General features: G+C 48.1%; 95 protein-coding genes, 2 tRNA genes and 1 pseudogene. 52 read left to right on the top strand and 46 right to left on the bottom strand.

The features are described 5' to 3' along the window. Positions 1 to 76: 76 nt before the first annotated feature. Together queE and queC are read left to right on the top strand one after the other, a co-directional pair. Positions 77 to 772: a 7-carboxy-7-deazaguanine synthase QueE gene (queE, locus tag J2X05_RS19855; protein ID WP_310075912.1), complete on the top strand. Its 696-nt coding sequence runs from the start codon at positions 77 to 79 to the stop codon at positions 770 to 772. A gap of 56 nt (positions 773 to 828) precedes the next feature. Further along, positions 829 to 1,506 (top strand): 7-cyano-7-deazaguanine synthase QueC, encoded by a 678-nt coding sequence (queC, locus tag J2X05_RS19850; RefSeq protein ID WP_310075909.1) that lies wholly within the window; start codon positions 829 to 831, stop codon positions 1,504 to 1,506. Between the two features lie 19 nt (positions 1,507 to 1,525). Here the strand turns inward: queC and J2X05_RS19845 are convergent, their stop codons facing one another. After that, positions 1,526 to 5,410, bottom strand: a complete 3,885-nt coding sequence (locus J2X05_RS19845; RefSeq protein WP_310075907.1) for a bifunctional diguanylate cyclase/phosphodiesterase — start codon at positions 5,408 to 5,410, stop codon at positions 1,526 to 1,528. Positions 5,411 to 5,712: 302 nt separating this feature from the next. Here J2X05_RS19845 and J2X05_RS19840 point away from each other — a divergent pair. The 8 genes from J2X05_RS19840 (at position 5,713) to J2X05_RS19805 (ending at position 11,363) form a co-directional block, all read left to right on the top strand. Next, positions 5,713 to 5,788: transfer RNA gene (locus tag J2X05_RS19840), tRNA-Lys, on the top strand. A gap of 43 nt (positions 5,789 to 5,831) precedes the next feature. Further along, positions 5,832 to 5,907: transfer RNA gene (locus J2X05_RS19835), tRNA-Lys, on the top strand. 180 nt (positions 5,908 to 6,087) lie between these two features. Then, positions 6,088 to 7,143, top strand: coding sequence for a quinolinate synthase NadA (gene nadA, locus J2X05_RS19830; protein ID WP_310075904.1), 1,056 nt, complete (start codon positions 6,088 to 6,090; stop codon positions 7,141 to 7,143). 137 nt (positions 7,144 to 7,280) lie between these two features. After that, on the top strand, positions 7,281 to 8,153 hold the full coding sequence (dapA, locus tag J2X05_RS19825; protein ID WP_310075902.1) for a 4-hydroxy-tetrahydrodipicolinate synthase: 873 nt from the start codon (positions 7,281 to 7,283) through the stop codon (positions 8,151 to 8,153). A 37-nt stretch (positions 8,154 to 8,190) separates the two neighbouring features. Beyond that, a complete protein-coding gene (locus tag J2X05_RS19820) occupies positions 8,191 to 9,405 on the top strand; it encodes an NlpB/DapX family lipoprotein (protein WP_310075899.1) in 1,215 nt (404 codons plus the stop codon). Beyond that, positions 9,405 to 10,175, top strand: coding sequence for an MBL fold metallo-hydrolase (locus tag J2X05_RS19815; RefSeq protein WP_310075897.1), 771 nt, complete (start codon positions 9,405 to 9,407; stop codon positions 10,173 to 10,175). The genes J2X05_RS19820 and J2X05_RS19815 overlap by 1 nt, the downstream gene beginning before the upstream one ends. A gap of 64 nt (positions 10,176 to 10,239) precedes the next feature. Continuing rightward, positions 10,240 to 10,950 carry a phosphoribosylaminoimidazolesuccinocarboxamide synthase gene (purC, locus tag J2X05_RS19810; protein WP_310075894.1) on the top strand — a complete coding sequence of 237 codons (711 nt, stop codon included), beginning with the start codon at positions 10,240 to 10,242 and terminating at the stop codon, positions 10,948 to 10,950. A 137-nt stretch (positions 10,951 to 11,087) separates the two neighbouring features. Next, complete coding sequence (locus tag J2X05_RS19805; RefSeq protein WP_310075891.1) at positions 11,088 to 11,363, top strand: PilZ domain-containing protein; 276 nt, start codon at positions 11,088 to 11,090, stop codon at positions 11,361 to 11,363. 24 nt (positions 11,364 to 11,387) lie between these two features. On the opposite strand, the gene J2X05_RS19800 is transcribed toward J2X05_RS19805, so the two are convergent. Beyond that, entirely contained in the window at positions 11,388 to 11,909 is a 522-nt protein-coding gene (locus tag J2X05_RS19800) for a leucine-rich repeat domain-containing protein (RefSeq protein WP_310075887.1), read from the bottom strand. Between the two features lie 193 nt (positions 11,910 to 12,102). Here J2X05_RS19800 and J2X05_RS19795 point away from each other — a divergent pair, with 193 nt between their 5' ends. The 5 genes from J2X05_RS19795 (at position 12,103) to J2X05_RS19775 (ending at position 16,629) form a co-directional block, all read left to right on the top strand. Further along, complete coding sequence (locus J2X05_RS19795) at positions 12,103 to 12,756, top strand: YiaD family glycine zipper/OmpA-like lipoprotein (RefSeq protein ID WP_310075884.1); 654 nt, start codon at positions 12,103 to 12,105, stop codon at positions 12,754 to 12,756. Between the two features lie 195 nt (positions 12,757 to 12,951). Continuing rightward, entirely contained in the window at positions 12,952 to 13,371 is a 420-nt protein-coding gene (locus tag J2X05_RS19790; RefSeq protein WP_310075882.1) for a BlaI/MecI/CopY family transcriptional regulator, read from the top strand. Between the two features lie 16 nt (positions 13,372 to 13,387). Beyond that, complete coding sequence (locus J2X05_RS19785; RefSeq protein ID WP_310075881.1) at positions 13,388 to 14,977, top strand: TonB family protein; 1,590 nt, start codon at positions 13,388 to 13,390, stop codon at positions 14,975 to 14,977. A 104-nt stretch (positions 14,978 to 15,081) separates the two neighbouring features. Further along, positions 15,082 to 15,735, top strand: a complete 654-nt coding sequence (locus tag J2X05_RS19780) for an energy transducer TonB (protein WP_310075879.1) — start codon at positions 15,082 to 15,084, stop codon at positions 15,733 to 15,735. 75 nt (positions 15,736 to 15,810) lie between these two features. Further along, positions 15,811 to 16,629 carry a class I SAM-dependent methyltransferase gene (locus J2X05_RS19775; protein ID WP_310075876.1) on the top strand — a complete coding sequence of 273 codons (819 nt, stop codon included), beginning with the start codon at positions 15,811 to 15,813 and terminating at the stop codon, positions 16,627 to 16,629. On the opposite strand, the gene J2X05_RS19770 is transcribed toward J2X05_RS19775, so the two are convergent. Continuing rightward, positions 16,606 to 17,844, bottom strand: coding sequence for an MFS transporter (locus J2X05_RS19770; protein WP_310075873.1), 1,239 nt, complete (start codon positions 17,842 to 17,844; stop codon positions 16,606 to 16,608). The genes J2X05_RS19775 and J2X05_RS19770 overlap by 24 nt on opposite strands. A 195-nt stretch (positions 17,845 to 18,039) precedes the next feature. On the opposite strand from J2X05_RS19770, the gene J2X05_RS19765 reads away from it, so the two are divergent. From J2X05_RS19765 to J2X05_RS19755, 3 genes are all read left to right on the top strand, one after another. Then, positions 18,040 to 19,239, top strand: a complete 1,200-nt coding sequence (locus J2X05_RS19765) for an ROK family transcriptional regulator (protein ID WP_310075870.1) — start codon at positions 18,040 to 18,042, stop codon at positions 19,237 to 19,239. Positions 19,240 to 19,275: 36 nt separating this feature from the next. Next, a complete protein-coding gene (locus J2X05_RS19760; protein WP_310075866.1) occupies positions 19,276 to 20,253 on the top strand; it encodes a family 43 glycosylhydrolase in 978 nt (325 codons plus the stop codon). Between the two features lie 351 nt (positions 20,254 to 20,604). Further along, complete coding sequence (locus J2X05_RS19755; RefSeq protein WP_310075864.1) at positions 20,605 to 21,534, top strand: ROK family protein; 930 nt, start codon at positions 20,605 to 20,607, stop codon at positions 21,532 to 21,534. Between the two features lie 82 nt (positions 21,535 to 21,616). Here the strand turns inward: J2X05_RS19755 and hemN are convergent, their stop codons facing one another. After that, positions 21,617 to 23,020 (bottom strand): oxygen-independent coproporphyrinogen III oxidase, encoded by a 1,404-nt coding sequence (gene hemN, locus J2X05_RS19750; RefSeq protein WP_310075861.1) that lies wholly within the window; start codon positions 23,018 to 23,020, stop codon positions 21,617 to 21,619. Between the two features lie 109 nt (positions 23,021 to 23,129). On the opposite strand from hemN, the gene J2X05_RS19745 reads away from it, so the two are divergent. The 3 genes from J2X05_RS19745 (at position 23,130) to J2X05_RS19735 (ending at position 26,492) form a co-directional block, all read left to right on the top strand. Next, on the top strand, positions 23,130 to 23,753 hold the full coding sequence (locus J2X05_RS19745; RefSeq protein WP_310075859.1) for a 2OG-Fe(II) oxygenase: 624 nt from the start codon (positions 23,130 to 23,132) through the stop codon (positions 23,751 to 23,753). 315 nt (positions 23,754 to 24,068) lie between these two features. Further along, complete coding sequence (locus J2X05_RS19740) at positions 24,069 to 25,514, top strand: circularly permuted type 2 ATP-grasp protein (protein ID WP_310075980.1); 1,446 nt, start codon at positions 24,069 to 24,071, stop codon at positions 25,512 to 25,514. 3 nt (positions 25,515 to 25,517) lie between these two features. Further along, entirely contained in the window at positions 25,518 to 26,492 is a 975-nt protein-coding gene (locus J2X05_RS19735) for an alpha-E domain-containing protein (protein ID WP_310075856.1), read from the top strand. A gap of 490 nt (positions 26,493 to 26,982) precedes the next feature. Here the strand turns inward: J2X05_RS19735 and J2X05_RS19730 are convergent, their stop codons facing one another. Further along, a complete protein-coding gene (locus J2X05_RS19730) occupies positions 26,983 to 27,348 on the bottom strand; it encodes a hypothetical protein (RefSeq protein WP_310075853.1) in 366 nt (121 codons plus the stop codon). A 124-nt stretch (positions 27,349 to 27,472) separates the two neighbouring features. On the opposite strand from J2X05_RS19730, the gene J2X05_RS19725 reads away from it, so the two are divergent. From J2X05_RS19725 to J2X05_RS19710, 4 genes are all read left to right on the top strand, one after another. After that, a complete protein-coding gene (locus J2X05_RS19725) occupies positions 27,473 to 34,801 on the top strand; it encodes an Ig-like domain-containing protein (protein WP_310075850.1) in 7,329 nt (2,442 codons plus the stop codon). 219 nt (positions 34,802 to 35,020) lie between these two features. Next, on the top strand, positions 35,021 to 38,374 hold the full coding sequence (locus J2X05_RS19720) for a DUF637 domain-containing protein (protein ID WP_310075846.1): 3,354 nt from the start codon (positions 35,021 to 35,023) through the stop codon (positions 38,372 to 38,374). Positions 38,375 to 38,384: 10 nt separating this feature from the next. Further along, positions 38,385 to 39,356, top strand: a complete 972-nt coding sequence (locus J2X05_RS19715; protein ID WP_310075844.1) for a hypothetical protein — start codon at positions 38,385 to 38,387, stop codon at positions 39,354 to 39,356. Then, positions 39,319 to 40,101: a hypothetical protein gene (locus J2X05_RS19710; protein WP_310075841.1), complete on the top strand. Its 783-nt coding sequence runs from the start codon at positions 39,319 to 39,321 to the stop codon at positions 40,099 to 40,101. The genes J2X05_RS19715 and J2X05_RS19710 overlap by 38 nt, the downstream gene beginning before the upstream one ends. 19 nt (positions 40,102 to 40,120) lie before the next feature. Here J2X05_RS19710 and J2X05_RS19705 read toward each other — a convergent pair whose 3' ends face one another. The 7 genes from J2X05_RS19705 to J2X05_RS19675 form a co-directional block, all read right to left on the bottom strand. Continuing rightward, a complete protein-coding gene (locus J2X05_RS19705; RefSeq protein WP_310075839.1) occupies positions 40,121 to 40,693 on the bottom strand; it encodes a flavin reductase family protein in 573 nt (190 codons plus the stop codon). Position 40,694: 1 nt separating this feature from the next. Further along, a complete protein-coding gene (locus J2X05_RS19700) occupies positions 40,695 to 41,258 on the bottom strand; it encodes a hypothetical protein (protein WP_310075838.1) in 564 nt (187 codons plus the stop codon). A gap of 36 nt (positions 41,259 to 41,294) precedes the next feature. Beyond that, positions 41,295 to 42,218 (bottom strand): transglutaminase family protein, encoded by a 924-nt coding sequence (locus J2X05_RS19695; protein ID WP_310075836.1) that lies wholly within the window; start codon positions 42,216 to 42,218, stop codon positions 41,295 to 41,297. A 13-nt stretch (positions 42,219 to 42,231) separates the two neighbouring features. Next, a complete protein-coding gene (locus tag J2X05_RS19690; protein ID WP_310075834.1) occupies positions 42,232 to 44,790 on the bottom strand; it encodes a circularly permuted type 2 ATP-grasp protein in 2,559 nt (852 codons plus the stop codon). A gap of 111 nt (positions 44,791 to 44,901) precedes the next feature. Then, positions 44,902 to 48,333 (bottom strand): transglutaminase family protein, encoded by a 3,432-nt coding sequence (locus tag J2X05_RS19685; RefSeq protein ID WP_310075832.1) that lies wholly within the window; start codon positions 48,331 to 48,333, stop codon positions 44,902 to 44,904. A 278-nt stretch (positions 48,334 to 48,611) separates the two neighbouring features. After that, entirely contained in the window at positions 48,612 to 49,331 is a 720-nt protein-coding gene (locus J2X05_RS19680; RefSeq protein ID WP_310075831.1) for a proteasome-type protease, read from the bottom strand. A 348-nt stretch (positions 49,332 to 49,679) separates the two neighbouring features. Then, positions 49,680 to 49,964, bottom strand: a complete 285-nt coding sequence (locus J2X05_RS19675) for a hypothetical protein (protein ID WP_310075985.1) — start codon at positions 49,962 to 49,964, stop codon at positions 49,680 to 49,682. Positions 49,965 to 49,974: 10 nt separating this feature from the next. Here J2X05_RS19675 and J2X05_RS19670 point away from each other — a divergent pair, with 10 nt between their 5' ends. Beyond that, positions 49,975 to 51,315: an SGNH/GDSL hydrolase family protein gene (locus tag J2X05_RS19670; RefSeq protein ID WP_310075977.1), complete on the top strand. Its 1,341-nt coding sequence runs from the start codon at positions 49,975 to 49,977 to the stop codon at positions 51,313 to 51,315. 39 nt (positions 51,316 to 51,354) lie between these two features. Here J2X05_RS19670 and J2X05_RS19665 read toward each other — a convergent pair whose 3' ends face one another. The 10 genes from J2X05_RS19665 to metG form a co-directional block, all read right to left on the bottom strand. Next, positions 51,355 to 52,563, bottom strand: a complete 1,209-nt coding sequence (locus tag J2X05_RS19665) for an AraC family transcriptional regulator (protein WP_310075829.1) — start codon at positions 52,561 to 52,563, stop codon at positions 51,355 to 51,357. A 71-nt stretch (positions 52,564 to 52,634) separates the two neighbouring features. Then, on the bottom strand, positions 52,635 to 54,836 hold the full coding sequence (locus J2X05_RS19660; protein ID WP_310075826.1) for a cellulase family glycosylhydrolase: 2,202 nt from the start codon (positions 54,834 to 54,836) through the stop codon (positions 52,635 to 52,637). 461 nt (positions 54,837 to 55,297) lie between these two features. Further along, positions 55,298 to 56,125, bottom strand: a complete 828-nt coding sequence (locus tag J2X05_RS19655) for a mechanosensitive ion channel family protein (protein ID WP_310075824.1) — start codon at positions 56,123 to 56,125, stop codon at positions 55,298 to 55,300. A gap of 29 nt (positions 56,126 to 56,154) precedes the next feature. Further along, positions 56,155 to 56,871, bottom strand: coding sequence for an electron transport complex subunit E (locus J2X05_RS19650; RefSeq protein ID WP_310075823.1), 717 nt, complete (start codon positions 56,869 to 56,871; stop codon positions 56,155 to 56,157). Further along, positions 56,864 to 57,529 (bottom strand): electron transport complex subunit RsxG, encoded by a 666-nt coding sequence (rsxG, locus tag J2X05_RS19645; protein ID WP_310075821.1) that lies wholly within the window; start codon positions 57,527 to 57,529, stop codon positions 56,864 to 56,866. Before rsxG ends, J2X05_RS19650 begins: the two co-directional genes overlap by 8 nt. Then, entirely contained in the window at positions 57,529 to 58,605 is a 1,077-nt protein-coding gene (gene rsxD / locus J2X05_RS19640) for an electron transport complex subunit RsxD (RefSeq protein WP_310075819.1), read from the bottom strand. The genes rsxG and rsxD overlap by 1 nt, the downstream gene beginning before the upstream one ends. A gap of 38 nt (positions 58,606 to 58,643) precedes the next feature. Further along, positions 58,644 to 61,022, bottom strand: coding sequence for an electron transport complex subunit RsxC (gene rsxC, locus J2X05_RS19635; protein WP_310075817.1), 2,379 nt, complete (start codon positions 61,020 to 61,022; stop codon positions 58,644 to 58,646). A gap of 20 nt (positions 61,023 to 61,042) precedes the next feature. Further along, positions 61,043 to 61,711 carry an electron transport complex subunit RsxB gene (rsxB, locus tag J2X05_RS19630; RefSeq protein ID WP_310075816.1) on the bottom strand — a complete coding sequence of 223 codons (669 nt, stop codon included), beginning with the start codon at positions 61,709 to 61,711 and terminating at the stop codon, positions 61,043 to 61,045. Between the two features lie 42 nt (positions 61,712 to 61,753). Further along, on the bottom strand, positions 61,754 to 62,344 hold the full coding sequence (gene rsxA / locus J2X05_RS19625) for an electron transport complex subunit RsxA (RefSeq protein ID WP_007644160.1): 591 nt from the start codon (positions 62,342 to 62,344) through the stop codon (positions 61,754 to 61,756). Positions 62,345 to 62,534: 190 nt separating this feature from the next. Then, positions 62,535 to 64,556: a methionine--tRNA ligase gene (metG, locus tag J2X05_RS19620; RefSeq protein WP_310075808.1), complete on the bottom strand. Its 2,022-nt coding sequence runs from the start codon at positions 64,554 to 64,556 to the stop codon at positions 62,535 to 62,537. Positions 64,557 to 64,807: 251 nt separating this feature from the next. On the opposite strand from metG, the gene J2X05_RS19615 reads away from it, so the two are divergent. Further along, entirely contained in the window at positions 64,808 to 65,182 is a 375-nt protein-coding gene (locus tag J2X05_RS19615; RefSeq protein WP_310075806.1) for a DUF4870 domain-containing protein, read from the top strand. A 59-nt stretch (positions 65,183 to 65,241) separates the two neighbouring features. On the opposite strand, the gene greB is transcribed toward J2X05_RS19615, so the two are convergent. Next, positions 65,242 to 65,754, bottom strand: coding sequence for a transcription elongation factor GreB (gene greB / locus J2X05_RS19610; protein WP_310075804.1), 513 nt, complete (start codon positions 65,752 to 65,754; stop codon positions 65,242 to 65,244). A gap of 16 nt (positions 65,755 to 65,770) precedes the next feature. Beyond that, on the bottom strand, positions 65,771 to 67,642 hold the full coding sequence (locus J2X05_RS19605; RefSeq protein WP_310075802.1) for a S9 family peptidase: 1,872 nt from the start codon (positions 67,640 to 67,642) through the stop codon (positions 65,771 to 65,773). A 142-nt stretch (positions 67,643 to 67,784) separates the two neighbouring features. On the opposite strand from J2X05_RS19605, the gene tilS reads away from it, so the two are divergent. Continuing rightward, positions 67,785 to 69,050: a tRNA lysidine(34) synthetase TilS gene (gene tilS, locus J2X05_RS19600; protein WP_310075800.1), complete on the top strand. Its 1,266-nt coding sequence runs from the start codon at positions 67,785 to 67,787 to the stop codon at positions 69,048 to 69,050. Positions 69,051 to 69,160: 110 nt separating this feature from the next. On the opposite strand, the gene J2X05_RS19595 is transcribed toward tilS, so the two are convergent. Both J2X05_RS19595 and J2X05_RS19590 read right to left on the bottom strand, forming a co-directional pair. Beyond that, positions 69,161 to 71,419, bottom strand: coding sequence for an FG-GAP repeat protein (locus J2X05_RS19595; RefSeq protein ID WP_310075798.1), 2,259 nt, complete (start codon positions 71,417 to 71,419; stop codon positions 69,161 to 69,163). Between the two features lie 291 nt (positions 71,420 to 71,710). Beyond that, positions 71,711 to 73,642 carry a di-heme-cytochrome C peroxidase gene (locus tag J2X05_RS19590; RefSeq protein WP_310075796.1) on the bottom strand — a complete coding sequence of 644 codons (1,932 nt, stop codon included), beginning with the start codon at positions 73,640 to 73,642 and terminating at the stop codon, positions 71,711 to 71,713. Positions 73,643 to 74,070: 428 nt separating this feature from the next. Between J2X05_RS19590 and J2X05_RS19585 the strand changes: the two genes are divergently transcribed. Continuing rightward, on the top strand, positions 74,071 to 74,454 hold the full coding sequence (locus J2X05_RS19585; RefSeq protein WP_310075794.1) for a hypothetical protein: 384 nt from the start codon (positions 74,071 to 74,073) through the stop codon (positions 74,452 to 74,454). Positions 74,455 to 74,471: 17 nt separating this feature from the next. On the opposite strand, the gene J2X05_RS19580 is transcribed toward J2X05_RS19585, so the two are convergent. Continuing rightward, positions 74,472 to 74,867, bottom strand: coding sequence for a hypothetical protein (locus tag J2X05_RS19580; RefSeq protein ID WP_310075793.1), 396 nt, complete (start codon positions 74,865 to 74,867; stop codon positions 74,472 to 74,474). Positions 74,868 to 74,882: 15 nt separating this feature from the next. Further along, on the bottom strand, positions 74,883 to 76,217 hold the full coding sequence (locus tag J2X05_RS19575) for a flavohemoglobin expression-modulating QEGLA motif protein (RefSeq protein ID WP_310075790.1): 1,335 nt from the start codon (positions 76,215 to 76,217) through the stop codon (positions 74,883 to 74,885). A 242-nt stretch (positions 76,218 to 76,459) separates the two neighbouring features. Between J2X05_RS19575 and J2X05_RS19570 the strand changes: the two genes are divergently transcribed. From J2X05_RS19570 to J2X05_RS19485, 18 genes are all read left to right on the top strand, one after another. After that, entirely contained in the window at positions 76,460 to 76,768 is a 309-nt protein-coding gene (locus J2X05_RS19570; RefSeq protein WP_310075787.1) for a Rieske (2Fe-2S) protein, read from the top strand. A gap of 28 nt (positions 76,769 to 76,796) precedes the next feature. After that, the gene (locus J2X05_RS19565; protein WP_310075786.1) at positions 76,797 to 77,279 is read left to right on the top strand and encodes a DUF4124 domain-containing protein; all 483 of its coding nucleotides are present in this window, start codon (positions 76,797 to 76,799) and stop codon (positions 77,277 to 77,279) included. 7 nt (positions 77,280 to 77,286) lie between these two features. Next, on the top strand, positions 77,287 to 77,979 hold the full coding sequence (gene mtgA / locus J2X05_RS19560) for a monofunctional biosynthetic peptidoglycan transglycosylase (protein ID WP_310075784.1): 693 nt from the start codon (positions 77,287 to 77,289) through the stop codon (positions 77,977 to 77,979). Between the two features lie 172 nt (positions 77,980 to 78,151). Next, a complete protein-coding gene (locus J2X05_RS19555; protein WP_310075782.1) occupies positions 78,152 to 78,406 on the top strand; it encodes an FmdB family zinc ribbon protein in 255 nt (84 codons plus the stop codon). Positions 78,407 to 78,483: 77 nt separating this feature from the next. Next, positions 78,484 to 80,289, top strand: coding sequence for an aspartate--tRNA ligase (gene aspS, locus J2X05_RS19550; protein WP_310075780.1), 1,806 nt, complete (start codon positions 78,484 to 78,486; stop codon positions 80,287 to 80,289). Between the two features lie 84 nt (positions 80,290 to 80,373). After that, positions 80,374 to 81,117, top strand: coding sequence for a YebC/PmpR family DNA-binding transcriptional regulator (locus J2X05_RS19545; RefSeq protein WP_310075778.1), 744 nt, complete (start codon positions 80,374 to 80,376; stop codon positions 81,115 to 81,117). Between the two features lie 106 nt (positions 81,118 to 81,223). After that, positions 81,224 to 81,841, top strand: a complete 618-nt coding sequence (locus J2X05_RS19540) for a helix-turn-helix domain-containing protein (protein ID WP_310075777.1) — start codon at positions 81,224 to 81,226, stop codon at positions 81,839 to 81,841. A 114-nt stretch (positions 81,842 to 81,955) separates the two neighbouring features. Next, positions 81,956 to 82,480, top strand: a complete 525-nt coding sequence (ruvC, locus tag J2X05_RS19535; protein WP_310075775.1) for a crossover junction endodeoxyribonuclease RuvC — start codon at positions 81,956 to 81,958, stop codon at positions 82,478 to 82,480. A gap of 35 nt (positions 82,481 to 82,515) precedes the next feature. Beyond that, a complete protein-coding gene (gene ruvA, locus J2X05_RS19530; RefSeq protein ID WP_310075773.1) occupies positions 82,516 to 83,130 on the top strand; it encodes a Holliday junction branch migration protein RuvA in 615 nt (204 codons plus the stop codon). Between the two features lie 54 nt (positions 83,131 to 83,184). Further along, positions 83,185 to 84,210 carry a Holliday junction branch migration DNA helicase RuvB gene (gene ruvB, locus J2X05_RS19525; RefSeq protein ID WP_310075772.1) on the top strand — a complete coding sequence of 342 codons (1,026 nt, stop codon included), beginning with the start codon at positions 83,185 to 83,187 and terminating at the stop codon, positions 84,208 to 84,210. Positions 84,211 to 84,217: 7 nt separating this feature from the next. Continuing rightward, entirely contained in the window at positions 84,218 to 84,640 is a 423-nt protein-coding gene (ybgC, locus tag J2X05_RS19520; RefSeq protein WP_310075770.1) for a tol-pal system-associated acyl-CoA thioesterase, read from the top strand. Positions 84,641 to 84,648: 8 nt separating this feature from the next. Further along, positions 84,649 to 85,335, top strand: a complete 687-nt coding sequence (gene tolQ, locus J2X05_RS19515; RefSeq protein WP_310075768.1) for a protein TolQ — start codon at positions 84,649 to 84,651, stop codon at positions 85,333 to 85,335. Positions 85,336 to 85,371: 36 nt separating this feature from the next. Further along, positions 85,372 to 85,800 carry a protein TolR gene (gene tolR / locus J2X05_RS19510; RefSeq protein WP_310075767.1) on the top strand — a complete coding sequence of 143 codons (429 nt, stop codon included), beginning with the start codon at positions 85,372 to 85,374 and terminating at the stop codon, positions 85,798 to 85,800. Between the two features lie 7 nt (positions 85,801 to 85,807). Then, complete coding sequence (gene tolA, locus J2X05_RS19505) at positions 85,808 to 86,650, top strand: cell envelope integrity protein TolA (protein ID WP_310075766.1); 843 nt, start codon at positions 85,808 to 85,810, stop codon at positions 86,648 to 86,650. Next, the gene (tolB, locus tag J2X05_RS19500) at positions 86,647 to 87,927 is read left to right on the top strand and encodes a Tol-Pal system beta propeller repeat protein TolB (RefSeq protein ID WP_310075764.1); all 1,281 of its coding nucleotides are present in this window, start codon (positions 86,647 to 86,649) and stop codon (positions 87,925 to 87,927) included. Before tolA ends, tolB begins: the two co-directional genes overlap by 4 nt. A gap of 43 nt (positions 87,928 to 87,970) precedes the next feature. Further along, positions 87,971 to 88,435 (top strand): peptidoglycan-associated lipoprotein Pal, encoded by a 465-nt coding sequence (gene pal, locus J2X05_RS19495; protein WP_310075762.1) that lies wholly within the window; start codon positions 87,971 to 87,973, stop codon positions 88,433 to 88,435. A gap of 14 nt (positions 88,436 to 88,449) precedes the next feature. After that, complete coding sequence (locus J2X05_RS19490) at positions 88,450 to 89,202, top strand: YbgF trimerization domain-containing protein (RefSeq protein WP_310075760.1); 753 nt, start codon at positions 88,450 to 88,452, stop codon at positions 89,200 to 89,202. 684 nt (positions 89,203 to 89,886) lie between these two features. Continuing rightward, entirely contained in the window at positions 89,887 to 91,074 is a 1,188-nt protein-coding gene (locus tag J2X05_RS19485; RefSeq protein WP_310075757.1) for a hypothetical protein, read from the top strand. A gap of 88 nt (positions 91,075 to 91,162) precedes the next feature. Here J2X05_RS19485 and J2X05_RS19480 read toward each other — a convergent pair whose 3' ends face one another. The 3 genes from J2X05_RS19480 to J2X05_RS19470 all read right to left on the bottom strand — a co-directional run bounded on the left by J2X05_RS19480 (position 91,163) and on the right by J2X05_RS19470 (position 94,355). Then, positions 91,163 to 92,362: a lipid A-modifier LpxR family protein gene (locus J2X05_RS19480; RefSeq protein WP_310075756.1), complete on the bottom strand. Its 1,200-nt coding sequence runs from the start codon at positions 92,360 to 92,362 to the stop codon at positions 91,163 to 91,165. Between the two features lie 227 nt (positions 92,363 to 92,589). Further along, the gene (locus J2X05_RS19475; RefSeq protein WP_310075755.1) at positions 92,590 to 93,180 is read right to left on the bottom strand and encodes a TetR/AcrR family transcriptional regulator; all 591 of its coding nucleotides are present in this window, start codon (positions 93,178 to 93,180) and stop codon (positions 92,590 to 92,592) included. Between the two features lie 155 nt (positions 93,181 to 93,335). Continuing rightward, a complete protein-coding gene (locus J2X05_RS19470; RefSeq protein ID WP_310075753.1) occupies positions 93,336 to 94,355 on the bottom strand; it encodes a nucleoid-associated protein in 1,020 nt (339 codons plus the stop codon). Positions 94,356 to 94,460: 105 nt separating this feature from the next. Between J2X05_RS19470 and J2X05_RS19465 the strand changes: the two genes are divergently transcribed. The 3 genes from J2X05_RS19465 (at position 94,461) to J2X05_RS19455 (ending at position 98,604) form a co-directional block, all read left to right on the top strand. Then, the gene (locus tag J2X05_RS19465) at positions 94,461 to 94,808 is read left to right on the top strand and encodes a RidA family protein (protein WP_310075751.1); all 348 of its coding nucleotides are present in this window, start codon (positions 94,461 to 94,463) and stop codon (positions 94,806 to 94,808) included. Between the two features lie 72 nt (positions 94,809 to 94,880). After that, positions 94,881 to 96,071 (top strand): PilT/PilU family type 4a pilus ATPase, encoded by a 1,191-nt coding sequence (locus tag J2X05_RS19460; protein ID WP_310075749.1) that lies wholly within the window; start codon positions 94,881 to 94,883, stop codon positions 96,069 to 96,071. 52 nt (positions 96,072 to 96,123) lie between these two features. Beyond that, entirely contained in the window at positions 96,124 to 98,604 is a 2,481-nt protein-coding gene (locus tag J2X05_RS19455; RefSeq protein ID WP_310075748.1) for a bifunctional acetate--CoA ligase family protein/GNAT family N-acetyltransferase, read from the top strand. Positions 98,605 to 98,618: 14 nt separating this feature from the next. Here J2X05_RS19455 and J2X05_RS19450 read toward each other — a convergent pair whose 3' ends face one another. The 12 genes and pseudogenes from J2X05_RS19450 to aroQ all read right to left on the bottom strand — a co-directional run bounded on the left by J2X05_RS19450 (position 98,619) and on the right by aroQ (position 110,354). Then, positions 98,619 to 99,563 (bottom strand): histone deacetylase family protein, encoded by a 945-nt coding sequence (locus tag J2X05_RS19450; RefSeq protein WP_310075747.1) that lies wholly within the window; start codon positions 99,561 to 99,563, stop codon positions 98,619 to 98,621. Positions 99,564 to 99,639: 76 nt separating this feature from the next. Then, positions 99,640 to 100,929 carry a phosphoribosylamine--glycine ligase gene (gene purD, locus J2X05_RS19445; RefSeq protein ID WP_310075745.1) on the bottom strand — a complete coding sequence of 430 codons (1,290 nt, stop codon included), beginning with the start codon at positions 100,927 to 100,929 and terminating at the stop codon, positions 99,640 to 99,642. Positions 100,930 to 100,992: 63 nt separating this feature from the next. After that, positions 100,993 to 102,573: a bifunctional phosphoribosylaminoimidazolecarboxamide formyltransferase/IMP cyclohydrolase gene (gene purH, locus J2X05_RS19440; RefSeq protein WP_310075742.1), complete on the bottom strand. Its 1,581-nt coding sequence runs from the start codon at positions 102,571 to 102,573 to the stop codon at positions 100,993 to 100,995. A 99-nt stretch (positions 102,574 to 102,672) separates the two neighbouring features. Then, a complete protein-coding gene (fis, locus tag J2X05_RS19435) occupies positions 102,673 to 102,969 on the bottom strand; it encodes a DNA-binding transcriptional regulator Fis (RefSeq protein ID WP_062066283.1) in 297 nt (98 codons plus the stop codon). Next, entirely contained in the window at positions 102,966 to 103,955 is a 990-nt protein-coding gene (dusB, locus tag J2X05_RS19430; RefSeq protein ID WP_310075740.1) for a tRNA dihydrouridine synthase DusB, read from the bottom strand. Before dusB ends, fis begins: the two co-directional genes overlap by 4 nt. 244 nt (positions 103,956 to 104,199) lie before the next feature. Next, a complete protein-coding gene (locus tag J2X05_RS19425) occupies positions 104,200 to 105,135 on the bottom strand; it encodes a transporter substrate-binding domain-containing protein (RefSeq protein ID WP_310075737.1) in 936 nt (311 codons plus the stop codon). 89 nt (positions 105,136 to 105,224) lie between these two features. Then, a complete protein-coding gene (locus tag J2X05_RS19420; RefSeq protein WP_310075735.1) occupies positions 105,225 to 106,364 on the bottom strand; it encodes a DUF3426 domain-containing protein in 1,140 nt (379 codons plus the stop codon). Between the two features lie 438 nt (positions 106,365 to 106,802). Continuing rightward, positions 106,803 to 106,862: pseudogene (locus tag J2X05_RS21215) on the bottom strand (zinc-ribbon domain-containing protein); the annotation flags it as partial. Positions 106,863 to 107,021: 159 nt separating this feature from the next. Next, positions 107,022 to 107,903, bottom strand: a complete 882-nt coding sequence (prmA, locus tag J2X05_RS19410; RefSeq protein ID WP_310075732.1) for a 50S ribosomal protein L11 methyltransferase — start codon at positions 107,901 to 107,903, stop codon at positions 107,022 to 107,024. Positions 107,904 to 107,983: 80 nt separating this feature from the next. Beyond that, on the bottom strand, positions 107,984 to 109,324 hold the full coding sequence (gene accC / locus J2X05_RS19405; RefSeq protein ID WP_310075730.1) for an acetyl-CoA carboxylase biotin carboxylase subunit: 1,341 nt from the start codon (positions 109,322 to 109,324) through the stop codon (positions 107,984 to 107,986). Between the two features lie 56 nt (positions 109,325 to 109,380). Further along, the gene (accB, locus tag J2X05_RS19400; RefSeq protein WP_310075728.1) at positions 109,381 to 109,854 is read right to left on the bottom strand and encodes an acetyl-CoA carboxylase biotin carboxyl carrier protein; all 474 of its coding nucleotides are present in this window, start codon (positions 109,852 to 109,854) and stop codon (positions 109,381 to 109,383) included. 62 nt (positions 109,855 to 109,916) lie between these two features. Further along, entirely contained in the window at positions 109,917 to 110,354 is a 438-nt protein-coding gene (gene aroQ / locus J2X05_RS19395) for a type II 3-dehydroquinate dehydratase (RefSeq protein WP_310075727.1), read from the bottom strand. A gap of 144 nt (positions 110,355 to 110,498) precedes the next feature. On the opposite strand from aroQ, the gene J2X05_RS19390 reads away from it, so the two are divergent. Continuing rightward, complete coding sequence (locus J2X05_RS19390; RefSeq protein ID WP_310075725.1) at positions 110,499 to 110,666, top strand: hypothetical protein; 168 nt, start codon at positions 110,499 to 110,501, stop codon at positions 110,664 to 110,666. Positions 110,667 to 110,674: 8 nt separating this feature from the next. On the opposite strand, the gene J2X05_RS19385 is transcribed toward J2X05_RS19390, so the two are convergent. Continuing rightward, the gene (locus J2X05_RS19385) at positions 110,675 to 112,501 is read right to left on the bottom strand and encodes a protein-disulfide reductase DsbD family protein (protein ID WP_310075723.1); all 1,827 of its coding nucleotides are present in this window, start codon (positions 112,499 to 112,501) and stop codon (positions 110,675 to 110,677) included. A gap of 230 nt (positions 112,502 to 112,731) precedes the next feature. Here J2X05_RS19385 and J2X05_RS19380 point away from each other — a divergent pair, with 230 nt between their 5' ends. Then, complete coding sequence (locus J2X05_RS19380; RefSeq protein ID WP_310075720.1) at positions 112,732 to 113,463, top strand: tetratricopeptide repeat protein; 732 nt, start codon at positions 112,732 to 112,734, stop codon at positions 113,461 to 113,463. 16 nt (positions 113,464 to 113,479) lie between these two features. Here the strand turns inward: J2X05_RS19380 and J2X05_RS19375 are convergent, their stop codons facing one another. Both J2X05_RS19375 and J2X05_RS19370 read right to left on the bottom strand, forming a co-directional pair. Further along, complete coding sequence (locus tag J2X05_RS19375) at positions 113,480 to 114,145, bottom strand: FMN-binding negative transcriptional regulator (RefSeq protein ID WP_310075718.1); 666 nt, start codon at positions 114,143 to 114,145, stop codon at positions 113,480 to 113,482. 96 nt (positions 114,146 to 114,241) lie between these two features. Continuing rightward, complete coding sequence (locus J2X05_RS19370) at positions 114,242 to 114,856, bottom strand: LysE family translocator (protein ID WP_310075716.1); 615 nt, start codon at positions 114,854 to 114,856, stop codon at positions 114,242 to 114,244. Positions 114,857 to 115,343: the final 487 nt, after the last annotated feature.

The following is a 115,343-nucleotide window of genomic DNA, read 5'->3' as shown; positions in this document are numbered from 1 at the left end:
TAGCCGGCTACCTTTAGGTAAACTGCGCGTCTTTCTTATCGCGCCTTAGTTGCGGCCTCATGCAGGGTTGATGCAGATGGTCGCTGCCCGATTCCCGCTCGCAACACAACGTCCAATCCACATGACACAAGCCAGTTTAAAAATTACCGAGATCTTTTATTCGCTGCAGGGCGAGTCTACAACCGTCGGTTTGCCGACCGTATTTGTGCGTCTTACCGGCTGCCCGCTGCGCTGCGGTTATTGCGATTCAGAATACGCATTTTATGGTGGTGAGCGATTACTGCTCGATGAAATTCTCGCCAAAGTCGCCAGTTTTAATCCGCGCTACATTTGCGTTACGGGTGGCGAGCCGCTGGCGCAGCGCGAGTGTCTGACGTTGCTTACGGCCTTGTGTGATGCTGGCTATAGTGTATCGCTCGAAACCAGCGGTGCTTTGCCGGTGGATGATGTAGATCCGCGCGTAGTCAAAGTTATGGATTTAAAAACACCAGGGTCGGGAGAAGTGGGGCGCAACCGCTGGGAGAATATCCCGCTGCTCAGTGCACAGGACCAGATTAAATTTGTGATTTGCGATCGTGCCGACTACGAATGGGCACGCTTCAAGTTAGATGAGCATCAGCTTGCAGGCAAAGTAGCAGAAGTCTTGTTTTCGCCGAGTTTTGGTCAGGTTACGCCATTGGCGTTGGCGGAGTGGATTCTCGCAGATAACCTTCCCGTGCGTTTTCAATTGCAGCTGCACAAGCTGTTGTGGAATGACGCTCCTGGTCATTAATTTTCGATAACTGATGTTTCGTTTTTTTCTCACATTTTATTTTTTCGGTAGTTGTTATGGCGCAAAAAAAAGCGGTAGTGCTGGTTTCCGGTGGTCTTGATTCCACTACTGTATTAGCGATAGCGCGCAGTGAAGGCTACGTGTGCTACTCCATGAGTTTTGATTATGGTCAGCGCCACAGCTCGGAATTGCTTGCTGCCGAGCGCACCGCCAAAGCCCTGGGTGCAGTTGAGCACAAAGTGATTAAATTGGATTTGCGCTCCATCGGCGGTTCAGCGTTGACCGATGATGCGATTGATGTACCGGAAGAAGAAACCGGCGGTATTCCCGTCACCTATGTGCCCGCGCGCAACACAGTATTTTTATCGATTGCGTTGGGCTGGGCTGAAGTATTGGGTTGCGACGATATTTTTATCGGTGTCAACGCCGTGGATTTTTCCGGTTACCCCGATTGCCGCCCCGAATATATTGCCGCTTATGAAGCCATGGCCAATCTCGCAACACGCGCGGGAGCCGAGGGAAATAAATTGCATATCCGCACGCCGCTGATCCATTTAAGCAAAGCGGAAATAGTCCAGTTGGGGATTAAACTCGGAGTGGATTACAGTCTGACCGTATCTTGTTATCAAGCAAATAACCAGGGTGAAGCCTGTGGCAAATGCGATAGTTGCCGTTTGCGCAAGCAGGGGTTTGTGCAGGCAGGTATCGCGGACCCTACGCGTTATCAGCATTGATTTGTTAACAGTTGGCTTGTTAACAATAGTCGCGCGCGATTAATTGCCGCTCGAATTCCTCTATCGCTACTGGTTTGCCAAAAAAATAACCCTGGAACATGGAGCAGCCATTTTGTTCCAGGAAATTTTTCTGCGCTTCTGTTTCTACCCCTTCAGCAATCACTTGCAAATTCATGTTCTGTGCCATGGCGATAATCGTGCGCGCAATGATTGCGTCATTGGGGTCAATCGCAATATCGCGTACAAAAGTTTGGTCGATTTTTAGTTGGTCGAGAGGCAGGCGTTTGAGATAAGAGAGCGATGAGTAGCCAATGCCAAAATCGTCCATCGAAAAACCAATGCCATTGTTTTGTAGCTGTTGCATTTTTTCGATGCTTTGATCGACATTTTTCAGCAGCGAACTTTCAGTTAATTCAAGTTTTAACAGGCGCGTATTGATATTGCTGTCTTTGACAATATTCAGGACATCATCGACAAAATGCGCTTGGTTAAACTGGATGGGGCTGACATTGACGGCGATGGAGAGCGCTGCAAATTTCGGTTGCTGGCTCCACTGCCGCAATTGTTCACAGGCTTGGCGAATCACATGTCGGCCGATGGCGACAATCAATCCGGTTTGTTCTGCAACCGGAATAAAATCGGCAGGTGAGATCATACCGTTGAAAGGATGTTGCCAGCGCAATAACAGCTCTGCACCAATTGCTTTGCCGTGATTATCGATTTGCACCTGGTAGTAAGGAATAAGCTGGTGTTTGGACTCGTAAGCCGTGCGCAGATCCGCTTCAATTGCGGCGCGTTTTTCCAGATGTGATTGCATGTTAGGGTCAAAAAAGCGGATGGCATTGCGCCCGCTGTCTTTGGCTTGGTACATGGCGACATCGGCGTGACGCAATAAGTCGTCGATGCTGCGTGTCTGGCCTTTAAATAAATTTACGCCAATACTGATGGTGCAATGGAATACTGATTGTTGCAGTGGGTAGGGCAGGTTGATTAAATCGTGTAATTCTTCGGCACGTTTTTTTGCTTCCTGCGCTGCCATTTCAGCGTTATCGCCCAAGTTATCAAATACCACTACAAATTCATCGCCGCCCAGGCGCGCGGCTAAATCAGTTGCGCGAATAATGCTGCTGATGCGCTCGGCAACCTGCACCAGTAGCTGATCGCCGATATGATGGCCGCGTGTGTCGTTGAGTAATTTGAAATGGTCTATATCAATGAACAAGAGCGCGCCGTGTTGATCGGTGCGCGCACTTTGCGCGGTAAGCAATTTAAGCCGGTCTTGCAACATACGGCGATTGGGCAGGCGCGTAAGTGGATCAAAAAAGGCGAGGTTAAATATTTTTTCCTGATCCTGGGCGCGGCGTAATTCCCCGCCGATACGATCGGCAAAAATTAATAATAGCGAACTAATTTGTGGCGAAATGGGCAGCGGATGTTCAGCGAGTAATACTAAAATACCTGTTGGTTTTCCTTGGGCATTTTTAATACCTACACCCAGGTAGCTGTCGATATTGTATTGGACTAGCAACATGTCGCGCGGGTAGCGCTGCTGAGCTCCGGTAGTCATAAAGCAAAAATTTTCTTCCATCACATCATGGCAAGGTGTGTTTTCCAGCGCGTAACTAATATTGGGTTGTACTTGGCCATTAATTAAATAGGTGTGAGTGGTGGCTTGAGTAGGATCGTCATTGTCGATCAAACTAATGACGGCCTGCTGCGCACCAATTGCATCGGCGAGTGCGGTGAGAATCGTAACAAAAAAATCCGGCGCAGAGGCGGCATCAGCCGCAGCGGCAGTGAGAGCTAAGTCTAATCCTTTGCGCTCGGTAATATCCTGTACTGTACCTTGCAAGCTGGTTCCTTGTGTGTCTTCGATTGTATCGCCTTGCAGCTGCAGCCAAAATTTTTTTCCGGCAATCTCAATGCGTGTTTCCAATGCTAAAGGCTTATGGTATCGCAGGCTTTCTGCGAGCGCGTTGGCAACAGTGTCGCGGTCATCGCTATGAATAAAGTAGTTAATAAAATCGGTCATTTTTGCGTGCAAAAATTCACTTGGTAAAGCAAATAATTCACTCATGGAGTGGCTGAAACTGTAATCATCTGTGTGCGGGTTCCAGCTCCAGTGGGCAACGCGTGCCATGAGTTGCGCGCTCTCCAGTCGCTGCTCGCTCTGGCGCAATGCTTCTTCAACTTGTTTGCGCTCAACCAATTCTTGTTCGACTTGCAACAGTGCTTTGCGCTGTGGACCCAGATCTATGTCCAGGCAATACATTTCTTTATGATCAGGTGTATCAATCAGCACGTGATTGGAGTAAACCCAGACCTCGTTGCCGTGTGCATCTTGCAATGCAAGCTCTCCTGATGGGATTGCAGCATCCTTCTCATGCCAGTCTTCGATCGCTTGATGCACACCTTCGCGCATAAAACCGGGAATAATTAAATCTTCCAGTTTTTTCCCCATGGCGTCAGCAGCGCTAAATCCATAGAGGTCTTCACTCGCTTTATTCCAGAAAATAACCTCGTGAAAGCGGTTGTACCCCTGTACCGCAATATTGCGGGTCGTTTCAAAAATATTGCGAAAGCGCTGTTCATTTTCGAGATCGGTCTGATGGGTATTTACGCGTTTGGTTATGTCGCGTGCAAGGCAAATAAAGCGGTCATTTTCCCGGCGGGTGCCCGCGAGTTTGGCAATAGAAAGTTCGTACCAAAAAGTATTCTCACCTTGCGTGATGCGAATGCTTTTGCCTTGTGATATGCCCCAGTTATCAGCTTCACTCAGCGCACTCATCCAGACTGAAACGGATGTAGAGGCGAGTGTTTCAGAAAGATTTCTGCCTAGTACATCAGGCGCGGAGAGGGTGTGATGTTCATTGGTGCCATTGAACGAAAGTACATGTCCCTGGCGATCAATTTCAAATAGCAAATCAGGAATTGCATGCAAAATGGCTTCAAGATGTTTTTTTTGTTTTTCCTGTTCCTGGCTGGATTCACCAAGTTGGTGGGTGGTGTTGGCAATTTCAGTATGGGCAGCTGTAATCATTAATCCTAAGATGGCCATGCTGACAGCATAAATCCAAATGACCCAATAGCTTAGCTGTTGCGAATCCAGGGCGAAGGGGCCAAGTTGGTTTACGCTAGACCAAATTGCCAAAAAGCTGAAACCGATGGTGGTTAGCGCGCAGCCTAATAAACCAAATGAAAGGGCCGCCCAGGCAACACAAACAAAACTGGTGAATACAATGGGTAAATGAAGGCCATTTTGAAAATTATTGAGCGGAAAGCAGAGCAAACCTACCAGCAGGCTTACGGCAAACACGATAAAAAAATCCAGTTTGCGTCCAAGCACTTTGTCGATATTGATTTGGTTGATATTGATAAGTAGTGGAGCAGCGAGAAATACTCCGAGACTGTCACCCATCCACCATACCAGTGTAGTGTACAAACCGGATTCGAGCGAACCCTGGTTGTAATGGTTGAGTGAAAAGCCGCCAATAGTGGCGGACACCAGCATGCCCAGCGATCCCAGCACCAGAAAGCAAATAGTGTTGGCGCGGTGCAATTGATTGAGGTTACAACCTGCACGACGCAACAGCCAAAGTGCAGTAAGCGGGGCTAGGGTGCTGCCTACTGCAAGCAGTAGATTAGTGGTGAGGTCGGCGCCGCTGGCAGTCTGCAGCGTCAGTGCGGACACAAAAACTGCAGGCCATAGATGCGGCGACCAGCGATAAAATGCGGCCAGGGCGATACCACTGGGCAACCAAAAGAGCGTGACTCTATCGTCCGCAAAAGGTACACAAAGGCCTAGCCAGCCAGTGAGACTGTAGGCTAAAAATACCATCAGTATTTGAGCGAGCCTGGGTGGATTGGGCTGCGAAATTCCTTCCCCGGGTGAGGCAAAAAGCATGCGTCGTTCTCATTATCGGCTAGGGCAACTAATCCGGTAATCCTCCTGAGCCTATTATATTTCTGTAGGTTCCGGCAGATTGCCTTAAGAATAGGTTAGATTCGATGCCGCCGTCGTGAAAGTTTTATCCTTCCGCAAAATCACTAAGTGCTCATCCCTTTGCTTTGATAAATGTGCCGATAAAGTTAACAAAAAGCCTCTTTAATAACCAATCAATCTTTGGCTCGCACCCATTGTGCACAAATTCTCAAAAAAGGCTTGTCTTTTCAGCCTGAAACATTATTATACGCGCCTCGCATTTGGGGTCGTTAGCTCAGTCGGTAGAGCAGTTGGCTTTTAACCAATTGGTCGCTGGTTCGAATCCAGCACGACCCACCATCTCATACGATGGTGCTCCAAAAATAGTGAATGCGAACCCTGTGGGTCGTTAGCTCAGTCGGTAGAGCAGTTGGCTTTTAACCAATTGGTCGCTGGTTCGAATCCAGCACGACCCACCATTTTTTGAAGTAAAAATCTAAAAGGGCGCTTAGCAAAGCGCCCTTTTTTATTGGGCGAAAAGCGAGTCGGTTGGTTACTGTGCGCTGATATTTAACCGCCAATCAATCTGCTGCTCTGTGATAAAATTGCACGCAAATTTACTGCCCGTTAATGCGGGTAAGCTTAAGTGAGGCGATTACATGTCTGAGTTTTTGAATCTGGCCGTGCGCGATGTCGCCGCTGAAGATCTGGTAAAACAACATCTCGCCCGTGTGTGGAGTGCGCCCCAGTACACACCTGAGCAAGAAGCTGCCTATAAACTCCGCATCAAAGCTCTGCTTAAGCAACACAATGCTGTGTTGGTCGCCCATTACTACACCGACCCGTTAATTCAGGCTCTCGCCGAGGAGACTGGCGGTTGTGTATCCGATTCGCTGGAGATGGCGCGTTTTGGTAAGAATCATTCGGCTGATACTTTGATCGTTGCCGGCGTGAAGTTTATGGGTGAGACCGCCAAAATCCTCACACCGGAAAAGCGTGTACTTATGCCCACGTTGGAGGCGACTTGTTCGCTCGACCTTGGCTGCCCTATCGATGAGTTCTCTGCCTTTTGCGACCAGCATCCCGACCGCACTGTAGTTGTCTATGCCAATACCTCTGCCGCCGTAAAAGCGCGTGCCGATTGGGTGGTGACTTCGAGTATTGCGTTGGATGTAGTGGATTATCTGGATCGCCAAGGTAAAAAAATCCTCTGGGCGCCGGACAAACACCTCGGCGCTTATGTGCAGCAAAAAACCGGTGCCGATGTTCTGTTGTGGGATGGTGCCTGTATCGTTCACGAAGAATTCAAAGCCAAAGGTGTTGAGGATCTCAAAATCCTGTATCCCGATGCTGCAGTGTTGGTTCACCCTGAATCGCCCAAAGCAGTGGTGGATCTGGCTGATGTAGTTGGCTCGACATCGCAATTGATTAAAGCGGCACAAACCCTGCCTAACCGCGAATTTATTGTTGCGACTGACCAAGGCATTTTCTACAAAATGCAGCAGCTTAATCCCGATAAGGTTTTCCATATCGCACCTACTGCTGGCAGCGGTGCAAGCTGCCGCTCCTGCGCCAATTGCCCTTGGATGGCAATGAATGTATTAGACAATCTGGCGACGGTGTTTGAGCGCAGCGACAATGAAATCCATGTTGATCCAGAGCTCGGAAGGTTGGCGATGATTCCGCTGCAGCGCATGCTGGATTTTAAAAAATAAGGTTTCACTCTCTCTCTTGATGGTGTTTTGCTTGTTTCGTCTGGCCCCACTCAGTACCATGGCGCCTTTCGTTATTTCGTCACCCTGATTCCCTAACTTTTTTCGCTACTTTATTTCGCTAGCTAACGGAGCTCCCGATGATTCAAGGCAGTATGGTTGCCCTGGTAACCCCGATGAATGCAGACAATTCCCTTGATTGGGCGAGCCTGCATAAATTGGTGGACTGGCATCTGGAGCAGGGTACCCACGCGATAGTAGCAGTAGGCACGACTGGCGAGTCGGCGACGCTGAATGTGAACGAGCATCTAGCAGTTATTAAAAAAATAGTTGATCAAGTGAACGGTCGCATCCCTGTGATCGCCGGTACTGGCGCTAACTCCACATCTGAAGCTGTCGAGCTAACCCAAGCCGCTAAGGATGCGGGAGTTGATGCCTGTTTGTTGGTAACACCTTACTACAACAAGCCAACGCAAGAGGGGCTGTTCCTGCATCACGCCCATATCGCGCAAGCGGTTGCCATTCCGCAGTTTCTCTACAATGTACCCGGCCGCACCGGTGTGGATATGAAACCGGAAACGGCGCTGCGCTTGGCCAAATTACCCAATATCATCGGCATTAAAGAAGCGACTGGCGACCTTGATCGCGCCAAATTATTGATCGAACAGGCTCCCTCCGGTTTTGCGATTATCTCGGGCGACGATGCAACGGCGGTCGATTTAATTCTTTTAGGTGGCAAAGGGGATATTTCTGTCACGGCGAATGTCGTACCTGCGGCCATCGCGCGTATGTGTGAATTGGCCTTGGCCGGTAATGCTAAAGAAGCGCGCGCGATTAATGATCGTTTGCTGCCTTTGCATACGGCCATGTTTGTTGAGTCCAACCCGATTCCTGTTAAATGGGCGGTTGAACAATTGGGTTTGATCCAATCGGGTATTCGCCTGCCGCTGACACGTCTGTCAGAGCAGTATCACCAACAGGTTAAAACAGCCATGCAGGCTGCCGGGATTTAAGCTAATCCCTGCTTGCAGGTTGTCGACGAGATGATTCATGAGTTCAATTAAAGCAATGACCATAACAACAACTTCTCTATTGTCGATCAAGCGCCCGCTTTTGGCGTTAATGGTTGCCAGCTTGACGGTTTCCCTTTCTGGCTGCGGCATGTTTTTTGGCGATGAGGGTGTATTCCGCAATCGCGCAGGCGATTACGTTAAGGCCGACAATATTCCCCCGTTGGTATTACCGGCGGGTAAAAAATCGGAAACCATGGGCGAGCTTTATCCTATCCCGCCGATTACCGCGACTGACTTTGGTTACGACCCAACCGCCGATGATTATGAAATTCCGCGCCCTATGCCTTTGTCGGCAAATCTGGAGCAGGAAAATGTCAAGATCCAGCGCGTTGGCAGTGAGAGCTGGATTCTATTGAATGCAGCGCCGGGTGAAGTCTGGCCGCGTATCCGCAACTTCCTCAATGTGAATACCCTGGCGGTAAGCAAAGCTGATATCGGCAAGGGCATCATCGAAACCAGCTGGTTGCAATTCAAAACGGATTTAACAACCTACGATCGCTATCGCCTGCAGATCGACCAAGGTGTGCAACCGGAAACCACTGAAATTCATATTACCCACATGAGTGTTCCCGTTGCGGAAAAGCCAGCACCTGATATGGGCTGGCCGCGACGCTCGGTGAATGCCGAGCGTGAAAAGTGGATGCTCGACGAGTTGGCGGCAACGCTGGCGAGTGAAACGGCTGAGGGTGGTACTTCTCTGTTGGCCCAGGCAATTGGTGGCGCGGTAAAAGCCAATTTGGGGGTATCCCGCAGCGAGCCGATCATGACAATCAAGCTGGATCGCCAGCGGGCATTTGCGACCCTGACATACGCCGCCAAGCGCGATGGTTTTACGACGTTTGATGCAGATGCCGATGCTGGCCTTTTCTACGTGCACTACATAGATCCTGAAGAAGCCAAGCCGGGTTGGTTCAAACGTACTTTCCGTATAGGTTTGAATCCCAAGCCGCCAACATCACCTTATACTCTGGCGCAAGTCAAAACCAATATGTTGACAGGTGATGCGTTTGAAAAAGCGCCGCGCTCGGATCGTGATGAAGAAAAAGTATTGCCTGATGCGCCCGGTTACCTGATTGTCGTGACGGGTACTGAGGGTAACTTTGTTGTGCGTGTTCGCGATCCTTATGGCAAGCGTTTAACCCCACACGAAGCGCGTGAGTTACTGACTATATTGCGGAGAAATCTGATCTAGTGCTGGCTCCGTTGCGCTTTGCATCACTCGGTAGCGGTAGCCGCGGCAACTCTACCTTGGTGGAGTGGAGCGCTGGTACCCTTCTGATTGATTGTGGATTTAGTGTCAAGGAAGCCAACCAGCGGCTTGAGCGCTTGGGCAAGCGCGCTGAAGATCTGATGGCCATACTGGTCACCCATGAGCATGCAGATCACATCAAAGGAGTTGCCACTCTGGCCAGACGCTATGATCTGCCGGTGTACATGACCCCGGGTACCTATCACAGCCGCAATCTGGGTGAATTGCCGGATCTGCGCTTGATAGAAGCCTATACTCCGTTTGTGTTGAATGATTTGCACGTTACACCAGTGGCAGTACCCCATGACGCGCGTGAGCCAACCCAGTTTGTGTTTGAATTTGCGGGGTTACGGTTGGGGATATTGACTGATCTGGGTAGCATCACCGCCCATGTTGAGGCCCATTACCAAGATCTTGATGCCATGGTGCTGGAGGCAAACCACGATCCGGCAATGCTCGCATCAGGCTCCTATCCCCCTTCGTTGAAGCAGCGGGTAGGAGGGTTGTGGGGGCATTTGAGCAACCAACAGGCGGCAGGATTTTTACAGCGCCTTAACTGCGCAAGGTTGCAGCATTTAGTAGTGGCGCATATCAGCCAACAAAATAATTCTCTGGAGTTGGCACAAGCTGCTTTGGCACCCGTCACGGCGGAGGTCAAGCAGGTGACTTTTGCGTGTCAAAACCAGGGATTTGACTGGTTGTCGGTTTCTTAAATACCGTTTTTTACTTTCTGTTTTTTTATTTTTCAATACATACTTTTGAATAGCAGGCCTATCAATGGAAAAGCGCGAACAACTCTACGCTGGCAAAGCCAAATCCATCTACAAAACTGATGACCCTGATCATGTAATTATGTTATTCCGCAATGATACATCCGCTTTTGACGGCAAGCGTATCGAGCAACTTGATCGCAAAGGCATGGTAAACAACAAATTCAATGCGTTCATCATGACCAAATTGCAGGAAGCAGGCATCCCCACACACTTTGTGAAGTTGCTGTCGGACACCGAAGTATTGGTAAAAACCATGCAGATGATTCCCGTTGAGTGCGTAGTGCGCAACCTTGCAGCTGGTTCACTAGTGCGTCGCCTGGGTGTGCAGGAAGGCATTGAATTGAATCCACCCACCTTTGAACTCTTCTTGAAAAACGATGCGCTTGGCGATCCGATGGTCAATGAATCGCACGTGCAATCGTTCGGTTGGGCAACGCCCGAGCAGTTGGCGCGCATGAAAGAATTGACCTTCAAAATCAATGCGATACTTAAGGATTTGTTTGCCTCAGGCAATATGTTGCTGGTGGATTTCAAAGTGGAATTTGGTCTGCATAAAGGCGAAGTGATTCTTGGGGACGAGTTCTCACCAGATGGATGCCGTTTGTGGGATAAAGACACCCGTGAGAAATTGGATAAAGACCGTTTCCGTCAAAACCTCGGCAATGTTGTTGAGTCTTACGAAATGGTCGGTCAGCGCCTCGGGTTAACTTTCTAATAAAGTGCCCTGCGCAGGCAGAGAGGGGCTTAGGCCCCTTTTTTATTGCAGGTGAATTTTAACAATTAGTATCTATACTCAAGCAATACATCTCTGGCAGAGCCAAAAATGGCTACTAAAATCATGGGGAATCTATAGTGAACGAACGCCGCGTGTTTGAGCGCACCTCCACCTCGGTGCGTGTTGAAATGTCCCACCCGAGTTTCGGTACGATTATCGGTTTTGCCCGGGATATTTCTGACGGTGGTGCACAGGTGCAAATTGAAAATCAGGTATGCCCACCTGTAGGCACAGAAGTTTCAGTCAAATTTAAAAAAGCAGTAGGCGCGATTAATGCAGAGCCTGTGCGTATGCGAGTGGTGCACCAGTTGCGTAACACTATTGGGTTAATGTTTGTGCGGGGCGCAGTGTAATCAGCGCCCCGAGGTCAATTCACGTTAGTTGATGCACTGTTCTGGTGGTATAAAATCCAGTTTTTGATTGTTCAGGTTTTGTTGCAATTGTTTTAAATCTTTACATGTCATCAGCGGGTTCTTGGCAAGATGCAATTGTGCCAGGTGCAACAAGTGTAAAAGTGGTGCAGGATTTTTAATGATATTATTTGTCAGCACCAATCTTTCCAAGCGTCCTAATTGCTCGATTTCGCTAATATCCGCTATTTGATTGTCCGCCAAATTAAGTTCTTTTAACGCAAAAAATTTATCCAATCCAGCAAGGGATTTAATACCTGCATTACTGCAGTTCAGCCGTGTTAAATCCTCCGCGCTGGTAATATGCAAATCGTAAATAGTTTGCTCCACGCAGTCGCGCAATTTTGCATCGGTGATTTGATAATCCTTAAATATCGATGGCGGCGTGTAGACAATATTTTCGTTGACGCTTACGGAATAATTTTTACACCCAGCAGTCAATAAACTGGTGACTAGCCCACAAAAAAGTAACAAAGATTTACTGTGCATATGGAGTTTCCCTAGGTTGGGGCGGAAAATTGTCTCGCATAATTCATGCGAATAATGCATTCACTGTAATCAGATATCTGTTCGGCAGCAATCATAGAATTCAGTATTTATTCAGTTCCGCTATTCAACAATCACCACACAACATGTTTATTTCGTTATCCCTCGTTTTTTTGTTTTATTGGAGAGTCTTAGTATGAAATATATCCTCGCTATTTTGTTGTCATTTGCCATTGTTGGTTGTACCACAACCGATCCCTATACTGGCGAACAAAAAACCAGTAAGACCGCTAAAGGCGCAGGTATAGGTGCAATTGCGGGTGCCGTCCTGGGCGCAGCGACGGGCGACGATAAAAAAGATCGCCGCGACCGCGCATTAAAAGGTGCTGTACTGGGTGGTGTAATCGGCGGTGGCGCAGGTAACTATATGGACCGTCAAGAGGCCAAGTTGCGCCAGGAGTTGCAGGGCACTGGTGTGCAGGTGAGACGTGAAGGTAATAACCTGTATCTGGTGATGCCAGGTAATATCACTTTCAGCACGGGTAATGCCGACATCCGCTCAGATTTTTTCGATGTGCTAAATTCAGTTGCCAAGGTTTTGGCTGAGTTTAACCAAACCTCAATCAAAGTGAGTGGACATACTGACTCTACCGGCAGCGATTCTATCAATCAACCGCTCAGTGAGCGCCGCGCCGATAGTGTTGCTATGTACCTGCGCAGCCAGAAGGTTAGCAGTGCACGTATCCAGTCGTATGGTTACGGCTCGCGCTACCCGGTGGCCAGCAACGATACAGCGGCCGGGCGTGAAGCAAACCGTCGCGTAGAATTGGAGCTAGTGCCTAACGAATAAGTATTCTCGTGTTCACGAAAGCCGCTCGGTTTACCGCAGCGGCTTTTTTATTGAAAAAAATATTAAAAATCAAAGATTTGAGCTCATGTGCTATTTTTTTAGCATTTAACGCTTGACGAAAGTGAGGCTGGTGCTAAATTATTAGCATGATGCTAAAAAAACAGCATTGAAGTAAATTTGATGTAGGTAAAGCGTATGACTTTGAATGATGTGGATAAAACTGCTGCTGCGCAACTCAGCCGACGTGAGCGGCAAATTATGGATGCCTTGTTTGAGGCTGGTGAGTTATCGGCTCAGGATGTGCGTGCAGCTATTCCCGATGCGCCTGGCTATTCAGCTGTGCGCGCCTTGCTTGCAAAATTGGTGGAAAAAAAGATCGTCGATTTTCGCGAAGACGGCCCGCGCTATATTTATTTTCCGGTAGTAGCACAGGAAGAGGCGCGAACTTCTGCACTGCAAAAAATGCTCAAAACATTTTTTGGCGGATCAACTGCTGCAGCAGTGAATGCATTATTGGGAATGAATAAAGAAAAGCTGAGTGCAGAAGAAATAAATCAGTTGCAGCAGGCAATCGATGAGGCAGCACAAGCTGACGCTTCAGCGAGACAGAAATAATAACAATCGAGGCGGTATGATGAGCTCGTCTATTTTTATCAGTGTGATTGTTACCGGTTTGCTCAAACCACTAATGATCTTGTTGGTGATGAGTGTGCTCTGGATATTGTTGCGTAAAAAATCAGCTGCTTTGCAACACTTCGTATTAAGTCTGGGGGTTGTCAGTATTCTATTGTTGCCATTCTGCGCGGGAGCATTGCCTCACATTGAATGGGCGAGATTTCCATCGCTGGCAAACATTATGCTAGTTCCCGTCAGTTGGTTTGAAGAAATTAACATCTGGTTACAGAATCATATCAACCAGAAAAACTTCCTGATGGTAGCTGGAATATATCTACTGGTTACTACGTGGCTATTATTTTACTTATTGCTTGGAATTATTGGGCTTGCATTGCAAACCTGTCGCGCACAGAAGGTGAGTTCCCCCGGGTTAATCTCTCAGCTGGATGAATTGCGTGAATTGGTAGATGTCTCTCGCAAGATTGATCTTGTCAGTTCGCGCTCAATGTCGTCACCGCAAACCTGGGGTTTATTGCGCCCGGTAATCATGCTGCCGCACGACGCATTGTTGTGGGATCAAGATAAGCAACTCAGTGTACTTATCCATGAGCTAGGCCATATCGCCCGTTGGGATTGGTTGACTACCTTGTTAGTAAAAATTACCTGCGCCTGCTTTTGGTTTTTGCTGCCGCTGTGGTGGATGGCGCAAAAAATTTATCAGCAAGCAGAGTTGGCATGCGATGATTACATTTATAAATTGCACAATAAACAAGTAACCTATGCGCAAAATTTGTTAGCAATTGCCAGTAGCGAAACGAGTCATAAACACGCAAATCAGGGTTTGCAAATGCGCGGTCAATCGCCAATTGGTCAGCGTATTATGGCGATATTGGACCAACAGCGCCCGCATCAATCTGTACCAATGGAAGCGGCACAATACTGGTTAATCTGCGGTGGATTTTTATTGGTGTTAGTTGCGGGTGTGCAATTGATGCCGTTGCAGCAACAATGGCGCAGTCAAAAAATCCAGTTTTTACACATCGAATTCCATCAGCCAAATACGCCTGCGCCAGCTCAAAGTGCGCCGCGTACCGAACAATTCAGTTGGGAATTATTACAACAATTAAAACCAGCCGCTTATACGCAGCCATCACACCTTGATTTACCTGTGGGTGTTGAAGCCCTGAGTATAGAGGTTAACAAACCGACTGCCGGTGAACTCAAACAACTGGCGGCGCTGCAAGACACAAATAATTTCCTCAATGAAAACATACAACTAGTTCCCGATATTCGTGTTGAAGGTTTTTTGCCGATTGAAATGGCAACACCTGAATATCCCACTGCCGCTTTGCATAAGGGCATAGAAGGATGGGTGCAAGTGGAATTTACGATAGATACGAATGGCGCCATCATACAGCCGACCATTATTGGCCATTCGCCCTCGCCCATATTTGACCGGGCAGTGTTAACTGCATTAAAAAAATCGCGCTACCGCCCACAATTATTAAATGGTGAACCGGTAGTTGTGCAGGGTGTTACTGAATTATTCCGCTTCACTCTCTCCACCAATCCACAAAAAGTTGTCATCGATAAACACCGACGATAAATCTCGTCTCTCTCTAAGTTTCACGCGTTAAATCCCTGTTGTAAATGGCCCTCTACCGGGCGGGGTCCCTTATTGCCTGGAAAATGTTATTTGAGGAATTCGCTATGAATAAATTAATCGTTTCCGATAAAAACAATTATGTCGATACCAATGGCGGGTCACCTGCCGTGCGCACGATGAGTGCGATTCCCGCGGCATTATTAATGACTATGTCATTGCTCTATGCGATGCATTATTTAATACACAATGACTATCCGGTCTTAGACGATGATCCCGTTGCGCCAATTCCTCAATTTATTATGGATACACCACCACCCATAGTGACAAGAGAAGATGAGCCGCCCGCTCGCCCGGTAGAACAACAATCACCTCCACCGGTAAATCGGTTTGATCCGCCGGAAGTGAGTATTGATGGTGATGGTATGCATTTTGGTGGCCCCGTTGATATTGTCAAACCGCCGATTAAAGGTGCTTTTGGCATGGGTGGCCAAATGGTTCCGTTTATTAAAATTGCACCGCAATATCCGGTTGCTGCAGCCAGTAAAGGTGTTGAAGGTTATGTGGATGTGATGTTTGATGTTACTGAATCAGGCGCTACCGATGACATTCGCATTATTGGCTACGTGCCTTCTGCTGTGTTTAATAAAAGTGTGATTAAAGCGGTGAAAGGTTGGAAATACAAACCCAATGAAGTTGATGGTGTTGCGGTGAGAACCGTTGATGTGAAAGACCGCATTCGCTTCACCATGGAAAAATAAAACCAGATAACAAAAGATTGCTAGCACTGGGTAACGAATAGATAATGCTACATCTATTTTTGCCCAGTATTTTTTATGCCCGATATTCTTGCTGTTCTTTGTAATGATCCGGAGCGCTTTGCACAAGCAGAGCAGCTTGCTGCCCGTTTACAATTGCCTTTGTTAAACGATCAGGCTCCGGAAAGTGTTGTCGATTATGGCTTTGTGGTGATGTTTTCCCCGGCTGATATTGCATTGCAACAAACCGGGCGTAAAGCACCAGGGCCGATTCTGGTCGAATTTACTGAGGGCGCTGTAGATCACAGGCGTAAGTTCGGTGGTGGCAAAGGTCAGATGATTGCCAAGGCGGTTGGTGTTAAGGCCGGTGTTTATCCGCGAGTATTGGATGCGACGGCAGGCATGGGCAAAGACAGTTTTGTGCTCGCAACCCTGGGTTGTCAGCTCACCATGATTGAGCGTTCGCCGCTTGTGCATCTGTTATTGCAAGATGGTTTGCTGCGCGCGCAAATTTTTGCTCGCGAACAAGATGCTGAATTGCTTCAAGTGATTCAGCGGATGCAATTGCGCTCGCAGGATAGTCGCACTTATTTGGAATCGCTCACCGCAGAAGAGTTTCCCGATGTTATTTATCTGGACCCTATGTTTCCCGAGCGACAAAAAACGGCTGATGTCAAAAAAGAAATGGCAGCCTTCCATTCAATTGTTGGTAAAGATGAAGATGCCGACGCGCTCTTGCCTCTGGCGCTTGCGCATGTCCATTATCGCGTGGTTGTTAAGCGTCCTCGCAAAGCGCCCTTCCTCAATGGTCAAGTTCCCTCTTATCAGCTGGAAGGTAAGTCCAGCCGGTTTGATATTTACACGGTAAAAAAATTACCTGACCATCTCGTCAGTTGATGATAGCTGTGCGCGGTTCAATCTCGCTTCTGCGGGGTTGTAGAGCAGGTTGTAACAGAGTGCGATACACAGTAATGCTGAAAATCCAGTTGCTAAATAAAAACCATATTTGACATGACCCAATAGATCGCCAGTTAAGCCCATCAATAATGGGCCAAGCGCTGCAGCAACGGCAGTAAAAAATAAAATAACACCAGCAACAGAACCGTGTTCATGTTTATCAAAGCAGCTGATGCCTTTTGAATTGAGCGTTGGATAAATCATTGACATAAACAAGCCGGACAAGGGAAATAGAAACACTGCCAGTTCGGGGCCTCCGATTGCGCTGCCAAGAAAACATAAAAAAATCGCAACGCTGAAGATGGCCATCACTAATGACCATTCACAGTGCAATAAAATCCAGGCGCCCAGAAAACGCCCTCCCGCACGCAAAACAAAAAAAATGGTGAGCGCATAAGTAGCGAGCCATTGCCAATCGCCGTTGTAGTCTTTCAAGAAAGTCGGCATCCAAACATATATAGCAACTTCGGTGGCAACATAGAGTGCGATCATGAGTGAGAAGCCTGTCGCGTAGGGGTTGCGCAACATCGTCAGTGTGCGTCGTACATTAATTTTTTCGGTAGATTCATTTACCTGAGTGTGTGGATATTGCACACGACTGGCAATTAACATCAGCAACACACAAATACCGCCAGCAACCAAATACAAATAGGTCCAGGACACTTGCGCCGCTAATAAATAGGCGACAAGTGCAGGGCCGATAATCGCGCCCACTCCGAAAAAACCTTCCACGGTATTCATGGTGCGAGTGTGTTCATGGGTGTTTTCCGAGATATCACCAATCAATGCCAACGCACCGGTTTTAAAAATCCCAATTGCGCATCCCGATATCAACAAGAGCGCGATGAAAAATTCAAACTGCTTGCCTAATGAAAATAAAAAACAAGCGACAGCAAAAATTCCAAGGCCGGTCAGAATGGTGTATTTACGCCCGAGTTTGTCCGCGAGAAAACCAAATGCGATACCACTAAACGCGATGGCGATCATGGGGGCGTAGTGAAAAGCGCTGGCCTGCGTGAGGCTCAGCCCGAAATCTTTGATAATTTCCGGAATGATGACGCCGACCGCATCCGTGGTCATGGCAAACATGGTGAACATTAAAAAGGTTAACCAACGGATCAGCCGCAGGTTGTGAGTCTCGTGCACATTGGACATGGTGCTACCCTCGGGGGAAATTGTTGTTATGAAACCCGTTAGTACCGGCAGATCCCTATTTCATTTTGGCGCTCAAATGATTAGGATCACGAAAACCGGTTGACTTATTTATTCACAGTGGTTTAATTAAGTCAACTGTCAGGCAGCAATTTACGCTTCCCGTACCGTTTGGGTGAGGCAAAATCAGAGGGTTTCATGAGTAAAGGTAGTAATTCCAGTGGATTGCGTCGCTATAACGAGCGGGTGCTCATCAGTGAGCTGCGCCGCCTTGGCTTGGCCTCCAAATTTGAGCTAGCGAAGCTTGCCAACCTCACGCCTCAGGCAGTGACACGTATTATTGACGACCTGGAGCAGGCCGATTTGGTTGTGCAGCGTGGCAAAGTGCAACGTGGGTTAGGCCAGCCGTCCACAATGTATGCGTTAAATCCTAAAGGCGCATTTTCAATTGGCGTTAATGCTGGGCGCAACGATATCCAAATTTTGCTGATGGATTTTTGCGGCAATGTAATGAGTAAAGTCGCCCACGAATTTACGTTACCTGATCCGGATTTTTTGATCGATAAAGTGGTCCAGGGCGTGAATTATTTGCAGGGCAGTTTAGCGCCGGCGTTGCAGCCGCGTATTGTGGGTGTAGGTTTGGCGATGCCCTGGTTTATGGGCGCTTGGCAGCGAGAGTTAAATATGGATGATGAGCTCGCCCAGCGGTGGAATGCGTTTAATCCGCGTGAACAATTGGTAGGGAAAATTCATCTTCCGGTATTTGTGGAGAATGATTGCTCTGCCGCTGCTGCGGCAGAATTAAAATTAGGTTGTGGGAATAGCATCAATAATTTTTTGTATATTTTTATCGGCACTTTTGTAGGTGGCGGTGTGATTTTGCATGGCGAACTTGAATCCGGCGTACATGGCAACGCAGGCGCTCTGGCGTCCATGCCGGTAACCCCGTCGGCGCTGGATACAGTGCCACCGGTTACGGGGCCCTTTGAAACTCTTGCTAATCGTGTATCGATTTATGCATTGCGCCGCCATCTGAATGCGCGCGGATTTCCGATTAATAATATCTCCCAGTTATCTTCACTGTTGCCCGCTGCACAGGCCGCATTAGATGAATGGATTGAGGATGCGATTGATGCTTTCTCGTTCGTTATTTTTTCTGCCACCGGCGTGTTGGATTTGGAAGCGATTGTTTTGGATGCGAATTTACCGCGTGATCTGGTGCAGGTTCTGGTGGATAAGTTGGCAGAGCGAGTCAATTTATTAACACCCACTGGTGTGCTGGCTCCGCAGGTGTTAATCGGAAGTATCGGGCAGGATGCGCGCGCCATTGGCGGTGCGATATTGCCGTTTTATGCGAACTTTTCGCCTGATAAAAATGTGATGTTATCCGGCGATTAAATTTTTACGTTAACCCGTAAGGGGATTTGAGGCTCTATGCTGCAGTTAACTGACAAGTGGGTATGGGATTTTTGGTTTGCAGTTGATGGTGATGACTATCATTTGTTTTATCTGCAGGCGAATAAATCGCTGGTAAATCCGGATTTGCGCCATTGGAATGTGTCGGTTGGGCACGCTTGCTCCCGTGATTTAAAAAACTGGACAATTCTGCCTGATGCTATAGCACCTACGAGTGGCGATGATAATGCAGTTGATTCTTTCACTACCTGGACGGGGAGTGTTATTCGCCATGGCGACGAGTGGTTGATGTTTTACACTGGCACCAAGCGCGCTGAAAAAGGTTTGGTGCAGCGTGTCTGCCTGGCGCGCTCTGCCGATTTAATTCATTGGATAAAACACGATAAGAATCCCATCGTGGAATTGGATGAACGCTGGTATGACGGGCTAAAACTGGAGTATTGGCACGATGCCTCCTGGCGTGATCCCTGGATAATTGTCGATAAAAATTCGGCGGGCGATCCGCTCTACCATATGCTGGTAACCTGCCGTGTCAATCGCGGTGAACCGGATGGGCGCGGTGCGATCGGCTACGCAAGTTCCGCCAATTTAATTGATTGGCAAGTGGGCGATGCCTTTTTAGCGCCCGGTTGGTTTGGTGAAATGGAGGTGCCGCAAATACAAAAAATCGGTGAGCGCTATTATTTATTTTGCTCTGTCTCCACCCGATTCCACTCGGCCGCGCACAAAGCGCAGCAAGGTGTTGTGCCGCAAACCGGCGTTAAATATTTTTCATCTGCCCAACCCATGGGGCCGTATGGCGTCATTGGCAATGGGTTCCTCACTCGCCCTGAGCAGGATGGCCTTTATGCTGGCCGTATTATTCAAGGGCCGGACGCCAACTGGTACTTCATGGCGTTTCTGGGTAATGATGATCAGGGCGTGTTTCAGGGAGTAATTATCGACCCCATTCCTGTCCGTCAGGCTGATGATGGCAGCTTGTCCCTCGCAGATTAACGCACCTCACTGTTCTCCCGAGTAGCAGCGTCACCGTCGAAAAGCCCCCGAGAGGGGCTTTTTGCTGCTTTACGCACTTTGTGACCACTCTTCTTAATCCTAAAAGATCTATGGAGCCACAATAGGATGAAAAAAAGATCAATTAATCTTCTTGATATTATTAATTCACAGTGATTTAATTAGTTGAGCCTGAGCGATTAGATAGCAAAACAATTAATCGCTAGCATCGGAAAGACATTGCGTTCTACGTTCTAGCAGTGCTTATCGCCGGGGAATTTTCCCGGCTCTTTTTATTCTTTGATTAACTCATCTGCCCCTGATGATTTGGGGGTAGTTGCTGGTGGAATTTTTATGCAAAGCCCATCCAACGCCAATGTAATTGCTGCACTTGAAGCGGGCGGGACAAAATTCAATTGCGCATTGCTTGATACCGAACTCAATCTGATTGCGCAGGCCGCATTTGAGACTACAACACCTGCACATACTCTTGCCGCTGTGCGCGATTTTTTTCGTCAGAGTGTTGCGGCGCACGATGCGCAGTTGATTGCGATGGGTATTGCAAGTTTTGGTCCGGTCGATTTGATGGCAGATTCTCCGACTTATGGATACATCACCAATACGCCCAAACCTGGTTGGTCAAACACCGATATGTGCGGCTATTTTGCGCGCGAGTTAAATGTTCCCATTACTTTTGATACCGATGTTAATGGTGCGGCCTGGGGTGAAAAAGTAGCGGGCTCGGCACGCGACCTGAGCGATTTTATTTATGTCACCGTGGGCACGGGAATCGGTGCGGGCATAGTAGTTAACAACGAGCTGGTGCATGGCATAAGACATCCAGAAGTGGGTCACATGTTGATGCCGCGTGATCAGCTAATGGATAACTATGCGGGTTGCTGTCCGTTTCATTTGGGCTGTCTTGAAGGCTTGGCATCCGGAAAATCGATTGAATCGCGCTGGGGAGTATCCGGAAAATTTTTGAAAACGGATCATCCTGCCTGGCTGCTAGAGGCGCAATATCTCGCGCTGATGTGTGCCAATCTGACGCAGTTATTGGCACCACAAAAAATTATTTTGGGTGGCGGTGTGATGGAGCAGCCGCAATTGTTACAGATGATCCGCGAATACTTTTTGGTGTGCCTCAATGGCTATGGTCCCGCCGCCGTTCTAGAGCAAACTGAGAGCTACATAGTGAAAACTAACTTGAATGGTATGGCCGCTATTTTGGGCATTGCAGCGCTGGCCTTATCGCAGCTCGCAGAAGAGCCTTCTAAAAGATAAGATTTCAAACAGTTTTTATTTTTCCGCAAGCATCTGGCAAAAACTCGCCAGATTTCGTCCGCCGGTTTCCGGCGGGCTTTTTTCAAATGATTTTAGAATAACGGACCTGATTACCGCTCTGCACTGGCTTCTGCAAATATTCATCAAACACCATGCAAACACGGCGAATTAACAAGCGTCCTTTGTTGTGCACGCGAATACCGCTATTATCAACTGTGACTAAACCATCTTCAATCATTGGCGCAAGCTGCGCAATTTCTGCGGCGAAATACTCTCTGGGGCTGATGGTAAATGCCTGCTCCAGTTCGGCAAAATCCAACCGTAAGTGGCAAATCAAACTGTTGATAACAAAACGCCGCAGCTGATCTTCATCATTCAAGGTAAAACCGCGTGCGATGGGCAGTAATCCCAAATCCAGTTTTTGTTGATAGGCATTGAGATCTTTCGCATTTTGAACGTAGATGTTGTCAATCATGCTGATGGAGGAAGCGCCCACTGCAATTAGATCGCAGTCTTTATGAGTAGAATAGCCCTGGAAATTGCGCTGTAATTTTCTTGCTTGCTGTGCGCGCACCAGTTCATCTTCCGGTTTGGCAAAGTGATCCATGCCGATGTAGATATAGCCCGCCGCTTCCAACGTTTGAATCGCAAAGTGTAAAATATCCAATTTTTCAGCTGCGCTGGGTAGTTCCTTATCGCTGATAAGCATTTGGCTTTTAAAAAGATGGGGCATATGCGCGTAATTAAAAAGCGACAAGCGATCCGGATTTAAATCGATAATTTTTGTCAGTGTCTCTTTAATACTGGAAAGGGTTTGCAGTGGCAGGCCGTAAATGAAATCCATGCTCACCGATTGATAATGTTGCGCGCGCAACCCTTGCATTAATTCGCTAACTTGCTCAAATGTGTTGTAGCGATTTACCGCTTTCTGCACGCGTGGATCAAAATCCTGCACGCCCATGCTCACGCGATTAAAACCCAAGTCACGCAAATGCTTCATTGTATCTATGCTGACCCGCCCCGGGTGAATTTCAATCGAAAACTCACCCTCGGAATCATCAGCCAAGCGAAATAGTCGGCGCGTCGCATGCATTAGCAGCGACATTTCGTCATCGCTAATAAACGTGGGCGTGCCACCACCCCAATGCAATTGTTTTACCTGACGGCGGTTGTCAAATAAATCCGCATAGAGCGAAAGTTCCTGAATCATGCGGTGGATGTAAGGTAGTGAACGGCTTTTGTTGTTGGCCACAATTTTATTGCAGCCGCAGTAATAACAAAGGCTGTCGCAAAACGGAATGTGAAAATAGAGTGACAAAGGGCGCTGCGCTTGATTGCTGCGGGTGATTGCATGGAGTAGCGTGGTCTCAGTAAACGACTCCTGAAATTGCGGGGCAGTAGGGTAGGATGTATAACGGGGTCCGGCCAAGTCATAGCGGTTGATCAGGTTATTATCCCATTCAATCTGTTGTGTGAATGCTGACATAGGCGGGCTTCCTCTTGGTGTGTCTGCCTATGGTAAAAATTTGCGCGCCGCGCTGAATTGATGTGGATCAAGCCTATAATGGCGGCTCGTTGATAGCCTGTGGTTTTTTATGATGGACACAACAAGCGCATACCCTTCAGAACTCCTGCTGGATCAAATAGCAGACGCTCTTACGGGGCCGGGCTTTATGGTTCTCGACCAGCCGCTGCCCGCATCCCTGATTCAAGGCTTGATTGAACATTTGCGCGCACAGCAAGCGGCACTGGCGCCGGCTGGCGTTGGGCGTCAGGGCGATTACCAGCGCAATCTGGATATTCGCGGCGACGCTATTCAATGGCTCGAGCCGGGCGATCCTGCTGTCACAGAATTTTTATCATGGATGGATAAACTGAGGTTGGGGATCAACCAGCGGTTATTTCTCGGACTGTTTGATTACGAGAGCCACTATGCTGTTTATGCCCCGGGTGCCTTTTACCAAAAACACCGCGACGCCTTCAGAGGGCAGCCGGGGCGCAAACTTTCCACCGTTTTATATTTGAACCCTGATTGGGATTTAATGGCTGGCGGCGAATTGGTGCTCTATGATGAAGCGGGTGAGAATGAATTGATTCGTCTTGCACCACAATGTGGCAGGCTGGTGATTTTTTTGAGTGAGGATTTCCCACACGAAGTGTTGCCCGCCAAACAGTTCCGGCAGAGCATCGCAGGGTGGTTTCGCATCAAGGCCATGTAGATAGTCTGCGAAATTGTCAAAACTCTCTTTTATCTGAGGAAAATGCCTTCACGGTGGCGGTCTGTATCACCATAACAGTACCCGCCAGCGCTTGAGGGAGCCAATACACATGGCGTTCGCCTGTGAGCGTTGTTGCCGGCAAAAGAATCGCGGCTGTTGGCAACGAATTTGCAAGTAGTTGGATGTAGCTTGCTGAAATTCTTCTGGGACGGGAGAAATGGAAACCAGGGATGCGTTTTCAGCAGGCGCTATAACAATGCTAAGAATGCATATCAAAGTGAGGCCGCGATGCTGAAGGAAGTCACCATGAGTGAAATGAAAATAGATTGGCAGAATTATCATTCTGGCCACTTCTACGATGAATTGATCAGCGCGCCAGGCCAACCCCGCCCAGAAACACGACATCTCGCCCAATATCTCGCCTCCTTGTCCGGGCAAGAACTTCAAGACCGAAAACTTTCTGCAGAATTAGCCATTAAAACCATGGGCATCTCGTTCACGGTTTACAGCGACGCAGGCAACATTGATCGTGAATGGCCGTTCGATATTATTCCGCGCATTATTCCGCAGCGTGAGTGGCAAAAAACCGAGCGCGGCTTAATCCAGCGTTTAACGGCACTGAATTTATTTATTAACGATATTTACAACGACCGAAAAATTATCAAAGACAAAGTAGTGCCTGCCTATTTGTTTGAAGATTCAGTGAATTTCCGCAAAGAATGTATTGGCATGAAACCGGCTTACGGTGTCTGGTCGCATATTTGCGGCAGCGATTTAATTCGCGATGACAAAGGCGAATTTTTTGTATTGGAAGATAATTTGCGTGTGCCTTCCGGTGTTTCCTACATGCTGGAAAACCGTAAAGTGACCAAGCGTGTATTCCCTGAATTATTTGAAAACCACAACATTGTCCCGGTTACCGATTACCCCAACCAATTGTTTGATACGCTCGCATCATTATCACCACGCAAAGCGGATCGCCCTGAAATAGTCGTGCTCACTCCCGGTATTTATAACTCTGCGTATTTCGAGCATTCCTATCTCGCGCAACAAATGGGTGTGGAATTGGTTGAGGGTAGTGATTTGGTAGTGGACAGCGATGACTGCGTGTATATGCGCAGCATTGATGGATTAAAGCGTGTTGATGTTATTTATCGCCGCATCGACGATTTATTTTTGGACCCGGATATGTTTAATCCGGATTCAGTACTCGGTGTGCGCGGCTTGATGCGCGCCTGGTTAAAAGGAAACGTCGCACTCGCCAACGCGCCGGGTGCCGGTGTGGCCGATGACAAAGTGATTTATACCTTTGTACCGGCAATGATCAAATACTATTTAGGTGAAGAGCCAATCCTGCCGAATGTGCCAAGTTATTTGTGTGTGGATAAAAAGCAGTGCGACTATGTACTCGCTAATCTCGACAAACTTGTCGTAAAACCAGCTAACGAATCCGGAGGCTACGGCATGATTATCGGCCCGCAGGCGAGCAAAAAAGAATTGGACGAATTTGCGCTGCGCATTAAAGCTGATCCGCGCAATTACATGGCGCAGCCGTTAATTTCGTTATCGACCGCACCGATTCTCACTAACGGTAATGCCGAGCCGCGCCATATTGATTTGCGTCCTTTTGTGTTGCAGGGTAAAGATCACTGCGTAACGCCCGGTGGGTTGACGCGTGTTGCTATGCGCAAGGGCTCCTATGTGGTGAATTCATCGCAAGGTGGTGGCAGTAAAGATACCTGGATTGTGGTGGAGGACTAAACCATGTTATCACGCGTAGCTGAACGAATTTATTGGTTAGGCCGCTATATGGAGCGCAGCGAAAATATTGCGCGCCTTGTGAATGTGAATTCAAATTTATTGTTGGATCTGCCCGCCGGTGTTCGCGTCGGTTGGGGTTCGCTGATCGATATCAGCGGTACCGGCAGTTACTTTGAGTGCGATACTCAACTCGCCGACGAAAAAACCGTTGTTAACTTTATTCTGGCGGACAAAAAGAATCCGGCATCCTTAATTAACTCACTCAGTTTTGCGCGCGAAAATTCCCGCATCACCCGTGAGACCATGCCGATGGAAGCCTGGGAATTAATTAACGATTTGTATCACTACATCCGCGACCGCGCCGACAAAGTCACCTCGCGCCGCGACCGTAGCATTATTTTGCTCCACGTGATCAGCAGTGTGCAGCAGTTTACCGGTTTGCTTGCTGGTTGTATGAGCCACAATAACGCCTACGATTTAATTCGTATTGGCCGCAATCTTGAACGTGCCGATATGAGTACGCGCATTGTGGATGCGGGCTTGGTCAATCTCTTGCCGCACTTATCGGCGGGCGGTACGGAAGTATTGGAACCCTACGACAATATTTTGTGGATGAGCGTACTGCGCTCGTTGAGTGCTTACCAAATGTATCGCCAACATGTGCGCGACCGTGTCAACGCCAATGCAGTAGTGACTTTCTTATTACAAAACGAAGATTTCCCGCGCGCCGTTGCACACTGCTTAAAACAATTGGAGCAGTGCTTGTGGGCATTACCAAACAGCGAAAAAGTGTTGGCTTCTATCGTCAATATTCAGCACAAATTGGATGAGGCGGATCTGGATGAGTTATTAAAGTCCGGCCTGCATGAATATATCGATGAGTTGCAGTTGGAAATCGGCAACCTCCATTTCAAAATCGCCGAAACCTGGTTCCTGCCGGTAGTCATGGCGCAATCCCAGGAGCAAAAGTCTGCATAAACCCTTTTATTAATTTGTCTTGCGTGTTGTCTCTCTGAGACCTCTGACCCGCCCAGCGGGTCTTTTTTTGTCCTCACATTCAGAGTGTTAAGCTGTTTGAATCGTTATAACAATAAACCAACCAGCTTTTGAAAAAAAGTTATTTGCCTAATTATTGCACTTCCTATAAATTGGCGCCGTTTTTTGTATGGATGGATTTTTAATTTATAAGAATTTGTCTCATGCTTTTTGTGTAGAAGCAATCTAAACATAATGAATTTTTAAGCTTTATATGCTTGAGCGATAACCGACTTCTGCTGTGATTTTCAGTACATGCCTGCTAAGGAGCTAGTAAGTTAATGATTAACTCTCATAGACAAATTTTCCAAAAATTCACAATTATAAAATATATTTTAATCATATTTTATTTCTTTGGTTTTAATTCCTACGCTCAAACTGTTCCGCCAATACCGAGTATTTGGAGTAGTACAACAAATGGTGTTGTAACCATTCATTGGAGTACACCATCAGCAGATGTCACGAGATACGAGCTTTCTGAAGATGTCGATGCGAGACTATATACATTTGCAGCAGGGGTAAATAGTTTTAAACCAAGTATAACAGGCAATAATATTTGGTATTCGATAAGAGCATGTAATGGCCCTAATAGCAATAACTGCAGTCGGTTTTCGTCATATTTGCCGGTAAATATTCCCGTTCCCGCTGCAAGTAGTACGCCGGTAAAATCAAGTTCATCCAGTTCAAAACCCAGCTCTTCCACACCAAAGTCAAGTTCTTCCAGCTCTCTTGCGCAACCCGTTCCAGCACAACCAGCAACTGCAACGCTCGAAGCCGATAGTGTTAATAATCGTTTCACGATTAATTGGAGCAATGTTTCCGCTTACAAATATGAACTTCAATACACGGGTGCTTCCGATACAGTCCAAATAGGAACCAATTGGTACGCCGGACCTACATTGTATTCGGGTACTTCAACAACAGTGGCGAAATCAAGCGTTACTGAATTTGTTATTTATCAGTGGCGTGTTCGGGCGTGTAATAGCAGTAATGTTTGCTCTGCCTGGACTACTACACGCAAGAAAACATTCCCGGCTATTCCTGTTCCATCCACCACCAGTTTATTGTCGCCGACGACCGGTGCTACTGAGCCGCTATTGCCTTGCTTTAGTTGGAAAGTAGATCCCAATGCGCTGGATGCAACCATCACCGTCAGTACAACAACCGATTTTCCAGAGAAGCGCTGGCAATTAAATGTTGGTAAAGATGCTGAGGCAGCGTGTTTCAGTTCGAGTTGGTTAGCCAAAGGTTTGTATCCTGAAGAAATCGGTAATCCCGTATTGGTCAATGGTACGACTTATTATTGGCGAATAGTAACCACTATGGCCAGTGGTCTTGCATTTACAGAAACGCGCAGCTTCAAAGCTTCAACAGCGCAACCAGTGCCAGCACAACCAGCAACTGCAACGCTCGAAGCCGATAGTGTTAATAATCGTTTCACGATTAATTGGAGCAATGTTTCCGCGTACAAATATGAACTTCAATACACGGGTGCTTCCGATACAGTTCAGATAGGAACAAGTTGGTACGCCGGACCTACATTGTATTCGGGTACTTCAACTACAGTGGCAAAATCAAGTGTTACTGAATTTGTTATTTATCAGTGGCGTGTGCGGGCGTGTAATAGCAGTAATGTTTGCTCTGCCTGGACTACTACGCGCAAGAAAACATTCCCGGCTATTCCTGTTCCATCCACAACCAGTTTGTTGTCGCCGACGACCGGTGCTACTGAGCCGCTATTGCCTTGCTTTAGTTGGAAAGTAGATCCCAATGCGCTGGATGCAACCATCACCGTCAGTACAACAACCGATTTTCCTGAGAAGCGCTGGCAATTAAATGTTGGTAAAGATGCTGAGGCAGCGTGTTTCAGTTCGAGTTGGTTAGCCAAAGGCTTGTATCCTGAAGAAATTGGTAATCCCGTATTAGTCAATGGTGCGACTTATTATTGGCGCATAGTGACCACTATGGCTAATGGTCTCGCATTTACTGAAACGCGGAGTTTCAAAGCAAGTTCGGTTGCACAACCAGTGCCAGCACAACCAGCTACGGCAACTCTGGATGCAGATAGCGTCAATAGTCGTTTTACGATTAATTGGAGCAATGTTTCCGCGTACAAATATGAACTTCAATACACGGGTGCTTCCGATACAGTTCAGATAGGAACAAATTGGTATACAGGTCCTACATTGTATTCGGGTACTTCAACAACAGTGGCGAAATCAAGCGTTACTGAATTTGTTATTTATCAGTGGCGTGTGCGCGCCTGTAACAGTAGTAATGTTTGCTCTGCCTGGACTACTACGCGCAAGAAAACATTCCCGGCTATTCCTGTTCCATCCACCACCAGTTTATTGTCGCCGACGACCGGTGCTACTGAGCCGCTATTGCCCTGCTTTAGTTGGAAAGTAGATCCCAATGCGCTGGATGCAACTATCACTGTCAGTACAACAACCGATTTTCCAGAGAAGCGTTGGCAATTAAATGTTGGTAAAGATGCCGAGGCGGCATGCTTCAGTTCGAGTTGGTTAGCCAAAGGTGTGTATCCTGAAGAAATTGGTAATCCTGTATTGGTGAATGGCGCGACTTATTATTGGCGCATAGTGACCACTATGGCTAATGGGTATGCCTTTACTGAAACGCGGAGTTTCAAAGCAAGTTCGGTTGCACAGCCTGCACCAGCACAACCAGCATTTGCAAGTTTGGAAACGGATAGTGCAAATAATCTTTTCAAAATTAGTTGGGCGAGTGGAGCTGCCTATAAATACGAACTCCAATATTCAGGTGAGGCGCCAGCGACCTTTGCTGGTGGTCAGTTGAATACAACCCCGATTCCGCTTGCTGCTGGTGGTACTCAAGGATGGGGGCAATCTTTTATTCAGTCTATTAATGCCACAGGTGGAACTTTAAAACTAAATAATGCCGATGCAGTGACAGGGGCCATAGGTGTTGCAGGTTCTGGAACAACAGGGGCAGTTGATGATGAAATTCAGAATGGTGAATTACTTACCCTAACTTTTGATGCCCCAGTTAGTGATGCAAGTTTTGGTTTCGCCAAACTCGATTACAACGTGGCGGCAGGTCATCAGATTGGTTTGTGGATTGCTTTTTTAAATGGTGTAGAGGTTGGACGCAGTGAATTTAGGCCTACAGATACAACTCGTACAGGAACAGTGCAAGTAAAAAACACGAGCGGCAATTTTATCGCATTTGATCAGATTCGTTTTGAACCTGCTAAACCGGGATCTGACTATGTAGTCACATCATTTTCTGCTGTGCGCGGTGCAACCAATGCTGAGTCCGTGGGTACAAATTGGTACACCGGGCCTACATTGTATTCGGGTACTTCAACAACAGTGGCGAAATCAAGCGTTACTGAATTTGTTATTTATCAGTGGCGTGTTCGGGCGTGTAATAGCAGTAATGTTTGCTCTGCCTGGACTACTACACGCAAGAAAACATTCCCGGCTATTCCTGTTCCATCCACCACCAGTTTATTGTCGCCGACGACCGGTGCTACTGAGCCGCTATTGCCTTGCTTTAGTTGGAAAGTAGATCCCAATGCGCTGGATGCAACCATCACCGTCAGTACAACAACCGATTTTCCAGAGAAGCGCTGGCAATTAAATGTTGGTAAAGATGCTGAGGCAGCGTGTTTCAGTTCGAGTTGGTTAGCCAAAGGTTTGTATCCCGAAGAGATTGGTAATCCTGTATTGGTGAATGGCGCGACTTATTATTGGCGCATAGTGACCACTATGGCCAATGGTCTCGCATTTACTGAAACGCGTTCTTTCAAAGCCGATGCTACAGCGGTTGGTGATTTGGGTTTCTCTGTAGTAGCCAATACACTTGCTCGTAGCTTCACGATGAAGTGGAAAGGTATTCGGAACGTCCATAGTTATGAATTTGTGTATCGAAATTCTGACCGATTGGAGGATTTGGATGCGGCCTCATGGACTACATTTCCAGAGGCACTGTCAGCGACTCAGTTCGCTAGCGGGACATTTGAGTCCAGTATGCAGCATTACGAATACACCTATATTCAGTGGAGATTGCGTGTGTGCATGACTGCTGTTGATTGTGTTGAAACAATGTCGAAAGTTAAAACTAATCAGCAGTCTGCCGGTGTTACAAGTGTTGCTGCACTAACGCCAACCAATAATGCTCAAGTAGATGCCTCAGATGAAAATGCCCCCTGTTTTACATGGTCGTCGGATGCTAACGCATCTTCATATACTTTGACGTTAAGTGATGTCCCTGATTTCACTGAGCGTCGTTGGCAAAAATCAAACTTGAAAGTGACAACAGCCTGTTGGGATAACGCTAAAGATTGGGTTCGCTCAGGTGTATATAGAACCCAGCTTCCAGCCGGTTTGGAGGTCGGTAAAACCTATTATTGGCGGATAGTAACGAACAATAACGATGGGACACTTGGTTTTTCAAATACCAACTCATTCAAGCTTATTCGCACTGCACCGCAGATTGAGGTTGCTATAGATTTACCGTCAAGCAGTTTTGTTCTCACGTGGAATGAAGTTCCTGCAGAGAAATATGAACTTCAGGCTCGATACACTAATACTGTGGCAGAGATCGAAAATGCTAATTGGCAAGGCATAACGCTTGCTAATCCCTTGACAATAAATCACACAGAGCCATTTCAAAAATACCAAGGCTACTTTTATGTTCAGTGGCAGTTGCGCGCTTGTCAGTCGGCCAATGTATGTGGTGCGTGGCAAAAATCCAGAATTAAAACTACTCAGTCGGGTGCAGTGCTCTCAAGCATCAATCTCACTGCACCCGTGAATGGATCTACTGTTGATGTTGCAATTGATCAAACAGTGCCTTGTTTTAAATGGAGTGCTGATGAGGGGGCAACCGACTATTTGGTTACGGTTAGCGATACCACTGAATTTACTGAGAAGCGTTGGGTGAAGTCAGTTGTCGGTGCAACGGAGATTTGTTGGAATAATGGTGATGGCTGGTCACGCGCGGGCATCTATAAAGATGAATTACAACAGGGGCTCTCTCGCGGGTTTAAATATTACTGGCGAGTAGTTTCTCGCTATCCAAATGGTAACTTGGGTTTCTCACAAACGAGCAGTTTTGAGATTAAAGACTCCTCCGTGCCAGTTATCGCGTTGATATCTCCAGATCCCTTAGAAGATGCCCGTGTATTTATCGGCAGTAATGTTCCAGTAATGGCTAATGTCTTTGATAACTATATGCGTAACTGGCGTAACTTGGATGGAAGGCAACCCACGGTTGACTACTACTTAAATAATTCCATATTACCAGGTGGGACACGTGTGCCTGCAGGCACGCCAGTAAATTGGATGACAGATAAGACGGGCGTATACACCTTAAAGGCTGTTGCGTATTTGGATGATGCTAAAACACTTAAAACACTCGAAGCTGAAGTCCATGTTGTAACACCGCAGGCGCCCACATTCGCAATACAAGCAATTGGCAGCGCGAATGCGGGCAGTGCGATTGAATTAATTGCCAATGTGACTGACCCGGATCAACAAACTGCACATGTTACGTTTTATGCAAACGGCGAACCTGTGGGCAAAACAAGCGAAGCTCCACCTTATAAAACCCGGTGGACACCGACGGTTGCAGGTAATTATGTGCTTACTGCAAAGCTGATAGACAAGCGCAGTAATGAAACTATCTCTGCTGTAAAAAATGCTGTAGTTCACCCATCATTACTTTCAACTGATGGATTGAATTTTGTATCCGATTTCGGTGATGTCGCTAATCAAAGTTGGAGAGTGATGCCGTTGGAGCAGTCCGATGTGTTGGCGGTAAGTCTTGCCAATACAAGTCGCATTAGTTACAACAAACTCGGCAAGTTATTGATCAATCGCCCGCTGAAAATTATTAATCGCAGCGACATGTACGATAACGAAATAGTCCCGCAATTAATAGTGTTGGACGCAGGTCAGATTGAACTCAACAGTAGCATTGAAATTGTGGGTGAACCTGCCGATCTATTAATTCTCAATGCGACAGTGTCAAATGCAATCCGCTGTAAGAACTGCGGCTTTATCAATGTTGAACGAGCGGTATTGGCAGTTGCAACACCGGTTAGCCCTCTCTTATCGGCAATGACCCAGGTTGGTCAATTGCAAACGCGTGCGGCAGGCGTAATTGATGTTGATAATTTACAAGCATCAGGGGTGGTTTCTCTTGAGCTTATTGCAAATACCCTCTCCACTAAGGGGCAAATCAATACCAATCTGTATGCAAATGAAGAGTGGGTTGCCAATTCAACAGTTGGAACAAATACAAAGGAATTAATTGTAAAAGACGTAGCAAGTGTTGAATCTAAAGTAGTCGGTTCAGGCGGCGTAACTTTGCTACAAGGGTTTAATACAGTTAATTATGAAACACTGGAAATAAATAATACTAAGCCAGCGAGTAGTGTGTTTAATTTGCAGGCCTTCATTACGTCAGGTGCGATTAATATTTTCACGACTGATGCCCTTCAGGTGAGTAGTGGATTATCGACGCAATCATCTTATAGAAGGGCGCAAACCTATCGCGGTCAGTTGCGTGCACAGAAAGAAGAAATTGTATTGAAAAGTTTGAGTGCCTCAACAGTTGCTCCGGCAATTGCGGTAAATGCGGGCGTGCATTCTGATGCATCTGTGAACCTGATTGCACCCTCTATCAGTATTGCAAAAGATGCAGGAATTCAGGCGAGTAAGATTGACATAGCCAGCGACGGTACGCTCAGTAATATTGGTTACATTCGTGGTTATGTTGCCTCAACTCCTGTGCGTCCTGCCGGTGGTGTTCCTACGATAGATTTGCGCGTGGGTAATATGGATAACCGTGGTGAAATAAAAACTTTACATAATTCGTTGAGTGCAGACAATAAAGCGACAGAGTTGACAGTAGGTGAAATGCGTATCACAAGCAGTGGTGATGTGTATAACCGCTTTGGTGGATTACTTCAGGCGGAAAAAATTGCGGTTGAGTCAACTAATGGAAAAATTCGCAATGGTTCACTTTATCGCTATGACAATAGTAGCAAAGAAGCAGAAGCTATTAGTCAGGTAACGCATCAATCATTGCCTATGGCAACTCATACAACACTGAGTTTCCCTGCTAATCAACCGCCATTAAACAATATAAAAGCCCGAATTATAGGTGTTGAGGTTGCGCTCAAGGCAAAAACATCTATCGAAAATATCAATCCATTTACTGAGCCTGCTGCAACGGGTTCCGTATTGCTAACTCAGGTTTCTGAGCGGGCAAGCCAACATATTGAAGACGTGTCGATTAATGCAAGAAATAAATTAGGCATTACTGCTGGGGGCTACATATTGAATTCATCTGCCCTCTTGGGGGTTGCTGAGGCAGGAGTAGAAAATGCGTTGAGTTTGAACAGCCCGCGTATTCGTAATGAGCGCTATTACGCTGCACTCACAATGGAGAAGTTCAGTGATTACGATCAGGTTCAGCGTCAGAGTAGCGGTAACAATATCAGCATTACCAACTGGGCGAAGGGGATTCAATCACGTTATACCTTCTACTCACCACCGGGCTATATCTATTCATTTGCAAAAGCTGAAATGAATTTCGGTGATAGCAACCTGGCGGATCAGGGTCTGATCAATAATCTTTCCTATATTGATATGTATGCGGATCTGAATATCTTTGGCAAAGGCGATATTACATCGCGTGGGCTTAGCCTTGAGAAGCTCGCCTATGAGGAAGGTAGCACTACAGTTGTTTCTTTGTCGGAATGCATATCCATTCCTTACCATAACGGGCCTTTGTGTTCCTTGCCGTCATCCACTTACAGTAAGACGCCGGATGGCAAAATAATTAAACAATCTCCTGACAACACCTTGTTTGCGGTGAATGGCAATATTTCGGCGAAGAATAGTCTTTTCAAAGCTCGCAATGATCAAAGCCTGACAATTTTGCGTGAGAATCTTGTAGCTGAGACTATATCGGCTGAGTTGGCCAAACCTGTAAATGGGCCTTGGGATATCCGGTGTAAATCGAGCAAAACCTCTTCTGTTGATGGTGATTTAATTATTATTGAAACTCATGTATCGACCGGCGGTGTAGCGAATATCACTTGCGTACCACCGGGCGATAACAGTGGCAGTAATGGTTTTACCTTCAGGCAGTATCTAAGCATTACCACATTAATGCAGGATAAAATTCCTTCGTTGGGTGCAAATGCAAGTAACCAAATTACAGAATTTGAAGCCTGGTGGAAGGCTGCACAATAAGAGGGAATTATGATGAAAATTACCAAAAACAAATCCAGAAAAAGCTACATATCACTCAAACAACGTATTACCGCTGCCTTTATGGTAGTGGTATTGCTGTTGCAAATCTGCCTGCCCACCGTTGCCCTGGCGAATGTGGCTTGGGGTAATAATTTTAATACTCAAATCGCCACTGAATTAAATTCTCCGCTGTTTGTAAAACAAACCGCTGCGGATGCAGTGGAAGCCTATACCGGTGCATTTTTTATTCACAAAAATGTATTGGACACACGCAACATCCAATCTCTTCATGACAAATACCCAGCAGGGTTAAAAGATGCCACGGCAGGGCAATTAATTGGCGATACCTTTGTACAGACACGGTTGATCCGTGCGCAATACCGTGCACAAATGGGGCGGTTCTTTTTTATTGGCGTCCTGCAACCGGAGTTGATGGAGTCGGAATCCATTAAAACGCTTTACGATAATGCGGAAGTGTATGCACGCAACAATAATTATCGCTTTGGTGAAGCATTAAATGGAGCTAGTGTCAGCAAAGACATGATCTGGCCAGAAAAACGCCGTATAGGTACTGCGGATTATCTTGTGCCGGTAGTGTATCTGAGCCAATCAACGCTCGAGAAGAGAATGACCGGGCATCTGGTTGCGTTCAATAGCAATGCTGCATTTGCAGGCATTATTCTGGATTTTACTACGCTGGTAACGGGTAATAATTCCATCATCGAAGGCATGCGCGGCATTATTAATAATGGCGCAACCATCAGCTCTCCCGGCAACCTCACCTTAAAAACCAGCGGCACACTTGCCAATATGGGCGGCACTATTACTGCCGATGACAACATTGCTATTTATGCGGGCGATGTTGATAACAAAACGCTGCTGATTCCCTACAAAGATAAAAATGGCCAGGGCACACGTGTCGGTCAGGTAGCGAGTATTGGTGCGGGTGGAAATTTACTGATTGAATCCTTGAGTGATATTGAATTTTTAGGTGCACAAGGTAAAGCGGGCGAAACTATTACACTGCGTGCAGATAACAATATTGTTATTGGACCAGTTATCACTGAAGGCCAGAGTAATACCCAGCAAGGTCATTGGGAAATCAATAAATCCACCACTGACTTAATCATGTCCCGCCTTGCGGCAGAAGACACACTGAGTTTGATTGCGGGTGGTGTTATTAACATTACCGCGTCGGAATTAATTAGTACTCGTGGTGGGATTGAGTTATTAGCGGGTGAGGGGATTCACATTCTGGATGAGCTCGAACAGACCAGTATCCAAAAAGAAGACCGCAAAGGTAAAACCAAAGGCACTTCGTCAGAGTTCAGAACAGAAGCTGTACGCGCGATTTTAAGCGCGGGCAAAGGTGTGTTGTTGGATTCTGAGCACGGCGATGTTGTGCTTAGAGCTACGCAACTGACCAGTACTTCCGGTACTGAAGTCTATGCAAGAAATGGAAAAGTCCATTTGCTAATGACCAAAGAACTGGAAGAGTTCCATTTACAGACCACTCGCAAAGGTACATGGACAATCAAAACCCGCACGGAAGATATTGTTCATGAAAACAATATTCAGAATGCGATTCTGGGTGGGCTGCAGGTACAGGCTAAGTATGGAATTAATGTTGAGTACACCGGTAAGGAAGGTGCCACATTAAAAGAGCAGATCGAAGAATACCGCAAGATGCCAGAAATGAAATGGATGGCGGAGCTTTATGACCAAGCGGTTGTTGACGGTGGGCAAAATGTTAACTGGGAAGTGATAGAAGAGGTTCATAAGGAACTTAAGAAAACTAAACGTAACCTTAGCCCTGCGGCAATGGCAATTATTGCGATTGCGGTATGTGTTGCGATGGGGCCCGCGGGAGCAGGTTTGATTGGCTCGGGTGGAAGTATTTCAGCTGCGGTAGTAACTGCAGGAGGAAATGCAGCTTTGGGTGCTGCGCTATCAGCTGGAGCAGTTGCCCTTACCACACAGGCCGCTCAGAGTTTGGCGTCGGGAAATAATCTACGCGAAACAATCAGTGGATTTGATAGCAGCGACAGTTTGAAATCACTTGCTGTTGCGATGGTTACTGCCGGTGCGATGCAAGCTGCTCAGGTAGACATGTTTCAGGTTCCTGAAGGGGCGTCAGTGGATGCGCTGAATCTCGCAAAGCAAGCTGGGCAAGCTGTTGTCAACTCTGCCGTCTCGGCCGGAGTGTCCACAGTGATTTATGGTGGTAATTCGGAGAATTTTCTTAGCTCTTTTAAACAGGGATTGATGACATCTGCTGTCAATAAAATTGGCGAGAAGATGGCTAATAAAATTGGCAGTGCCTATAAGGATGGTGACATCAATAATGTTGTCAGGTATGTGGCTCATGCTGGCGCAGGATGTGTGATGGGGATTGGGCTAGCCGGGGCGAGCAATTCTAGCAATGACGAGAGTTTGTCCTGTTTTTCTGGTGCGGGTGGTGCAGTAGTTGGTGAGCTTGCAGCAGATGCATACAAGGCACAAAAAATTGAGGATCTTGCCAAACAGTATGAGGGCTATGCCAGCCAGCTAAGAGCGCAGGGTGCAACAAATGCAACGATAGAAGCAGCTTTTCAAAGCCCGGAAATGCAGGATCTAATGAACCAACAAATGGCCGATTTAAAGGCAGTTGGCGTTGATTTGGCAAAGTTATCGGGTGCATTTGCTGCGCTTGCAGCTGGTGGCGATGTTTCGATTGCGGCGCAAACTGGAGAGAATGCCGCTAAAAATAATGCGTTGTTCTTAATTCCGTTGGCAATTATTGCTTTGAAAGCAATCGATGTTGCTTTAACCGCGAAAGAACTTTGGGATATCTACGATACCAACAAAAATAATCCTGAAGGATTATCAAAAGCTCTTGCGGAATGGCTAGCTATCGAAGCTGGTGGTGCAGCTGTTGGGAAGGTCATTCCCGGCTTTAAAACTGCACAAGAAATGATTGATTGGCTGAGAAAAAATGATGTCCTCAGCGTTAGTATGGTGGATGGAATTGAAAAGAGCTTTAAGGGGTTTAAAGGGGAGCAACCTGACAGTGCACCGAATGTACTCAACGATGCTCCTACGCCTGATAACCCGCTTGATCTGACAGCTGTTGGTGGTAAAGCCTCATTTGTGAAACAAATGACAGTTCCAAATAATGCTATAAGAAATGATGGTATTTTAGGTGAGCAAGTGGCTGAACAGATCATAGGTGATGCTACAGGTTTGACGTTCAGAACCACTCTTAAAAATAACTCAAATAATGGCGTAGACCTAATTGCGATTGATGAGAAAACTAATACTATTTGGATTATTGAGGTAAAAAGTTCAATCAATGGCCAGTTCCCTAGCGTGCAGAGCCAGAATCTCGTTACCAGGTCAAAGGATTGGATATTGAATGCATCAAATGGGAGTATAAATAATCAGCAGTTGGATCCAGCAGAGGTCGAATACGCACAAAAAATCCAAGATATGGTGAAAAATGGTTGGAATTTGAAACCCATGTATTCAACAGTAAGTATTCCTAAACCGAATACTACAGGGCCTGCAACAGTCACAATACAGCCCGTAATTTAAGAGAGTAGATATGAGTACGAGATTGGGTATATATGATAAGTGGGAAAAAGGCTTCAAAAAACACTTGAAATCTCTTTTGGCAAATCAAGTGCAGACTGATTTATTTGTAGGTACATTAAAAGAGTATTGTCAAACAGGCGATTTTGTATCGAGTCCGTTTAAAGAGAAACCATCTGTAAGCCCAGCATGGTTCCAGTGGGAGCAATCACGATTGAATGGTGGCTTAGTTTATCTTTCTAGAATACATGCAAAGACTTATGAACTAAATGTACTAAACAGTCAAGTTTGTAATCTAGATTGCTTGGGTAATTCTTTTTTGGCTTCTTATTTTTCTAGTTTGATTGATATTCACATGTACAGTTCATTTTCGGTGCGTTTTGGTCGTTCTTGCGATATGTCACTTGATATGAAGGTTGTTCCGTATGCATCAATCGGTTTTTTGATTGGCGCACAGCCACAGGCTTTGAGTTTTTCCCGTTTGTTGATTAAAGCTTTCCACAAAAAATGGTTTAATTATCAAGAGTATCCAATATTTTGTTTTATGTTGCGTATTCTTGCAGATTTTTTGGATGAGAAACCGTTAGAGCTGTCTGGCAAAGCAGCACAGGAAATTCTATTCCACGAATTATTTAACGAGTGGAAAAATCCTGATCCTGATTCAATTGCTGAGTTATGCCTGGCTGTCTGTGATTATCATACTCATCAATGTAAGCCAGATAGTGGTAATAAATGGCATGAATTCAACAATGGCGAATGGGTTTGGTGGCCAATAGAAATTAATTTATTGTTTAAGCTTCGTGAACTGTTGGGGTTTAAAAACCCCGATATTAATCATCCACTAATGAATACTACATTAGGTCAATTGCCTGCAGAGAAGGAGTTTGTGATGGATGACTTACTGCTAAAAGTTTTGGAAAGAATGCAGAGCCAAGGATTTGATGAAAATGAAGTTTTTGAAAAAATTTACTCCGAAAAGTTTTAGTTTATTGAGGGTGAGTTTGTTTCTTCTGGTAGCTCCATTGGTTATTGCCTGCACCCCAACCCAACGTCCCCTAAAAAACGGCCAAGGCTACGTGGTGGTTCCCGCAGGCGAAAACCACTACCGCATCGAGTATTACCTCAAGCACGCAAAACTCGCCGAAATCTACTGGAACACCACCGCTGTGCAATTATGCCCCGGTGGGTTTCAGGTTTTGTATAACAAAAAACACGTCCTGAATTTTGATATGTATGTGCCAATCGCAGGCAATAACGTCAATATCGGGCGGCAGGAATTTATTCAGTATGGTGAAGTGGCTTGTGATGGCGAACCGTCAAATGCAATTGTGCTTACCGAAAGCAAATGGCGTGAATTTAATGCGGAAACAAAATCGATAAAGCCGGTGAGTGACCGCTGGCTGACGGAAACGCTACAGCTTTACGTTAGCCATTTGGCTGATTTACCGACAACAACCTCTGTTGCAGCGCTTACAAAGATATGGGGGAAACCCAGACAGCAATCGAGGCAGAATAATGAATTGCTGTCAGTGTGGGTAAAAGGTGGTGATAGTTGGTTCCCCAACCAGATTGGATTGCTCGAACAGGATCAACAATTAAAACTCATCATTGTGTTGCCCGGTGTGAGTGGTTATTTGGCGGGGTTGATTGAAAAATCATCCCTGCAAGGTAAAAATCTGGAGTCGTTGATTACAACGGGTATTTTGCCTGCGTATTTTTACCGGCCGTGATGATTTGTATTTGAGTATCCTATTCAGAGTAACTACTCTCTGTTCTAAACGCTTCGCCAGTCATATAAAACTCCCCACCCGCCATGTAATGAATGCTGCGTTTTTGCGGATCAGCGGAAAAATGCCAGCGGCCATCGATAAATTGTTCTGCGTCTGCATAGGCTGCAACAACTTCGCCGATGATGACATCCATTGACTCAGCGCCTTGCTTGATCACTTTGCATTCCAGCCAGCCGATGCAGTCTTCAATCAAGGGTGCGCTAATCTGTGCGGCGGGAAAGGTCTTTATCGCGTAGCGTGCAAATTTATCTGTATCGCGGCCAGATATATCGCCAACATCTAACGTCAGTTTTGCAATTTTTCGCATGGGAAATTGCAACGCAAATTCACCACTGGCATCAACCAATTCTCGTGTGTAGGTATTTTTGTCGATCACCACTGCAACTTTAGCCGGTGAAAAATCTACCGGCATTGTCCATGACGCGGCCATAATATTGCGCTGGTTTCCGTACGCGCTCGTGACGATGCTGACGGGGCCATGGTTAAATAATTTGTAGCTGTCTTTGAGCGGGATAGAAATGTGTTTTGTCATGTTAAAAGGCTAACCCTGTTCCGACATATAAATTCCAGAAGTTGGCTTTGCTTTCGCCCGGCTCACCAAAGTGTTGATAATCCACGCCCACACCTAACAACATATGCTCGTGTATGCGCAAACCGATTTCAGCATTCCCTTCAACAAGTGCTTCCCAATCATCAAGTTCCGGTTGTTTGAATTTAAATCGGCCTGCCCCTGCACCTACGCTCCCCATTAAATAAATTCCTGAGTCATAGGCAAATTCGTCGTAAGTCAAACCGCCAAAGCCAACGGCAAGTGTCTCTACTTTGGCATCGGGCATGGAGTTGTCGAGATTGGTAATACTTTGTTGCACGCCGAGGTAAATGGGAATGGGAGAAAATATAATTTTAGCGCCCAGGGTTCTTTCAAATTCCATATCGTATTTTTCATAACTGCGGTCGCCGCGATCAAATTCATCCTCATCGGCGTCGATAATGCCTAGCGGGGAATATTTGAGTTGCAGTACAAAGGGTGCATCATTTTGTGCAAGCGTGGCATGTGTAAACAGCGAAAATAAAATGCAAGCAATCATCTGCTTCATAATGTTTTCCTTTATGAAAGGGTATACGGGTAGATGTTAGTTTTGGCTCTGGCTCTGACTTTGTGTGGGAATAAAGTCGTCTTCTATTCTTCGCACATCAACCGATACAAATAATTGTGGTGAATGCCCGCCGCCGAAGATTACACCTTTGAGTGGTGCTACATCGGAGTAGTCGCGCCCCCATGCGGTGGTGATGTGTTGTTCGCCGGTAATTTTATTGTTGGTGGGGTCAAATTCATACCAGCCTTCGCCGGGGGAATAAACAGCAAACCAGGCGTGTGTAGCGTCGGCGCCGATTAATTTCTCTTGCCCCGGTGCCGGCAGTGTTTCCAGATAGCCGCTGACGTAGCGCGCGGGATAGCCTAAGGAACGCAAACAGCCAATCGCAAAATGGGCAAAGTCCTGGCATACACCGCGTTTGTATTTGAGCACATCGGCGAGTGGGGTAGCGACATCGGAAAATTCCGGGTCATAAATAAAATCGGTAAAAATCCGCTGGGTTAACTCCATCACTGCCGATAAAAATGGGCGGTCATCCGGGAAGGATGCGGCTGCGTATTCCGCCAGATCAGGATGCTGCTGTACCATCGGGGAGTCCAGCATAAATTCGCGTGCGCACAGGGTTTCCCAATCTTTACTGTGCTTCAGTAAATATTTCACGTAGGTGCAGGGATTACCGAAATCCAGGTTGATATTGATTGCGGTATCTTTAATGGTAATTTCGCTGGTGATGCTGACATCCAATTCGGTGTGGTCTTTTTCTATTGAAAACTGCAGGAATTGATTGCCAAAATAATCCGTGCGCATATTGCGTGTTGTGGCAAGCGGCGAGACTTTTACCTCGATTGAATCGATACGCTGTTTTTCCGTGTAGCGCGGCAGTACATAAGCAAGGTTATAGCAATTGCTTACGGATAGCGCATAGCGGTAGCGAGTGCTGTGTATAATCCTGTATTTCATACAAACACCTGTCTCATAAGTGATCCTGCCATTCACTATTTTTGACCAATAATTGCGGCCCCTCAGCGTGATCAAAATAGCGCTGGCCAATGGCTTTGGCGGCGGTGCCGATTAAATATTGCAGGCGCGAAAGCAATTGATCCAATTCGCCGCGAATACCATTAGCGGTTTTGGCGAGCGTTTTAATATCGCTTAACTTTAACGCGGTAGTCGCTTCCAGCAGTAATTTATGTTCAGTACTGAATTCATCGCGGTTATCGGGTAGATCGGCAAAGTGATGTTCCAATTGTGTCAGCTGATAAATCAACGAGCGCGGATTTTTACTGTTGAGCATAATCATTTCCAATCCTTGGTCGATGCGAATGCCGTTTTGATAGCGGCGGCGATAAGGAATTAACGCTTCACCGCAGAGCAGGCTGGATTCAATTAATGTTTCCTGTTCGACTTCATCAAAACTGGTGACCAGCAGTGAGCGCAGAGTGTTGACGATTTGCAGCGCGCGCTCCAAACGGCGCCCCATCTCCATAAAGTGCCAGCCACTGCCGCGCGTCATGCTTTCATGGATTAATCCGGCAAAGGCGAGCAGAGTGGTAATGAGTGGCGCCAATGCTTCTTCCGGTGCGGAGAGTGCATCGGGTTCCAGTGCAATTTTTAATTGCTCCAGTTCATCGCCAATATCGTTAATGACGCGTTGCGTATCACTGGATAATTGTTCTTTGACTTGCTCTGCTGAGTGAACCATTGCCATTAAATTATTGGCAACGCTGCCGAGCCGCTGTTGATCCAAAATAATAGAAATCATTTCCGGTTCCGGATTTTTCAGCAGTGCTGTGTGCAAACTGGTAAAGCCGGGGTAGGTCGCGGTGACATGGGTGATGGCACTTAATAGTGTGCGGCACACTGCGTCGGGTAACTTTTCGGTTTTATTTAATTGGATAAATACCGTGCGTAATAAACGCATTGCCGATTCGGCGCGTTCTGCGTAGCGCCCCATCCAAAATAAATTTTCCACCACCCGGCTGGGTAACGCGTTGCTGCTTTCGGCTGCAGGTTGTGTATCGAGCGGGCGCAGGCTGATTTGTTTTTCCGGTTCCGACGCCAATACCCAAGTGTCTTTGGAAACAGAGCCGCGTTGGTTGGAAATAATTTTTTTATCAACATCGAGATTCACACGGGTAAGGCCGCCGGGCATCACCGAATAGGAGCTTTCGCTCGCAACCGCAAAGGTGCGCAAGACCGAGGCGCGGGGCTGGATAAGCCCTTGATGCCAGGTGGGTGTTTGTGCACCCATAACATATTCCTGCGCGACAAACTGCAGCGGATTTTTGCGGATGCGATTTTGCCAGGCTTGTAATTTTTTATCGTCCAAATCTGCGCCGTAGACTTCATACAAACCGGGGCGACGATAAGTGGGTTTAATTAATAAGTGTTTTAAATTTTTGCACACGTATTCCAAATCATCGCTATTGCCACACCACCAAGTTTTCACGGAAGGCATTTGCAAGTCGCGCCCTAAAAGCGCCTGCGAAATTTCCGGCAAATAACGTAGCAGCGCCGGATTTTCCAATACGCTCGAACCGAGCGGATTGGCGATGGCAACATGGCCGAGCCGCGCGACTTCCAATAGACCCGGTACACCCAAACGCGAATCGCCTTTTAATTCTACCGGGTCGCAATAAATATCGTCCACGCGGCGCAAGATCACATCGACGCGTTTTAGGCCGTCGAGTGCCTTCATCCACACATAGCCGTTGCGCACACTCAAGTCACTGCCTTGCACTAATTGGAAACCCAAATAATTGGCAAGATAGGCGTGTTCAAAATAGGCTTCGTTATAAATACCGGGAGTGAGCACCACAATGCGAGCAATGCCGCCGTTGGGATTTAATTCATGCAAACGCTGACGCAGGCGCGAAAAAAATAATGACAGGCGATGCACATGGCTATCGCGGAATAAACTGGGGAACACGCGGTTCATCACCGTGCGATTTTCCAATGCATAGCCCGCGCCTGACGGTGCCTGGGTGCGGTCGGCCATTACCTGCATGCTGCCATCGGGCGCGCGTACCAGATCGGCGCCGTGCAAAATGAGTTGATGGCTGCCTTGCAATTTTATATTTTGGCAGGGGCGCAAAAAACCATGATGGGAAAATAATAAATCGGGCGGGATTATGCCTTGGCGTACCAGCTTGCGTTCGCCGTAAATATCTTGCAACAACAAATTAAATAATTCGGCGCGTTCAACCAGCGAAGTTTCTATCTGGTTCCATTCATCGCTATTGATCAGCAGCGGAATGGGGTTGAGTTGCCAGCTTTGGTTTGCATCCGGCTCGTCGTAAATTTTGTAGGTGGCGCCATCGTCACGCAAAATGCGGCGGGTTTTTTTCTGGCGCTCTTCAATCGCATCATGCCCCAGGCTTTGCAAGCTGTGAAGCAAATACCGCCAATGGGGGCGAATCCTGCCCTCGCTGTCATAGGCTTCGTCCACACCATGTTGCGGCGCGGGATAGATAAAGTCCTTAATGTTGGCTGGATCGACCGGATTTTCCATAAGCGTGGAATAAGGATTCATAAAAATAATTTGTCATTGTTATACGTATGACGCCCATTGTAACCCGATTTTGTTGTGCTCAACCTATACGCTCCCAAGCAGGGCTTGGGAGCAAGGTGTGTCAAGCAATAATTACTTGCGCAAATCCAATGTGTGCGGATATTCATCGGCCGGTTCTTCTGGCGGTGGTGCCATAGGTCTGGGCGGATGTTTGTGTTCAAAAAACTCACGCAAGATTTTTCCTGCCGGTGTAATCGGCAAGGCTCCGGGTGTATGGTTGATATCAAAGAAGCGGTTGCCACGGCGCGATTCCGCTTCATTGGCATTCACCGGGAAGCGATCATAACTGCGGCCACCGGGATGGCTGACGTGGTAGGTGCAACCGCCAATGCTTTTGCCGTTCCAGGTATCAATCAAATCAAACACCAGCGGTGAGTGAATGCCGATGGTTGGATGCAAAGCTGATGGTGGCTGCCAGGCGCGATAACGCACGCCGCCAACAAATTCACCGTGTTTCCCCGTTGCATTCAAACACACGCGGCGACCATTACACGCGAGTATATAACGCCCTGGTGTTAAGCCGCTGACTTTGACTTGCAAACGTTCGAGCGATGAATCCACATAGCGCGATGTACCAAAGCTGCTGACTTCTTCACCCAGCACATGCCAGGGTTCTATCGCCCAGCGCAATTCGATTTCAATATCATCCAACTGCACGCGGCCATAATGCGGGAAACGGAATTCTTCAAATGCTGCCAGCCATTCAAGTTGGAAGGGATAGCCGTGCTCATTTAAATCGTTGACCACATCGCGTAAATCTTCCCACACATAATGCGGCAACATAAATTTATCGTGCAGCAGCGTACCCCAACGTACCAGTGGTTTTTTGTAGGGTTCTTTCCAGAAGCGACTGATCAAGCAGCGCAATAATAAAATTTGCACTAGCGACATACGCGCATGGGGCGGCATTTCAAAACCGCGGAATTCCAGAATACCCTGACGGCCGCTGGCAGTACCGGGCGCATACAATTTGTCGATACAAAATTCGGCGCGATGGGTATTGCCGGTAATGTCGATTAGTAAATTGCGCATCAAGCGATCTACCAGCCATGGTTGATCGACTATGCCTTCCGGCATTTGTTGAAACGCGATTTCCAATTCGTACAACATTTCGGCGCGGCCTTCATCGGCGCGTGGTGATTGGCTGGTTGGCCCGATAAATAAACCGGAAAATAAATACGACAAGCCGGGGTGATGTTGCCAATAAGTGACAAGGCTGCGCAATAAATCAGGGCGCCGTAAAAATGGACTGTTCGCAGGTGTTGAGCCGCCGAAGGTGACATGGTTGCCGCCACCGGTGCCTGAGTGGCGCCCATCAAGCATAAATTTTTCGGTGCCCAAGCGGCATTGACGCGCGTCTTCGTAGAGTGCTTCAGTGTTGTTGACTAAATCCGCCCAGGTTTCTACCGGATGAATATTCACTTCAATTACACCTGGGTCGGGCGTAATTAAAAATTTCTTCAAGCGATAATCTTTTGGTGGTTCATAACCTTCCAATACTACCGGCATATTCAAGGTCGCGGCGGTATCTTCAATCGCTTCGATTAACGCGACGTAATGTTCAAGATAAGTCAGCGGCGGCAAAAATAAATGTAAACGACCATCGCGTGCTTCAAAACACATGGCGGTGCGAATCACATATCCCGCTTCAATATAATTCGGCTTTGGTGCGCCGCCCAGTGCGGCTTTTTGTTCGGCAATTTTTTGTGCGATGGTATTTTTGACCGCACCGCTTTTTTCTGCCGTTAGCGCCGTTGCCTGCTGGCCTTTGGTTGCAAGTGGTTCACGCGGGCCGAGTGGATCACTTTCCGGTTGGTAACGCTCGTATTCATGTTTGGGGAATTCGAGTGAATTTAATGGTAAACGTAAACCGAGAGGAGAATCACCCGGTACTAACATGAGTTCGCCGGTGCGTAATTTCCAGCGACCGGTCAGCCAGCTTTGATTGGTATAGTTTTGGTTCTGGCTATAGTTCCATTCAATCGGTAATACATAGCCACTTTCAGTATTTAATCCGCGCGATAATAATTTTGCGATACGACGACGCTCCAGGTCATCTTTTAAATCGGCTTCGAGTGGATTGATATCTGGCGGTAGTGTTTGCTCCGCCCAGAGGTAGTAGAGCACATCTTCATATGCAGGAATTAAATGATCGCTATTGACGTGGATTTTTTCACACAAGAGTTGCGCGAATTTTTTTGCATCGATATGGGTGAGGCCGTAACTTTTATCAGCGCGCGCCAATAAATGCGGATTATTCCAGAGGGCTTGGCCATCGGTGCGCCAGAAACAGCCGAGCGCCCAACGCGGTACTTCTTCACCAGGGTACCATTTGCCTTGGCCATAGTGCAGTAAACCATTCGGTGCGAACGTTTCGCGCATCCGGAGCAACAAATCTTTTGCGAGACGCAATTTATCGGCGCCCAGTGCACCCGTATTCCACTGCTCGGATTCCATATCGTCAATTGACACAAACGTGGGTTCACCGCCGGTGGTCAAGCGCACATCCTGTTCAATTAATTCTTTATCAACGGCAGCACCGAGAGCGTTGATAGTTTGCCATTGGTCTTCGGTGTAGGGTTTGGTTACACGCGGATCTTCAAGGATGCGGAACACTTCGTTGCTGTACGAAAATTCCACTTCACATTTACTGGTAGCACCGGTGATAGGTGCAGCGGAAATCGGATCGGGTGTGCAGGCGAGTGGGATATGCCCTTCAGTCGCTAGTAAACCGGAAGTTGGGTCGAGACCAATCCAGCCAGCGCCGGGAATATAAATTTCAGTCCATGCATGCAAGTCAGTGAAATCTTTTTCCGGGCCGCTGGGGCCGTCCAGTGCCTTGATATCTGCAGTGAGTTGCACCAAATAGCCGGAAGCAAAACGTGCGGCGTAACCCAAGTGGCGGAAAATTTGTACCAGTAACCAGGCACTGTCGCGACAGGAGCCTTTAGCGAGTGTCAGGGTTTCTTCACAGGTTTGGATGCCGGGCTCAAGGCGCACACCATAACCAATCGCTTGCTGCACCATCTGGTTGATACTCACCATAAAGTCGTTCACCGCCCAGGGTTTTTCACTCAGCTGGCGGTGGCGGATATCGGCTTTGATCTTATTTACTATCTCCATCAATTGCGGTCCGTTTTCGCTGATTTCGAGATAGGGAATTAATTCGCGCTGCAATTGCTCGTCGTAATCAAATGGGATGTGTTGCGCGTAGTCCTCCACAAAAAAATCGAAGGGATTGATGGAGGTCATATCGGCGACGACTTCGACTTCAATCGACAGGGTTTTGGTCTGCTCGGGAAATACCAGACGCGCTTGAAAGTTGCCAAAAGGATCTTGCTGCCAATTAATAAAATGATCAGCGGGTTCGATTTTGAGGGAGTAGCTGTGAATTTTGGTGCGGCTATGGGGCGCTGGGCGTAAACGTAGTACATGGGGAAAGAGTGAAGTCAGGCGATCAAATTCATATTTTGTCTTGTGATGAATGGCAACGCGGATAGCCATAAATTAATTCCTTCCTGCAAAGTGCGGTTTATGGATCATGCTGGTGCACTCAAGTGTGCACCAGGCTGGGAAAAGGGCAAGTTATTATCATCCCCGTCGGTTGTTACGCTATTTAGGTCGCGGTGATGGCCGCTTAACTTGCCTACTATTTTTGCTGCTATTAGTAAGGCAATAACTGCACCATAAGTGCCCTAAGGTAAAAAATGGGTCTGACAGAAACAAAAAAGCGCCAGTATCGGTTGGATACTGGCGCTTTCAGGGCATTCAGTGATGAGCAATTAGTTTTGCGGCGGTGGCGGTAACTGCAAAAAAGCTTCTACGATCAGGCAATCCCAGGATTTGGTCAGCTCGCGCAGGTACTGGTTATCCGCCTCAAACACAGAGTGCTTCATGTAGCCGCTGTTAGTGGCGTAGGTCATCAGCTCAATGGGTGGGCCAACGGTAAGGTTGGACTTCATAGTGGAATCCATGGAGACCAGGGCGCAAAGCGCTGCGGTATCCAGGCCGGTTTCGGGTTTTAGGATACGATCGAGGATCGGCTTGCCGTATTTGCTCTCGCCAATCTGTAAATAAGGTGTTTGCTTGGAGGTGGTGATGTGATTGCCCTGTGGGTAAATCAGCATAACCGCCGGTGAATCGCCGTTAATTTGCCCGCCCAACAGGAAACTCGCTTCGAAACTGACATTACTGTTGTGCTGGGCGTGCTTTTCCTGAATGGTGACACTGATTTCGCCCACGTAGTCGGCGGCATCGTGGATGCTATCGAGTGTGGCGAGGCTAATATCGGCGCCGTCTTTGATGTCCTTGCGAATCTTCGCGATCACGGATTGGGTGGTAGCAAGATTACCGGCCGAGTTGATCACGATCTGGCGATCGCCCTCAATGCCGAAGTGATACATCTTGCTATAGGTGCTGACCTGATCAACACCCGCATTGGTGCGCGAGTCTGAGCAAAAAATCAGGCCCGCATCGACTTTGATCGCAACGCAATAGGTCATAACAGCAACCAAGACTCAGGAAAAAAGGGCGCTTAGATTAAGAGTCGTGGGGGCATGCGTCAAGGTGAATTTGGCGCGATAAGTCAGCACTGCTATTGGGCTACCTCTCTTTCTTGGAGGTATGACTTTTTCCGAACCTGGCGGTACGTTTGCATAAATGAAAACACTATTCGACTTTTATGCCACTTTACTGCGAAGGTTTGCATGACTGTTACGTTTTTAACCCTTCAAAACCGGATGCTGTTATTCGGACGCCGTACATAGTTTCTTGCTAAATAATGACCTTGCTTATTGTTGGTAATAAGTCATTCATTACAGCGAGGTCACTATGTTTTTAAGAAAAAATAATTATTTGTACAGCACGGGCGTAGCCATATGCTTGATATTAGGTGGATGTGGTGGCGATAAAGGAAATTCAATATCGAAGAGTTCAATATCATCTGTTGTGGTTTCTTCTAGCAGTAGAGAGCAAATTTCTTCATCTTCATCTTCATCTTCATCTTCATCTTCATCTTCATCTTCATCTTCATCTTCATCGTCATCTTCATCTTCATCCTTATCTTTATCGCCTTCGTCTTCGTCTTCGTCGTCTTCATCGCAGTCGTCTTCATCGCAGTCGTCTTCGGACCTCAAGCTACAAACCATTCGTATTTGGCCCATCGGCGATTCAATTACCGCAGGAGCATCAAATAACTGGGGAATATGGAGCCCAATTAATGCGGGGTATCGCCGTAATCTAATGTTGCTGTTGAATGACGGGTATTACTATGAATTTGTTGGCGGTACGGATCAGTTAGCACCTGGAGGTGACTTACCGTTATGGCACAGTGGTTACAGTGGGGAAGGTTTATCTGCTTTGGACAAGCCAGAGTTTACGCCCGAGAAAATTCGGGAAAATAATCCTGATGCTGTTTTGTTGATGTTGGGTATCAATAGTATTGGCAGCAAAAAAGAATATCCTGATGCACAAGGTCAGTATTGGTCTGTTAATGGAAATCACTTCAACACATTTTTTATTACCTACAAAACGTTTATTGAAAAGATGTTAGCCAATAGTGATAACGCCGTGATTTTTATCGCCAAAATTCCTCCTATTGGTGACACACGCTTTTACCAAAAGATATGGGATGATAACGGTGTGCCAAACCCAACTGGTTGGAATACTGTCGGTGATAGTTCAGTAAACCCTAAAGAGGTTGTCTCAGCATTTAATACTGAACTCCAGGCATTATATGACGCCTACTTTGTTAATAATCCGCGTGTGAAGTTGGTTGACATGAATACGGGTTTTACAGTTGGTGACAAGTGGGAAGATGATGTCAATATAATTGGTGTACCGCAAAATTGGTGGAACGGAGACGGTTTGCATCCGACTCACTACGGTTATCGCCACATTGCCGAGCGTTGGAATACTGTTATTCGTGCAACTTTTCCCTCGCCATGGAAGTTGCTCTACAGCGTGGATTGTGGAACTAAAGAAGGCACCAATAGCTTTTCCGGCGAAGGGGCAATAATAGGAAGTGAGCAATCGGTTGTTTGGGATAAACCTTACGGACCGGATGCAAATACCGGCAAACATTGGGGTCATATTGGCGATGCGGATTACAATGGTTTGTCCCCCAAACCTGCCAATCCTGCATTGTATTTCGCGTGGGAAGGCGAGAAGACTGTCTATGATTCAGTGGCTACTTCCACCGCCGGTAACAATCTCACATACCGTTTTGAAGTCGCAGCTGGCGGCACTTACCGTGTGTTTCTAGGGTTTCATGACACTTGGGGGGAAAATGCAAATCCAAAAGGTACAACGAGAGAAGCGAAAATCTTTATCGATGATGTTCTAAAAGGAACTAAAGTTTATCAGCTGAATGATTTTGGTCGTAGCATTTATGAGGTGATCAACACCAGTGGTACATTGGACATTAAAATAGAAGGTATTAAGGGTGATGCACTGTTGGATAGCATTGTAATTCAACGTCTTAAATAAACGCTGGGGTAACACATGGGATCTGCATGATCCCATGTGTTAATTGTTCGTGGTAATAGATGAATGATGGCGGTCGCGATACTCGCTTGGCGTAATGCCTTCTGTTCTTTTGAAAAAACTGTTGAAAACAGACTTGCTGTTGAACCCCACTTCTAAATAGATATCGGTAATGCTTTTTCTCAATTCCACTGGTTCATTCAGCATGCGTTTGGCTTCAATAATACGGTGAGTGTTAATAAAATCGTAAAAACTCTGTTTATAGTGAGTTTTTATTATCATTGATAACTTTCGTGGTGGTGTGCCCACTTTGTCCGCTAATTTATCTAACGTAATGTCCGGGTTAACATAGTAGCGTTGCTCTTTGATAACCCTCTCCAGATTTTTAATTAACCTGTGGTCTATCAGTTTAAGTTTGTCTTCTTTTCTGGAAAAGGGAGGTTGTTCATTGACAGTAGGAACAAAAACAAAATAGATAAACCGTAAAAAAATCAGTACGTTCACAACAATAAAATTTAAGTAATACCCACTGAGGCCGACAATATTTAATAAATTGAGATTGAAAAAGTCCTCGGCCAATTCAAAAAGTTTTATTGTCAACAGTACAGCATCCCACGCAAATAAGAGTGCAAAACAGGACAGCATAATTTTAAGCCATGCTACATCTCCCAGCTTTAAATTAGCGTAGACATGCTGTAATTGTTGATGATAAGTAAAAACTAACGAGAAACAAAATAAAGAATAGGCTAACCGGATATAACGGCCTGCGGCCTCAAGGTAGAGATAAGGTGCTGAATAGGCAATATGTTGGGATTTTATTAACCAGTATTGCGTTTCGTAATTGCGGCTATAAAAAATGACTACCATAGCGACAAAATAAGTAAACACAGGTACTAAATGCCATAGATGTTCCTTGCGCAGTTTAAAATCCCGGAACAATAAGGATTTTACGAAAAAATATAATAAGGGACCATCTAAAAAATAGGCATGGCTTCCCCAAAAAAACAAGTTTGGGGATTTTTCTAACAGCCAAATGCGGAATTGTCCTCCCCAGAACGTGAGTTCATGCAGGGGAATAAAAAAATGGCACACTAAAAAGCCCACCAGAAACCATGTGCTCGCATTTTTTTCTTTATTGGTAGCGGCCAATAACAATGCAAAAAGAAAGCACTCAAACGCGGTCAATACCATTAATACGTCATGAAAGTTGAATAAAGTTTCATTCATATGCAAAGAAAATAAGATTGACAAAAAAGAAAGCCACGCCCTGAGGCGTGGCCGTTAGTGGGAGGTATTAATAATAATAGTCCAGCAGACAACGGCTATTGCAGTTTATTTAGCGTCCATTGTTGATTGATATTTCCGGGGTGGAAATCATACATCTGCAGGAGTGTGCTGTTGTCCGGGTTACCTAAGGGAACATCTATTGCCTTATTAGTCGCTACAGAAATAATAGAATAGGTGCCTGATGCTTGGTCATAGTTAAGTTTCCATTTCTGGTTGTCAGCATTCACGTAGTCCCATTGTTGGAGATTCGCGTGGTTTTCCCGATTATTGTTTGCGACATCCAGCGCTTTGCCGCTGTGTACGCTGATAATTTTATAGGCGTCACCGACGCGTTCGATTTTCCATTTTTGGTTATCGATATTCTCGTAGCTCCATTGCTGGATTTTAGCTCCATTCAGTTTGTTGAGGCCCAATTCATCTAAACGGATGTCCAATACCTTGTTAGTCGCCTTTGACCTGATGGCATAAGTTCCGGAAATAGTGATGGAATTTGATGTGACGCTAGTGCTATTCACATTAAATCCGCCGCTCAGTGTCAATCGAATGGTTTGTTTTCCTGCAGGCAAATTTACTGACGACGACACGGCGTCCCTCCAGCTTTCCCAGCCCCCTGTTTGTGGAACAGCGGTTATCAGGTTAATTCCTGCCACACCAACCACATTCATGGTGATTGAACCACCTGAATACGGAGATGCCACCCGATAAGTGAAGGTGTAGTTGCCTGCTTGAGGAATATCCACTGTGTAATCGAGCCATTCGCCTGCAGTTGTCCATCCCACGTAATAGCCAGAGGTTCCATTATCAGTTGTTGATGCAATATCAACATTCGTTACCCGATAAGCGCCACCGGCATTTTCTGTGCTTGAATCGGCATAGACTTGGTTCATACAGCCGTTATCAAAGTCTTCTGCTTGAATCACACCTGGAAGAGCTACGTTTTTGTATGCAGAGCGAACACATGGGGTGCTGACAGTGATTGGGTTAGTTGTTTTCTCGTAAAAGTCTTGAAACCAATCCAAGCCTGAAGCTTTGTTGCGAATATTGTATTGCGCAAATTGCATAGCGCCTTGGTAATCCGCGTCAGATACTGTGGTGTTGTATTTAATCGCACGAACGACATTTTGATAGGCTGTCGTTGGGTTAATTCTCCAAAGCGTTTTATCTTTACTGACTTTTTTAAACGACCATGCAAAAGAACCGTCGTAGCGATCTCTGGCGATATTTGCAATTTGGCGTAAATAATCAAGGTTATCCTCACCGAATTCACCCAGGATGATGGGGACATTCAGTTTGTTCGCCAGGTCTGCTCGCTCGTGCAGCAGGGCTATATCCGCTTGGACGCCGTGAACATAGTGATGGGTTTGTAAAACAATGTTGTTATCGATTATGGGCGCATCGAAAACGTTCATATAACTTCCCCACCAATCGCCTTCCAACACGATAACGTGATTAGGATCGACTTCGCGGATTGCATCCCTCATAGCTTTAAACGAGGGCATTAACCGGTTGCCTTCCCCTTCTTTAGTTACTGGCTCGTTGATCAGGTCATAACCCCAAATAATGGGCTGATTCTTATATCGCAGGGCGATATGCCGCCAGACTTGACTTGCAATCTTCACGTTTTCGCCGATAGCACCGTTGACAGTACCATCCCAAAACCCGACCGTTTTCCGGTCTTCTGCTTTGCCCCAATCATCAGTACGCCCCAGTGCCTTTTCATTGTCACTGTGATCTCCCGGATTTTGATAACCCGGTGCAGCATGCATGTCCAACAGGATGTACATCTTCTTATACCGGCAATACTCGATCAGGTTGTCGATGTACTTAAATCCGTCATCGGTCAGCTGTTTGGTCTCTTTGTTGTAGAACATGTCGTAATGGAATGGCACCCGAACCGAGTTGTAGCCCAAACCGACGAGCTCGTCGATAGTCTCTCTCGTTACGTAGTTCAAACGCCATTGCCTTTCGAATTCTTTCGCTTTGGTTTTACTGCCAACCGCTGCTGTGAGTTTATTCAGGAATTGGGAGTGGGTGAGGTACCCATTTTCCCCCATCATTAAATAACCTTCCCACAGCAACCAATTGCCGAGATTGGTTCCGTTGAAAAAGAGTTGTTGCCCACTTTCATCAACAATCTGATTGCCGTTAGCCCGGACATACTGCGCATAGGTGGTAGTTGAGAACAAAAAGCATCCTGCCAATGCAAGGCAGGACAAGCCGATTTTAAGAGCTTTCATAGGGTTAAAGAATCTAAACATATAATCCTCGTTTTATTCATTATTGGGAGGTATATCTGTATCGACTACAGAGAGGGTGTTGTCGTAATGCGATGCTTTCGCAACTCATCCGATTCGCGATTGAAAGGCTAAGTCTTTTTACAAACGCAGGAGTCTTGCAAACTGCAAATCAACTGAATGGCGTTAAATCGTACGTACATTTAAAGTCCCACTTTTAATTCACACGTCGTGGGAAATGCTTTGGGGGCAGAGCACGGAATACGTTTTAAAACCAAGCTATTTAAAATCAACAACTTATAACAATGTGAAAAAAATTCGTTATAAGGTGATTAAAAAAATGCTTTCTGGTTTTATCGAGTTCAGCTGAAATGTTGCCCGCGTAAGTGGGAATTAGGGTAACGGTAGGATAGGCGACACTCATGATGATGGGTCGCCTCAACCTTGGTTACTGATTCGGATGGCTAAGCGGGGGCTTTGTTACTGTGGATATGGATGGGCGGGAAAGGGATAGTGATGCCATTGGCATCGAAGGCGAGTTTGATTTTTTCGGTGAGGGCGAATTTTACGTCCCAATAGTCTTCCGTTTTTACCCAGGGGCGCACAAAAAAATTCACGCTGTTGGTAGCCAGCTCGCCCACGGCAATCAGGGTGTCCGGCTCCGGTAATATGCGCGGCTCATCTTTGATAATAGCGGCGATAATATCGCGCGCAGCGCGCAGGTCGTCTTCATAGCCAATGCTGAAAACCATATCGATGCGACGGGTAGGGCGCTTTGAGTAGTTGACGATATTGCTGCTGTAGATGGCACTGTTGGGAATAATCACTTCTTTGTTATCGCCGGTGTGCAGGGTCGTTGAAAAAATACCAATTTTTTCGATAACACCGGCTGTGCCCGCTGCCTCGACAAAATCGCCACCTTTGAATGGGCGGAAAATTAACAACATGAAACCGGCAGCAAAGTTTTGCAGGGAGCCTTGTAGTGCCAATCCGATGGCCAATCCGGCTGCACCTAACACGGCAATAACGGAATTAGTGTTCACGCCCAATTGATCGAGTGCGGCGACAATCACAAACACCAACAGTAGGGCATTCACCAGCGACTGGATAAATTCCACCAGAATTCTATCCAGCTTGGTGCGGCCAAGTACTTTGCCGAGTATGCGTGCGATGAATTTGGCAACCAATTGCCCGATGAAAAAAATCAGCAGTGCAATCAGGATTTTAATACTCCAGGGCGCAATAAATTTGGAGTAAAACGTGATTAATTCAGCTTTATCAATCTCAAACATTCTTCTTTTCCTTTATCGGGCAATATTTATCAAGCGACACTGCCGGTAGTACGCACGCGTTTACTGCCTTTGGCTGCCTGCTCTTTAACGGCATCGGCACGCGCTTTTAATTTTGCATCGATCACATTTTTTCCGGCGATTAAAAAACCCACCACAATGAATGCACCGGGCGGTAGCAGCGCGAAAATCACATTGGGAAAACTTTCACCAAACACATTGAGTTGCCAACTGCGGGCTGATTCGCCAAACAAGAGTTGCATGTCGGCAAATAAATGGCCGGTGCCGAGCAATTCGCGCACCGCACCGACACAGACCAGCACTAGCAAGAAACCCATTCCCATCATAAAACCGTCAACGGCAGAAGGAATTAATTTGTTTTTACTGGCGAAGGCATCAGCGCGGCCGAGTACGGCGCAGTTGGTCACGATCAGTGGAATAAATAAACCGAGAATTTGATACAGCTCGTAGGTGAAGGCTTTCATCAGCAATTCAATACAGGTTACGGCCGAGGCGATGATCATCACAAATGCGGGCAGGCGCACTGCATCGCTCACGTATTTGCGAATCAGTGATACCGCAGAGTTAGTGCTGGTGAGTACCAGCAGTGTTGCCAGCCCTAATCCCAACGCGTTGACGACCGTTGAGCTCACCGCTAGTAGGGGGCAGAGGCCAAGCAATTGCACTAGCGCAGGGTTATTGCCCCATAGGCCTTTTTGGGTAATCTCTTGGTAATTGACATCACTCATGGGCTTCACCTTTTGGTACCGTTTGGGCAAGTGGCTGGGTATCGCTAAACAAACTTTGCTGATTAGCTGCGACAAATTCCAATACACGTTTTACCTGGCCGACCACTGCGCGTGGTGTGATAGTGGCACCGGCGAATTGATCAAAAACACCGCCATCTTTCTTCACTTTCCATTCTTCAATCACCGGCACGTTCAGGTTTTTGCCATTGAAACTTAAAATCCACTGGTGTTTTTTGAGTTCGATTTTATCCCCCAGACCGGGTGTTTCCTTGTGCAGCAACACGCGTACACCGGCGATGCTGCCATCGCGCTTCACGCCGACAATCATGCTGATATCGCCTGAATAACCATCGTGTGCGGTGGCGGGAATAATCAGCGCAGTGATTTCATTGCCGCGGCGGGCGCGATAAATTTTGCTGTCTGCCCCGGCACCTAAAGGTTCCCATGCGCTATCGGGTACGGGGATGGTGTCGTTGAGCAAATCGTTATCGTGATCTTGCAGTGGAATTATTTCAAACAGGGCGCGCTGTTGTGCCGCGCGTTCAGCGGCGGCGATACGTTCTTGGGTGCCGAGATTGGTCAGCGCCAATGCTCCAGCGGTAAACACCGCAAAAGCAGCGAGAATAAAACTGTTCTTGCTAATGGATTGGCCGAGCATCAGTGACCTCCATCTTGTTTGCTGGCGTCAGTCGCGCGCCGCGGTTTTTTGTGGCCGTAGGTGCGCGGCGTGGTGTAGTAATCGATAAAGGGCGCAGCAAAGTTCATCAACAACACCGCAAAACCTACACCGTCGGGATAGCTGGTGCCCCAAGCGCGGATCACATAAATCAATACACCGATCAAGGCGCCGTAAACGATGCGGCCGCGCGTACTTACTGCTGAGCTGACTGGATCAGTCACAATAAAAAATGCACCGAGCATAGTCGCGCCCGAGAGCAGGTGGTAAATCGGCGAGCCGCCAGAGTTGGAGCTGCCGCTGTCATAAAACAGGGCAGACATAACCACCAATGCCAACAGCATTGAGATAGGTGCATGCCAGGTGAAGACTTTTTTGTAGAGCAAATAAATCCCGCCCAGCAAGAACGCGATATTCACCCACTCCCAGCCCGCGCCCGCCCAGCGGCCTTGCACAAACACCGGTTGTTGTTGATAGAGATCGTCCAGTGTCAGACCGGAGTTTTGCTTCATCACATCCAATACGGTGGCAGAACTGTAGCCATCAATTGGCGTGCTGAAAAAGATTTTATCCAGTGCTGTCACAAGGCTGGGCGCGGTTTGGCCATCGGCGAGCATCGGTAGCGGCGTTGCCCATTGCGTCATCTCTACGGGGAAAGAAACCAGCAGGAGTACATAGGCGACCATCGCCGGATTAAACGGGTTAAAACCCATGCCGCCGTAGAGTTGCTTGGCTAATACTATGGCGACAAAACTCGCGCTGATTACAAGCCACCAAGGACAGTAAGGCGGCAGCGAAACGCCAATCAAAACCCCCGTTACCAGTGCGCTGCAATCGCGCAAGTAGAACATAACCGGGCGGGCGCGCAGTTTCATCACCAGTGCTTCAAAGGCGATGCAACTCAAGCTCGCTAACAGCACATTGATCAACACGCCAATCCCGAAAAAGTGGGTGAGTGCGACTATGCCGGGAATAGTGGCGTAAACCACCAGTCGCATGATGCGCCCGGTGCGATTGGCCCCGTGGGTATGGGGCGAGGTGATATTTAATAACGCCATGCTGTTATCTCGTTAAACCACTGTGCAGCAGAGCTGCACTATGCCAGCTCATTCAGTTTTTCTTCCAGCTTCGTCACACCTGCGCGGAAGGCTTCTATATTTGCGTCGTTGTCTGCTTCGGCTTTGGCTAAGCGCTCGCGTGCTTTGGCCAGACGGGTCTGCAGGGATTGGATCTGCTCAGCGCGTTTTTCTTCATCGCTCATGCTCGCCATCGCAGCGGCCTTGGCTTTGGCTTTTTCTATCGCGGCTTGAGCTGCACTTTGTTCTGCGGACACAGGTTCTGCGACCGGTGCAACTGGTGCCACAGGTTCAGGCACTGCGATAGGCTCATCTTTAATGCCCAATGCCGTCAGCTCGGCGAGTGCCTCGGTAATTTTTTGCTGCAGTTTTTCAGCGCCTTGCTGTAACGCATCCAAATTGGCGCTGCCTTCGGTTTTAGCGGTCGCGACTTTTTCTTCCGCTTTGGCCAAACGTGCGCGCAAGGATTCCAGATTCGCGCGGGCTTTGTCTTCCGGTGACATAGTCAATTTGGCTTGCGCGCGGGCGATAGCGGCGGCAACCGGGTCGTTCATGTCGACTGCCGGTGCTACTGCGGCGGCTGCAACGGTAACCGGAGCTGAAGTTGCCCCTGGTTCGGCGTTACTTGTTTGTGCAGAGAAGTCGGCGAGCTTTTTCTCGGCTTCGGCAAGCTTTAATTCAGCCTGTTTAATACGCACTTGCTGTTTGACCAGCTGCTCGTCGCTAATGACTGGATTGGTTTTATTGGGCACTAGCGGTTTTTGCTGGAACTCCAAGGTGTTTTTAGCGGCAGCCACCAGCCGTTCAAGCTTGGCTTTTTGCTCATCGGGCGCGACCTGTACTGCGCTGGAGACGGCTGCCGCAGCGCTAATGACATTGCTTGATGGAGCGGGTGCAGCCGCTTTTTCAGCCAGTTTCTTCTTGGCTTCTTCTGCTGCTTTTTGGCGCGCTACGCGTTTTGCTTCTTTCTCGGCTTCTTCTTTGGCGATGCGCTGCTGGCGGAATTCGAAGCGCTGGCGCGAGCGGTCAGACTTTTCTTTTTCGATTTCATGCAGGCGGATACTGCCTTTGGCGGCGCGATAGTACTGCACCAGCGGAATCGTACTCGGGCACACATAAGAACAGGCGCCGCACTCGATGCAATCGAACAGGTTGTGGGATTCGAGCCGATCAAAATCTTCCGCCTGCGCATACCAGAACAACTGTTGCGGTAGCAGGCTGGCGGGGCAGACTTCGGCGCACATACCGCAGCGGATACAAGCTTGCGCGGGCAGTGGCTCGGGTAATTCCTGCTTGCTGGGGGCGAGAATGCAGTTGGTGGTCTTGATGACCGGAGCATCCAAATCCAGCAAGGTAAAGCCCATCATCGGCCCGCCCATCACTACGCGCGAGGCGTTGTTGGCGTTGAAGCCGTGCTGGGCAAGTACATAGCTGGTAGGGGTACCGAACAGCACATCAATATTGCGCTGGGTGGTGAGCGATTCACCCACAACAGTGGCAACGCGTGACACCAACGGCTCACCGAAACGCACCGCGCGCCAAGCAGCGACGGCAGTACCCACGTTGACGCAGATAACGCCTATATCGGCTGAGTGATGACCGCTGGGAATCTCGCGTCCGGTGAGGATCTGGATTAATTGCTTGGCACCACCGGAGGGATATTTGGTAGGGAATACCACGACCTGAATATTCGCCGCTTCCGGATCATTGACGGCGGCACCCGCCACAGCGGCTTTTACGGCGGCTATGGCTTTGGGTTTGTTGTCTTCAATGCCGATCAGCAGGTTTTTAGGGTGATGCAAGATATGGCTTAGCAGCAGTGTGCCTGCGACCAATTCGGCGGCGCGCACTTGCATCAACATGTCGTCAGCGGTGATGTAGGGCTCACATTCGGCGCCGTTGAGGATCAATGTATCGATCACTTGGGTCGATTTGGGTGCGAGTTTCACCGCGGTCGGAAAACCCGCGCCACCGAGGCCAGCCACACCAGCGGCGCGGATTTTATCGAGTAGCGTTAAGCGATCAAGGCTGCGGTAGTCCTCGCATGCGGTCAGTTCGATCCACTCGTTTTTGCCGTCCGGTTCAATCACTACCGATTCGCTATTCATGCCCGATGGATGCGGAATCGCGCGCTCTTCTATGGCAATCACGGTACCCGAGGTTGACGCATGGGTGTTGGCGCTAAAGGTGCCGTCAGCGGTGCCGATCAATTGTCCGGTCAGTACGCGTTCGCCCACTTGCACCACTGGTTGCGCAGGTGTGCCCATATGCTGGTTGAGCGGGATCACTAAAACCGGTGGCAACGGAATATTACCCAGCGGCAATTGCAGGGATTGGTCTTTGTGCTCGGGCGGATGCACGCCGCCAGGCAGTTCCCATACTTTGATCAGGCTTGTCATTTCGGCAGCTGTCTCGTCATTTACGCGGCTTTGTCGCCGTCGCGCTGATCGCCAAAGGCCTGGCCGCGTCCGAGGTCGGAGGCGATCAAATTCACTTCGTGGGCGACTACATGGAATACAGGAGTTTGGTTGGTCGCAGGCAAATCCCACTTCCAGGTTTTGAGGTCAGTTTCCACAGGGATCATGTCGATACAATCCACCGGGCAGGGCTCGACACAGAGGTCGCAGCCGGTGCATTCATCGGCGATCACCGTGTGCATATGTTTGGCGGCGCCGAGAATCGCATCCATCGGACAGGCCTGGATACACTTGGTGCAGCCGATACACTCGTCTTCGCGGATGTAGGCAATGCGTTTTACATCCAGATGTTCGCCGTGTTCAGCGTCAAGGCTGGGCGCTTCTACATCGAGTAAATCTGCCAAGGCATTAATAGTCGCCTGGCCACCGGGTGGGCATTTGTTGATATCTTCACCCGCAGCGATGGCTTGCGCATAGGGGCGGCAACCCGGATGACCACATTGGCCGCATTGGGTTTGCGGTAAGAGTGCGTCGATTTGATCAACAATTGGATCGCCTTCGACTTTGAATTTCACCGCCGCAAAACCCAGCACCGCGCCAAATGCCGCCGATAGGCCACCGAGCGCAAGCAGGGCGCTAAGGATGGGATTCTGGAGAATAAATTCGATCATGCCAGTACCAGAGTTATTGGTGTAAGTGCCAAAGGTTGTCCGTTATTGCAGGCTGACCAGCCCACCAAAGCCCATAAACGCCAGCGCCATTAAACCGGCGGTGATCATGCCAATCGCCGCGCCTTTGAATGGCACAGGGACATCGGCGACGGCCAAACGCTCACGCATCGCTGAGAACAATACCAATACCATCGCAAAACCGAGGGCGCCGCCAAAACCATACATAGTGGATTCAAAAAAGCTGTGTGCCTTTTGCGTATTGAGCAGGGCAACACCGAGCACAGCGCAGTTCACGGTAATCAGTGGCAAGAACACGCCAAGTACGCGATAGAGGAGTGGGCTGGTTTTTTCCATAAACATTTTTACGAACTGCACCACCGCAGCAATCACCAGAATAAAGGCGATAGTGCGTAAATATTGCAGTTCCAGCGGCGCCAGTACCCAGGTATCAACCAGGTAGGTGCAAATAGAGGCGAGTGTCATTACAAACGTCGTTGCGCCCGCCATTCCGATAGCGCTCTCAAGCTTGTTGGATACGCCCATAAACGGACAGAGGCCGAGGAACTGTGCCAATACGAAGTTATTCACCAGCACCGTACTGAGCAAAATGATCGCTAATTCGCTGAAACTCATGATGTTTGTCCAATGAAGGAAGGCCGCGAAATGAATGCCCGAACGCGAGGGCTGCGTATTATCGGCAAGTGGAGAGGCATTCTCAATAAAAATGACATAAAGCCTTATTGGCTTTATTTATATCCTTATTCTATTCCCCTGATTGACGCCTCCCCTAAAAAAGGGGGAGGTGTTTGTGTCCATAGGATTTTTACATCACCCGTTGCCCAGGCTTGGCACCTGCATGCGGCTCCAGCAAATAAATCTCTTTATCGCCTGGGCCTGCAGCCAGCACCATACCTTCGCTCATACCGAACTTCATTTTGCGCGGCTTGAGGTTGGCAACCACCACAGTCAGCTTGCCGACCAGATCTTTCGGGTCGTAAGCACTTTTAATGCCCGAGAATACGTTGCGGGTTTCGCCGCCCAAATCCAGCGTCAAACGCAGTAGCTTGTCGGAGCCTTCCACGTGTTCAGCATTGGCGATCAGGGCTATACGTAAATCCACCTTGGCAAAATCAGTAAAGTCGATTTCTGCCGCAATAGGTTCTGCGGCTGATTCCGCTTTTGCTGCGGGAGCAGCAGTGGCGAGCGCTTCTTTGCTGGCATCGATCATTGCATCCACCTTATCTTTTTCAACTCGGGTGAGCAGTGGCTTGAACTCGTTGATCTTCTCGCCCGCGCGGAAACTGATTGGCGCATTCCAGTTAAGTGTTTCGCCCAAAAAGGCTTCAGCGTCGGCAGTCAGCGCAGGTAATACCGGTTTCAGGTACGTCAGCAGCGCACGGAACATATTGATCCCGAGGGTACAAACCGCTTGGGTTTGCGCTTCAGCGCCCGGTTGCTTGGCTAATTTCCAAGGCTCCTGCGTGGCGATATATTCGTTGGCGGCATCGGCCAGCGCCATGATTTCGCGCATGGCTTTGCTGTAGTCGCGAGTTTCATAGTAATTGGCGATAGTCTCGCCACCATCCACAAACTTTTGCCACAAGTCAGCATCGGCAATCTCGCTGGTCAGCACACCACCGGCGTTATTGATAAATTTGGCAGTACGGCTGGCGATGTTCACTACCTTGCCCACCAAATCCGAATTCACGCGCTGAATGAAGTCTTCCAAATTCAGGTCGATATCGTCCACATTACTGGTCAGTTTGGCCGCGAAGTAGTAGCGCAGGTATTCCGGATTCAAATGATCGAGGTAAGTGCGCGCATTAATAAAGGTGCCGCGCGATTTGCTCATCTTGGTGCCGTTCACGGTCAGGAATCCGTGCACACAGATTTTGGTTGGTGTGCGCAAATTGGCTGAATACAGCATTGCTGGCCAGAAGAGGGCGTGGAAGTTGACGATGTCCTTACCAATAAAGTGATACACCTCAGCGGTGGAGTCCGGCTTCCAGTACTCATACCAATCTTCGCCTTTTTTATCGAGCAAGTTTTTCAAGCTGGCGATATAGCCGATGGGTGCATCCAGCCAGACATAAAAATATTTGCCCGGCTCGCCGGGAATTTCAAAACCGAAGTAGGGCGCATCGCGGGATATATCCCAAGACTGCAACCCGGCGTCGAGCCACTCCGCCATTTTGTTTGCCACTTCATCCTGTAAATGACCGGCGCGGGTCCAGCCTTTCAAAAAGTCGCTGAATTCGGGCAGGGTAAAAAAGAAGTGCTCGGAATCTTTGGCAACCGGTGTTGCGCCAGAAATGGCGGATTTGGGGTTGATCAAATCCATTGGTGAATAGGTTGCACCGCATTTTTCGCAGTTATCGCCATATTGGTCTTCGGTTTTACATTTCGGGCAAGTGCCTTTGATGTAGCGGTCAGCGAGAAATAGTTGCTTTTCCGGATCATAAGCTTGGGTAATGCTCTTGCTGGCGATATGGCCGTTGGCCTTCAGACGGCCATAAATCATGTTCGACAACTCGCGATTTTCATCCGAATGAGTTGAGTGGTAATTATCAAAGCCGATATTAAATGCGGCAAAGTCAGCCTCGTGCTCGGCTTTCACATTGGCGATTTGCTGTTCCGCCGAATGACCCAACTGCTCAGCTTTGAGCATGATCGCCGTACCGTGCGCATCGTCCGCACACACGTAAGTGCAATCCACACCGCGCAGTTTTTGGAAGCGCACCCAAATATCGGTCTGGATATATTCCACCAGATGGCCGAGGTGAATCGAACCATTGGCGTAAGGCAGGGCGCTGGTAACCAGGATCTTGCGGGGTGATTGAGTCATGGATTAAAACCTGTCAAAGCTGGAGTCTATGGCCGGTAGCGGCCAGCCGAAAAAATGGGGCGCACTATAGCATTTTTCGCGCACGCAATCAGGCCGGAACTATAGCGGCTATTTTTCAGTGATGGCTATTTCTTGAGCGATAGCTGCTGCATAATCGGCAAGCTGTATTGGGAGCATGGAGCGCGCAGCGCTTCCCGGCGTACCGGGTACTGCCGCTCAATTTACAAATCACATCTTTGAAGGGGAATGCGATGGACAATAACCAAGACTCAAATCAACAGACATCAACTACCGATGTATCGCTCAGCGTTTCACAGGATTCAAAAAACCTCGCGTTATTGTTGTGGTTGGGCACCATCTTTTTCGGGTTTATTCCCGGCTTGGTGATGTATCTGGTTAAAAAGGACGACGCCTATATCCTTGACCAGAGTAAAGAAGCGCTCAACTGGTCAATCACCGCGTTGATCGGTTATGTCGCCGGGATGATTTTGGCGATTATTGTGATTGGTGTATTTGTGATGTTCGCAGTGGGTATCTGCCATTTGGTGTTCTGCATTTTGGGGGTGATCGCTGCATCGAGCGGTAAACCTTTCCGTGTTCCCTATGCGTTGCGGTTGATTAAATAATTTTTGCGCAGACAAAAGGGCAGAAATTTCTGCCCTTTTGTTGATGTGAACTGTGTTAATTAATCCTGATCATAAGGTTTATATTCAATTCGGGTGATATACAAAAACTCTTCGCCCTCCGGTTTTTTCAGCACTATCTCATCGTCAACACGTTTTCCCATCATTGCTCGCGCTAAGGGCGCATCCATACTTAATTTATGCCGTGCAACATCAAACTCGTCGGGGCCGACAATCTGGTAGGTTTTTTCATTGCCGTCGTCATCTTCCAGTGTCACCCAAGCGCCAAAAAAAACCTTGCTTTGGTCTTCGGGTAAACGATCAACAACGGTTACAGCTTCCATTCGTTTGGATAAAAAGCGCACGCGCGAATCAATTTCACGCAGACGGCGTTTGCCGTAAATGTAATCACCATTCTCGCTGCGGTCGCCATTTTTTGCTGCTTCGTGCACGACTTGCGTCACTTGCGGGCGCTCGATTTTCCACAGCTGGGTGACTTCATCTTTCATACGTTTAAAACCGGCAGCAGTAATATAAGCCGAACCTTTTTCACTGGGCGGACGCCAACGTCCCATTAGTTATCTCCAACCATTAGTGTTTGCTAAATACAGTTAAATAAAATTCCAGCTCTTCATTGAGTGCGCGTTGGATATTGTGCGCTTGCCGGAAGCCGTGCCCTTCTTCTTCAAAGGTTACATATCTTGTCATTATGCCTTTTTCCTGCAGGGCAGTGACCATAGCCTCTGCCTGCGCAGGCGGCACCACCTTATCTTGCAACCCCTGCAAAAAAATCACCGGGCAATTGAGTTGCGCTATGTGATGAATGGGAGATCTTTCCTGATAGACGTTTTGTTGTGCAGGATATTCACCCACTAACGAATCCAAATAATGTGCTTCAAATTTATGGGTGTCGCGCGCGAGTGCTTCCAAATCGCCAATGCCATATAAGCTGGCTCCGGCTTTGAACACATCGCTAAATGTCAACGCAGCGAGCACCGTGTAACCACCGGCACTAGAGCCGCGAATGGCGACTTTGTTTTTATCGATGAGTTGTTGCGCTGCTAAATAATCTACACCGCTGCACACATCAATCACATCGGTGATGCCCCAATTATTTTTCAATCGATTCCGGTATTGTCTGCCGTAACCGGTGCTGCCGCGATAATTTACATCCAGCACAGCGAAACCACGGCTAGTCCAGAACTGGATTTTTAAATTGAGCGAACTTTCTGTGGCACCGGTTGGGCCACCGTGGCACATAACCAGTAGTGGTGGTAATTGGCCTGCTAATTGAATCACTTCTGGATTTTTCGGTGCATAAAAAAATCCATGGGCGATTTCGCCATCACGGGTGGGAAACTCCACTGCTTGGGGAACAGAAAAAAATCGCGTATCAATAGATTGTGTAGTATTTGTCAGCGCCTTAATTTCTCCACTGTCATAACACCAGAGCTGCGCGCTTTGTGCGTCACTGGCGGCGATAAAATAACACTTACCGTTGCTGCAATGGATGTTAGATATATCGCGAAAATTTGCTGATATTTTTGCCAATGTGTTAGTTGTTGTGTTAATGACGCCCAGTTGCCAAAAACCGTTTTGGCTAAAACAGCAGAAAATTTCTTGGTGTGATAAAAATCCATAAGTGCTCATGCCAAACACCCACTGGGGTGTGGCAAATTCGGCATTGAGTGCGTATACGGCTTCTGCTTTTCCATCGCGCCAGCGATAAATATTCCACCAGTTGCTGCGGTCTGACACAAAAAATAATTCACCTGCAGGCGACCATTGCGGTTGAAAAATTGATTCCTCTACGTTGCCACCAATAACGGTGCTGCTAACAATATCGCCATCCGGATTTAATTGTGCGAGTACACATTCAGTATTATCCCAGGGCATATTCGGGTGATCCCAACGCAAAAAACTGAGTTGTTTACCGTTGGAAGATAAACGCGGGTTGGAATAAAAATCGGCACCTTGTGCGAGAATCTGGCTCTCACGGTTGTTTAACTTCAATGCCACAATAGCGCTCGTGGGGTGGTGTGTGTCCAGGGTGCAATCCTCACGTACAACAATTAAACGCGCGCGTGCAGGGTCGTAACAAAAATCGGCATAGCGAAATGCGCCTTCTGGCGTAATCGCGTGCGTTTCTTTGCAGGTGAAGTCGTAGCGATAAATACGCTGGTCGCTATCCAATACATAAAAAATTGCGTCGGTTGTGGCGAGGTAGGGCGCGCCACCGTATTCATGTGCACGGGAGCGAACGCTGTGCGGCGTGGGCAGTAAATCTGTGCTTACTCCGTCAGATTTGCACACCAGTGCCGTGCGGCCTTTTTCTTGCGGGCGTGATTCCAGCCAGTAAATACAATCGCCAACGGCTTGCGGCTCGCTGATGCGTACACCCTGGGCGGTGAGCAATTCGGCAGTAATGGGCGATGGCCAGCGGCCGAAGGGGATGCTTGTCATGTGTTGGCTGCGCCTGAGTCAATAACAAATAGAGTGGTATTTTGCCTCTCATTGGGAAGCAGGGGCAAGGCAGGGTTTTTATTTGTTATGCTTTCCGCTTTAATGTGTGCATTCACTGATTTATTTATGGGCAGCTGTTGTTATGGCTTTTACCTCTGAACAATTGCGCACTTATCTACCCATCCTTACTTCACCGTCCGCTATCTGGTGGATAGGGTTTAGCGGCGGTCTGGATTCTACCGTGTTACTCCATGCCTTGGCGCAATTGCACTTGCCGGTGCAATTGCGCGCGCTGCATATCAATCACCAGATTTCCCCCAATGCCGATGTATGGCAAACACAGTGCGCGGATTTCTGTGCGCAGCTCTCAATTCCTTTTCACGCCGAAAAAGTACGCGTGGAAAATACCGGCAAAGGTATTGAGGATGCGGCGCGTATGGCTCGCTATTCAGTATTTGAAAAAAATATCGCACCTAATGATTACCTGTTAACAGCACATCACGCCAATGATCAGGCCGAGACACTTTTGCTGCGCTTAATGCGCGGCACTGGCCCGCGCGGTTTGGCGGCTATGGCGCAGGTGCGCGCAATCGGCGCAGGGTTGTTGGCAAGGCCGCTGTTGCATTTTACGCGTGCAGAATTGGAAGATTATGCAGTGGCTCATCAACTCCGTTGGGTGGATGATGAAAGTAATCTGGATGACGATTACGATCGCAATTTTTTACGCAATCAAGTTATGCCGTTGTTGCACAGCCGCTGGCCGGAATTTAAACGTAAATGGCAGCAGACCGCTGAATTGTGCGCGCAGCAAGAAAGTGTGATGGAGGAAATTGCGCGTGAGGATTTGGTGCGTGCAGAGCCTGTAGTCGAGCGAGTGGGGCAGAGTATTGAGCTAAATGCGCTCTTGGGTTTATCGCCCGCCCGCAAGCAAAATATATTGCGCTATTGGCTGCGGTTGATTAACCACACCACACCTGAACAATTGCATTGGCAACAGATCGAACAGCAAATTTTTGGCGGCCGTGAGGATGCACAAACGCGAGTAACCTGGGGCAATGTTGCGCTGCAAACCTATCGCGAACGTTTATATGCCTTGCCGCTGCAATTGCCGGAATTGGAATTGCACATGCAATTGGTTGAGCGCGATATAAAACCGCGTTTGAAAACCGGATTGCCGAATATGCGCATCGGCTACCGTGAGGGCGGCGAGCGCTGCAAGCCAGCAGACCGAAAGCATTCGCAAACATTAAAAAAATTGTTGCAGGAGTACGAGCTTGAGCCCTGGTTGCGCGACAAAGTGCCGTTAGTTTTTAGTGGTGATAATTTGGTGGCAGTCGGGGATTTATGGATTTGTGCGGAGTTTGTAGCGGCAGAAAATGAAGCGGGATACAGCTTAATCTGGCAATAACCAGGCGCTAAAAATCGCGTGCTAATAAGAACGAGCGGCAAAAAAAATGGGATGCAATTGCATCCCATTTTTTTAAATCAGTGTGTGCTGATTAGAATTACCTGCATTGGTTAGAACAGATAGACCGCACCGGCTGCTTCAGCGGAATTGTCGTTTTGATTTAACGCCCCACTACTGCTCGCGGTTGAGCTAGTGCTGGCACCACTGGATGCAGCTGCATAACCGCGGCCAGATTCGCGATGCGCACCAACAGCCATTGTTTTACCATCAGCTGACAAATCTACATTCAAACCAAATCGATCATCGGTATCAGTGTTGCTGGCTTTGACGTAGCTCTTCTGTGTCCACACCGTGTTGTTGCGAGTGAATACAAACACAGCACCGGCGCGCTCAGCACTGGTATCACCTTCGTCGCCATTGATACCTTTGGCATTGCTAGCCTCGCGGAAGGCGCCAACAGCAAGAGTGTTACCGTCGTTCGACAAACTCACGTCGCCACCAAACTCGCTGGCAACACTAACAGTTGATGGTTTGAGGTACGCCTGTTGCGTCCAGGTTGTGCCGCTGCGCGAAAATACATACGTTGAGCCGGAACCCAGCAATTTGGCTGCCTCTTGCACTGCGGCCTTATCAATATTTTTGGGGTCGTCGGTATTGATCACTACGCCGCTGTCGCCTTTAGCTCCCACCGCAAGGGTGTTGCCATCACCCGAAATATCGACACTCGAACCGAACAGGGTGGTGAAGAAGGTCGACGCCGGTTTGAGGTAGGCTTCTTGTACCCAGTCACCCGAGCTGCGTGTAAATACATAGGCTGCGCCGTTGTTTATGCCGTAAGTTTCGTAGAAGGCGTCGGCGCAAGTGAGATCCAGTACATAGAGCGACTCTCTGTCAGGGTAGTAGCAGGAGTTGTCAGCCTGGTTGCCATTAATGCCTTTGGCTTGGCTGTCCTCCCCAATAGCGCCAACTACCATAGTGTTGCCGTCAGTTGACAGCGCAATACTGGTGCCGAATGCATCGCCCTGTTGAGCGTTGGAGTTTTTAACAAATGACTCTTGCATCCAGCCATCCGCACGGCGAACAAAGATATGTACCGAGCCCGAGTTGGTGCCGCCTTTGTAAGAGCTGGTTGAGCTGGAGCTTGAAGTACTGGATGAAGAGGATGAGCTTGACTTTGAGGTGCTGGATGAGCTGGTGCTGCTAATTGATGAGCTGCTCGATGGGTAGTATTCAAAACACTCTGGCATAGAAGATGCCGCGTATTTCAGAATGCCGCTTATCGCAAGGCTGTCGCTGGTGGCACCCACGGCGAGGGTCTTACCGTCACCGGAGAGAGCGATAGTCTCGCCAAAACGCAATTCAGATTTGAAATAACTGGATTTTACGTAGGCATCCTGAGTCCACTCGCTAGCGCTGCGCGTAAAGACATAGACTGCGCCGGTGTTGTAATCATTCGCTAAAATCAAGTCGTCAGATGGGTCGGACGAAGAGGCATAACTGGTTACTTCATAATTGTCTTGATTGCAGTTAATACCGGTCGAAGGGCTGTCTTCCAGAAGCGACGAAACAGCGAGGGTATTCCCATCATCTGATAAGGACACCCTGAATCCAAAACGGTCATTGGGCAGCATGCGCGCGGTGTTTATATTTGGTTGTTCGGTGTTGGAGGCTTTCAGGTAAGCCTGTTGTACCCAAACACCATTTTCCTTAATAAATACATAGACAGCGCCAGCGTTGGTGCTGTCGTTATCTGCCTGTTCACCGTTAGCGCCAATGGCTTTGCTGTCTTCAGCGGGGGCACCTACTGCAAGTGTTTTACCATCCGCTGAGAGTGCAATGCTCCATCCGAATAAATCGTTGGCATCGGTATTGGAGGCTTTGAGATAGCCAATCGCTTTAATCATTTCTGTAGCGGTGAAGACCAGGCCGGATTGTTGTGCACAACCCCCTGCATTACAGGCTTCAACGTAATAATAGTTGTTGACCCAGTCGTGAACATGCACACCTATCTCATCGGTTGCCTGGGTGTTGGTCAGGTCGCCGCCGATTTGCGTTACACCACCCGTCGCCGCATCACGTTTATAAAGTTTATAGGAGGTTGCCCCTTCGACAGCACTCCATTGAAAGGTGAGTACTTTAGGGTTTTGCGCTTCTACTTTTACGCTTGGCCAGATGCCTGAGCCGTTGGCTGGCACCGACGCAGCGGCGAAGCTGCTGCGCAGTGAGGATGAACTGTTGATAGATGACGAGCTTGCCGAGGATTTTTTGTCGCTGCCACCGCCGCAGGCGGCGAGTAAAAAAGAGCCTGCCATCAGTGAAAGAAGCAGGGAGGTGCGCTTTAGCAGCGGTGAGAAACGATCAATATTCATTCAGCAGGTTCCTGAGGTTTAAAACTGGTCGGTGATTCTGTGTGTCGCGGCGCTTGGTGTCAATCAAATCGCCAGCATTATTCGGGCACAGACCAGGCACGGGTGTTTTGTTCTCGCTCATAGTGAGGTGGCTTAAAGACCGTCAAAGCAGAGGATTGGTTCAGTGATTTTGATCAGCGCGGGTAATTTAGTGGAATTACGTGAAAGAAGTTGTGAGCAATTGTGAAGGCTGGAGCTGTTTATCACGAACCTCATCGCCCTCATTAGAGAGGGCGATGAGGTTGAGGAAGATTAGAGGGTCTTTAAATATTCCACCAAGGCCAAGCGTTGATGATTACTAATCGGCTGCAATGTCCGCATTTTGGGCTTGCCCTGCGCATCCTTAACCGGGCGGCCGTTGGCATCCAGAACAAACACGGGAGTAACACCGGCTGCGTATTCATGTCCCTTATTAGAGTTGCTGGGCAGGCTGGTATCAAACACAAACAACCCCGGATATTGCGCCGGGTCGCGTAGCACTACACCGACATTGACGGCATCCAGCTCGCGCGCGCCCACAGTGAAGCGATTGGGGCGACAGGTTTTACCGCTGGCAATTTCAGCATCGCTACAGCTTGGCATAAACAGCTCGTACAAACTGGGCACCGAGCCGTTGTGCAGATAGGGCGCTGTTGCCCAGATACCATTGAGTGGGCGTGCTTTGTAGGCGACGAGCGTGGCTGGATTGTTTTTATTGACCACCTCAAAATCCAGATGGCGCTCGGTCTTTTTGATGGGGTTATCGGAAATAGAGGCGATCAAATCGTAGAGCTTTTCCGCCCAGCGGCGGATAAACAGCTTGTCGTGATCGGGTTCGACTAACACACCCTCCACTGCGCCACTCAAGGCTGGCAATACGGCTCCTGACGGTTGGAAGCGCGGGTCGGGCTTGAATGGATTGATTCGTCCGCCCTCGAAGTAGCCCATCTTGCCACTGTATTTGAGTGCATTCATCGCCATATAAGGATCGGTGCCTATGGTCTGCAGGCTCGCAAACTGCGAAATAATGCGACGATTGGGGTCAGTGCGGTCGATGGCTTCATGGCAGGTATGGCACTGGTACTCAATAAACACCTGCTGCCCTTGCTCGGCGAGCGCCTGATTGATTGGTGGCAATACATTTTGTTTTGCCAACTCTTCCCAGCTCGGTGACCAGAGGCTCTCCAGATGGCGCTCCATCCGCGTAAGGTTGCGTACCGCCACCGATGAGCGATAGCCGATATCACCTTTCTTTTTATCTAGGTCAAATTGCGCAAACACACCAAGCGCTTCGCCGGTATTGCGCCCCAGAGGGCCAGCCAATTCGTTGTCGCCCACACCATTCCACTGCACAAAGTCGTGCTGCGGAGTGTCCCACAGGTAGGGGTAGCTCACGGGTGCGCAGGCAGGATTAAAGTTAGGTTCTTTAGGTGTGAGATGGGCGAGTACACGGTTGTAGATGCGGCCAAACGCATCCAGCCGGCCATAACCGTAAGCAACAGATTGGTCGCCGTGGCGTGGGTCGTTAATCTGGTTGTAACTGGCGATTTGCTGCGCCGCCTCCGCAAGTTGTACGCGGAAGGCTTCTTTATCATCCGGGTATTTTGTTTTGAGAACTCTTTGTGCGAGGCGATCAAATTTTTCCGGCTGCTCGAGGCTCGCCTGTAGTGCCATTGCCAAACTTTTCAGCATTTGTTCCATATCCGCGAGCGTTGCACCGCCGTCAATGCGGATGGCAACACCTTGATAATTGATTTGGCTGGTATGGCAGGCTGCGCAGGTAAAACCAATAAACTCTTGACCTTTATGCTCATCTTTTACCCAGCCCACGGGTAAACCGTCCGGGTTTGCAAAGCTCTCTTTTTGCGGCAGGTAGCGCAGGCGATTCATGTTCTCGTCGCTGCGGAATAGCAATTCACTGTCGGCGGTTTCGAGATGTAAAAAAAGTTCGTAGGGAAGCAGGTTGGAACCTTGGGTTACGTTGTAAAACCACAAGCTATCTGCGCCACTCCAATTTTGCTCCGGGTAGACCACGCGCTCGGCGCTATCGCCAAAGCTGTCGTGTTCGGCCACTTTTGCGTGGCGATCGCTGTCGACCAGCACACCCTGGGAAACATAAGTACAGCCGGAAATGGTGATGAGAACTATTAGGGAAGCACAGGAGAATAGTGAGCGTAATGCAGTGCGCAGGCGCGTTAGTGTCATGATTATTCCTTTCTGATCTGTATGGCTGTGGTGCGATTGTGATTAGGGCTGGTACGTGTCGATGGAAAAATATACGGCTAAAAATAAGCAAAAATAATTTACCCTGAGCAAGATGAATTAAGGAACTATTCAGATTGCTTACAGCCTTAGTATTTAACTTTAGCAGATTGCCTTTGCGCAGATACATAGCAAACCGGAGGATTTGTCACTGGTGTTTCCTTCGCTTGGCAATAAAGTAACAAAGTTATTCCCGATCCTATCGCCAAAGTGTCAATCATAGCTTTTGCTTGAACTGTCATAAATTGTGCGTAGACTGCCGCCTCGCCGCAGCAGAGGGACTTTTTGGAACCGGGTGGCGAAAAATCAACCAGTGAGTGGTGTAGCGATTGGGCATCAACTCAACAATAAAAAGCGCAGCGGAACCTTGTATGTTGATGAATCCTTTATTTGTGGATACTTCGTTAAACAATCGTCTCGGGCAAGAAGTCCGCCTCGGTGTCTGTCACTCGCAATATCAGGGGCGCGATTACGTATTCGTCGCCGCACCTACCCAGCAAGCCTCCAGTTTTGTCGGCAAAAATGCCGAACCTTTTGCCTTCCAGTTGCGCGAAAAATTTGCTCTGGACGCACGCCGCTTTGAGTTGGTTGAAGTGCGTGACGTGGATGGTGCAACACATTTATTGCGTTGGCGTTTTGAGTGGGTGGGTAATTCACCGCTTTCTGCGCGAAGTGAAGAAATCAATTCTCCTGGTCTGCGCGCAACACTCTTGCAGCTGATTGATCCTGCCCAAGTGGTTGCTGCGACAGCCTGATTTTACTTGTTGTTATTTCACTCGTCGTTTTGTTCTGTGGACTTTTGCGTTGCACTGCGCCAAAACCACTGGCGCGGCGGCTGGGTGAATTTTTCCAGTTGCGTTTGTTTGTGGTCGTTATCGGTAAACCAGTAGTAGTCATTGGTGCTTTTGGGTTTAAACCAGCCGCGCACTTCGCCGATATATTCCACTGCCAGCTTGGGCATACCTAATTTTCGGTCTGAATTGAAGCTGTGGTTCCAATGTACTAGCAGATCTCGCTTGGCGATAGCAACCGCCAATTCTTCACTATCAGTTTTTATTAGCTTGCAGGCAATAAAACCAATAACCGGCTCCGGCGCATCGCTATCCATGCGGCTCGCGTTTTCAAAAAAAATATTCTCACCTGAGAGTACAACTTTGTAATACGTCATAATTTACAATCAAACTCAATCGATTTCGGCATCTGTGTCGGCGGCTTGGGGGGCAGGGGTTGGCATTTTATCGAACAGCTTGCTGAAATGCTGCTGTACGCGCGCGATATTCATCACTGACATGCCGCTCGAAAATCCAAACCACACATATAGACCATTTAAATTTTTAAACATGGGCGGCAGATATTTAGGTGCAGCAATTACGCCCTCCAAATGACGCTCGTAGAGCAGTGGCAAATCATCCAGCGTCACCTTGCCGACAAACAGCATAGGTATAACTTCCGGTACGCCGGATTGAATTGCACTGCGAATAAAATTAACATTTTCGACAAATCCTTTTACGTAAGAAATATCTTTGGTGAACACTGAGCCGCCTGTCAGTGTTCCTCCACGAAAAACACGTTGGGTTACGCGATAGCTGTCGTGCTCACTCACGCCTCTGTCTATAAAGTGGCGATACACTTGGCAAAAATCAGCGCCTTGCTCTGCCAAATCCACAGCGACAACCCGGTCGCTGATGCGCCGCGCGCGCTGTGGAAAAGAGCTGAAGGTTAGCGTTTCCAATAATACTGCCATTCCTTCTTGAATCGCAGTAATCCTCGGTGATCCAACACTCAACCAGGTTGCCCATGGCTGCTCTCGGCCATTGAGTGTAGTGCCTATATGCACCCAGCCTTCGTGTACCTCCAATACCTGCAAGTCCAGTTCAGAAAATGAGGCGCGGCGATTCACTTTAATACAGTCACCACCAGCGGAAGCGTCCGACACAATATCGTCGCTAATCTGTACCCGTACTTCACCTGCACCGAAATAATCGGTCATTCGCGCGCGTAAAATGGTGACTGCTTCTTCCGAACTAATGTGATTGGTATAAGGGCGATTTAAATGCTCCACCGCCGGCAGCGAAAAAATATGGCACAAGCGCTCGCCCATCTGACGCAGGGTTTTGCGATCACCGCGCAAATTATCGCTCGCTGAACCATAGAGTTGACGACTGAAATGGCCAAACTGGCCAGTGCCGCGGTAGCGCAATAATTCGATTACGATTTGGTACTGGTCGATGGTAGCTTGCAGGATTTTACCCAGCGCATCGTCGCGCCCCAATTGGCGCCGCACATCACTTTTTAATTCTTTTAATAATTGGCTAACCGTATCCGGCTCAAACCCGAGTTTTTGTTGCTGATAAAAATCAGCGCCCAATGCCGGTAACTCTCTACCTTGTTGCTCGCGAAAACGCTGCTCAATTCCCTGTGGCCATTTGATGGCATCGAGAATACGAATGGGCTTTTGCAGAGATACCAGGCGCGTCGATAACTGTTTTAAACGCTCCAGGTAGAGTGGATCAGTCATAACAAGGCTGCCGCATAAAGGTGCAAAAACTTACCGAATAGCTCTCTGGTAATCGTGTACTCAAGCACAATAAAGCACAGGCAAACGATGCTGGGTATTTATGCAAGTAGATGGCGCCATTCTATCTGTTTGCACGGCATTTGTGGCTAGAATTTGTCGGATAAGTCTGCAGCTCTGGTGTCTTGCCGGATAAATCGCCAGAATGGGTGCCGCCTGATAAGTTGTACAAATGAGGATGTGTCATGCCGTTTGTCGCTCTGGAAAAAATACACCAGCTCCACGATGGTTATCGCAAACCGGTCAAACTTGTCGGCCAGGATTTTCTATTGCTACACGAAAATGGCAAAACCTGTTTGATCAGAAACCAGTGTCCGCACGCGGGGGCACCGTTAACGCATGCAACCTGTAGCGATAATGTCCTGCGCTGTCCTATGCACGGGATAGAGTTTGATTTAACCACTGGGCGCTCGCGCAGCCCTGTTTGTGCTAATGCGCTGCAATTTTTTCAGCTTATCTATGAAGGCAGCAGCATTGGTATTGATCTCCGTTAACAATTGGATTACTTAATTAAGGAGTTTTATGTTTCGTCTGCTATTTAAATCCGTGGTTGTGCTGTTGCTGGTATTTTTTATTGGCAATTACCTCGTCTATCTCAAAACCGGGCAGATGCCGCTGCGCGATATGCGTGAACGAATGGGTGATGATTGGCTGGTCGATTTACGGGAGTTGTTTTTACCTGACCAGTTGGCCGCCGATGCTAAACAAGCGGTGAAAAGTGTATCGGATAAGGTTTCTGAGCCTGAGCCAGTTGCCTCCACCAAAGTCTATAAATGGACGGATGCCAATGGTCAGGTGCATTTTGGTGATAAGCCAGTTGCCCGCGATGCTGAAGAAATTGAAGTCGATGTTCGCAATGCTATTTCCGCGCCGGAAGAATCTGCCCCTATTGCCGATCAGCAAGATGTAGCGCCCGCAACTGTTCAGGAATCTGCCCTCGATAAAGCCCGTGCGGCGGCTGAAGCCATGAAACAACGCGTACAGCAACAAGAGCAAATTCAGTGATCCAGCCATGAAAACATTCTGGCGCACTACCGGGCGAATGCTCAAATGGCTACTGCTGCTATTGCTTGCCTACCAACTGTGGCTGTTCGCCCATATTCTGGTGTGGAAATGGGTGAATCCGGATGAAACGAGTTTTATGTCGATCCGGCTGGATGAACTGCGCGAGAAAAACCCGAAAGCAGAGTTGAAGCACCAATGGGTGGACTATGCGCAGATTTCATCCCATTTGAAACGCGCCGTGGTGGCAGCGGAGGACGACCGTTTTATGCAGCACCAAGGGTTTGATTTGCGCGGTATTGAACAGGCCTTAAAAAAGAACCAGCGCAAAGGCAAATCCGTCGCCGGTGGTTCATCCATCACTCAGCAGCTTGCCAAAAACCTGTTTCTGTCGCCCTCCCGCTCCTATATTCGCAAGGCGGAAGAGGCGGTAGTCGCACTGATGATCGAACTGCTCTGGGATAAACGCCGCATATTAGAGGTGTATCTGAATGTAGTGGAGTGGGGCAATGGTGTCTTCGGTGTGGAAGCGGCGGCGCGGCATTACTATCGCGTTCCGGCAGCGCAGATAGGTCCATCAGCAGCAGCGCGCATGGCCGTGATGCTGCCCAATCCGCGTAAATACGAGAACGCAATGCCAGCTTGGGTGGTGCGCCATGCATCGCGAGTGCAAGCGCGTATGCGTCATTCACAGATTCCGTGATTCAAGCAATCACTTTTAGGTGAGTACGACTTTAAATTCTGGTCGGTGTGCCCATATCCTGCAGGCGTGGTTCTCGCGCCATGGCTTTTACGATACAATCGCGACCCTTCTTTTAGGGTGTCCGCATCCTTTTAGATGTTTAGACGTTAATCTGTTAATCCGGGGTAGTTGCATGCCTATTTACGAATACCAATGTGAATCCTGTAACCATGCGCTGGAGGCTTTACAAAAGTTAAGTGACTCTCCTTTGGTGGATTGTCCTGCATGTGGCAAAGCCAGCCTCAAAAAGCAAATTTCAGCAGCGGGTTTCCGCTTGTCGGGCGGCGGCTGGTATGAGACCGATTTTAAGTCGGGCAAGAAAAAGAATCTCGCGGGCGATGCCGGATCGTCCAGCAGCGCGTCAAGTGCTACAACAACGGCCAGTTAAACAAGCTGGCCGGTTGTTAGATAACAATTTACACATACTTTCTTATAAATATTTTCTTAAAACATCAGGAACTTGCTATGCGCAGCCAATACTGTGGCGCTTTAAATGCCTCGTTTATCGATCAAGAAGTGACCCTCTGCGGATGGGTTGATCGTCGTCGCGATCACGGTGGTGTGATCTTTATCGACCTGCGCGACCGCGAAGGTATTGTGCAAGTGGTGTTCGATCCAGATGCAAAAGAGAATTTTGCCTTAGCTGATAAAGTGCGTGGCGAATACGTGCTGCAGCTGACCGGAAAAGTGCGCGCCCGTGCGCCATCAACCGTTAACCCGAATATGTCGACGGGCGAGATCGAAGTTTACGGCACCGCTTTGACCATTTTGAACGAAGCGGAAACTATGCCTTTCCCCTTGGATTCCTATTCCAACGTGGGTGAAGAGACCCGTTTGAAGTATCGCTTCCTCGATTTGCGCCGCACCGAAATGCAGAAAAACCTGCGTTTCCGCAGCAAAGTGACCAGCGTGATCCGCAACTATCTGGACCGCAATGGCTTCCTCGATGTTGAGACTCCAATCCTGACTCGCGCTACTCCGGAGGGCGCGCGCGATTATCTGGTTCCATCGCGTACCCACGACGGTAAATTCTTTGCATTGCCACAGTCTCCGCAATTGTTTAAGCAATTGCTGATGGTGGCTGGTTACGACCGTTACTACCAAATCGCCAAGTGCTTCCGCGACGAAGACTTGCGTGCTGATCGTCAGCCGGAATTTACCCAGATCGACATCGAAACTTCATTCATGTCGCAAGACCAGATCATGCAAATTACCGAAGGTATGTTCCGCGAATTGTTCAAAGATTTGCTCGGTGTTGAGTTTGCTGAAATCAATCACATGCCGTTCTCGGAAGCAATTGCCAAATACGGTTCAGACAAGCCGGACATGCGTATCCCCCTGGAATTGGTTGATATCAAAGACCTGGTAACCGAAGTGGATTTCAAAGTATTCGCTGGCCCGGCTAATGATCCAAAATCTCGCGTTACCGCATTGAAAGTGCCCGGTGGTAATGAGAAGTTGACCCGTAAACAAATCGACGACTACACCAAGTTTGTTGGTATTTACGGTGCGAAAGGTTTGGCGTACATCAAGGTCAACGATAAGTCTGATCTGGAAGAAGGCCTGCAATCACCGATCGTGAAAAACTTGCCAGTGCCAGTACGCGCGGCCATTTTGGATCGCGTTGGTGCAGAAAACGGCGACCTGATTTTCTTCGGCGCAGACAAACACAAAGTCGTAACCGAAGCCTTGGGTGCACTGCGTTGCAAACTGGGCGCAGACCTTGATCTATACACCACGCAATGGGCACCGCTCTGGGTAGTAGATTTCCCGATGTTTGAAGAAGACGACAAGGGCGGCTGGACGTCAATCCACCACCCATTCACTTCACCAAGCTGTACACCGGACGAACTGGTTGCCAGCCCGGGTGATGCATTGTCCCGCGCATACGATCTGGTACTTAACGGTACTGAATTGGGCGGTGGTTCGGTGCGTATCCATTCTTCGACCATGCAGCAAGCCGTATTTAAAATCCTCGGAATTTCACCGGAAGAGCAACGCGAAAAATTCGGCTTTCTGCTCGACGCACTTGCCTACGGCGCTCCGCCACACGGCGGTTTGGCGTTTGGTTTGGATCGTTTGATTATGCTGATGGTGGGCGCAAGCTCAATCCGCGACGTGATCGCTTTCCCGAAAACCCAAAGCGCTGCCTGTGTGATGACTGATGCACCGGGCACTGTAGATGAATTGCAATTGCGCGACCTGCATATTCGTTTGCGCAAGAAAGAAAAAGCTGTTGTTGCAGAAGATACCCCTGAATATGGCATGTAATTTTTGTTGTTCTGGAAAGGGTGGGCAATTGCCCGCCCTTTTTTATTACCCCCACGTTAATAATCTGCAAGTTGGAGCTGTGCAATGGCCGGACATTCCAAATGGGCAAACATGAAACACCGCAAGGCGCGTCAGGACGCCAAGCGCACAAAAATCTTCACCAAAATTATTCGTGAGCTAACTGTTGCCGCTAAAGGTGGCCCCAATCCTGCCGACAATCCACGATTGCGCGCTGCAGTTGAAAAAGCCTACCTTAACAACCTCAAAAAAGACGTAGTCGAACGCGCTATCGCCCGCGGTGCTGGCACCAATGAATCCGATGCCTACGAAGAGCTCACCTACGAAGGTTACGGCGTAAACGGTGTCGCCTTTATCGTTGAATGTATGACCGACAACCGCAATCGCACTGCGGGCGATGTACGCCATGCATTTGATAAGAAGGGCGGTAACCTCGGTACCAGCGGCTCAGTTTCTTATTTGTTTGCACGTAAAGGCCAAATCAGTTTTGAGCCAGGTATTAATGAAGATGCATTAATGGAAGCGGCGCTTGAAGCCGGTGCCGACGATGTTGTTATCAATGACGATGGCTCTGCTGATGTAATGACAGCTTTCGAGGATTTCTTCCGCGTAAAAGATGCACTCGCCAGCGCTGGATTGAATCCCGTCTCGGCCGAAATCACCCAGATCCCCTCGCTCACGGTTAATCTTGATAAGGACGCTGCTGAAAAAATCCTTGCCTTGATCGACGCGCTCGAAGATTTGGATGATGTGCAAAACGTTTACACTAACGCAGATATCTCAGAAGAAATTATGGAGCAGTTGGGTTAATTAAGATCTCACTATGGGTAAACGCCGCTGTGTCGTATTGCTGTCGTATACAAAACGCCAGATATAGCGAAATCTGACGGCTTTTAATCTTAGCGAGGTGGGTGCCATGGATATGAAAATCAATAAAGAAATATTGCGCCGCGAGCGCGAGCTGCGTGCCTGGACGCAAAGCCATTTGGCGGAGGTTGCGGATTTAAGTATGCGCACTGTGCAGCGGATTGAACGCACGGGGGATGCATCAATGGAATCGGCTGGTGCACTGGCGGCGGCATTGAATATTGATCTTGCGGTATTAATGGCGGCACCGATTGCGAGCGAGGAAACAACTCCTGCCAAGTCGCGCCCTTATAAATTATGGGGCGCGATTGGTGTAATTGGCGCAGTATTGGTTGCTGCAGGTTGGTGGTCGAGCGCTGCGGCTGAGCAGGTGATGGTGAGCTTATCCATTGAAGCATCTGGCCGTGTCTATTCAGACATGATGTTGTTGAATGAGATAGGCAAGGAAAGCGAAATGAAATTGGATGAACAGTTTCGGATGTTGTTCACTACCAATCGCCAAGGCGAACATTTGCTGGTCAATGCGAAAATTTATAATTTTGTTGGTGGTGAGTATCAGTTGATTTCATCGCCGGGAATGTTAGTTGAGGATCAGAAGTCGGCTTCGATGCATGTCACTTTTCCAGATGGGCAGAGGGTAAATTTACGATTGGTGGCAGATTTTTGATAGCCGGTCTAAGACCGGCTTCTAGCGTGTCCGCTTTTCCACAGTAAATCCCACTTGCGTCACCCCAATTCACGTGCAACACTGCCGCCAATACAACTGTATATAGATACAACTATGGCGCTTATTCTCGGCATCGATCCAGGCTCTCGCAAAACCGGCTTTGGCATTATCAATGTCATTGGCAGTAAGCAGGAGTACATCACCAGCGGTGTTATTCGTATGAAGGATGCGGACGAGTTGCCTGCACGCCTCAAAGTCATTTTTGATTCCCTGACCCAAATCATTGAACAGTATTGCCCACAAGAAATGGCGATCGAACAAGTATTTATGGCCAAAAATGCGTCCTCCGCGTTGAAACTGGGGCAGGCGCGGGGAGCGGCGATTGTGGCGGCGACAGCGCAGAATGTGCCGGTATCGGAATATGAAGCGCGCAAGGTGAAACAATCCGTTGTTGGTAACGGTGCTGCAGATAAACTGCAGGTGCAGCATATGGTGAAAACCCTGCTGCGTTTGCCGGCTGCACCGCAAGAGGATGCGGCCGATGCATTGGCAGTTGCACTGTGCCACGCCAATACGCGTGATCATTTAATTCGTATGGCGGCAGGCTCCAGTAGTTTTCGGCGCGGCCGCATTGTTTAAGATAGATTCGACTGGAACGAGCGAAGAGATTCATTATGATTGGACGTTTGCGTGGCATTTTGCTGGAAAAGCAGCCGCCTTATTTGCTGTTAGATGTTCAGGGCGTGGGTTATGAGTTGCAAGCACCCATGACCACTTTTTATCGTCTGCCGTCACTTGGCCATGAAGTGGTGTTGCATACGCATTTGTCGATTACAGAAAACTTGCATCAACTATTTGGTTTTTCAGAGCAGCGCGACCGCTCGTTATTTCGCACTTTAATTAAGGTAAATGGCGTAGGCCCCAAGTTGGCGATTGCGATTTTGTCGGGCATGGAAGCGGATGATATCGCCCGTTGTGTGCGCGATGACAACATAACTGCCTTGACCAAAGTCCCCGGTATCGGCAAAAAAACCGCTGAACGTTTAGTAATTGAATTGCGCGACCGTTTGAAAAATTGGGATATGCCGCAGAGTGATTTACTGGCGCACAGCGAAATCCAAAGTATCGCTAGCGACAATGATGTCTTTGCAGAGGCAGAGAGCGCCTTGATTGCGCTGGGCTACAAACCGGTAGATGCCGCGAAAATGATTTCGCTTGCCGCTAAACAAAAGCCCGATGCCAAGAGCGAAGAGTTAATCCGTATGGCGTTGCGCTCTATCGCTGGATAATCAACGTGCGACATAGGTATTGTCGCTGGATAATTTTCAACCTGGTTAATAACGATGATTGAAACAGATCGCCTGATTGCCCCTGTTGCCAAAGAGCGCGAAGACCATCTTGATCGCACGGTGCGCCCCAAATCGCTCGCCGATTATGTTGGACAACCCGCCGTGTGTGAACAGATGGAAATTTTTATCGGCGCGGCAAAAAAACGCGGTGAGGCGCTGGATCACACGCTGGTATTTGGGCCGCCCGGATTGGGAAAGACCACACTTGCCAATATTATTGCCAACGAAATGAATGTTTCGCTCAAAAGCACGTCGGGCCCGGTATTGGAAAAGGCCGGAGACTTGGCGGCGCTGCTCACCAATCTCGAGCCGGGTGATGTGTTGTTTATCGATGAGATTCACCGCTTGAGCCCGGTAGTGGAAGAAATTCTGTATCCGGCGATGGAAGATTTCCAATTGGATATCATGATCGGCGAAGGCCCTGCAGCGCGTTCGATTAAATTGGATTTACCGCAATTTACGTTAGTCGGAGCAACGACACGCGCGGGCTTGCTGACATCACCTTTGCGCGATCGTTTTGGTATTGTTCAGCGTCTGGAGTTTTATAATGTCGCCGATCTCACCCATATAGTCGCGCGTTCATCGGCGCTCTTGGGGGTGAAGATGGATATAGAGGGCGCAGCTGAAGTCGCCAAGCGCTCGCGCGGCACACCGCGTATCGCCAACCGTTTATTGCGCCGTGTGCGCGATTACGCCGAGATGAAAGGCGATGGTACTGTGAGCGCACAAATGGCTGATAGCGCACTCAATATGCTCAATGTAGACGAACGCGGCTTTGATCATATGGATCGCCGTTTGTTAACTGCAATGATGAATAATTTTGATGGTGGTCCTGTCGGTGTGGAAAGTTTGGCGGCAGCCATTAGCGAGGATCGTGGAACTATTGAGGATGTCATAGAGCCATACCTCATACAGCAAGGCTTTATGGCACGCACGCCGCGCGGTCGAATTTTAACCAATAATGCCTATTTGTATTTCGGTATGCCGATCCCAAAACGGTTACAGGATTCTGCGGATTAAATCAGTTATGCATGTATTTAGTATCCCGTTAAGGGTTTACATCGAAGACACGGATGCTGGTGGCATCGTCTATTACGTCAATTATCTGAAGTACATGGAGCGCAGCCGTACAGAATTTTTGCGCAGTTTGGGCTATCATAAGCCCGCAATTTTGGATGGAGGCATGTTGCTGGTTGTACATTCAGCACAAATTAACTACCGCCGCTCCGCCCGTCTTGATGACCAATTGCAAGTAACTGCACAAATTGAAAAGTTGGCGCGCACCAATGTTGAATTTAAGCAGCAGGTGCTGCGCGGTAGTGAGCTATTGTGCGAAGGGCTAATCCGTATCGCCTGCGTTGATGCCACTTCCATGAAGCCCAGTGCAATTCCCACTGATATGCATCGTCAACTTGATCAATTTTTCCACAGTCAAACCGAAAAGAGTTAATTAATACTATGCCAGAAACCAAGCAAAGCCTGTCGATACTGCACCTCATTCTGGAGGCCAGTTTTTTAGTACAAATGGTCATGCTGATTTTATTTTTGGCATCGGTCATTTCCTGGGTGATGATTTTCCAGCGTGAAATTTATCAGCGAAAGGCCTCAGCGGCGTTCAGCTTCTTTGAAAAACAATTCTGGTCGGGGATTGACCTCAACCAACTCTATCGCCAAGGCAATGGCCGCAATGAAGTCGTTGAGGGAATCGAAAATATTTTTCGCGCGGGCTTCAAAGAATTTACCCGTCTGCGTCAACAAGCTGGTGCCGATTCAGATGCAGTAATGGAAGGTTCCATGCGTGCGATGCGTGTTGCGTTAGCGCGTGAAGAAGAAAAGCTGGAAGAAAATTTACCTTTTCTTGCCAGCGTTGCCTCGGTAAGTCCTTATGTCGGCTTGTTTGGTACTGTGTGGGGCATCATGGTGTCGTTCCTGAATATCGCCAACGCAGGTCAGCCAAGCCTTGCGACTGTTGCTCCAGGTATTGCTGAAGCGCTTATTGCAACCGCAATGGGTTTATTTGCCGCTATTCCAGCGGTACTTGCCTACAACAAGTTTTCGGCGCGCGCTGAAAATCTGTTAAGTAACTATCGTACGTTTGCGGAAGAGTTTTCTGCAATTTTGCATCGTCAGGTTCACAGCAAATAACGCTGTTTTACGTTTATTGAGAAACAGGTTAAAAACATGTCTGGATTTGGACCACCGATCAAAAAGAAACTCAAAGCGGAAATCAATGTGGTACCGCTGATTGATGTCATGTTGGTGTTGTTAATCGTGTTTATGATTGCAGCACCCATGATGACCCAAGGTATCAAAGTAGAATTGCCGCAAGCTGCATCCGAGCCGGTTGAAAGTAAAGAGGATGAACCTATTACTGTTTCAGTAAAAGCTGATGGTGGTTTTTATATCGATTTAGCCGGTGACCCTGAAAAACCGCGCCCGTTGGCAGAGATTAAATCTATTGTCAGTAAAGTTCTGGCAGAAAAGCCCAATACTCTGGTGTTTGTCCAAGGTGACAAAAAAGTCGAGTATGGCGTTATCGTTAATTTAATGGGCGAATTAAAACTGGCAGGAGCTCCCTCTGTTGGCTTGATTACGGAGCCGCCGCGCTAGGTTTTTTATGAAGTTGGAAAAATCGTTTTCACTGCCAACATTATTGAGTGTTTTTTTACACGGTACATTGTTGGTTCTGTTTTTAGGTAATTGGGATTTCCTTAAATCGAAGGAAGAACCTTATAAGCCGCATTATGTGACAGCTACTCTGGTTGACCTTAAACCTAAGGCCAAAGCAGCGCCCCAGCAAACCAAAGAGCAAATATTGGATTCAAAAGCCTACGAAGATTTAAAAAACAACAAAAAACAAGATGAGCAGCGCCGCAAAGAAGCAGAGGCATTAGTGCAAAGCCAAAAAGAGCAGCAAGCTAAAGCTGCGGAGGCTGAAAAACAGAAGCAGCAAAAAATTAAGGATGAACAGGCAAAAGCAGCTAAAGCCAAGGCAGTACAAACAGAAGCGGAAAAAAAGAAAAAAGCTGAGGAAGAAGCCAAACGCAAAGCAGAGGCCTTGAAAAAGACCAAGCGTGAGCAAGAAGCCGAGGAAGAACAGCGCCGTATTCAGGCTGCTCGCCAGGAAGAGGAAAAGCATATAGCTGATTCTAATGACGATGCCAACGTTAAAAGTTACAACGAATTATTATCAGAGCGCGTTGCGCAAAACTGGAGTCGCCCACCATCCGCGCGTGCAGGTATGGTTGCCGTGTTTAATATAGATATGCTCCCGAATGGTCAGGTTATCGGTGTTCAGCTTGCAAAAAGCAGTGGTAATTCTGCGTTTGATAATGCCGCTGAACAGGCGATCAAAAAAGTAGAACGATTTGTTGAAATCAAAGATGTACCTATAGATGTCTTTGAGAGAAATTTCCGTCATTTCCAATTTGCTTTTAATCCAGAGGATTTACGTCAGTGAGATACATAATCAGTGCATTTCTGTTTGTGGTTGCGATTTCTGCAAGCGCCCAGAATATCGTCTTTGTCACCAAGGGTGTTGATAACCCCACCAAGATTGCCGTTGTGCCTTTTGCGTGGACGGGTGGCCGCTTGCCAGAAGATATCGGCAAAATTGTGGGTAATGACTTGGAGTTTTCGGGCCAGTTTGAAGCGACTGACCCGGAGCGTATGTTGGCGTTTCCACGCACTGAGGCAGAAGTGCATTATCGCGATTGGAAAGCGCTGGGCTCCGAATATCTATTGATTGGCTCGATCACTCAACAAGCTGGCCGTTATTATGCGAGCTACGAGTTGTTTGATGTCGTCCAACAAAAACGTGTATTTGCCAAGTTGACGGTTGATGGGACAGAGGCGCAATTGCGCGATATGGCACACCATATCAGCGACAAGGTATACGAAACTATTACTGGCATTCGCGGTATCTTTTCTACCAAGTTGATTTATGTTGAAGCTTTTAAGAAACCGCAAAAATACCGTTTGATGTTGTCAGATATTGATGGTTTTCGTCCGCGTATGCTGTTGGAGTCGCGTTATCCCGTGCTGTCTCCTGTGTGGTCACCCAATGGCCAACGTGTTGCCTATGTATCTTTTGAGGTGGATAACAAACCTGCTATTTATGTTCAGGATATAGCGACGGGGCGGCGCCAGCAGATGACTAATTTCCGCGGTTTGAATGGTGCCCCAGCTTGGTCGCCCGATGGTCAGAAGTTGGCCATGGCGTTATCAAAAGACGGTAATCCCGACATTTATGTAATGAATGTGTTGACGCGTCAATTAACTCGTGTAACTAATCATTTTGCAATTGATCATGAGCCTTCATGGGCTGCTGATGGCGCCTCTTTATTTTTCACCTCGGATCGCGGCGGAAAACCGCAGATTTATCAGGTGCATCTTGCGAGCATGCAACAGGAGCGCGTAACTTTTGATGGTGACTATAATGCGCGTGCGCGTGTATCGCCAGACGGCAAAAGTCTGGTTATGTTGAATAAACGTCCCGGTACAACCCACCATATCGCCGCGCAAGATATAAAATCTGGCAATTTACGCATTTTGTCCGAGACAAATTTGGATGAATCGCCTACTATAGCGCCCAATGGCGCTATGCTGATGTATGCGACTCGTTCTGGTGGTAAGGGAGTGTTGGCAGCCGTGTCTCTTGATGCGCGTGTCAAAATCCTCCAGCCCCCAAAACAAGGTGATGTGCGGGAACCCGCATGGTCGCCATTCTTTAACTAAATCCCCGTAAAACAGATCAAAACTTCATTGGAGTTACACACACATGATCACCAAAGCAATCAAGCAAGGTCTTACTTTGGCTGTTGTTATGTCTTTCCTGGTTGGCTGTTCAAGCAGCGACAATAAAGGCACTGAAACTGCAACTACCGGTACTGCTGTTACCGATACTTCATCTTCAGAAGCTACACTGTCAAACGTTGTTTACTTCGACTTCGATCAATACGCTTTGACTGCTGAAAGCCGCGCTGTTCTGTTGGCTCACGCTGACAAGCTGAAAGGTGCTTCAGTTGCAGTACGTCTGGAAGGTCATGCTGACGAGCGCGGTTCACGCGAGTACAACATGGCTCTGGGCGAAAAACGTGCTAACGCTGTTCGCGATTTCCTCGTGACTCAAGGCGTTAATGGTTCTTCTCTGGAAGTTGTTAGCTTCGGCGAAGAGCAACCAGCTGCTACCGGTAGCGACGAAGCTTCTTGGTCTCAAAACCGTCGCGTAGAAGTTAAGTACTAAGAGTCTAAGCCCGTATGCTTAAAAATCTGCTTGCTGTTGTCTTAATTGCTGCAGCTCCAGTCTTACAGGCGCAAGTACGGGTTATTGAGTCTTCACCCCAGAGCATTCGCTCTGGGGTGGCTCAATCTGATCTGCCTGCCTCTGCTGAATCTGATGTCTATTCCCAAATTCGTGCCCTCCAAGAAGAAGTAGCGCTACTGCGTGGTCTGCTTGAGGAGCAATCCTATGAGCTGAAACAGCTCAAACAATTGCAGCTTGATAATTACATGGATCTCGACCGGCGCTTATCCGGTGGTAGTACGCGTCCTGTAACTAGTACTGCAAGCATAGAAGAAGTGTCCCCTACGACTGCAGTACCTGTAGCAGCTTCTGTTTCTGGTGCCAAGCTGCCTGATTCTGCCAGTGAAAGTGATGTGTACAAGGCTGCTTATGATTTGCTGAATCAAAAAGATTTTGATGGCTCTGTGGCTGCTTTTAAAGAGCATTTAAATCGTTTTCCCAATGGGGATTTTGCCAGTAACAGCCACTATTGGTTGGGCAAAATTGCTATGTTGAAAAAAGATTACCCGCAAGCCAAGAGCTGGTTCACTGAGCTAATTGCAAATTTTCCCAGTGCGGCAAAAGTGCCAGATGCACAGTTAGATTTGGGTAAGGTTTATTTTTTGATGGGCGATAAGGCAAAAGCCAGGTCGTTGTTGTCAGAAGTGGCTGCTGGTAGTAATGATGCAGCACGATTGGCGCAAAAGTTCCTCAGCGATAACTTTTAATTCGATTTAAAGCTGTTGCTCGAAAAAAAAGAAAGGGGCTTCCAATTAAAAGAAGCCCCATAGCGCGTCCAGTATTGGATTCAGTAGCCTTTACGCTACCTCAGCTTCCTGCTGAAAATCCAAGTTCACCTGAGTTAGTCCGATTCATGTTCCATATGTTAAGGTCCTTAAGTATTCCTTTAGGTGTATAGTCGGGCCACCATTAACTCCTTCATTATTCCATATCCTTTGCCGCTAACTCCTTCGGCGACATATTCCCTTGTACTCCTTGTCTTCCCCATTCCTTGGTTATCCATTTCCACTGCTTCCTTAGCATAATCCTTTATGTCCAAGCTCCTTCTCTGGGTGTATCCATTAGTCAATCCTGACCAAGTCAAATTATCGTTGCCTCCTTGTTGTGATCATTATCGTTTAACAGGTATCAATGGCATAGTCGCAAAAAGCTTAATTGTTTGTAGGAAATTGACTACAGTAAAATTCACTTTTCCGCATTTCCGTTGTTTTAATCAGCATAATCGGGGGAGTCTGCTCGGATAACGCATGGACTCATAATTACAGTACACTGCATTGAAAACAGGTTATTTTTATTGAGGTTTTTGCGTTATGTTGTTTTTCCTGAAAAAGAATCAGTTTGTTTGTAAGGTCTGCTGTTTGTGCGTCCTAGTGTTGGCTGGCGCGCAAGTGATGGCCGCAGATGAAATTCACCATACACTGGCCTATGAGCTAAAGTACCGGGCTTCATTAGTCCCTTCAAAGCAGGGCGCTATGGTGACGATTAGCGTCGATAAAGGCGAATTGCTCAAGCACCTGCGGTTTAGTAATAGTCGGGGGATTTATTCCAATATCCGCGCAAATGGCAAATTGACTATCACTGGTAAACAAGTGGATTGGGTATTACCAAAAGAAGGGGCACAGCTCTCGTATTTTGCCCTCCTAACTAATAAGCGCGATACTGGTAAGTTTGATGCCCTTGTCACCGATAGCTGGGCAATATTTCGGGGTGACGATTTAATTCCTGCAATCCATACATTCGAGGCTGCTGGAGCTTATTCGGTAGCATCTTTAGAGATTGTGCTGCCGGAAAAGTGGGGGGGAGTTGAAACAGGTTGGCCAAGAAAAAAGGACAACTTGTTTGCAATAGACAACCCTGACCGCCGCTTTGACCGCCCGACGGGTTGGATGATTGCGGGTGAAATAGGTACGCGCCGAGCCAGTATTTCCAAAACATCGATAGCAATTAGTGCGCCCAAGGGTGAAAAATTCCAACGTATGGATTCGCTCACTTTTTTTAATTTTGTATGGCCGGAAGTTCATTCTGCCTTTAAAAATACACCTAAAAAATTATTAGTGGTCGGTGCTGGTGATCCTATGTGGCGCGGTGGTTTGTCCGCATCCAATTCACTATTCCTGCACTCAGATCGTCCCTTGGTTAGTGAAAATGGTACTAGCCCGCTATTGCACGAATTAACTCATATGGTTACTCGCATTAGTGGTGCTTCTACCGCTAACACCAATGATGATTGGATTGCGGAAGGTCTCGCAGAGTTTTACTCTTTTGAGTTGTTATATCGCGCCGATGGCATGACTAAGTCGCGACGCAGTAAGATTATTAAAAATTTGGCCAAATGGGGCGCTGAGGTAAAACACTTGCGCAAAAGTAAATCTACTGGGCCGGTAACTGCGCGCGCAGTTGTGTTACTGGATGAATTGGACAAAGAAATTCGTAAGCGCAGCAATAATAAATATAGTATTGATGATGTGACACGTGATTTGATGAAAACTCGGAAAGTGTCTTTAGATGATTTGCACAACAGCGTAGAAAAATTAATTGGCCCTAAAATAGATGCTTTGAACTCATCTTTATTAAAATAATTGAATGTTTAGTTGCGAGGCAAAGGCATTGTTAAAAAATGGGCAATGCCTTCTGATGCTGCGCTAATCATAATTCTCATCTTCCCTGTTAAATGCTCCGTGCGATAATAATTCCACCCCACAACAAATTGCGGTCACCTGCGCCTTCTTCAATTTCCGAACTGTGTCCGCGCAATACATAACTGATTCGATAACCTTGTTTGAATGCAAAGGTGTAGCCCGCCCAAGCCTCAACCAACACTGGATTTAATTGATGGTGTTCATAAGTCACGGCGCTATCGCGAAATTGTCCTTGTAAAAACGCATTGTACGCACGTGCTTTAACGGCAACTCCCGCCCAAAAATAACGCTCACTAACGGATTTTGCGTTGCTGGAATAAGATGACTTTTCACCGTAGCTGGCCAGTTCAGGATTAAACGAAGACCATGGGCTATGAATCCTGCCGGTGCGCATACTCAGGCTCCAGCTTGCTTCAGTCAGATAGCCCACAGATGCTTGCACAGTACTTTTTACTTCGATGTTTTCTGAAAAACTATCGAAATATTTTTGCCGGGCAATTACATAACGGCCAGTTAATTCTCCGCTTTCACTAATTTGGTTATCCCAGCCCTGCGCTGTCTTACCGTTAGTACCTTGATGCGCGATATTTTGTAATTCACCAACCAGCCCCAAACCTAACACCCCAACAGTAAGAGTGCTTTTCCAGGCAATGTTATCCACCAAATCCACCTGTTCACGCGAGCTGGATAGATAAACCAGGCTGGCATAGGGGCGATCATCTGCATTAGCTTCACTCACCGTAATATCTTCAGGCGTAAAACCAAACGCACCAATTTCACGGCTAAAGGTTTCCTGGGTGCTTAACGACGAATGTTCAAAACCAATCAAACGATCTATTGCAACCAATGGCTCATTTAAAGCGAGGCTAGCCGCGCGGGCACTTGCACCTGTTTGGGTAAAATTGAGCCCATAGGTGTAATCCTGATCGCGGTGGCCCGGTACCAATACATCGTTATCGAACGCAAAAGCCCAACTGCTAGTAGGTTTGGCTGGTTGGTCTAGCAGGTGCAATAGCGGTTGTTTTTCATCGTCCACCAAGGCTGCGACTTGTAACCATTCAGGCTGTTGTTGCGCGAGATAGGCTTCTTGTCCTGCCCAGGTAACGCTGCTGACGCTAGCCAACAACGCTATAGCAATGGCTTGGGGTGCCAAAGACTTTGTCAGCCAGAGCCGGCTTTTTGAGTAGACATTCCCGTTGGAATTTCTGTGTTTTTCTTGCTGGTGCATAGTGGTAACTCCTTCTTTCGTTGTTACCTGTGTTGTTGTAGGTACTGCATTTTTGGCGCCTTCATAAACATTAAGTGACCAGTCGTCTTTTTTTGATGCAAAAAATAGGCGAACAAGGCCGCCTAAAAAGAGATTGGTAAAATCTCTTTGCGATTAAAACTGACTGGTCATCTTATTTTTATGGAACAAAAAAGCCACAGAGGCGTTTTTGTGAGGAGCGGTAAGGGTTAAGCCTGGGGTTTGGCAAAGAGTTCGGGTAGTACGGTTAAAAATGCATTGAGTGGTTCACGGCATTTGGATGCTTTCATGCGCATCAGTGTCCCTTCCCAGGCGTTGAATAAAAACTCTGCCAAAATCGGGGAGGGGAGCTGGCTTTTCAGACCATCTTTAAGCCGTGCTTCTTCCAATACATCTTCAATTGACTGGGTGCTGTTGCGCAGCATCTGACGAACTTTGATACGTATTGCCTCGCTGGATTCAGACATCTCCTGGCACATATTGCCAAGAAAGCAGCCTCCGTTGAGGTTTTCTTCGCAGCCGCCGATATTGTCTACAAAAAAGCGGGTCAGGCGTTCCTGTGGACAAATACTGCGGTCGCTGAGCAAATGGCGATTCTGAATCATGCGCTCTTCGGTCACTTTCTCCAGCGCTTCAATTGCAAAATCTTCTTTGCTTTTGAAGTAGGTATAGAAAGAACCTTTGGGCACATTGGCCGCATTGACTATGTCCTGAATACTGGTGCCATTGTAGCCGCGGGTGGCCATAACTTTCAGGCCAGCGTCCAGGAGATGATCTTTTTTCAGTTCGCGTTTGCTCATGGTGTAAATATATGACCAGTCGTCTGCTTTTGCAAGCATGAGTTTAGTTTATGTAGTTATAGGGAGTGCGATTTTCGTTATAGCTGGATATAGATAGATCAAGCTTGCACCATTTATGCAGGTCATCTCGACCGTTATTGTTGTTTTTGGATTGATTAGTGCGATTCTTTCAAATGTTTGATCAAGCGTGCTTTCAGTGACGATGGCAGGTTTTTAATCGTCAGCACATCATTTGCTGCATCATACTCGATTTCCCGCCCGAGGCATTCAGAGGCGAAGCTCATACTCAATGAGTCGTTGCGGCCACTGATACGCACGTAGCTGCGGATTTGCCCGGCGTGGGGAATAAATTCGGGCTTGAGATCCGGCTTGCTGTTTTCCACATAGCGTACAAACCGCTCCGGCTCATAACTCTTCACTTCTTCGGCGAGGTTGCTGGAGAGCGCGGCAATCGTAACCGGTTTGCCGGCTTTGTTTTGCTCCAGGCAGTAATCAACTACTTTAGTGCGTGTAATCTTGGCGGTGGTCTCATCCAGTGTCTGGCTGAAGTTATCGACGATCTGCAAAAACTCGGCAGTCTCTTGTTTGATATCCTGCTTGTCAGTAAAGGCGATGAACTGGGTAAAGGCGTCAGCGATATCTTTATCGCTGCGTGAGCGCATCAGCGTCAAATAGGTATTTGAGTCGCCCGAGGTCCAATCATTGAGTTGGATTTTGGCGGCGAGATTAAACCCGCTAGTATCGAGAAAGAGTGAGTCATCCATGGTTAACTCACCATCCAGATAAAGTCCGTTTTGGTGCTCCACCAAATACACATTCAATGTATCGCCGATTTCCAGCTTCTCTTCTACGAAAAATACATAGGCATCCAGCAGTGATTCCGCTTTCTCCAGCGCCTGCTGGAATTGCTGCATTGCCTTGTGGGTAAAGCTGATAAAGCTCAAGCGCTCTTCGTGGTAATCGCGCAACCAGGCAGGCAGGGGGAACTCACCCAACTCATCAGAGAAGCGCCCGTAACTCTTGCCACCTTTGCGTATAAATTGGGTTTTCAATTCATAGGCCAGCTCTTCCAACTTGCCGTCACTGGCAAAGGCCTCATCGCGCAACTGCAATTCAAAGGCGCTGCCGGGCGAGTGACGGTAAATACGGTGTGCAATGATGGACGTTAATGCCATGAATCAGGTCGCTTTATGGAGGGTGATTAAAATTGGGTGGAGCGCAAAAGGCGGCTATTATAGGCGCCAGATTCCATTTGCAAACACCTTATCGGAAAACCCTGCATGAATATTCAACGTTTGAATCCGGCTCCACGCTGGTCGGATGCCACTGTGTATCGCGGTATCGCCCATTTTGTCGAAGTCCCCAACAATACTGATTGCTCGATGGATGAGCAGATTGCACAAATCCTGCTGCAAGCGGAAGCGACCCTGGCTGCGATTGGCAGCGATAAATCCCGCTTGCTCTCTGCCACTATCTACATCACCCATAAAGAAAATGTGCCTGCACTGAATCAAGCCTGGGAGGCGTGGTTGCCGGCCGGTTGTGCACCGTCACGTGCCTGCGTGAAAGTGGAATTGCTCGATCCGGCAATGTTGGTAGAGATTGCATTTGTCGCGGCGGCTGATTAGCACTTCTTGCCGCTCGCATTGGGTAATCCTGACTATACTCCTCCTATTGTTTGGCCTTCGCAGGAGTAATCTATGGCAACCCCAATCGACCAATATTTAAATATTCTTGCTAAAAAAGACGGATCGGATTTATATCTGAGTACCGGTGCGCCACCCTGCGCAAAATTTCAGGGGGTTTTAAAACCGCTTGCCACAGATCCCTTTAAGCCGGGTGAGATTGAAGCAATTGCCAATGCAATTATGGATGAAGAGCAGCGTGCGGCATTTGCGCACGAATTGGAAATGAATTTGGCCATTTCAATCCACGGTGTTGGCCGTTTTCGTATCAACATTTTTAAACAGCGCAATGAAGTGGCGATAGTTGCGCGCAATATCAAAACCGATATTCCACAATTTGATGCCCTGGGTCTGCCTGAAGTTTTAAAAGATGTGATCATGACCAAGCGTGGCCTTGTGTTATTCGTCGGTGGCACCGGCTCGGGTAAATCCACATCGCTTGCAGCTTTGATTGATCATCGCAATTCATCCAGCGGCGGTCACATTATTACCATTGAAGATCCGGTTGAGTTCGTACACAAACATAAACGCAGTGTGATTAACCAGCGCGAAGTGGGTGTCGATACCCGAAGTTATAAAGCAGCATTAAAAAATACCTTGCGCCAGGCGCCGGATGTGATTTTAATCGGCGAGATTCGCGATCGCGAGACCATGGAGCACGCATTGGAATTTGCGGAGACCGGACACTTGGCCATCTCGACACTGCATGCCAACAATTCAAATCAGGCGCTGGAGCGGATTATCAATCTATTTCCGGAAGAGCGCCGCCCGCAATTGTTAATGGGCTTGTCACAAAATTTACGCGCGTTTGTATCGCAGAGATTATTGCCTACGGTTGATGGAAAACGTTGCGCTGCAGTAGAAGTATTACTCGGCACTAAAACCATTCAGGAATTAATTTTAAAAAGCCGTCTCACCGAAATTAAAGAGATTATGGAGAAATCTGAAAATCTCGGCATGCAAACATTTGATGGTGCAATTTTCAAATTGTATATGGCAGGTAAGGTGAGTTTTGATGATGCTATAGCTAATGCAGATTCGCCCAATAATTTACGCCTGCGGATAAAACTGGCCACCGATGGTGTGGTTGTCCCTAAAGCAGAAGCTGTTACGGCAGTTGCACCGCAAGCGCAGCCAAAAACTCCTCCGACCAGTTTTGGCGAGTTGAGTTTGCAAAAAATAGATGACGATGATGAAAATGTGTAGCCGTAACAACCGCTACGCAAAAAACTATGGCAGTGAAAATGACGGTTAGCGTATGACGGTAAAGAGTGTTGAGCAATTATTAAAACCTCATTCAATTGCGGTTATAGGTGCTTCTAATCAGCTCAATCGCCCGGGCAATGCGGTAATGCGTAATTTGTTGCAAGGGCAGTTTGATGGGCCGATCATGCCGGTTACACCGCACTATAAATCAGTGAATGGAGTCCTGGCTTATCGTTCAATTGATGAATTGCCGATTGTTCCCGATCTCGCGATTATTTGTACGCGCGCAACCCGTGTGCCAGCAATTATTTTGCAGTTGGGCAGAAAGGGCACGCGCAATGCGATTGTCATTGCCGCGGGGTTAGACAATTTATTTACCGCGCAAGGCACTAACCTTCAAGAGCAAATGCTCGCTATTGCCAAAGAGTGGGGCGTGAGGATTCTCGGGCCTGATTCACTTGGAATTATTATTCCGGAATTAGGGTTGAATGCGAGCTATGCGCACATCAATGCATTGCCGGGAAAAATTGCCGTTGTTTCACAATCCTCCGCCGTGTGCGTGACTTTATTGGATTGGGCGCGCCGTCGCCGTATTGGTTTTTCGCAATTTATTTCGCTCGGCGAAGGTGTCGATACCGATTTTGATGAGATCCTCGATTACCTCGGGCGCGATGCAAAAACTTCGGCGATATTATTGTATATCGATGCAATCCACGATGGCCGCGCATTTATGTCTGCTGCTCGCGCCGCATCTTTCAATAAACCCATTCTGGTCATTAAGGCGGGAATTTATTCTGAAAGCAGTGCGCTCACCTCGCGCTTAGCTGCAGAAAAAATTGGTAACGATGCCGTTTACGATGCAGCCTTCCGTCGTGCCGGTATGCTGCGGGTGGGCGACTTGCGTGAGTTGCTCGCGGCGGTAGAAACACTTGCCAATGGCAAACCCATTTATAGCGAGCAATTGGTGATTATTGCCAATGGCAATGGTCCCAGCGCTATGGCAGTGGATGCATTGTTGCAGCGCGGTGGACGGCTCGCATCTCTGGATGAAAAAGTTGTACAGCAATTAAAACCGCTAATTCACTCGGGTGGCCGTGCGACTAATCCAATTAATGTGTTGGGTGATGCATCGCCTGAAACCTATCAGCAAGTCTTGCAAGTATTATTGCAGAGCAACAGTGTCGATAATATTTTGATTATGCAAGCCCCCTCGGCTTTAACACCGGGCGAAGTCTATGCTGACGCAGTGATCAATACCTATAAAAATTATGCTGGGCGTAAACCGAATATATTTGCTAATTGGATGGGTGAAGATGCGGCGCAAAATGCGCGCCTGCGTTTTGCCGATGCGAGCATCGCTTCTTTCCGTACTCCCGAAGGTGCAGTCGGCGCGTTTATGCATATGGTTCAATATCGCCGCAACCAAAAATTATTATCCGAAACACCTGATTCGATTAGCGATAAGGTTCCCTATCAGCCGCAACAAGCGCAGGCGATTATTGCACGGGCTCTCGTTGAAGAGCGCAACCAATTAACATCTGCAGAGGCAATTGCATTACTCAATGATTATGGAATTAACACTTTTGCTGAAATAGAAAATGCACCTGCGACTGTAACCCATTCACAGCGCAAGGGGGCACATCCATTGCGTATCCAGGTGCAAATCGACCCGGTGTTTGGCCCGGTCATTTTATTGGGGGAGGCGGCGAGCCACTGGAGTGTGCGGCGCAACGCGGTCGTTGCATTGCCACCATTAAATATGGCGCTGGCGCGCTATATGGTGATACAGGCGCTCGCCGAAGGAAAAATTCGCGAGCGCGAATTGTATGTGCCGCTCGATATGCCGGCGCTCTGTTTATTATTAACCCAAATCAGCCAGATAGTGATTGATCATCCGTCGCTGCGCAATTTATTAATCAACCCGGCATTGGTTGCAGGGGATGAAATTCGCGTATTGGATGTGAGTGTGGAAATCAGTTCAAGCAAAAATACTTATCCACTGGCGATCAGGCCTTACCCAAAAGAATTGGAGGAACCATTTATTTTGCGCAATCAGCGCCAGGTATTATTGCGTCCGATTCGCCCCGAAGATGAATTAAATTTACAAGCCTTTGATAATTCGCAGAGTAAAGAAGATAGGTACAAACGATATTTTGCCGAGTTGCCGCAATTTTCCCACGAACAAATGGCGCGCTTAACGCAAATTGATTACGCACGTGAAATGGCATTCATTGCAGTGGCGCACAATAACCAGAGACAAGAAGAAATTCTGGGCGTGGTGCGGGTACAAATAGATCCTGATAATACCCAGGCCGAATTCGCGATGGCGGTGCGCAGTGAATTAAAAGGGATTGGTTTAGGCGCGCGGTTATTGCAGAAAATGATTGATTACTGCCGCAGCCAGGGCACGCAAGAAATTGTTGGGTGCACCATGCTTGAAAATTCCGGCATGGCCAATTTAGCGCGCAAGCTGGGTTTTACGGTGAAGTACAATCGCGAAGATGGATTAATCGATATGACCCTGGCATTGTAATTGCCATGCCGTATTTACAGTTTTGCCAGGGCTTTTATGTGCGCAACTGCGCAACGTCCTAGTCCTAATAAATCATAACCCCCTTCCAGCGTGGATACGATTCCCTTGCACTGCTGCTCGGCTGCAAGTTGTTTGCTCTCATCCATAAGGATTCGCAATTTTTGCGTGATCCAGAAATAATCCTGCTCCACCAAACTGATCGACGACATGTCGTCATCAATATAGGCATCAAAACCTGCCGATATTAAGATCAACTGCGGTTTGAATTTTTCCAGTGCTGGAAACCAATGCTCGCTGATTGCCGCGCGAAATCCTTCACTGCGGCAGGTGGCTGGCAGAGGCGTATTAATGATATGCGCGGGTACATCGTCAATATTGGTGTTGGGGTAAAACGGATGTTGAAAACTGGAGCAAAATAAAACGCGTGGGTCATTTAAAAAAATATCCTGTGTGCCATTGCCATGGTGAACATCAAAATCAACTATGGCAACACGTTCCAATCCATAAATTGCCAGAGCATGTGCTGCGGCAATCGCAACATTATTAAAAATGCAAAAGCCCATTGCGCGTGCGCGTTCCGCATGGTGACCAGGTGGGCGGACATTGCAAAATACTGCATCGGTTTCTCCTCGCATCACCATATCAACCCCCATAACCGCTGCGCCGGCAGCATGGCGCGCAGCGCGCAATGTGTGTGGCGATAAATACACATCATCCGCAAAAAAATAAATTCCTTCGCTGGGCGTGGCGCGAGTAATCGCATGCAAGTGTTCAAGTGAGTGCACCCGCAATAATTGTTCATCAGTTGCGGCGGGTGCTTCACGTTGATATAGCAAACCATCAATACCATTGGCCATGAGTTGATTATTGATAGCGTCTATCCGTTCCGGGCGCTCGGGGTGGCCAGCTGGCATATGATGTTGGTGGCAGCTGGGGTGGCTAATCAATGTGGCAATCATAGTAGTTAGCTAGTCCTTAACTTTGTGACATAAAAAAGGAACCTGAAGGTTCCTTTTATCTGCTGTGCATAAACAACTATTTGTTCTGCTCGCGTGCAATTGCGCGGTAGGCAATATCCTTGCGGTAGAACATGCCTTTCCAACTGATTTGTTCGGCGAGTTTGTACGCGCGTTGCTGCGCTTCCAACACGCTATTGCCCAATGCTGTTGCGCAGAGTACGCGGCCGCCATTGGTTACAGTGTTGCTGTTTTTTGTGGTGGTGCCGGCGTGGAAAATTTTCTCACCTGCAATTTCAGTGGTCGGTAAACCAGAAATCACATCACCTTTATCGTAAGCATCCGGGTAGCCACCGGCCGCGAGTACAACGCCAACCGATGCGCGCGTATCCCAATCGGCAGTGGTTTTATCCAAATCACCTTTCAGTGCAGCTAAACAAAGTTCAACTAAATCGGATTGCAAGCGCAGCATAATCGGTTGGGTTTCCGGATCACCAAAGCGGCAATTATATTCAATTACTTTTGCATTGCCGGCGGCGTCAATCATCAGGCCAGCATATAAAAATCCGACGTAAGTATTACCTTCCGCCGCCATACCATTTACGGTAGGGTAAATAATGTCTTTCATTACGCGGTCATGCACAGCTTGTGTTACAACAGGGGCAGGAGAGTATGCGCCCATGCCGCCAGTGTTGGGGCCGGTATCGCCATCGCCAACGCGTTTGTGATCCTGGCTGGTTGCCATCGGCAATACATTTTTACCGTCAACCATCACAATAAAGCTGGCTTCTTCTCCCGCTAAAAATTCTTCGATTACTACGCGACAACCGGCATCACCAAATGCATTGCCGGACAGCATATCGCGTACAGCATCTTCAGCTTGTTGCAAGGTTTCGGCAACAATTACGCCTTTGCCTGCAGCGAGGCCGTCGGCTTTAATAACAATCGGTGCACCTTTTTCACGCAAGTAAGCGAGAGCAGGTTCAACCTCGATAAAGTTTTGGTAATCAGCCGTCGGGATTTTGTGGCGCGCAAGAAAATCTTTAGTAAAGGCTTTGGAGCCTTCCAACTGTGCTGCGCCTTTGCTCGGGCCAAAGCACAATAATTTGCGCGTTTGAAAATAATCCACCACACCGGCAACCAGTGGAACTTCAGGTCCGACAATGGTTAAGCCGACGTTATTATTTTCAGCAAAATTTGCCAGCGCTTCAAAATTTAAAACATCAAGGGCGATGTTTTCTAATTTGGGTTCCAGTGCAGTGCCGGCATTACCCGGCGCTACAAATACTGTTTCGACTTGCGGGCTTTGCGCTGCTTTCCATGCGAGTGCATGTTCGCGGCCGCCGCTGCCAATAATTAATACATTCATACATCAATCCACAAAATTAAAATCGCGAAGCAAAAACTCCCGCGATGCGGGAGTTGGCGCAAATTAATGTCTAAAATGGCGCATACCGGTGAAAACCATCGCCATACCGTGCTCGTCGGCTGCGGCGATAACTTCTGCATCGCGCATTGAACCGCCGGGTTGGATTACCGCAGCAATGCCTACTTTCGCGGCGTTATCGATACCATCGCGGAAAGGGAAGAATGCGTCGGAAGCCATTACCGAACCGGCAACTTGCAAACCGGCGTGCTCTGCTTTAATTGCAGCGATACGTGCGGAATTTACGCGGCTCATTTGGCCTGCGCCAACACCGATGGTGTGTTTGTTTTTTGCGTAAATGATGGCATTGGATTTTACAAACTTGGCGACTTTCCATGCGAACAGCAAATCCTGAATTTCTGCTGCAGTGGGTGCACGCTTGGTGACGATTTTTAAATCGCTTTCGGTGATGATGCCGTCATCGCGATCTTGCACCAACAAACCACCGTTAACACGTTTGTAATCCAAACCTTTGACGCGGACGTTGTTCCATTCGCCAGTTGCAAGCAGGCGTACATTTTGTTTTGTTTTTACAACTTCGAGCGCTTCTGCTGAAACGCTGGGTGCAATAATCACCTCGACAAATTGACGCTCAACAATCGCTTTGGCTGTTTCAGCATCCAGTTCGCGGTTGAACGCGATGATGCCGCCGAATGCTGATTCGCTATCAGTAGAGTAGGCCAGATCGTAGGCGTGTTTAATCGACTCTGCTACTGCAACACCACAAGGGTTTGCGTGTTTAACAATAACGCATGCAGGTTCGCTAAAGGATTTTACGGTTTCCAATGCAGCATCTGTATCGGCAACATTGTTATAAGAAAGCTCTTTACCTTGTAACTGTTTTGCAGAGGCTATACCAACTTCCTGCGGATTTTTTTCAACATAGAAAGCGGCTTTTTGGTGTGGGTTTTCACCGTAGCGCATTTCTTGTGCTTTGATAAATTGGGTGTTGAAGGTGCGCGGGAAGTCAGCGCTGCCGCCTTCTACCAAACGGCCAAAATAATTGGCGATGGCACCATCGTAAGCGGCGGTGTGTTCGTAGGCTTTAATCGCCAAATCGAAACGGGTTTTTAATGAAGTGCTGCCGTTGTTGGCTTTCATTTCTGCAAGAATCGTTGCGTAGTCTGATGCGTTAACAACAATGTTTACGTGTGCGTGGTTTTTTGCAGCGGCGCGAACCATGGTGGGGCCGCCGATGTCGATATTTTCTACTGCGTCTTCCAATGAGCAATCTTTATTGGCAACGGTTTTTTCAAATGGGTAAAGGTTTACTACGACCATATCAATAGCATTGATACCGTGTTGTTCCATCACGCCTTCGTCGATACCGCGACGGCCTAAAATGCCGCCGTGTACTTTTGGATGCAGCGTTTTTACACGGCCGTCCATCATTTCCGGGAAGCCGGTGTAGTCAGAGACTTCAATCGCAGGGATCTTGTTGTCGGTAAGCAATTTAAAGGTGCCACCGGTTGATAAAATTTCTACGCCTTGGGCGTGCAGGGCTTGGGCAAATTCGACAATGCCGGTTTTATCAGACACGCTGATTAACGCGCGTTTTACCGCAACAAGATCGGAAGTGTTAGACATACGCAGTTCCCATGTAAGTGAAAAAGTAAACTGTTAAAAAGCAAAAGGGGTGGAAATAAATTGCCACCCCTTTTTGATTGCCATGCGGCGCTGGAAAAATTACAGCAGGCCGTATTGCTTCAATTTTTTACGCAGTGTGCCACGGTTCAGGCCCAACACTTGTGCAGCGCGGGTTTGGTTGTGGCGGGTATATTTCAATACGATTTCAAGCATCGGCGCTTCTACTTCGGCCTGAACCATTTCGTAAACGTTGCTAACCTCTTGACCATCGAGGTGCTTGAAATAATTTTCCATTGCCTGCTCTACGCAGCCGCGCAGCGATTGAGCTTGTACTGGTTGGTTGGGGTTTGCAGCTTGTGCTGGGGTTGATTCAGCAAAGAAAGTTGCGGTATTCATGCGGCTTTTTCCTCTTTCGTAAGCAGCTGTTCAAAGAAATTTTGAATGCTGGTTTGTTGTTCTTCTGCATTATCTATAGCGTTAAAGGTTTTGCGAAATGCTTCGCTGCCAGGGACCGTTTGCAAATACCAACTCGCATGTTTGCGAGCGATACGCGGGCCCATAAACTCACCATAAAAACGGTACAGCTCACACAGATGGGTACATAAAATGTCTCTGACTTCAGTCAGCGACGGTTCGGGTAATTGCTCACCGGTACGCAGGTAATGCGCAATTTCCCGGAATATCCAGGGGCGACCTTGCGCCGCCCGTCCAATCATCACCGCTGCTGCACCCGTGTGATCCAACACGGCTTTGGCTTTGTGCGGTGAATCTATATCGCCATTGGCAAATACAGGAATGTTCACTGCATTCACTACATTGGCGATGGTGTCGTACTCGGCTGCGCCCAAAAAGGCGTCGGCGCGAGTGCGACCGTGAAGTGCGAGGGCTTGTATGCCGGCATCTTCAGCGATGCGTGCAATACGCACAGCATTGCGTTCTTCATTGCTCCAGCCAGTGCGAAATTTCAATGTGACCGGAATGTCCACTGAACTTACCACTGCCTGCAAAATATCGGCGACGAGCTGCTCATCTTTCAGAAGGGCAGAGCCGGCGGCTTTTTTACATACTTTCTTGGCGGGGCAACCCATATTGATATCAATAATCTGGGCGCCGTTGGCCGCATTAAGGCGTGCTGCCTCAGCCATCATTTCCGGATCACCACCGGCAATTTGCACTGCGATAGGTTCGGCCTCGCCGTTGTGATCCATGCGCAGGCTGCTTTTACGGCTGCTCCATAAGCTGGAGTCAGCGGTGAGCATTTCCGATATCACCAAACCCGCGCCCAATGAACGGCACAATTGACGGAAAGGCCGGTCAGTAACCCCTGCCATAGGCGCGAGGATGACCTGACTGTCAATGCAATAGGAGCCGATAGTAAACACGTGGCTGGCTTTTAGTGATGAATCGTTGTAGTTGCGGTTGCGCCGAAAGTGCCGGTTTCACCTGGGTTTCCCCTGTATCAAATTTGTACTGGGACCCTGCGTAAAAGGGTCGCCATAATACCCGTTTGGACAGGGGTTGGGAACGTAAAAAGCATAAAAAATGGCGTTTTTTTGAGCGATAAAAATGGGTTTTTTAGTCGTTTTTGGTTGCAAAAAAAAGTGATTTGGGGCAGCCACGCCTGGCTTACTGATTGATAGGGTCGTAGAGGTAGGTTTCGTAGTCGTGCGCTAAATGTTTTATTAGGGGATTTTCCAGTTTAATGAGGTTGCGCTGTTTTAATTGTGCGCGCGTAAGTGTGTGCATGTGGCGCTTACTCCAAAGTTCATTGAAGGAGCCATCTTTGTAGGCGATCTCCAATCCCTTTTGTACGCGATTAAGTGCTGCTTGATTGTCTTTGTGTGCGAAGAAAAATTTAGGTAGTGGGTAGTAGAGAGCCAGATGGGTGTCGCTTGTGAGCCCTAGGCTATTGGGATCCTGTTGTTCGTAGAAAAACTCACTGGCGCCGCGGCAGAAGAAATCAACCCTACCGGCCTTGGTCATGCGGAACAAGCTGACAACACTGTTGGATTCAATGACTTGCAAGCCGTTATGGCGCAGGATTTTGCCATCTGCCCAGCCGATACCTATACCAAAATGATAATCCTTGAGTTGGTCGAGGCGCGTAACGCTTCTGGCCGTGGCATTGAGTGAGTCGCGCATAAAACAAATGCGGTAGCTGAGTGCGCCCCGGTCAAGCGGAAAAGGGATGAAGGCCAGTTTTTCCTGTTCGGCCAATTCATCTTCGTAACTCATTTGCAGGATGAGGTTGGGGTAGACGTTATGGCTCAAGGCGACCAGCGTGCGTGCGCGGTTCATCGGGGGAATGCCGTGCAGTTCATAGGGGCCAAATTCGGCGATGGTTTTGTCTAGCGCGAGTTTCAGGACTTCAACTTCATGCAGTACACGTTCGGCACTGTTCAGCTCGGGTAATTTATGGGTGACGATTAATGGAGTCAGTGGGCTAGTTTGCGCGGCGCAGTCTGACGCTAGTATGCAAAGGGCGAACAACATCATCAAGTTGCGCAGCGCGCGCGACCTGGAAGATTCCAAAATACAATTGCCGATAGATCCAGGTTCCATATTGCGACCCGCTGTTTGCAGAAGCAGGCGGTCCTGTCGTTGTTGTTTGCAATCCTAAGTCTAGTCGCTGCCTTGGGGTAGCGCGACTGCTATTGGCGCGGAATGGATATGTGGTAATTCACGGCTTCAGGGCCCGGGTCTACCAGATCCAGGGTTATGTGAATTTTCTGGTTTTGCGGCATCAGTTCCCGTCCGACCAGTTCACCGCCCAGATAATCCTTGGGAACAAATCGGCGCGATGCCACCTGATTGTTATCAATATCGGTAAATACCAATACCAAATCGGGAAACGGCTGCTCAAAGGGTGCTCCATTGATCAGCATCACATCAACCGCCAATGCGCCTTGGGTATCCGGATGCTCGCGCACCACAAGATTGGACGCAAGAATTCGGCTGGTATCAACCAGTGTGGGTACCTGGCAGCCAAGGTAGGGGCACAAAAACAGGTAGCCGGTGCGATAGGGCTCAACCCGACTGAAATAATCAAACTTGAACCAACCGACCTGAACGGCCAGTGCGAGCAGGCCGAGGATACTGAGGGTTGGCCAGAGTTTGCGTTGATACCAGCGGCGCATGCGTTTGGCACTAAACTCAATCGGTGCCGGAATGATGTTCATCAGCAGCGCCGTGCGTGAACCGTCGTAGGAACGGATTTTGGGTTGGGTTTTGACCTGACGCTTGGGTGCATCGCTGTCTTCGTCGGCACTTTCTTCAGGCGTTTCGAAAATACTGGGGTCGAGGGCGGCTGGCGCGTTGGATTGTTTAAATCCCTGATTGCTTGGCATCTGCGCCAGTTCATCGCTGATTATAAAATCGTCTGTAGCAGGTTGATTACCTGATGGAGCGGCTTGTTCTTCTTTCTCGCCCACAAGGCTAAATACCAAGCCAGGCGCAGGAGTTACGGCGGGTGCCGGTAGCTTTTCTGCTGCCTCATTCATTTGTTCTTTATTTACCGCATGGCTTTCAAATAATTCGTCATCGGCCAATTGCTCATCGGTCCTGGGTTTGAGTACTGCTAATTGAGGTGTGTCATCGTCCTCATCTTCGATGAGCATTTCTGCCCAGGATTCATCGGCGGTATTAGTCGAGTCTTCATCTGCATCCTTGTCGCGGATCTTGCGCTCAAAGAGCGATACATCGGACTTTGGTGTTGTGTTGATATCCATAAACCCATCGAAGTCATAGCTTTTGCCTTCGGTTTTGCCGTCTTCCATGTCATCGCTGATCAAGATGTCATCGGTATGTCCGAGCGATGACTTGTTGATAGTGCGTATAACCGGTTTGGCAGCCGGTGCTGGCGCAGGCTTCGGCGCAGGTGCTGCCGGTTTTGGGGTTTCAACCGACAAGGGTTTTATAGCACTTAGGATATTGGATTGGTTGGTTGCCGCTGGTTTGCTTGCCGTAGGCAAGGTCGCTGTTGGCATCTGTACCGGTTTGGTCGGTGTGCTCGGCTTTGGCGTGGTAGGGGGGGGGCTTTTTGCAATGTCATTTTTTGCACCGGCAACCTTGGTAGTGACACCCGGTTTTATTGCTGTGGCTGGTTTGGCTGTGTCCTCTACTGCACCAGTATTTTTCGGGGCAGTAGGCGCCGTGGTACTGGCGACCAAATATTCCTGCGCCTTAAAGACATTCAAACAGGAACCACAGCGAACTGCACCCTTGGCGGATTGCAGTTGGCTTGGCGTCACACGAAAAGCAGTCCCGCATTTGGGGCAGCGAGTGATCATTTGGTTGCTGGCTGAGGTCATGGTTTATTTGCTCTTGACACAGGGTGGGCCACAAAAACCCATTCAATTTGTTATCGATACCCAACAGTGTAACCAGCGCGAGACGTACGGTAAATTCCGACGACAATCGGTAGCGACATTCTCCATCGGCAATGCCAACTAGTGCACCTTTGTGGCGGTTAAACGCACCCATTCCTCCTGTTCGGCGATGGGGTCAAACACAAACCAGGGCTTGTATGCCGCCATGACGGTTTCGGCCTGTATTGAGAGTATCCCTGATAGGCAGAGTTTTCCGCCAATTTTTGTCATTGCGCTCAAAGCGGGTGCGAGTTCTGCCAAAGGGCCTGCGAGTATATTGGCGAGCATGACATCCACTTGCACTTCCGGGCACTGCGGCGGCAGATACACCGGCATGGCATCTTCCGGTAACTGATTGCGCTTGGCATTTTCAGTGGTGGCGAGCAGTGCCTGCGGATCTATATCAACACCGAACACTTTTTTCGCGCCCAGTAGCAGTGTTGCTATGCCGAGAATACCGGAGCCGCAGCCATAGTCGATAACCTCCTTGCCCGTAAAATCCTGCTGGTCGATCCACTGCATACACAAAAATGTAGTGGGATGGGTGCCGGTGCCAAAGGCGAGGCCGGGGTCGAGCATCAGGTTTACTTTTTCCGGCTCGGGTGGCTGTTGCCAACTGGGGCAAATCCACAGGCGCTCACCGCAGCGGATGGCGTGGTAGTTGGCCATCCATTCGCGTTCCCAGTCTTTATCTTCCAACTGCTCCCAATAATGCTCGGGCAGCGGATTGCCAAAGCGCCGCTCGGCGGTACTGATTGTCTTGGCGGTATCGATTTCTGCATCAAACAGGCCGGTAATTTTGACGCTATCCCAGAGTGGTGTTTCGCCCAGACCGGGTTCGAGAATGGGCTGGTCGGCATTGTCTTGCAGAGTGACGGATGCAGCGCCGCAAGCTAGCAGCGAATCTTCAAGGGATTCAGCATAGCGGCGGGTAGTGATGATTTTGAGTTGAAGCCAAGGCATAGATAAATTCTTGATAGTTGTTGTGGAGCGCAACGTAAAAGGGCGCGATAAATCGCGCCCTTCTGGTCAATCGGCTGGTATTACTCAGCCAATTTCTTTTCCAGATAGTGGATGTTCACACCACCTTTGCGGAACTCGGTATCACGCACCAGCATTTGCTGCAGTGGGATATTGGTGCGAATGCCGTCAACAATGGTTTCATCCAGCGCATTACGCATACGGTTCAGGGCGATTTCACGCGTATCACCAAAGGTGATGATCTTAGCGATCATTGAATCGTAATTTGGCGGCACTGTATAGCCATTGTACAGATGTGAATCCACCCGCACGCCCAAACCGCCGGGAGCATGGAAACCTTTTACCAGGCCAGGGCAGGGCATAAAGGTTTTAGGGTCTTCGGCATTGATGCGGCACTCAAACGAGTGGCCACGGATAATCACATCCGATTGTTTGATTGACAGCGGCAATCCTGAGCAAACACGGATCTGTTCCTTGATCAAATCGATGCCGGTCACCATTTCCGATACCGGATGCTCCACCTGGATACGGGTGTTCATCTCGATAAAGTAGAAGCGGCCATCTTCGTACAAGAACTCAAACGTACCTGCGCCTTTGTAGCCAATGTCGATACAGGCTTTTACGCAAGAAGCGTAAGTTGCTTCACGTATTTCTTGCGGAATTCCGGGTGCAGGGGCTTCTTCCAATACTTTTTGGTGGCGGCGTTGCAATGAACAATCGCGGTCGCCCAAATGGATTGCATGGCCCTGGCCGTCGGACAGAATTTGCACTTCTACGTGACGCGGGTTTTGCAGGAATTTTTCCATGTACACAGTGCCATCGCCAAAGGCTGCTTTGGCTTCGCCCTGGGTGACATGGATGGAATTGATCAATGCTGCTTCGGTATGGACCACACGCATACCGCGTCCGCCACCACCGGCTGCCGCCTTGATGATAATGGGGTAGCCAATGCGCTTGGCGATTTTCATACACTCTTCAGGATCTTCCGGCAATGGGCCATCTGAACCCGGCACGGTAGGAACTCCGGCTTTTTTCATTGCTTTGATCGCCTCTACCTTATCCCCCATCATGCGGATTACCGCTGGATCGGGGCCGATAAAGGTGAAACCGCTTTTTTGCACGCGCTCGGCAAAGTCAGCATTTTCGGCGAGAAAACCGTAGCCTGGGTGGACTGCTTCAGCGTCGGTAATTTCCATGGCAGCGATAATCGCTGGCACATTCAAATAGCTTTTAGGTGATGGGTTTGGGCCAATACAGACAGATTCATCGGCCAGACGTACGTGTTTTAAATCGCGGTCAACCTGCGAGTGGACGGCAACGGTCTTGATGCCCATCTCTTTGCAAGCGCGCAGTACGCGCAGTGCGATTTCGCCGCGATTGGCGATTAAAATTTTATCGAACATAAACCAGTTCCTCAGCGATTAGCGATTGGGTTGCCAGCGGCAACCGCAACAGATGATTAAGCAATAGTCACTAAGGGCTGATCAAATTCAACTGGGTTCCCGTCTTCCACCAAAATGGCTTCGATAACGCCAGTCTTATCCGCTTCGATTTGGTTCATCATTTTCATCGCTTCGATAATGCAAATAACATCACCGGCTTTGACGTGTTTGCCCACTTCGATAAAAGAAGGTGAGCCTGGGCTTGGTGAGCGGTAGAAGGTTCCTACCATTGGCGATTTAACTACGTGGCCAGTGACTGCAGGAGCGGCGGCGGCCGGGGCAGCAGCTGCGGTCGCAACTGGTGTGGAGGCGGGTGCTGCCGCTGGCGCTGCAGGCATAGCGTAACCGGCGGGTGCCGGTGCGCTGAAATATTGGGTAGTGCCACTGTTACGTGCGATACGAACAGATTCTTCGCCTTCTTTGATTTCCAGTTCGCCGATGTTGGATTCTTCCAACAGCTCGATCAGTTTTTTGATTTTGCGAATATCCATAAAGTCCTCTCTGTAACAAGGTTTGTTGTGGTTAGTATTGGCTGAGCCAAATTAATGAAAAACTATTTAACTAGCTTGAATGCCGCTTGCAGTGCCAGTTCATAACTGGTGGCACCAAAGCCGCAGATAACGCCTTGGGCGACATCAGAAAAATAGGAATGATGGCGAAAAGCTTCACGTTTATGCACGTTGGATAAGTGCACTTCGATAAAAGGGATGTCAACGCCGAGCAGTGCATCGCGCAGAGCGACGCTGGTATGCGTAAATGCAGCAGGATTGATGATGATGAAATCGACCCCCTCTTTGCGTGCATCGTGAATACGGTCAATCAATTCGTACTCGGCATTGCTTTGCAGGGTTTGCAAGTGGTGACCGGCAGTAATGGCGATCTGGGTCAAGTTGCGGTTGATGTCATCGAGCGTAGTTGCACCATAGATGCCTGGTTCGCGCAGTCCCAATAGATTCAGATTGGGGCCGTGAAGTACCAAAATGGTTGCCATTAACTGTGATCCTGCGGTGATTTTCTGGTTTTATGCTGAGACTCGCGTCGAACGGCCTAGTTCAGCTTGCCGGGGATTTCAAAGTGGAGGGAGTTTGCCGCAAAAAACAGGATATGTCCACGATACCAGCGAAATTTTGTTTAGATGGCAGAAAATGCCTGCATGATTGCAGAAGTTATGCGTGAAGGTATTAAAAATAAGGCTGTAAATAGCGGTTTTGCTCGATTATCCCCGCATCTTGCCTCCATGTTAGCGACAAGATACGGGAAGTTAACAAAAAATGTCGTCAATTGTTTCTATTATCGCCAATAATAGTCAATTTAAGGCTTATTTTCGCCTTTTAAGGTTCTGATAACCAAATCTTGCGTCAATAGTTGCGGCAGAATCGTCGCTTTTCCGCTGCTATTGGCGGGGAACCAGAGGTAGAGTGGCACGCCACTGCGGCCATATTCTTGCAGGAGTTCAGTGATTTTCGGGTCAGTATTCGTCCAATCGCCTTTAATTGTCGCTACATTTAATTCATCAAAGGTCTGCTCAACTGCCTGGGTATGTAGAGCGATTCGCTCATTTGCGAGGCAGGTCAGGCACCAATCGGCAGTCAAATTCACAAATACCGGGCGGCCTTCGGTGCGCAGCGATGCAACCAATTCAGGGCTATAAGCTTGCCAGCGGTCGTCAGTAGTGGCTTTTTGCTCACGGCTTTCGGCGCCTTGCCATACCAAAATAATGGCCAATATCCAACTTGTAGCGATAAGTATCCGGCGCACCAACTGCCAAAATCCGCGCGCTTCGCGCCCTAATAGCCAGCATCCAAATGCGATAGCCACAGCGCCAGCGCATAGTGCGGCCATGCCGCTCACGCTGGTCTGGCGTCCGAACACCCAGAGTAACCAGATCGCACTTAAATACAGTGGGAAGGCGAGGAATTGTTTGAGGTTATCCATCCATGCGCCGGGTTTGGGTAGGCTTGCCGCTAATGCAGGTAGATAGCAGAGTATTAACAGTGGCAGTGCCATGCCAAAGCCTAGAGCCGCAAATACGGCAAGGCAGGCGATAGCAGGTTGGGTAAGTGCAAAGCCAAGCGCGGCGCCCATAAACGGAGCCGTGCAGGGACTGGCGACTACCGCGGCCAGAACACCCGTAAAGAATGAGCCGCTCAGGCCGGATTTTTGAGTCAGATTTTGGCCTGCCCCCATTAGGCTGCTACCAAAATTAATCAGACCGGACATGCTCAGCCCCATCACAAAAAACAAATAGACGAGGGCGGCTATTAAGCCCGGTGATTGCAATTGGAAGCCCCAGCCGATTGCCTCGCCACCTTTGCGTGCAACTAGCAACGCAACCGCAAAACCCACAAAACACACCACAATTCCGAGTGTGTAAACCCAACCGTGGATAGCGAGCCGTGCGCGATCGGCAGCAGCCAAGCTCATCACCTTTATAGACAGAACCGGAAATACACAGGGCATCAAGTTGAGTATCATCCCACCAAGTAAAGCAAGCAGGATCGCCTGCAGTATCCATCCGGAATCAGTGGTTGAGGGGTGTGGGGTATCGGTTGATGCGGCGGCAGTTACTGTAGTGGGCGCTTGTGCAGTTGACGCCTGCTCTATTACCGATGCGGTCGTAGGATCAACAGACAGTGCCAGTTTTTGCGGTGGATAGCAGAGGCCTGCATCGGCGCAGCCCTGATATTCCAGCTTTAGGGTAAAAGGTTTGGTGATGCCCGCCAAATCAAAACTCGCTGAGACTTCATGGTAGTGAACCATGGTTTCGCGCTCAAACAGTTCGTCGTACTTCATCTTGCCCGGAGTATAGGTGGGCAAAATTGCGATGCTTTCATCAGTACGGAACTTAAAACGCTCCTCGTATAGGTAATAGCTGTCCGCTATTTGCCAATGCAGTACCAACTTGCCCTGCGCAATGGTGTAGCTGGGTTTAAACGCCTCGGCTACTGGTAAAAATTCATCTTGCCCATTCAGCAAACCGGAGTTCAAAGTATTGCTGCTCTGGGCGAGAGGATCCGCTTTGGGCGCTAGTAGATCTTCTGCAAGGCTGGTGTTCGCAAGCAAAATACCAGTCAACAATAGGATTCTTACACTGAGTTGCTGCACAAAACGAAGTCTTAACGGAGGCAGATTAAGCATGGTATGAGGAGCTTCCCGATCTGGACATGGGGTAGGTGGATAAGTAGGTCGCACGGCGAGGGGTGCTCGGCAGCGCGACTTACAGTAACATACGGCGCCTTATAGACAACCGGCAATAAATAACATTCTACCTGAGGCTAACTTTTTCTTTTGCGGTAGATGTCCGGTTGGCTCGGTTAAGATGAAATTCGTCCAGGTTGTCAAAAATTCAGTTCATGAGAAAAGTTGCTATGCGTAATTTGGTTGGTCGCGGTGGATTAGTGATTGTGTTGGCTTGTGCACTCAGTGCCTGCCAGATTCCCTTTTATGCCAATCAGAAAAAACAACCCGCACCTGCGCCAGCGCCTGTCGTGCAGCAAAAACCAGTTATCACCAAGGAACAGCAAGTTGTGAAGATGCTGATCCTTAACGGTGAATACACCTTGTCGCAAAACCAGTTGCTCACACCAACCAATGACAACGCTTACGACTACTTCCGTGCAGCGCTCAAACTCGACCCCAATAACGCGCGTGCTAAAGGTGGTTTGCAGGGGATAGTGATGCGTTATGTTGATCTCGCCCGTCAGGCAGCCGCCCGTGGTAATTATTCACAGGCTACGACCATGCTTAACAACGCGCGTATCGTTGATCCCAATAATTTATTGATTAAAGAAGTTGCACTGGGTTTGACCGAACAAATTAAATCCGCTCCACCTGTTGAGCCCTATCGCGGTGGCGCCAATGAATTTTTGCTCGACGCAAGTTTGCTCGGCAAAGATGATCCCAAAATTATCGCTAAATTGACCGAGGTCGCACAAAAGCTAAAAGCCACCAATGGCCTTGCCATGATTATCGCGCGCACCGATGTAGAGGGGCGGTGGATCTATCAAAAAATGCGCGATGCAGTGCCGGGTTACCGTGTGCGTGGCGATATCAAGCTAGGTAATCCGCCGCGCGTACAATTAGTGCCTGCGGCGCAATAAAGACGCGCAGGATTTTTTACAGATGAAGTGTTTTGAGCAGTGTATTTGCCAAGCCATGCTGTTGCGCATCGCTGCTCGATTTTAACCCTGCAATTGTTCCTAACTTATCGGCCTCTGATCTGCTTTGCCCCAGCTTCCACTTGCCAATCATTTTCTTGATGGGTATTTCTATACCCACAATAGCTCCGCTCAGTTTTTCAATAAAATCCACTGGTGCATCACTCACCTGCCAAGACAGCGCTTGCCTGGCTTCGTGCAAATTAGTTAATTCATTTAGATGTACAAGCAACTCGTGCGGGTCTTGAATTATTTCCGGTACTCCATAAGCATGGACAACACAATAATTCCACGTAGGTACCGCTTTACCATTTTCATGTTTGCTCGGATACCAGGACGGTGAAATATAAGCCTGGTCGCCATGGAATGTAATTACGGAATTATTTACCTGCGAGCATGTTTTCCAAATAGTATTTGCCTTCGCAACATGGCAAACCAGCGTACCAAACTCCCCTTTGTTTTCTTTAATAACAAAAGGAATATGGTTTATTTCAATTTCCCCGTCCACAATAGCTGCCCAGGTACCTAAAGGTCTTTCTCGAATTAACGAGTGAAGCACTGCGATGTTATTTTCTTCATTTGATTGTGGTACGTACATATAATCCTCTTTATAAATGCTTTCCATACTGTCAGGCTCATACAAGCCACACACCGAATCTTGCTAAAACGGCGGAAGAAATCATCCGCTTGATGGCATTGATTTTTCTACCGCAGTCGCTTGTTATGCTTTTGTAGCTAGCAAAACACCACTGCCAACCATAATACTTCCCGCAGCCACATTTAGTGTTTTTGCGGCTCTTGAACTTTTAAAAAGTAGGCTAGCTTTACTTGCTGCATAAGCGTATGCCGCCATAACGCTACCCACAGCCATAGTTGCCACCAGTAATAGCTGGCCTATTTCGATAACAGTAACACTCTGTACGTTAATGAAGGCTGGAAAAAAACTTACATAAAAAAGAATGGCCTTCGGATTGCTTAAGGTGGTTGCCAGACCAGCAATGAAGTTTGAAAAAAATGACAGTTCAATAATAGGCTTCACTTCTACGGAACTATATTTTGTTAAAAGCAATTTAATTCCTAGCCAAACCAAGTAAGCAGCGCCCGCATATTTTATAAATGTAAATATTCCACCCATTGTGCTCGCAAGCGCAGATAAACCATAAACCGATAGAATGATTAAAATGTAGTCGCCGAAAACAATACCGAAGACTGTGATTAAACCATGAAAAAAGCCAGATGCCATTGACCTAGCTACAACGGTAAATACTCCCGGGCCAGGAATTACCGCCAATATAACCAAGGCTACAAATAGCGATACCATGCTGGTAGTTGTCATGATGCTTCCTTATGCGTAACGCCGTGTGCAACGGCAGTTTTTAAGTTGTGGATTTGTGGGTTACTTTTGCGCAGCAAAACCACAAAGCCGCGACTTAAAAACTGTCCAGCGCACGAAGTGCGCGGGTTGATACACTTTGTTAGGCCAAATTTCTTAGCCGAAGAAACTAATTATTTTCTGCTTTTACAAAAATTAGATTCTTTTTTGCATAGTAATAAGACGATAATGTGATTCCTAAAACAACCAGAAAGAAACACCCAATATATGGAAGGAAAATTCCGGTAGATAGCGCCTTGTATATCAGTAGTGCAACTATGGGTGTGCTAATTAAAAAACCAATTTTGCCACAAACTGATCTTCCCCCGATAAAATAGACACACTTAGTTACACGCTGGACTTCCCACACTCTAGTGGACACTCCTGAGCTACTCTATGAGCATAGGAGAAAGTTATATGAGCAACCAACGATACACCCCGGAATTTAAAG

The organism is Cellvibrio fibrivorans (assembly GCF_031457055.1).
Classification (GTDB): Bacteria; Pseudomonadota; Gammaproteobacteria; order Pseudomonadales; family Cellvibrionaceae; genus Cellvibrio; species Cellvibrio fibrivorans.
Note: the sequence above shows the minus strand (reverse complement) of the source record. Positions and strands in the feature narration are given on the sequence as shown.

Coding starts and splice junctions, on each gene's coding strand:
- queE (WP_310075912.1), top strand. CDS start 77: ATGGTCGCTGCCCGATTCCCGCTCGCAACACAACGTCCAATCCACATG.
- queC (WP_310075909.1), top strand. CDS start 829: ATGGCGCAAAAAAAAGCGGTAGTGCTGGTTTCCGGTGGTCTTGATTCC.
- J2X05_RS19845 (WP_310075907.1), bottom strand. CDS start 5,410: ATGCTTTTTGCCTCACCCGGGGAAGGAATTTCGCAGCCCAATCCACCC.
- nadA (WP_310075904.1), top strand. CDS start 6,088: ATGTCTGAGTTTTTGAATCTGGCCGTGCGCGATGTCGCCGCTGAAGAT.
- dapA (WP_310075902.1), top strand. CDS start 7,281: ATGATTCAAGGCAGTATGGTTGCCCTGGTAACCCCGATGAATGCAGAC.
- J2X05_RS19820 (WP_310075899.1), top strand. CDS start 8,191: ATGAGTTCAATTAAAGCAATGACCATAACAACAACTTCTCTATTGTCG.
- purC (WP_310075894.1), top strand. CDS start 10,240: ATGGAAAAGCGCGAACAACTCTACGCTGGCAAAGCCAAATCCATCTAC.
- J2X05_RS19800 (WP_310075887.1), bottom strand. CDS start 11,909: ATGCACAGTAAATCTTTGTTACTTTTTTGTGGGCTAGTCACCAGTTTA.
- J2X05_RS19795 (WP_310075884.1), top strand. CDS start 12,103: ATGAAATATATCCTCGCTATTTTGTTGTCATTTGCCATTGTTGGTTGT.
- J2X05_RS19790 (WP_310075882.1), top strand. CDS start 12,952: ATGACTTTGAATGATGTGGATAAAACTGCTGCTGCGCAACTCAGCCGA.
- J2X05_RS19785 (WP_310075881.1), top strand. CDS start 13,388: ATGATGAGCTCGTCTATTTTTATCAGTGTGATTGTTACCGGTTTGCTC.
- J2X05_RS19780 (WP_310075879.1), top strand. CDS start 15,082: ATGAATAAATTAATCGTTTCCGATAAAAACAATTATGTCGATACCAAT.
- J2X05_RS19775 (WP_310075876.1), top strand. CDS start 15,811: ATGCCCGATATTCTTGCTGTTCTTTGTAATGATCCGGAGCGCTTTGCA.
- J2X05_RS19770 (WP_310075873.1), bottom strand. CDS start 17,844: ATGTCCAATGTGCACGAGACTCACAACCTGCGGCTGATCCGTTGGTTA.
- J2X05_RS19765 (WP_310075870.1), top strand. CDS start 18,040: ATGAGTAAAGGTAGTAATTCCAGTGGATTGCGTCGCTATAACGAGCGG.
- J2X05_RS19760 (WP_310075866.1), top strand. CDS start 19,276: ATGCTGCAGTTAACTGACAAGTGGGTATGGGATTTTTGGTTTGCAGTT.
- J2X05_RS19755 (WP_310075864.1), top strand. CDS start 20,605: ATGCAAAGCCCATCCAACGCCAATGTAATTGCTGCACTTGAAGCGGGC.
- hemN (WP_310075861.1), bottom strand. CDS start 23,020: ATGTCAGCATTCACACAACAGATTGAATGGGATAATAACCTGATCAAC.
- J2X05_RS19745 (WP_310075859.1), top strand. CDS start 23,130: ATGATGGACACAACAAGCGCATACCCTTCAGAACTCCTGCTGGATCAA.
- J2X05_RS19740 (WP_310075980.1), top strand. CDS start 24,069: ATGAAAATAGATTGGCAGAATTATCATTCTGGCCACTTCTACGATGAA.
- J2X05_RS19735 (WP_310075856.1), top strand. CDS start 25,518: ATGTTATCACGCGTAGCTGAACGAATTTATTGGTTAGGCCGCTATATG.
- J2X05_RS19715 (WP_310075844.1), top strand. CDS start 38,385: ATGAGTACGAGATTGGGTATATATGATAAGTGGGAAAAAGGCTTCAAA.
- J2X05_RS19710 (WP_310075841.1), top strand. CDS start 39,319: ATGAAGTTTTTGAAAAAATTTACTCCGAAAAGTTTTAGTTTATTGAGG.
- J2X05_RS19705 (WP_310075839.1), bottom strand. CDS start 40,693: ATGACAAAACACATTTCTATCCCGCTCAAAGACAGCTACAAATTATTT.
- J2X05_RS19700 (WP_310075838.1), bottom strand. CDS start 41,258: ATGAAGCAGATGATTGCTTGCATTTTATTTTCGCTGTTTACACATGCC.
- J2X05_RS19695 (WP_310075836.1), bottom strand. CDS start 42,218: ATGAAATACAGGATTATACACAGCACTCGCTACCGCTATGCGCTATCC.
- J2X05_RS19690 (WP_310075834.1), bottom strand. CDS start 44,790: ATGAATCCTTATTCCACGCTTATGGAAAATCCGGTCGATCCAGCCAAC.
- J2X05_RS19685 (WP_310075832.1), bottom strand. CDS start 48,333: ATGGCTATCCGCGTTGCCATTCATCACAAGACAAAATATGAATTTGAT.
- J2X05_RS19680 (WP_310075831.1), bottom strand. CDS start 49,331: ATGACCTATTGCGTTGCGATCAAAGTCGATGCGGGCCTGATTTTTTGC.
- J2X05_RS19660 (WP_310075826.1), bottom strand. CDS start 54,836: ATGAAAGCTCTTAAAATCGGCTTGTCCTGCCTTGCATTGGCAGGATGC.
- J2X05_RS19655 (WP_310075824.1), bottom strand. CDS start 56,125: ATGTTTGAGATTGATAAAGCTGAATTAATCACGTTTTACTCCAAATTT.
- J2X05_RS19650 (WP_310075823.1), bottom strand. CDS start 56,871: ATGAGTGATGTCAATTACCAAGAGATTACCCAAAAAGGCCTATGGGGC.
- rsxG (WP_310075821.1), bottom strand. CDS start 57,529: ATGCTCGGCCAATCCATTAGCAAGAACAGTTTTATTCTCGCTGCTTTT.
- rsxD (WP_310075819.1), bottom strand. CDS start 58,605: ATGGCGTTATTAAATATCACCTCGCCCCATACCCACGGGGCCAATCGC.
- rsxC (WP_310075817.1), bottom strand. CDS start 61,022: ATGACAAGCCTGATCAAAGTATGGGAACTGCCTGGCGGCGTGCATCCG.
- rsxB (WP_310075816.1), bottom strand. CDS start 61,711: ATGATCGAATTTATTCTCCAGAATCCCATCCTTAGCGCCCTGCTTGCG.
- rsxA (WP_007644160.1), bottom strand. CDS start 62,344: ATGAGTTTCAGCGAATTAGCGATCATTTTGCTCAGTACGGTGCTGGTG.
- metG (WP_310075808.1), bottom strand. CDS start 64,556: ATGACTCAATCACCCCGCAAGATCCTGGTTACCAGCGCCCTGCCTTAC.
- J2X05_RS19615 (WP_310075806.1), top strand. CDS start 64,808: ATGGACAATAACCAAGACTCAAATCAACAGACATCAACTACCGATGTA.
- greB (WP_310075804.1), bottom strand. CDS start 65,754: ATGGGACGTTGGCGTCCGCCCAGTGAAAAAGGTTCGGCTTATATTACT.
- J2X05_RS19605 (WP_310075802.1), bottom strand. CDS start 67,642: ATGACAAGCATCCCCTTCGGCCGCTGGCCATCGCCCATTACTGCCGAA.
- tilS (WP_310075800.1), top strand. CDS start 67,785: ATGGCTTTTACCTCTGAACAATTGCGCACTTATCTACCCATCCTTACT.
- J2X05_RS19595 (WP_310075798.1), bottom strand. CDS start 71,419: ATGAATATTGATCGTTTCTCACCGCTGCTAAAGCGCACCTCCCTGCTT.
- J2X05_RS19590 (WP_310075796.1), bottom strand. CDS start 73,642: ATGACACTAACGCGCCTGCGCACTGCATTACGCTCACTATTCTCCTGT.
- J2X05_RS19585 (WP_310075794.1), top strand. CDS start 74,071: ATGTTGATGAATCCTTTATTTGTGGATACTTCGTTAAACAATCGTCTC.
- J2X05_RS19580 (WP_310075793.1), bottom strand. CDS start 74,867: ATGACGTATTACAAAGTTGTACTCTCAGGTGAGAATATTTTTTTTGAA.
- J2X05_RS19575 (WP_310075790.1), bottom strand. CDS start 76,217: ATGACTGATCCACTCTACCTGGAGCGTTTAAAACAGTTATCGACGCGC.
- J2X05_RS19570 (WP_310075787.1), top strand. CDS start 76,460: ATGCCGTTTGTCGCTCTGGAAAAAATACACCAGCTCCACGATGGTTAT.
- J2X05_RS19565 (WP_310075786.1), top strand. CDS start 76,797: ATGTTTCGTCTGCTATTTAAATCCGTGGTTGTGCTGTTGCTGGTATTT.
- mtgA (WP_310075784.1), top strand. CDS start 77,287: ATGAAAACATTCTGGCGCACTACCGGGCGAATGCTCAAATGGCTACTG.
- J2X05_RS19555 (WP_310075782.1), top strand. CDS start 78,152: ATGCCTATTTACGAATACCAATGTGAATCCTGTAACCATGCGCTGGAG.
- aspS (WP_310075780.1), top strand. CDS start 78,484: ATGCGCAGCCAATACTGTGGCGCTTTAAATGCCTCGTTTATCGATCAA.
- J2X05_RS19545 (WP_310075778.1), top strand. CDS start 80,374: ATGGCCGGACATTCCAAATGGGCAAACATGAAACACCGCAAGGCGCGT.
- J2X05_RS19540 (WP_310075777.1), top strand. CDS start 81,224: ATGGATATGAAAATCAATAAAGAAATATTGCGCCGCGAGCGCGAGCTG.
- ruvC (WP_310075775.1), top strand. CDS start 81,956: ATGGCGCTTATTCTCGGCATCGATCCAGGCTCTCGCAAAACCGGCTTT.
- ruvA (WP_310075773.1), top strand. CDS start 82,516: ATGATTGGACGTTTGCGTGGCATTTTGCTGGAAAAGCAGCCGCCTTAT.
- ruvB (WP_310075772.1), top strand. CDS start 83,185: ATGATTGAAACAGATCGCCTGATTGCCCCTGTTGCCAAAGAGCGCGAA.
- ybgC (WP_310075770.1), top strand. CDS start 84,218: ATGCATGTATTTAGTATCCCGTTAAGGGTTTACATCGAAGACACGGAT.
- tolQ (WP_310075768.1), top strand. CDS start 84,649: ATGCCAGAAACCAAGCAAAGCCTGTCGATACTGCACCTCATTCTGGAG.
- tolR (WP_310075767.1), top strand. CDS start 85,372: ATGTCTGGATTTGGACCACCGATCAAAAAGAAACTCAAAGCGGAAATC.
- tolA (WP_310075766.1), top strand. CDS start 85,808: ATGAAGTTGGAAAAATCGTTTTCACTGCCAACATTATTGAGTGTTTTT.
- pal (WP_310075762.1), top strand. CDS start 87,971: ATGATCACCAAAGCAATCAAGCAAGGTCTTACTTTGGCTGTTGTTATG.
- J2X05_RS19490 (WP_310075760.1), top strand. CDS start 88,450: ATGCTTAAAAATCTGCTTGCTGTTGTCTTAATTGCTGCAGCTCCAGTC.
- J2X05_RS19485 (WP_310075757.1), top strand. CDS start 89,887: ATGGCCGCAGATGAAATTCACCATACACTGGCCTATGAGCTAAAGTAC.
- J2X05_RS19480 (WP_310075756.1), bottom strand. CDS start 92,362: ATGCACCAGCAAGAAAAACACAGAAATTCCAACGGGAATGTCTACTCA.
- J2X05_RS19475 (WP_310075755.1), bottom strand. CDS start 93,180: ATGAGCAAACGCGAACTGAAAAAAGATCATCTCCTGGACGCTGGCCTG.
- J2X05_RS19470 (WP_310075753.1), bottom strand. CDS start 94,355: ATGGCATTAACGTCCATCATTGCACACCGTATTTACCGTCACTCGCCC.
- J2X05_RS19465 (WP_310075751.1), top strand. CDS start 94,461: ATGAATATTCAACGTTTGAATCCGGCTCCACGCTGGTCGGATGCCACT.
- J2X05_RS19460 (WP_310075749.1), top strand. CDS start 94,881: ATGGCAACCCCAATCGACCAATATTTAAATATTCTTGCTAAAAAAGAC.
- J2X05_RS19455 (WP_310075748.1), top strand. CDS start 96,124: ATGACGGTAAAGAGTGTTGAGCAATTATTAAAACCTCATTCAATTGCG.
- J2X05_RS19450 (WP_310075747.1), bottom strand. CDS start 99,563: ATGATTGCCACATTGATTAGCCACCCCAGCTGCCACCAACATCATATG.
- purD (WP_310075745.1), bottom strand. CDS start 100,929: ATGAATGTATTAATTATTGGCAGCGGCGGCCGCGAACATGCACTCGCA.
- purH (WP_310075742.1), bottom strand. CDS start 102,573: ATGTCTAACACTTCCGATCTTGTTGCGGTAAAACGCGCGTTAATCAGC.
- fis (WP_062066283.1), bottom strand. CDS start 102,969: ATGAATACCGCAACTTTCTTTGCTGAATCAACCCCAGCACAAGCTGCA.
- J2X05_RS19425 (WP_310075737.1), bottom strand. CDS start 105,135: ATGGAACCTGGATCTATCGGCAATTGTATTTTGGAATCTTCCAGGTCG.
- prmA (WP_310075732.1), bottom strand. CDS start 107,903: ATGCCTTGGCTTCAACTCAAAATCATCACTACCCGCCGCTATGCTGAA.
- accC (WP_310075730.1), bottom strand. CDS start 109,324: ATGTTCGATAAAATTTTAATCGCCAATCGCGGCGAAATCGCACTGCGC.
- accB (WP_310075728.1), bottom strand. CDS start 109,854: ATGGATATTCGCAAAATCAAAAAACTGATCGAGCTGTTGGAAGAATCC.
- aroQ (WP_310075727.1), bottom strand. CDS start 110,354: ATGGCAACCATTTTGGTACTTCACGGCCCCAATCTGAATCTATTGGGA.
- J2X05_RS19390 (WP_310075725.1), top strand. CDS start 110,499: ATGGCAGAAAATGCCTGCATGATTGCAGAAGTTATGCGTGAAGGTATT.
- J2X05_RS19385 (WP_310075723.1), bottom strand. CDS start 112,501: ATGCTTAATCTGCCTCCGTTAAGACTTCGTTTTGTGCAGCAACTCAGT.
- J2X05_RS19380 (WP_310075720.1), top strand. CDS start 112,732: ATGCGTAATTTGGTTGGTCGCGGTGGATTAGTGATTGTGTTGGCTTGT.
- J2X05_RS19375 (WP_310075718.1), bottom strand. CDS start 114,145: ATGGAAAGCATTTATAAAGAGGATTATATGTACGTACCACAATCAAAT.
- J2X05_RS19370 (WP_310075716.1), bottom strand. CDS start 114,856: ATGACAACTACCAGCATGGTATCGCTATTTGTAGCCTTGGTTATATTG.